We start from the raw sequence: 115343 nt of genomic DNA, 5'->3' as shown, positions 1-115343 counted from the left end.
TCGACCAGAATCAGGTGGGCACCGGTGTTGACCAGGTAGGCGTTGATCGCGGTCAGGACACCTTTCTCGTTGGTGTCGGCGAATTCACCCGCCAAAAGGCCCTGCAGGGCGCTGGGGTCGAGCCCATGCAGAATCTGGGGTCCGATGCGCAAATTTCCGTCATAGAGGGCGGTTACTTCGAAGCTGCCGACCGCCAGGCGGTAGAATCCGGGGCTCTGCGTCTTGACCGGCGGCGGGGCGGCAGCCACGAACACGGCGGCCATTAACACTGGGATGACGGCGCGGCGAAGTACGGCGAACATGGGAACCCTCTTTGACCCGGACCCGGCCAGGATAAAGGCCGGCTTTAGCGGCGCAAGCGGTGCGGGTATTCGCGGCGTTCACGATCAGGGGAGGCAATATGCGCGGCTGTCGCAGGGGCTGAAGGCAGGCTAGGGTTGGGAACCTAGGGTTCAGGGCATGATCATCATCGAGTTCATCATTTTCGTGGTGTCGTCAGGGCTGTTCTGCAGTGAGCGATTCCGCAACCATTTCTGGGCGGTGCTCGTTGCGGGGGCGATCGCTACCGGATCGTCGCTGCTGTTCTTCTACCACATGGGCGCCAAGATGATGGGCAAGGAGCCCACGCCCGCCGTCATCACCAGGATCGTCAAAGTGCCGGTGGTGAAAACGGTGCTGCCCTCGCAATCAGCCTCGGCGCCCAAGGACAAGCCGCACACCTGCGGCGTCGAGTTTTATCCGTCCGAATCCCTCGCCAAGGGCGAAGAAGGCAACACCAAGGTCAGCTTCAAGATTCTCACCGACGGGACCGTCGAGGGGGTGTCGGTGGCCGATACCAGCGGTTCGCAGCGGCTCGACGATGCGGCGGTCGCTTGCGTGAAAACCTGGCATTACCGTCCGGCGATCAAGGACGGCAAACTCGCCGAGGTCAATTCGGGCGCCGTGGTGAAATGGATTCTCCCCACGCCGGCCGAGGTCAAAATGGAAGCCGCCGCCAAGGCCGAGGAAAAGAAGGACGACAAGAAGCCCGAAGACCTGGCCCCTGCCGCGGAGGCCCCGAACGAAGGCCAGAAATCCCACGCCTGGTACGATCCGCGCGGCTGGTTCTCGTCGTCTGCCGAAGCGGAGAAAAAGCAACACGCCGAAGCGGATAAGAAGCTGCAGACCCAAGCCCCGCAGCCCTGACGCGCGCATTCCGCCTATTCCTGGTTTTGCACATTCCCAGCCCGTGCCATAACGGCGGCGGGTTCGAGGTGTCTCCATGAGCGATCACATGCGCGGCAGCCTGTCGGCGGCGCTGACCAATCTGATGCGGCTACTCGCGGTCGATCCGGCCATGGCGGAAACCCAGGCGCGCGAAATCCTCAAGGTCGTTCCCGGCCAGCCCGACACGCTTCTGCTCTATGCCGCCGCCCTCGCCGCCCAAAGCAAGCTCGCGGACGCGCTCGAGCCCCTTAAGCGGCTGGTCGCCGACGAACCGAAGCATCCGGCCGCTTGGCGCGATCTCGGCGATCTTTATACCGCGCTGGGTGACCACGCCGCCGCCGACGATGCCTACATGCATCATGTCGGAGCATCGGTGAGTGACCGCGCCTTGATCGAAGCCGGCGCGGCGCTGTTCGAAAACCGTCTCGCCGACGCCGAACGGATTCTGCGCGCGGTGCTCAAGGATCACCCGACCGACATCGGCGCCGTCCGCATGCTGGCGGAAATCGCGGCAAGGCTCGAACGCTACGAACAGGCGGAGAAGCTGCTTAGGCGGGCGCTCGAACTGGCGCCGAGTTTCGATGCCGCGCGTGCCAATCTGGCGATCGTGCTTCATCGCCAGAACCGGTCGGTGGAGGCGCTGGCCGAACTCGAAACCCTGTTGGCGCGCGATCCGGAAAACCCGTCGCACCGCAATCAATACGCGGCGGTGCTGGCGCGGCTCGGCGAAACCGGCAAGGCGATCGACGTCTATCGCGAACTGCTCGAGGTGGTCGCCGACCAGCCCAAGATCTGGATGAGCTACGGCCACACCCTGAAAACGGCCGGCCGCCGCGCCGAAGCCGAAGACGCCTACCGCCGCAGCCTTCGTTTGCAGCCGACTCTCGGGGAAACATGGTGGAGTCTGGCAAACCTCAAGACCTTCCGGTTCGGCGATGACGACATCGCGGCGATGCAGCGTGCACTGACTCGCGATGGCTTGTCGGACGAGGACCGCCTGCATCTCGACTTCGCGCTCGGCAAGGCGTTCGAGGACCGCAAAGAGTACGAAACGTCATTCGCCCACTACGATGCGGCCAACGCCCGCCGCCGCAAAATGCTGGATTACGATCCGGACAAGACCCACGCGCACAAGGAGCTGTTGAAGTCGACCTTGACGGCGGAGTTCTTCGCATCGCGCGCCGGTCAGGGCTCCGATGCCCCCGACCCGATCTTCATCGTCGGCCTGCCGCGGTCCGGCTCGACCTTGATCGAGCAGATTCTCGCCAGTCACTCCCAGGTCGAAGGCACCATGGAACTGCCGGACATCGCTGGGTTGGTGGGGCGTCTGCGCGACGAGCGGCACGCCGCCTTCTATCCCGATGTGCTCGCCGGCCTGACCCCGGCCGAGTTGAAAGCGCTCGGCGAGGAGTATCTCGAACGCACCCGCGTTCACCGTAAGCTCGGCCGACCGCTGTTCATCGACAAAATGCCGAACAACTTCCTCCATATCGGCTTCATCGCGTTGATCCTGCCCAAGGCGAAGATCATCGACGCGCGGCGTCATCCGATGGCGTGCGGCTTCTCCTGCTTCAAGCAGCACTTCGCCCGCGGCCAGGCTTTCTCCTACAGTCTCACCGACATCGGCCGCTATTACGTCGACTATGTTGACCTGATGGCACATTTCGACTCCGTGCTGGCGGGGCGAATCGTCCGTATGCAGTACGAAGAACTGGTCGGCGATTTCGAAACGAACGTAAGAAACCTCCTCGCCGCCTGCGGCCTACCGTTTGAGGAAGACTGCCTGCGCTATTATCAGAATGACCGTATTGTGCGCACGGCCAGCTCCGAACAGGTCCGCATGCCGATCTTCTCGGACGCCGTCGAACATTGGCGCGCGTACGAAAAGTGGCTCCAGCCGCTGAAAAACGCGCTGCCGTCCTCCCTCTAGACTTCCCTGGCGTCCCGTCTGGCAACTTCGGCCCCGAGTTTGCAAAGGCGTACCAACGGCCGGCCGCAGAGACGCGGGATTCGTCTACCCCGGCGCGCCACAACCAAGGGGGCCTGGTTCATGCATTTCATCCGTAAGCCGCACAATTTGGCTTCAGCCTTGCTGGCGACGACAATGCTCGCCGGAATGCCGGCCATCGCCCAAGAGGTCGCGCAAGCCGGCCTCGAGACGGTGACGGTTAGCGCCCAGAAATTGGGCGAGCAGGATTTGCAGAAAGTGCCGGTCTCCATCGCGGTGCTCGACAATCAGAGACTCGAAGACCTTCATGTCAGCGATTTCCGCGATTTCGTCCGCTTCCTGCCGTCGGTGTCGTTCACCGCGGGCGGCCAGGGTTCGAGCGGCGGTCCGGGCCAGGGCAACATTTCGATGCGCGGCGTCACCAACGGTGCCGACGGCAACCACTCCGGCCCGCTGCCGACTGTCGGTATGTATCTCGATGAAATTCCGATCACCACGATCGGCGGCAATCTCGATGTGCCGACCTACGATCTCGCCCGCGTCGAAGCACTCGCCGGGCCGCAAGGCACGCTGTTCGGCGCTTCGTCGGAGGCCGGCACCATCCGCCTCCTCACCAACCAGCCCGATCCGGCCAAGTTCGCCGCCGGTTACGAGATCGAAGGCAATAAGGTCGATGCCGGCGGCTTCGGTTACGGCTTGCGCGGCTTCGTCAATATTCCCATCGACGAACACATGGCGATCCGCATCGTGGCCTGGGACGAACGCGACGCCGGCTATATCGACAATGTGCGCGCCACTCGCACCTATGCCTCCGCCGGCGTTACGATCGACAACGCGGCCTTGGCCAAGAAGGACTACAACGACACCAGCAAACTCGGCGCGCGCGCCGCGCTCGGCATCGACCTCGACGAAAACTGGACCGTGACCGCGAGCGTTATCGGCCAACTCGAAAAATCGAACGGCATCGGCGGTTTCGATCCCGCGGTCGGCGATCTCAAAGTTCACCACTTCTATCCCGAATTCGCCAAGGATCATTGGTATCAGGCGGCGCTCACCGTCACCGGTAAGATCGGCAATCTCGACCTCACCTACGCCACGGGGTATATGGACCGCCGCGGTGGCGGCGCGTCCGACTACACCGACTATGCCTTCTGGTACGACCAGCTCGGGCTGACCTTCACCGACAACGACGGCAATCTCGTCGACCCGTCGCAGCGAATTCTGTTCAAGGACCAGTTCACCAAATGGTCGAACGAACTGCGTTTGGCCTCGCCGTCGACGGATCGTTTGCGGTTCGTGGTCGGGCTGTTCCACGAATCCCAGACCCACAACATCCTGCAGAACTACGTCATCGACGCGCTCGGCACCGACTTTTCCGTTCCCGGATGGCCGCACACGATCTGGCTGACGGAGCAGCAACGCAAAGACCGCGATCTCGCCGCGTTCACCCAGGTTTCCTACGACATCCTGCCGGACTTGACGCTCACAGCGGGCGTTCGCGTATTCGACGCCACCAACAAGCTGGAAGGCTTTTTCGGCCTGCAGTCCTACTATAATCCAATTCTCTGCCAAGACATGTCGAAGCCCTCACGTTTCGGCGGCCCCTGCACCAATGTGAACAAGCACGTCTACGAATGGGGCGAAACACACAAGTTCAATCTGCAATGGCAGATCGACGATGCCGACATGGTCTACGCCACGTACTCGACCGGCTTCCGCCCCGGCGGCATCAATCGCGTCGCTCAGCTGCCGAACTACAACTCCGACAGTCTCGACAATTTCGAGATCGGCTGGAAGACGAGCTGGTTCAACAACAGCCTGCGCTGGAACGGCGCCGCCTATTGGGAAAACTGGAACAAGTTCCAGTTCGCTTTTTTGGGGCTGAACTCGCTGACCCAGATTGCCAACGCCGGCGCGGCGCGCATCCAGGGCGTCGAGTCCGACGTGACATGGCAGCCGCTCGACGGGCTCACATTGACCGGCTCGGGAGCCTACAATTACGCGCGGCTGACCAAGGTTTATTGCGGCGACCTCGATCCGGTCACCGGCGCGCTCGACACAACGTGCCCGAATGCGACCTACCCTTACCCGCCGGCGGCGCCGAAAGGCTCATTGCTGCCGTCTACCCCGCGCTTCAAGGGCAATCTCACCGGCCGTTACGAATTTGCCGTCTACGACGTCAAGGCGCATCTGCAGGGTTCGCTGGTCTATCAGACCAAGGCCTATCCCGATCTTCGCGTCCAGGCGCCGAGCCCGTGGGACGGCTCTCTCAAACCGATCCGCCAGATGCTCGGACTCATGCCGGCGTTTGCCACCTTCGATCTCACCACCGGCATCGAAAAGGACAACTGGTCGATCGAAGTGGGCGCGCAGAACCTGTTCGACGAGCGCGGCCAGATCTATCGCTACGCCTATTGTACGACGCAGGTTTGCGGCTTCGAGCCCTACATCCTGCCGACCAAGCCGCGATTCTTCTCCGTCACCGTTAGTCAGAAGTTCTAGAATATCTCTCCCGCCAGCGCCCGGAACGCGCCCGATTGGACGTGCCGGGTGATGGCTTCGATATCGGGCGCGAAATAACGGTCGCGTTCGTAGGGCCGCACCAGGGCGCGGATTTCCTGCGCCGCCCGTTCGAGTTTGGAGGAGCTGCGCAGCGGCCGGCGGAAGTCGAGGCCCTGGCAGGCGGCGAGAAGTTCGATCGCCACCACCGACGCCGCGTTCTCCGCCATATCGAGCAGACGGCGCGCGCCGTGCGTTGCCATCGAAACATGGTCTTCCTGATTGGCGCTGGTGGGCACCGTGTCGACCGATGCCGGATGGGAATGCATGCGATTTTCCGCCACCAGCGCGGCCGCCGTCACCTGGGCGATCATGAAGCCGGAATTGAGGCCGGACTCTTTGACCAGAAACGCTGGCAGTCCGCTCATCTTGGGATCGACCAGAATGGCCGTGCGCCGCTCCGAGATATTGCCGATCTCGCACAGGCCGAGCGCGATCTGGTCGGCGGCGAGCGCCACCGGTTCGGCGTGGAAATTGCCGCCCGACACCACCGAGCCGTCATCGAGTACCAGCGGATTGTCGGTAACGCCCGAGGCTTCGATCTGCAGCGTCTTCGCGGCGGCGCGCAGCACGTCGAGCACGGCGCCCATCACCTGCGGCTGACAGCGGAAGGAGTACGGGTCTTGCACCTTGCCGTCATCACCGGGGGCGCGATGCGAATCGCGGATTTCCGAGCCTTGCATCAAGCCCCGCAGCATGGCCGCGACCGCGATCTGCCCCGGCTGGCCGCGCAAGGCATGAATGCGGGCGTCGAACGGCGTGTCGGAACCCTTGAAGGCGTCGGTCGACATCGCCCCGGCGACGATAGCCGCGGTGAAAACCTTCTCGGTCTCGAACAGACCGGCCAATGCAATGGCAGTCGAAACCTGGGTACCGTTGAGAAGTGCGAGACCTTCCTTCGGCCCCAGCGTGATCGGTTGAAGTCCCGCTTTGGCCAACGCTTCGACGGCCGACACCTCTTTGCCGCCGACACGGGCCGAGCCGATGCCGAGCAGAACGCCGGACATATGCGCCAATGGGGCCAGATCGCCCGATGCTCCGACGGAGCCTTTGGACGGGATGCAGGGATAGACCTCTGCTTCGACCAAACGCGCCAGCGCCGCCACGGTCTCGCGCCGCACACCGGAGGCCCCGCGCGACAGCGATGCGATTTTCAAGGTGAGGATCAGCCGCACGATCTCATCGGAAAGCAGCGGGCCGACGCCGCAGGAGTGCGACAGCACCAGATTGCGCTGCAAGGCGACCAGATCGTCGTCGGCAATTTCGGTGTTGGCCAGAAGCCCGAACCCGGTGTTGACGCCATAGACCGTAGCGCCAGACCGGATCACGTCGGCAATGACCTTGGCGCCGCGGTCGATGCGCGCAAACGCATCGAGTGTGAACTCCAGCTTGGGAGGTGACTCATAGATGTCGCGCAAATCGCCAAACGCCAGCGGTTCACCGATTTTCATGAATTCTCTCCAAGGGAAGGGAGGTTGAGATGGGCCGCATGCGCGGCATCGATTGCTGTGTCGTAGCCGGCATCGGCATGGCGCATCACCCCGGTCGCCGGATCGTTCCACAACACCGTTGCGAGTTTCTCGGCCGCTTCGGGCGTGCCGTCGGCGACGATCACAACCCCGGCATGTTGCGAAAAGCCCATGCCGACCCCGCCGCCGTGATGGATCGAGACCCAGCTCGCGCCGGAGGCCGTGTTCAGAAGCGCATTGAGCAGCGGCCAGTCGGATACGGCGTCGGAGCCGTCGCGCATCGCTTCCGTTTCCCGGTTCGGGCTCGCCACCGATCCCGAATCCAGATGATCGCGGCCGATCACGATCGGCGCCTTGAGTTCGCCCTTGGCTACCATGTCGTTGAATTTGAGCCCCGCCCGATGACGTTCGCCCAATCCGAGCCAGCAGATGCGCGCCGGCAAACCCTGGAAGCTGATCCTGGTCTTGGCCATGTCGAGCCAGCGATGCAGATGCGCATTGTCGGGGAACAGTTGCTTCACGGCTTCGTCGGTGCGGAAGATGTCTTCCGGATCGCCCGACAACGCCGCCCAGCGGAACGGACCGATGCCGCGGCAGAACAAGGGACGGATATAAGCCGGCACGAATCCGGGGAAGCCAAATGCGTCGGCGACGCCCTCGTCTTTCGCCACTTGGCGGATGTTATTGCCGTAGTCGAACGTCGGAATGCCTTGCGCGGCAAACGCCAGCATCGCCTCGACATGCTTGGCGATGGATTGGCGCGCCGCGGCAGCGACGGCTTCCGGCTCCTTGGCGCGACGGTCTTCCCATTCGGCCAGCGTCCAGCCTTCCGGCAGATAGCCGTTGGCCGGATCATGCGCGCTGGTCTGGTCGGTCACCGCATCGGGCTTGATGCCGCGGCGGACGAGTTCCGGCAGCACCTCAGCGGCGTTGCCGACAAGGCCGACCGACAAAGGCTCTTTGGCCCACACCGATTTGGCGATCAACCGCAGCGCTTCATCGAGATTATCGGTTGCGACATCGAGATATTTGGTTTCGAGACGCTTCTCAATCCGGCTCCGCTGGCATTCGATCGCCAGCATCGAAGCCCCGGCCATCGTCGCCGCCAAAGGCTGCGCGCCGCCCATGCCGCCAAGCCCGGCAGTGAGAATCCAGCGGCCGGAAAGATCGCCGCCGTAATGGCGCCGGCCCATTTCGGCAAAAGTCTCGTAAGTGCCTTGCACGATGCCCTGGCTGCCGATGTAGATCCACGACCCGGCCGTCATCTGGCCGTACATCATCAGACCTTTCTTATCGAGCTCACGAAAATGCTCCCAAGTCGCCCAATGCGGCACCAGATTGGAATTGGCGATCAAGACACGGGGGCTGCGAGCATGCGTGCGGAACACGCCAACCGGCTTGCCCGATTGCACCAGCAGCGTCTCGTCAGGCTCGAGCGCGCGCAGCGTCTCGACAATGTAATCGAACGCTTGCCAGGAGCGCGCGGCGCGGCCGATGCCGCCATAGACGACCAAATCCTGCGGCCGTTCGGCGACTTCGGGATCGAGATTATTCATCAGCATCCGCAAGGCCGCTTCGGCTTCCCAGGTCTTGCAGGTGCGTTCGCAACCGCGCGGCGCGCGAATGATGCGGGCGTTGGTGGTCATGGCAGGTCTCCGTCCGGCTGGCCGCGGAAAATGCGTCCGATGAGATGTCCGTTTTCCGGCGACAAGGCCGTCGGATCGGGAATGTCCCAAATGGCGAGATCGGCAGATTTTCCGGCCGCCAGACTGCCGGTCTCCGCCGCAAGCCCCAAGGCACGCGCGGCATTGATCGTCATCCCCATAAGCGCTTCTTGCGGCGAAAGACCAAAGACTTCGCAAGCAACCTCTTTGAGTCGCAACGGGGAATGCATCGGCGAGGTGCCGGGGTTGCAGTCGGTCGCGATGGCTATCGGTACATGCGCTCGCCGCAAGGCCTCGATCGGCGGCAGATGGGTATCGCCGAGATGATGATAGGCATAGGGCAGCAACACGGCCACGGTCCCGGCCTCCGCCATCGCGACAACGCCCGCCGCGCTCAGGTGCTCGAGATGGTCGGCCGAGAGTGCGCGATGGCGCGCCGCCAAGGCGCCGCCGCCCATATCCGAACGCTGGTCGGCATGCAGCTTCACTTTGAGGCCGTGCGCCGCGGCCGCCGCAAAAATGCATTCCGTTTCGTCCGGCGTAAATGCAATGGCTTCACAGAAGACATCCACCGCTTCAGCCAGCCGTTCGCGTGCCACGGCAGGAATCATCTCTTCGCAAACCAATCGAACATAGGCATCGCGATTTCCGGCGAATTCCGGCGGCAAGGCATGGGCTCCGAGCAAGGTCCGGCAGACGCGCATCGGCACCACTTTACCCACACGGCCGGCCACGCGCAGCATCTTCAACTCGTTGCCGAGGTCGAGGCCGTAACCCGACTTGATCTCGATGGTGGTGACGCCTTCGCGCGCCATCGCCCGCGCGCGCGCCACAGTCAAATCGGTGAGCGTCTCTGCATTAGCCGCCCGTGTGTCGCGCACCGTCGCCATGATGCCGCCGCCGGACCGGGCGATGTCCTCGTAGCTCATGCCGTCTGCCCGCATGCGGCGCTCGCGGTCCCGGTTACCGGCATAGACAAGATGCGTATGGCAATCGACGAACCCCGGCAGCACCCAGGCCCCGCCCAGCCGGTGTACCGAACGGGCGAGATCACCGGCCGGCAGATCGCAGCGCGGTCCGACATAGGTCAAACGTTCGCCGGCAATGCCGATGGCGGCGTCGTCGATGACGCCGGCCGAATCCATGGTGGCGGTGCGGCAGTCGGTGAGTAAGATGTCCCACATCGCTGGTAATCCCGTCGGAGCCGGCCACGATACAGATTGCACGCCGGGAAACGAGGATAATCTTCCATGCCCGAAAGCCCCGCAACGATGATGGAAATGTCCGAAAACAAACGCTGGCATTCTGTTCGTGACTTGCTGGGCACGAAAGCGGACGCCGCCGTCGCTCTGGTGGGGGCACCGCTGGGGCGCGAATCGATCACCCCCGGCCACTGCGATCTGGCTCCCCAGGTTTTGCGCGAAGCCTTGCGGCGCATGAGCGTCTACGACCTCGAGACCGGAACCGATCTCAAGGACGTCGCGGTGTTCGACACCGGCGACGTCGCCGTGAGCGATCTCAAGCCCGCGGAAGCCTTCGAGCCGATCAAGGCCGCAGTCGCGGCACAAGCCGGGCGCGGATTGACGATTCTGGCGGGCGGCAACAATGCCGTCACCCGGCCGGGCGTTCACGGACTTGATCGGACGCTCGCGCAGGTCGGACTGATGACGCTCGATGCCCATTTCGATCTGCGCGACACGGACGGTGGTCTCAATAATGGCAACCCGATTGCGGCACTGCTGGAAGACGGATTGCCGGGCGACCATATCAGCCAGATCGGGCTCCTGCCCTTCGCCAATACCGCCAAGGCGCACGATAAGGCCAAACGCGCCGGAATTTCCGTCCGCACCGCCGGCGATTGCCGGCGCCAGGGCTTCGTTGCGGTCGTCGCAGCAGAACTCGAGCGACTCGCCGGCTTGTGCGATGCGATCTATGTCGATTTCGATATCGATGTGATCGACCGGGCTCAGATGCCCGCCGCGCCGGGCGCACGTCCGGGCGGCATTGCCGTACACGATTTCTTCGCCGCCGCCCGTCTCATTGCCGCCCATCCGAAAGTCCGCGTCGTCGATCTGGCGGAGTTCGACCCCAGCCTCGATGTCGCCGCCATCGGCGCTCTGACGGCGGCACGCTGGTTTGCCGAACTTCTCGCCGGCTTCTCGGAACGGCAAGTTCCCTGAGCCCCCTCCCGCGGAACGGGAACCGGAGCAGCGCGTTCCTTTCCGGACCTGAACGAGCGGAGAGGATTGCATGCGAGACATGGTGGTGGTCGGAGTCTTGCTGGCGGTATTGGGCCTGGGGACACTGATTTTCGGGCAGATCCGCTATACCGAGACCGAGCCGGTAGTGAAGGCCGGGCCGATCCAGATCGACAAGAAGGAAAGCCATGTCATTTCGCTGCCAACCGTGGGCGGAGTGGTACTCCTGATCGCTGGATTGGGCTTCGTCTTCGTCGGCATGCGCCGGAACTGACCTTCCCGGTTGGCGGCTGAAACAGGCCTCGCAGGCGAGATTCCGCCTGGGGTGGGGCAACATACGTATGCATGCCGGCCTGTTGCGATTGCCGCCGGCAGGCACAGGGCTATCATCCGGGCCGGGAAGAAACGGCTCAGAGAACAGATATGGCCAGCCTCAGCGCGGCGCCGGTTACCAAGAAACCGAGCGTTACCTTTTTTGCCATTTGGAACATGTGTTTCGGATTCCTCGGCCTGCAATTCGGGCTGGGCCTGCAAAACGCGAACGTCAGTCGCATTTTCCAGACTTTGGGCGCCAAGATCGACGACATCCCAATCCTCTGGATCGCCGCGCCTTTGACCGGTTTGTTGGTGCAACCATTGGTCGGCTATCTGTCGGACCGGACGTGGACCCGCCTCGGTCGGCGCAGGCCCTATCTCCTCGTCGGAGCTCTCTTGTCTTCGGCAGCTCTTCTGATCATGCCGATGTCGCCGGCGTTGTGGGTGGCGGCGGTGATGCTTTGGATTCTGGACGCGTCCATCAACACCTCGATGCAGCCGTTCCGCGCCTTTGTCGGCGACCAGCTACCGCTTCGCCAGCGCCCGGCCGGATATGCGATGCAGAGTTTCTTCATCGGCGTCGGAGCGGTGGTGGCAAGCGCGCTGCCATGGCTGTTCGAGCATATCGGCATTTCCAACACGGCACAGGCCGGCATCGTGCCCGATACCGTGCGCTACTCCTTCTTCCTCGGTGCGATCGTCCTGTTCGTGGCCGTGCTTTGGACCGTGATCTCCACCCATGAATACCCTCCCGAGCAGCTCGAAGCCTTTGACGACGCCTCTCCCGAACTTCCCCCAGCCGGAGCTCCCAAGCGCGGCTGGGGCGCTTTCTGGCTCGTCGTCGGTGTCGCCGGATTCGCCGTCATGCATCAATTTGCGGGCGCATTCGAAAAGACCCACGGCTTCCCGCTCGACAAGCAGCTGTATCTGCTTTGGGCCGGTGCGTTCGTGTGGGGCGCGGCGCTTCTGTTGCAACGGCCGGGCGAGCCGAAGGGCCTGTTCGGCACCATCATGCGCAATATCGAGACCATGCCAGACAGCATGCGTAAGTTGGCGCCGGTCCAGTTCTTCTCATGGCTGGCGCTGTTCGCGATGTGGATCTACACTACGGGCGGTGTGACCGAGAGCTTCTTCCACTCGAAGGATGCGACCTCGGCGGCTTACAATGAAGGCGCCAACTGGGTCGGCATTCTGTTTGCGGCCTATAACGGCTTTGCCGCGCTGGCCTCCATCATCGTTCCGTGGATCGCAAGAAAGCTAGGTTTGCGCTGGACGCATCTCATCAATGTCTGGCTCGGCGGCTTCGGTCTCTTGTCTTTCCTCTTCATCCACGATCCCGACTGGCTCATCGCCTCGATGCTGGGCGTCGGCTTCGCGTGGGCCTCGATCCTGTCACTGCCCTACGCCATCGTTTCGGACAGCGTGCCGGCCAAGACGATGGGCGTTTATATGGGGATCTTCAATTTCTTCATCGTCATCCCGCAGCTGGTGGCCGCCAGCGTACTCGGCTTCGTCCTGAAGTTCGCTTTCCACGGCCAGCCGATCTACGCGCTGGCAGTGGGCGGCGTCAGTTTCCTGATCTCGGGATTGCTGGTGCTGCGGCTGCCGAAGGAAAAGAAGGCCTGATTATCGCTTGGCGCCGCAGGAACGCCGTACGATCAACTTGGCGGGGAGAACCAAACTCTCCGCCGGCTCGCCCGATACCAGCTTCAGGAGCGTTTCGACCAGCTTTTCGCCGGCGAGCGAAGTGTCCTGGGCCATGGTGGTGAGCGGCGGGTTGACGAGGCTTGCGGCGGCGATGTCATCGAAACCGGTCAACGACACATCGCGCGGCACGTCGATGCCGGCGTCGCGCAGCCAGTGCAACGCGCCGGCAGCGATGAGATCGCTGGCGGCAACGATACCGTCGAACTGAAAACCGCTGCCGATCAGCCGGGCCGCAGCGGCCATACCCGATTCTTCGGAACTGATGGCATCGATCTGCGGACCGGGCTCGAGCCCCGCCGCGGCCATGGACGACAGGAAGCCACGGTAGCGCTCGGAGAATTCGGGATAATGGTTGGAGGCGTCGCCCAGGAAGGCGATCTGGCGGCGCCCCAAACCGATCAGATGTTCGGTGATTGTCCGTCCGCCTTGGAAATTGTCGCTGCCGATGGAAAGACCAGGCTGTCCGTCTTCCACCGCGCCCCAACGAACAAAGCGCGTGCCCTGCGCCACCAATTGTTCGAGATGCGGCCGGTAATCGACGTAATCGCCATAGCCCAGAAGGATCAACCCGTCGGCCTTGCCGGAATCCTCATAATCTTCGTTCCAATCCTGGGCGAAACGCTGGAACGAGATGAGCAGGTCGAAGCTGCGTTTGGCGCAGGCTCGCGTGATCGACCCCAGCATGGACAGGAAGAAGGGATTGATCTGCGACGGATCGGGACTCGGATCCTCGAAGAACAGGACCGCGATAGTGTTCGAGCGCTGGCGGCGGAGATTGGAGGCGTTCTTGTCGACCTTGTACTTGAGCTCGCGCGCGATCGCCTCGATCTTGCGGCGCGTCTCCTCGTTGACATTGGGATCGCCCCGCAGGGCGCGCGACACCGTCGATTGCGAAACACCGGCGCGATAGGCAATGTCGAACGACGTCGGCCGCTCGTGCGCGCGCAGCTTGTCGTCGCTTCCGCCTTCCATAGGGAGCCCTCCAACCCCAAGTATCGCATATCTATGGGGCAGAGTAGCAATACGCACAATCGCGGGGACGCCACACAACCACACAAAAACTACGGTCAATGACCGCCGAGCAAGAAAATCAGTGATTCGCCCAGCCGTTCCCGCCAGGCATCCTCGTTGTGGTCTGCTCCGGGATAGGTTTTGGAGACATAATCCACGCCAAGCTTCCACCCTTTGCCCACCAACAGCGCATCGATGCGCGCTTGGTAAGGGTCATAGTGGGCGTCCAGACCGATTGTTCCATGGTCGAACCAGAGGCGCCCCGGCTTCAAGTTCTTATCCCGTAGATAGTTCTCATAGGCGGAGAAAAGTTGCTCGGTCGGGGCCGCCGGGCCCGGCGCTGCCATCAGCCAATGCGTCGACAGGCACCCAGCGCCGCCGAAAATCTCGGGATGTTCGGCAAAGGCATAGAGCGAAATCAGGCCGCCCATGCTGGAGCCCATCACGAATGTCGAAGCCCGATCACCCCGCGTCCGGAAACGGGCATCGACGATCGGCTTCAGTTCATTCACCAGGAAGCGAAGATAGGCGTCGGAATAAGGCGGAGCCGTCATCACCTGCCGCTGCACGGCCGGATCGAGGCGGCCGAAGGCGGCTTGCGGGTAATACTGGCGGGCACGTTCGGGGCCTTTGTGATCGATCCCGACGATGATGACGGGAGGAATCTTGCCGGCAGCGATCAGTTCCGCGGCAACGGTGTCTGCACCCCAGACGTGGCGGTTCCAGGAGGTGGCGCGCTCCGCGCCATCGAAGAGATTCTGTCCGTCTTGCATATACAGGACGGGATAGCGTTCGGTCGAAGTCTGATAGCCGGGCGGCAGCCAGACGGTGACCACCATCGGACCGGCGCCCTCAGCCGACATCATCTCGGGCGCCAGCAACGTTCCCGGTGCGGCCTCGGCTGCGGCGATCATCAACAGATAGGCCAGCCAGCGCCACATCGCGGTCAGGCCCGCGCCAAATGGCTCTGCTCGCGGGCCAGTTTGAGCACGGTACCCGGCGCGAGAGTGCAATCCTTGCCCCAAACGGCGATCGTGACCGGCTCGACGCCGCGATAGAGAATCTGAACGCCATCGCGCGTCACCGAGACCTCGACTGGCTGATCCTTCCACAGAAGACGGAAGGCATAGCGTTTCCAACCGGAGGGAATCTGCGGGTTGAGCGTCAGCTTGCCGTCCACAACCCGCTTGCCGCCGAAACCTTCGATGATAGCCAGCCACGAGCCGCCCATCGACGTGATGTGCAACCCTTCATCGACTTCGTGGTTGTAGTCGTCGAGATCCAGTCGCGAGGTCCTGAGGTATAGAGCGTGAGCCTTGTCCATCATGCCGAGTCGAGCGGCGAGCACCGCGTGGATACACGGCGATAGCGACGATTCGTGGACCGTGCGCGCTTCGTAGAAATCGAAATGGCGCTGCAAGGTTTCGCGGTCGTATTGCTCCTCGAACAGGTACATGCCCTGTAGGGTGTCGGCCTGCTTGATGAAGGGGGACCGCAGAATGCGGTCCCAGCTCCAGTGCTGGTTGATCGGCCGCTCCGCGGGATCGATATCCTCTGTGGTAAGCGGTTCCTTGTCGAGATAGCCGTCCTGCTGAAGGAAGATGCGGCGCACGGGATCGTAGGGGAAATACATGCCGGCACTAATGGCCGTCCACAGCGTGGTTTCGCCGGCCCGATCGAGATGCGTTTCCGCAACGATCTCCGCAAGACGTCGCGGCGCGGTCTTTTCGACTATTGCTATGGCTTCGCGCGCATAGTCCAGGCACCAGCACGCGACCTTGTTGGTGTACCAGTTATTGTTGACGTTGTTCTCGTACTCGTTGGGACCGGTGACACCGAGAATGACGTACTTGCCCTTTTCCTGCGAGAACGTGGCGCGCTGGGCCCAGAAACGGGCGATACCGATCAGCACTTTGAGACCGTAATCGGCCAGATAAGCAGTATCGCCGGTGTGACGGACGTAATTGTAAATCGCGAACGCGATGGCGCCGTTGCGGTGGATCTCCTCGAAGGTGATCTCCCACTCGTTATGGCATTCCTCGCCGTTCATGGTGACCATGGGATAGAGCGCAGCACCGTTCCTGAAGCCCAGCTTTTCCGCGTTCTCGATCGCCTTGGCGAGGTGCTTGTAGCGGTAAATGAGAAGGTTCTTCGTCACTCTCGACGGCGCCGTCGAGACGTAGAACGGAATGCAAAACGCCTCGGTGTCCCAATAGGTCGAGCCGCCGTATTTCTCGCCCGTGAAGCCCTTGGGACCGATGTTGAGCCGCTCGTCTTCGCCGGTATAGGTCTGGTTCAGGTGGAATATGTTGAAGCGAATGCCCTGCTGCGCCGCCACGTCGCCTTCGATGACGATGTCGGCATGGCTCCAGATGTCGGCCCACTTGGCAGCATGTTCGGCGAACAACATGTCGAAGCCGACGGTCTCGGCAGACACCGCGACATCGCGTGCCACGCTTTTCAACTTCTCTTTGTCGTGATCTTCGGACGTCACCACGGCAACGTATTTGGTCAGCGTCGCGCTTTCGCCTTCCGCCAGCGAAACCGCATACTTTCCGGCGACATAACCGTCGCCTTCGACGCGATCGTGGTTCGCCGTTGCCGCACCCGCCTCGAACGCGAGCCGCATCGCCAGTCCCACGCGGAAGTCGAGCTTGCGGGTCTGAGCCAGAACAAAGCCCGCGTCAGGCTCGGTTTCGGTATCGAGAATATTCCAGAAATGTTCGTCGTAATTGGAGTCGCGGTTCACGACATTGCCGTCAATGCCGGCGACGAGGGCGAGCGCGACCGGCGAGAGCGCAGTGACGCGATAGCGCACGACCCCGACTTCGGGGCGCGCCATGGAGACGAAACGCTGAGCCTCGACCTTGATCTTTCCTCCGCCGACTTCAGCGACGAAGCTACGGCTGAGGAGCCCATGCTTCATGTCAAGCACGCGGCGGAACTTTTCGACCGGGCCGGTGAAGAGGTCGAGCTCAGCGCCGTTCACCGTCACGTCCACGCCGATCCAGCTCGGCGCATTCAACACCTTGGCGAAGTATTCGGGGTATCCGTTTTTCCACCAGCCGACGCGTGTCTTGTCGGGATAATAGATACCGGCGATGTAGCTGCCCTGCAGCGAAGGGCCCGAGTAGCGCTCCTCAAAGTTGGCGCGCTGTCCCATATGACCGTTGCCGATGGCAAACAGGCTTTCGCTCGCTTCGTGCCGTTCGGGATCGAAGCCTTCCTCGATCACCGACCATTCGTCGCATACCGCTTTGCTCTTCATGGCTTCGCCACCGTGTTTTTGTTCTTTTCGGCCCACACTGCGCGCAATTCCTCCAGCGACAGTTCGCCCAGACCAGGCACCACCAAGTCGGCCTTTTTGAGAACGGCCGGATCGCCGATGCCGATTGCCAGCATGCAGCCTGCATGGGCGGCTTCGATTCCAGCTTCGGCGTCCTCGAATACGGCACAGGACGCAGGCGGAATCCCGAGTTCGCTGGCACAGGTGAGAAAGACTTCCGGATCGGGCTTGGTGTGGGTGACCCTGTTGCCGTCGACCACAACGTCGAAGAGCGACGCGATCTTGAGGAGTTCGACGATCACTGCCGCATTGCGCGAAGCCGTCGCAAGCGCAGTCTTGTATCCGGCACTGCGGCACTCCGTGAGAAAACGTTCGGCGCCGGGCAGGATTTCCGCCGGCGTCATCTTCATCACATAACTGAGATAGACCGCGTTCTTCTTTTCGGCGAGAGCAACCTTCGTCGCCGTATCGAGCCCAAGCCCTCCGACTTCGAGAAGAATTTCCAGCGAACGAGTGCGCGACACGCCCTTCAGGCGCTCATTGTCCTTTTCGGTGAATTCGAATCCCAACTCCCGCGCGATCTGACGCCAGGCGATGAAATGATACTTCGCGGTGTCGACGATGACGCCATCGAGATCGAACAAACAGGCAGACAAACCACTCATGGAGTACCCGAACAAATCACATAGTCGAGGGGTTGCAGCGAGACATGATAACTGCCCGGCGCGCTCGGTGTGGAGGCGCAAATTCCGTGCAAGGGCGCGAACTTCCGTGACTTCGTGTCAACTTCGACCAGAGCCTCTACCGGCTGCACCGAAGTATTATAGGCAATCAGGATTTCCCTGCCCGTCACGGGATCGATGCGCGATATGGCAAACAGCCCCGGTTTCTCGGAATAAGCCCGCACGATTTGTCGACCGTGGCGCAATGCGGGTTGCTCTGCACGCAGACGGGCAAGCTCCCGGACGGAGCGATAGATCGGGTGGTCCATGGTGAAGCTCGACGTCACCGTGGTTCGATTGGTGCCCACCAGAGGTGTTTCGTTGTATTCCTTGACCTTGGACGGAAACATGTCGGCGCGCGCGCTCATGTCGTTGCCGACGCCGGCAAAGCCCTGCTCGTCGCCGTAATAGATAGTGGGAACGCCGCGCATGGTGAACATCATCGCGTGCGCCAGCGTCACGCGTTTCAGGATCTCGTCGTCGCTTGCCTGAGGGAATGCGGTACGCGCAAACCAAGCCACCCGCCCCTGGTCGTGGTTCGAAACGAAGGTAGGATGTGTGAGCGCCGCCGCGGCACCGCCTTCGTAAAGACTGTCATCGGCGAACACACGCGCCAGCAGGTCTGTACCGGCCGAGCCGGCGATCACATGCTTGACGGCCTTGGCAAAGCCGAAATCGAGCACCGACGGGAGCTTATCCTCGCGAGTGTGACGCGCCAGTTCGGCGACATCGGGTTCATCCATGGCGATTTCGCCGAAGATGTGAAAATTGGGGATTCCGTCGGCCTTGGCCCGCTCCTGCATCGCCGGAATGAAGGTCCGCCAGAATTCGGAATTGACGTGCTTTTCCGTATCGATGCGGAATCCGTCGATGCGATACTTGTCGATCCAGGCGGCGAAGATATCGACCATCCCGCGCACGACGCGCGGATTTTCGGTCATCAGATCGTCCAGCCCGGAAAAGTCGCCCATCGTCGAGCTCTCGCCGGAGAACGTCGAATTACCGCGATTGTGGTAATAGATCGGGTCGTTCAGCCAGTCCGGTGTTTTGGCGTGTTCCTCGCCTTTCGGAACATAGGGCGTATAGGCGAAGTTAGGATTCGTCAGACGTGCGAAGTTTGCTTCGGTCTGGACGTCATCGCCGAGAAAGCCGTCATTGATCGGCGCGCCGCGAACACCGCCGGCGCGGCCATAGGGATAATCGGCCCGCGAGCGGTACGGACAGTCGAGCTGACGCGGACATTCCTTGTATTGAATGACATCGGCGGTGTGGTTGAGGACGATGTCCATGTAGAACTTCATGCCGCGCGCGTGGACGGCATCGACCAGCGCCTTGAACTCTTTATCGGTGCCGAAATGCGGATCGACGTGGGTGAAATCCGTAATCCAATAGCCGTGATAACCGGCCGATTCCTGGCCGGAATCGCCCTGCACCGGCTTGTTCTTGAAGACCGGGGCAAGCCACACAGCGGTGGCACCAAGCGATTGGATATAATCCAGGCGCTTCATCACGCCCTTGAAATCGCCGCCGTTATAAAAGCCCTTCGAGGCCGGATCGAAACCGGTCTTGAGGCGATCGCCCTTGAGCCCACCGCGATCGTTCGCGGTGTCGCCGTTCTCGAAACGGTCGGGCAGAAGGAAATAGATGACCTCGTCCGTGGCCGGGCGCGCACGCGTAGCCTCAAGCGCAGGCGGCTCCGCGGCGACGGGGTAGGACAGAGAAGTGACGGTGAGCGCGGCAAACGCCAGCGGCGCGAGGTTCCGCATTTTCATTCTCCCGGCTGCCGCCATGTCTAGATATTCTTGAAAAGAGGCCCTCGCCGGCACTTCCGTCCGGCGAGGGTACGTCGTCACATCGATCAGTTCAGCTTGTAGGTGAGACTGAGCTGATAGGTCGTGCCATAGCGCCACCAGTCAAGAACCTGGCGCGAGTCGTTGACGTCGCTGACAAACTGGTACTGGGTCTGCCGCTCGTTCAACAGATTGTCGGCCTGCAAGTTGATCGACAATCCGTTCATCGCACCTTCTCCAAAGGTGTAGCCGAGTTGTGCACCCAGCCAGCCCTGCTCTTTAAACTCGTTCCGGCGGTAGCTGTTATCGAACTGCTTTATCTCGCTGTAGAACTTCGAGCGATAATTATAGTTCAACCGCGCCGAGAATCCGCTCCGTTCGAAGTACACCGTGGCATTGTAGACGAACTTCGACAAACCCGGCAGCGGCGTCGCCGGACCCGAATTCGAAACGCCCTTAATACTGCTGTCGGTGTAGGACATGTTCGCCGTGGCACCGAACCCTTCGAGCCAGTCGGAGATCATGCCGCCGGAAAGAGCGCCGCTTATCTCCATGCCGGTGATCATACCGCCGCTTCCGTTCCGGTCCTGGGTAACGATACCTTGCCAGAGATGCGGGGTCGGATCGACGACGGTGGTGTCGTAGGCATAACCCGTAAAGTCATATAGCGACTTATCCTGGTAGATGTACGACTCGAGATTTTTGTAGAAGCCGGCCACCGCCATATAGGTATCCCGGCTGAAGTAGTATTCGTAGGAAACGTCCACGGCATCCGCGATCCACGGCTTCAACTTGGGATTTCCCGTCGTGCCGCTCCAGGGCGAGTGCTCCAGGTCGGTCGCGTATCTGTTTGCCGCCGTGTAGGTATAAGAATTGACATAGACCATCTGGTCCATACGGGCCCGCACGAGTTCGCGCGCAGCGCCAAGACGGATCTTGCTACGGTCATTGAGTTCGAAGGCGAGGTTCAAGCTCGGCAGGACCTCGCCATACTCGGTTCCACCAGACTGCGGGATGGAACCGGTGTTGTCGACCCGGTAACCGTTCGACGTCTGATGGGTCATGACGAATTGCAAACCGACATTACCCGTTAACGTATGATCGGCAAGCATCGTGTCGATATCGGCCTTGGCATAGCCGGTATAGACGATTTCGTTCACTTGATACCCCTTGGTGTAGATCCAGGGGCCGGTTTTTTCACTCTGCGTGTAGAAGCCACTATTAAAGAGCGCTTCGGGATTCCAGGCGGCAAAACGAGGTATACCGAAATAGCTGAGCCCGCTGGAAACACCGGTGCGGAATTTGTCCGGAATAGAAGTGGCTGTCTGCACGTAGCCCACACCGCTGCCGCCATGAGCCGCCATGTACGCCGCCACGGCGTTCACGTTGCTGGTCGTCGTAAGATAGTTTTCGTTTGCCCACTTCGTCTTCGAGCGGTTGGTGTAGTAAAGACCGAGCGTGAGATTCTTGAAGAAGCCCGCGCCCAAATCACGCTGCACTTCGCCCTTTAGCGTGAACATGTGATCGTGGACCCAGTCATACTTGAGGTAGCCCTCTTGTCCGATGGGTACGTTGCGGACCGGGCCGCTCCAGGATTGGGGTGATGTCGCCTGCATGTTGGCATAATCGCCGTAGTCCAACGTCGGCGTGACATGCATGACATTGTCGCCGTCGATGGTGAACGACATCGGATCGACAGCTCCTGCACCGGGATAGTAGCCATAGGGCGGGTCTACTGGATGAAGAGGATCACCGTATCCCGCGACGCCCGTGCCGGCATATTCCTCGAGAAAGCGTTCATGGCGCTGCGCGCTGGAGTAACCCGCATCGAGCGTCGCTGTCCACGGACCTTGGTTGTAGGTCGTTTTCCAGCCGATCGCGAACAGATCGTTATTCGTCCGGTCCGCTTCCTCGCGGCCGACCTGCTTCACGCCAGGAGTGAACGTGCCGGAAGTGAGATACCCGTCCGTGACCTTCGCGCCCGCAAGCACATCCTGACCGCCCCAGGCATACAAGGGGGCTTCGACACGGGACAGCTGCCATTTGTCCTTATAGCGCGTAAAGAACAGGTCAAGAGAGCTTTCGAGGTTTTCATTCGGCCTGTACTGAATCGTGGCAATCGCTGCACTGCGCTTCAGGTCGTCGGTTACAGCGCTGAACTTCGCGCCGCCAACAGCGTAAGCGCTGCTCGGAACCACGCCGCCATTGCCCGTGGGGTAGCCCCACGAGCCATATTGATTGTAGGGAACCAGCGAGTCCATCAGCGCCACGCCGACCATCACGCCGAGCTTGCCGCCGGCAAACTGGTCGATGTAGGTGCCGCCGAGACGCCAGCCGTACTTTCCCGTGCCAGGATTCAATTCACCCAGCGAATTGGCCTCTCCGCGCATGTTCACAGAAAGGACCATGCCGTCGTGGTCGAGCGGACGGGTGGTGCGCATGTCGATAGTGCCGGATAGGCCGGCACCGACGAGGTCGGCGGAAGGGGTCTTGTAGATCACCACGCCGCTCATCAATTCGGCAGGGTACTGGTCGAACTGGACGCTGCGGTTGTCATTGGTCGAGACCTGCTCGCGGCCATTGAGAAGGGTCGTCGCAAAGTCCGCCGAAAGACCGCGAATCGCAATATCCTGAGCGCGGCCGTTGAGCCGCTGCGTGGCGATGCCGGGCAGACGCGAAATCGCCTCGCCGATCGACTGATCCGGCAGTTTGCCGATGTCTTCAGCCGACACCGCTTCGACGATCTGTGTCGACTCTTTCTTCAGCGCGATGGTGTTCTCGAGGCTAGCGCGGAAGCCCGTCACGGTGACGACTTCCGTACCGTCCTGCGCGAAGGCCCCACTGGTCGCGAGAACGAGGACGGCCAAACTCGTCGCTGTCGTTCCGAAGCCAGCGCGAATGGCAGCCGAGCGCGAAGTCTTCAATGTCATTGGAACCCTCCCAGTTATCCCCCTCGCAGAATCCGCGGCGGGACTTATTCCGTAACCGGGTCTTCCGGCTACTTGTTTCGGGCAGGAGGATTATCCGGAGTGATCTGGCTCTCAACCGCTTGCATACGTATTCATGGCTTCATTGTGGCATGAATACGAATGCCTGTGGCAGTTCTGCAGAGCCCTCCCGCACAATGGGATCGTCAAAGCGCATGCTGGCGCATCGTGGTTTGTACGTATCCGGACGTTCGCGTTCTTGATGATAACGCAATCATCCGACATTGCGTCGGCCGGCGCACTCTTTGAGGAATCGCCACCGCGTGACCGCGCCATGCGTCCTCGCGTTGTGACTGATTTGCCAAGCCTCCGAGATCCCCCTAGAAACCGGTAGCAATGAGATTTCCGCGACTTGATCCTTTCCTGACCGGTCTGCTCGCCACTGTGGTGTTGGCAAGCGTGCTGCCGTGCCAAGGGCGATTCGCTACGATTATGGCAGGGGTGACCGATGGCGGCATCGCATTGCTATTTTTCCTGCACGGCGCTCGACTGTCGCGAGCGGCAATTCTGAGTGGGATCGGGGCTTGGCGCATCCATCTCCTCGCCTTGGGCACGACCTTCTTGTTCTTCCCCGCGGTTGGCGTGGCCCTCCGAGTAGCCGGCCATGGCTGGCTCAATCCCGTCATTGCCGATGGCCTCTTGTTTCTTTGCCTGTTGCCCTCGACGGTCCAATCCTCAATTGCCTTCACGTCCATCGCGCGCGGCAACGTCCCGGCAGCGGTGTGCAGCGCCTCCGCCTCCAATGTCCTGGGAATTTTCCTGACCCCGGTCGCTGTCGGCGTCCTGCTCTTGCGCGGACCGGCGGGAGGATTTTCACTATCGTCCCTGGGCGCAATCGTGTTGCAGCTTCTTTTGCCGTTTGTCGTCGGACATCTGTCGCGACCACTCACGGCCGCCTTCATTGCGCGCCATAAGGCGGTAATCGGCAAGGTCGACCGCGGAACAATTCTTCTTGTCGTCTATACCGCCTTCAGCGCCGCTGTTATCGAAGGTCTGTGGACGCGTTACAGCATTTCCGATCTCGCACTCACGCTTGTGCTCAACGCAGTGATCCTTGCGGCGGCATTGGCATTCACGACCTTTGCGGCACGCCGGGCGGGACTGTCCACTGCCGATGAAACAGTGGTTGTTTTCTGCGGTTCGAAAAAGAGTCTGGCCTCCGGTGTGCCCATGGCGGGCGTGCTATTCCCACCCGCCTTACTCGGCCCGATGATCCTGCCGCTGATGCTATTTCATCAAATGCAGCTGATGGTTTGCGCCGTACTGGCGCAGCGTTACGCCGCGCAGAGCGGAAAAAACTAGCGCAGATCATCCGGCCGCCGTCCTTCTGACGTCGAGAGTGATGAAAAAGCCGTCCTCTTCGGAGATTTTTGGCGCCAGCGCCAAGGCGGCCAGCTTGCGGAAGTGCAATCGCTTCACTCGCCGCGCCAATCCCTCGAACTCAGGCCCGCTTTCCCGGCGTCCTGCATGGACCAGCAGGCTCTTGGCGACAAAACGCGGTTGGTAGGCTAGATCGGTGATGGCAAAGCCGCAGGCCTCCAAGAGGGGGCGAAGGCCTTTGGTCGTGAAATGAAACCGGTGATGCGGGAAATCGAGCGCGGCCCAGTAAGGTGCGAGCAGAGCCGCATCGCGGGCACCGAAGTTCGGTACGCAGATGGTCAAGACACCGTCGGGCTTCAGCAACGGCCGCAATGCCCGCAAGGTCGCGCGCGGATCATCGAGGTGCTCGAGGACGTTATCCATCGTGATCCAGTCGAACATCGCCTCGGAGAACTGTCCTTCAGGAGACCCGGCCCGGTATACGGCATGACCTTTGGTCCGGCAGGCGTCAATGGCGCCTTGGTCGATTTCGAGGCCGTAGGTGTTCCAACCGAGACTTTTCCAAATATCAAGCGAGGCGCCGGCGCCGCAGCCGACATCGAGGACGACACCGGTACGGCGCGGAGGCAGCATGGTAAGCCAGCGTCGCGCGATCGTGCGGCGGATCGTCAGGGGAATGTAGCTATGAAAGGCCCGCTTCAGGCGCAGACGCGAAGGATCGTAACCTTCCATCGAGTAGGAATAATACGTGTTGGCATATTCCCGTTCCAGCGATCGAATATCGACCGTGTAGCGCGTGCGGGCGATACCGCAGCCGTCACAAACCAGCGCTTCACCCGGAAGCGTGCGCCCATGTTCGTCGTAAAGCGGAAGCCGAACGGCGATGGTCGTACCGCCACATCCGGGGCAAGGATCCATCGTATCTGCCAAATGGCCGGGACTGGACATGGACAAGAAGCCTCGGAGATTTCGGGCGCTCAATATTGGACTTAAGTATCGAAGGGACGATACAGTATCCTTCCACGTCAAGTCAGTTGGAATACCGTCGCAAGGTTTTGCCAGGTTCGATCGCATGGACCGCCTCACACTCCTGTATTTCATTTCCGACGAGTTTCCGACCCATCGCCCGGACGTCACTTGCCTGTTCGGCAAATACCTCGCGCGTGAAGGCATCGGCTCCGATCTCGTCGCCCGAGGGGGCGAAGCAGGCAAGACCTACGACTGGCCTGCGGGGCAGCTTTTCCGGACACCGCGCTCGCCGAGCGGTATCGCGACCCATTTTGCCGCCTTTTGGGCCGACGTGAAGGCGTTGGCGCGATCATGGCGGCGATACGATGCCGTTCTGGTGCGCGATAAGATGTTGTTCGCCCCTCTGGCCCAGATACGGGCACGGCTGGCCGGCAAGCCGTTCTTCGTCTGGATGTCATTTCCTTATGCCGAATGGTCGAACGCCGCGGCCACGGGCCGGCACGGCATCGCCCGCCTCGTTCACGTCCTGCGTGGCCGGTTCGGCGCATGGCTCACCTACCGCCTCGTGCTGCCGCACGCCGACGCGGTTTTCGTTCAGTCCGACAAAATGCTGGAGGATATCGCCGCGCAGGGTGTTCCGAGGGCCGTCATGACCGCGGTGCCGATGTGCGTCGACCCCGAACGCTTCGCCGACCTTTCTAAGGCGACGCCCGGTCAGACGCGCGTTATCGGCTATCTGGGCGTATTCGATCGCATGCGCCAGGTCGAAGTACTGGTTCGGGCCCTCGCCAAACTTCGTTCCGATGGGCGCAATGTCGTTCTGAAGATCGTCGGCGACTCGACCGAAACCGCCGAACGACCGTGGCTACGGGAATTGATCGCAGCCTTGAGACTCGATGGGGCCGTCATCATCACCGGCTGGGTCTCCCCTGAAGCAGCAATCGCGCGGATGGCGGACGTCGAAATTGCCCTTTGCGCCATGCCTAACGACCCGGTTTTCTCGGTCGGTACACCGACCAAGCTGGTCGAATATCTGGCATTGGGAAAAGCGGTCGTGGCCAACACCCAGCCCGACCACGAAGCGGTGCTGAACGAGAGCGGCGCCGGATTATGCGTGCCGCTGACGGTCGAGGGTTATGCCGGAGCGATCGCGCAGTTGCTCGACGATGCAGCCCTGCTCGCATCCATGCGCGCGGCAGGCCGGCGCTATGTCCTCGACCGGCGCAATTACGCCAGTCTGGCGCACGATCTGGCGATCCAGTTAAGACGGCTGTGCGGGAAGACCTAAACCAAGAGCGCCGGCGGGCCGCCAAGCCCCTCCGCATCGACGCGCGCCAAAAGGCTCCCCGGTTCAGGATTGCCGCGGCCGCGAGTCATTTCGTTCCATAGATGGATCGCGCGCGTCTCCGGCCCGACATGCGCGGCGATATTCACTTGCGCTTTTTCCAGCAGGTCGAGACACGACCACGGCACGGGATAGAACACCTCCGGTGGCTGGGCTTGTGCCGCAAGGCCATGCACCTTCAGCAACCTCGCCAGTTCATAGGGACCGGTGATGCCCCATGGTGCCGTCGCAACCCAAGGAACGCCGTACAGCATCGCTTTGATCCGCGTGCGCAGCCACGCACCGGCATTCAGGCTACCCGGTCTCCGGGGTTTGCCTTCAAACAGCGCCAGCAACCCTGCGAGAACCGGGCTTTCGGACGGCAGCATCAGCACTGCTATGTTGATAACCTCGTCGTCTTCGCGACCGAAGATTGTGTCGCTATCGAAATCGATCGGCCGCACGGCGTAGACATCGCAATCCACCCAGAGGCAGCGGTGGCGCGATAGCAACTTGTAACGAAACCAGTCGGCAAAGATCGCAACCTGCCCGTTGCCGGTATGGCGAAAAATCTTATCGGCAGTAAGCACCAGATTTGCGTCGGCGGTTTCGACGCCCGCCGGCACGCCAGCGAGTTCGGCATAGGTATGCAACACCACTTTGTGCCCTAGCCGCGCGAACGATCTGAGACATCCGGCGGCGCGCGCCGGCAAATGCGGACCGATCCACAGAGCATGAATTTCCGGAAGCATGTCAGGCTCCACCACCGGCAAGGCGCCGTATCGTTCCTATCATATGCGCGCGCGCCGCGGCACCGAGTACCAGCCACAGGACACCATAGGCGGCGGCAAGACCACCGATGCCTTCCACCATCAAACGCATCAAAGGCGGCCAAGATGCCACGACAACACCGATGACCAGCGCCACCGCCAGTCCGGCGCCAGCTTCGAGTACCGCGGGTCCGGCAGACAGCACATGCTGGCGCACCGATACCTTAGCCACGCGGGAAACCAAGAAGAACGCCATGGGTGTCACCACTAGCATCCGCGATGCCACGCCAATTGCCGCCCCGGTCAGCCCGAATGCCGCACCAACGGTCGCCCCGACAACCGTAACAATTGCAGCGACGATGTTGAGATGCATGGCGTACTCGGGCTTTCCGGTGGCCAAGACCGTCGGATAGGCGAGACAAACGGCTGTCGTGCAAAGAGGAATAAAACACAAAGCCTGCAAAGGTGCCGCCGCTGCCGCCCACTTGGCACCGAACACCAGCGGGACGATCAGCGGGGCGACAGCAGCAAACACGGCAATCATAGGAGCGAAAAGGCGTGTCGAGCCCTCGTACATTCTGACATAGAAAGCGGAAAGCTCGTCCGAGCTGCGACGGGCCAACTCGGCGAAGTGAGAAATCGAAACCCGGCTGATTACCGCGATGAACAGCTCGATCATCACTTGAAAAATCCGCAGAGCAATCGAATAGAACCCAAGCGCCGAAGTGCCAAGAACGGCACCGACGATCAACGAATCCGCCCGCAAACTAACCGCTTCGAAGATCCAGCTTCCGAACACGGCAAGGGCATAGCGTATTGCCTCCTTGATGCGGCCGAAGGCAAATCCGATTCCCGGTCGCCAGCGTGCCGCCAGAAGAGTGAAGAATAGCGCACCCGCAGTCTCCAACACCTGCTTGATGACGAGACTCCAGATTCCGAGACCCGCGAGCGCACAGCCGATGCCAACCGCACCACCGACCGCGAATACTGCAAAGGAACGATACGCAAGTTGTTTAAAACCAAAACGGCGGCGCAGGATCGCCTCTGGTACCTTGGTCAATGCGCCAAGCGGAATGGCGAGCGTTAGCACCGCATTGATAGTGGCAGCATCAGTACGTCCGATGGCCGCGGGGGCCCACCATAACCCGCTGATTGCAATGGCCAACGCCAGTCCGATCCCAATCAGCCCTTGCAGGGTAAAAATCGTCACCTGCTGCAGACGAGTGGAATCGGCGCAGCGGACCAGCCACTCGCTCAGCGCGCCGTCAGCCGCCACCTGGAAGACGCCGATGATCGCCATCAGAAACGCGAGCGCGCCGATCTGGTCCGGCGCCAACAATCGCGTCAGGATGATGAAGACCGCCAGTGTCGTAAAACGCTCACCCCAGCTCCGGAGTGCCGACCAGCCGATATGGCTGAGCACTGCGCGGCTGGTCAGATGAGTTTGATCGCGCGGTTCCACGGCTATTCGCTCGCTGGCGTGAAGCTGCCGTCACGCCGGGCGGCGGCAACGACGCCGATCAAGGTTGCCAGGATGAGCTGATCGGCGGCGCGGCTCGTCTCATAGTTCTTGTAGAATTGATAGGCGAACAGCACCGCCAACAATGCCGCGACGGTCATCATTCGCCCCTTGGCCTTCTCGTCTTTTGCCCGCCGTCCCAGCCGAATAGCTATCAGCACACCGGACAGGATAATCGCCGAGTGCAACACGAGGCCGGCGATACCGGTCTCCCACAGCAATTGGGAAGCTGTCGTCACACCCACGGCGGCCGGGGCAAAGCGCGCGCCGATAATGCCTGGTGCAGCGGAACTGTCGAGCCGCGTTGCACCAGCGCCATAACCAATGAAGCGGTGTAGAAGATCGGTTTGCCGGTCAATCACCCAGACGGCCAGCGAAGTCACCCGCCCCATATCGCCGGTTTCGGGATTGACCCACGTCCAGTCAAACGTCTCGCCAATGGATTTTTCTTCCAGAGACTGAGGGCCATGCCCAGACCAGTAGAGCTGGTCATAGACGAATACGACCGCACCCATCGCAACAAGCACGAGCGGTACCGCCATCAACGCCTTGCGCGGATTGCGCCACAGCCACCGAGCCTGTTGCACGGCCAGGGCCAGTGGCAGAAGGAAGAGCACGGCCTTCACCTCGCCCGCCAGGAGCATCATGAACGCCAGCCCGATATGCGCAGCCGCCGCCTTTGTCGTCATCCTGCCGGATTGATGAAGTTCGATTGCCGTTAGGATTGCCGTAATGCAAACGAGCATCAACGATGCGTTGCAGAAATTACCGAACGTTCCGACCACCGCATCGGCATCGGGACCGGTGAAATGCTGATGAAGCACAAACGGCGCCTGCGCCGCGGCAAACAGCAAGGCGCCTTTCTCGAGGCGTTCAACGAAGCACTCCGTCATCGGGCGGAACGCCAGAACAACGGCGACCAGCCACATCGGCAAATAGACCTTGAGACCGAGCAGGATTTGCATCGGAGAGGTTGGCGAAGCCAACGTCGTGACGAGCACGAGCGCCTGGAAGATGCCGAGAATTACGAGTGGTACGGTCTGGTTGGGGCGCGCCGTCCGCCCGGCCGGCACATCGGTAACTAGAAAGCGCAAGAAGACGCCAGCGCCCAACGCATAGGACAACCAGTAGAGATAGAGAATGCCGAAATAATAGTGTGCGGTCCCGGCGATCAAAATCGTGACCGTAAACGTAAAATAGAGGAGTTTCTCCTGCGGCACCGCTATCAAGACCACGGCAGCCACGACGGCGGTCACCGCGAGCGTCGTCAAAAGTGCCTCTCCACCCGCCAAGGCAAGGCCAAGCAACGCCAGTGCAGCCACGATTCCGACGAAAGCGAATTTCGCCGTGGAACCATGACCGTTCTGCGCCAAGTCGCTCATCGCGCGCTCAAGCAGGTCTGGAGAACGCCATTGAGAGCCGCAAAATACTCCTCTTTGTTGTACGCTTTGAAATGGTCGAATGCCGACTCGGCCAGATTCCGCCGTTCGGTCGCATCCGCCAACAGGCCGTCGATGCGTGAGGCGAGCGCATCCTTGTCGCCGGGCGGCACTGCGGCACCGGTCACGCCGTCAGTGAGATAGTCGGTCATGCAAGCCGTCGCGCTGATAACGGTCGGTACCATAGCCTCTATGGCATGGCCGAAGCGAATATGACCGGAGCTTTTGCGCTCCTCCCGAAGACACGCCACAAAAACCGCAGCCCGCGCCATCAAGGCATCGTAGTCTTGCCGCTGCAGGTCGGAATGGATTTCCGCACCGACACCTGCGTTGAGCCGCTCGACATAAGAGAAATCCGATCGTGCGCAGACGACCACGAGTTTCCAGCGGCTCCTTTTTGCGGCGGCGAACAATGTCGGCCAGTCGCAGCCGCCCCGCCCGGCGGAGAACACGATCGGCTCGGCCGGATCGCGATACGGCAACGACTCCCGCCTTTCCCAAATCAGTGGAAACCGGACAAAATGGAGCCGGTCGAGAGGCAGGCCGTAACGCTCGGACAACAACCCGCATTCGAACCGCGACATAACTTGAATGCCGAGGACAACCCGGCGAAGGCAGGGGCCTAGAAGCCGGCGCGCAAGCATCTCCGCGATCCGTCCGCGCCGGACCCCGAAATCGATAACCTCGAACAGCACGACATTGCGGCGCCCGAACAACGCCGACAGAACGGTGAAAAGCCGTCCATAAGTGTACCAGTTCGGAATGACGGCATCGTAGCCCCGCGCGAGCACAAGCAGAACCACGGCGCGCATTGGAGGAATGCGGCAGAGCAAGCGCAACACCGGCCTTGTCGCGACGAGATCGTCCAGCATGTCGACTTTGGTCTTCAGCACACAGCCGTACCAGAAGTCGGCGAGAACGGTGCTCATGGTCGCACGCCGTAGGCCGAGAGAAAATCGCCATGGCCCGTCAGGCTGCAGAACGCGCCATAGAGCGGAGCCGCCAGCGTAAACACGCGGTGCGGCAGTGGCCCCTGCCCGTGCCGCGCCCGCACGCGGCTGACCGTGTCTTCGAGCATGATGACGGTGCCGTAGCTCTTGGCAGCGACGTGCACGAAACCCGCCTTCTCCAGCATCAATGTCATGGCGCGCGGGGTGTAGTGAAACAGATGCAGCGGCAACTGCACCAGAAGCGTGTCATCGAAGGCAACCTGCGTGAGCCAGGAGCGGAAGCAAGGCTGCGACAGCGCAATGAATCCGCCGGGCTTCAGCATTAAGCGGCACTTGTTGAGCATCGCCAACGGATCGGTGAGATGTTCGAGGACATGGCTGAGGCGAATGCAATCGAAATACGCCTCCGGATAATCGTTGGCGAGAAATTCGCCGGAACTGAGCGATATTCCGGCTTCTATAAGTCGCGCTGCGTTGTTGGCGTTCTCGGCGATATCGAAACCATGGAGATTGCGCCAGCCGAGACGATGCATGGACATCAGCCACTCGCCATTGCCGTAGCCAAGATCCATAAGAGCTGCCGTCTTGGGCAACTGCAGCGGTACGCCAAGTGTTGCCGGCGTGACCCGGCCTGCGAGAGCCTCGATTCCCGCCGCAACCGCCGCCTTCAGCGCCACGGTGAGCCCCGACTTATTGACTAGCCCCATGCGCCATGAGCCGACGAACCGTTTCGAGGCGGTGATCGCACCTTCCGCCGCACCATCGGTGTAGCTTCCATATTCTGCGGAATAGAAGCTGTGCACGATATCGAGTGAAGGCAACGGATCGACGAACCCGAGCCCGCACGCGGCGCATTGTACCAATGCGTAATCCCAGCTTCCTGCCGAACTGGCATAGTGACAGCCGTCGCGAACGACACGAGACGCCCGCGCCCCGCAGGCTGGACAGATAGGAAGCGTGGTCATCGGGCGCGCTGCACCAGTCTGAACCATGGCGCGCCTTCAGGAACGAACACAATGATTCCCGCCCAGCATACCAGCGCAAGCAGCACCGCCAGCACGTAATTTGACTTGGGGCTGGGAGCAATCGGTATCGGCTTGGCGTGCGGCGGATCGACCAGCGAATAGGCGTAGCGTTGATCCGCAGCGATTTCCATCATCGATTGTTGCTGCTCCGATAGTACGGCAGTGAGCGACGTGCGCTGGTCTGCGGCGTCGATTTTCGGCAGCGCGGCTTCGAGATAGGCGATGCGCGCGGCGACATCGCGACGACGCTCCTCGCGGATCAGATTGTCGGCCTCCTTCAGAATTGCCGCCAGAACGGCCTCGGCTCCCTCCGGGGTTTGACCGGTAATGGAGATGGTCGCGAATTGCGAGGAAAGCGGAGCATCGATGGTGAGTTTGGTCGCCAGATACTTGCTGAGATCGTCGGCATCGGGTGCCGTCTTGACGGGATAGTGCAACAGTTGCTTCAGCGCCTTTTTGGCTTCGAAGACTGGACCGCCGATCTTTCTCCATTCCCGCGCTTCGGGATCCCACCGCTCCCGGAACACCCTCTGCATAACATCGGTATCGCGGGTCAGTCCGACAGCCAGGCGGTTGGACGTCAGGACACTCATGTACTTGTCGTAGGTGGTATCGGCTCCACCGAGCGAACGTTTCAACCCCAGACGAGAAGCCAGGCTGGCGGCCGCGCCGGATGCACCAGACAGATCGGTGGCATCGAGCTTCTGACCCGGCGGGCCGATCACGGCCGTCGCAAGATAAGTGGGCCGGCTGAAGGCCATCATCAGCGTCGCCGCCAACACGAACAGGATGACGAGCACGACAAGAAGGGGCCAGCCATTCCGGGCTTTGGCCAGGACAACCGGCAGAGCCAACCGTTCCTTCAGGAAATTTTCGAGCGACATGGTCAACCAACCTCTTCTCGGGCGGTGATAGCGATAATCCGTTCGGCGAAACTGTCCATGGTAAAACGAGCGGCGTGATCGGCCATAGCGGCCGCGGCGATCCGGCGCCAAGCAGTCGGATCCCTCAGGACGGCGATCGCGGCATCGAGGGCCGTGACATCTTTAGAAATCTCAAGCCCGTTCTCACCCGGAACGAGGTATCCCTCAAGGCATCCAGATGCCGTGGCGATCACCGGCTTGCCGAGCGCCAGCGCCAACTGAAAGACGAGTTGTCCCGAACTGATCGCGGGATCCCGGAAGGCAAACACGACGGCGTGGCACTTGGCGACAAGATCGACATAGTCCCTGCCGTAGGTCGCGGCACGAATGTCGATATTGGGCGCCATCGATGAGGCAACCGTATCGCAAACGACGACAAGACGTTCGTCGGGACGCTGCTCGAAATAGGACACGAGAAAATCGTAATCGCGGTTCTCGCGACCGGCCGCCAGAAAGTAGCCCCGATCTTCCATCTCGATACCGTCGTGCGGAGTTTCCTCCACCAGCACCGTAACGCGGAACTTGTCGGCGACGGCCGGAAAGGTTTCGCGGTACAGCTTCAGTTCGGCTTCGCTATAACACACCACCGTTTTGATTGCGGTGCAGCCCAGGGCATAACTGATTAGGCCTCTGAGCGGCCGTCGACGGCGGCTGCCGGCGGCGATGAACGTCAACACATGCAGATCGGTCCCGACCTTGAGACGGAACAGGCGGATCACAAATCCGAGCACAATGCCGAAATTCTGCTGCCAGCAGTAAACCGCATCGAACCGCGACAGCCGGCTCAGCATGCCGAGCGGAAACAGCGCCATCAGCGGCGTCTGCACACAGTAGCGCCAGAACGCGGTGCGGCGGGCGGGAAACCACATGCCAAAGGCTTCCACCGCGGCTCCACTGGCTCGACCGAGCGCTGCCGTGAGCGGGTTGCCCTCGGGTACAGAGTCGTAAAGGATGGCGATCTGCTTCATGCGAGTAATGCGTCATAAATCGCCGCAATGCGGCTGCGATAGACACTTTCGGAGTGCTCCGCCGCAAAGCGCGCACGACATGTATCCGCCATGCGCTTCAAATCCGCATCCGATGCGTCATGAGCAAGACGTAGGGCTCGTGCGAGATCGGTCACGCTGCCCGATTCAAAGCTCCATCCGGTAACGCCTTCGACCACAAGTTCGGTGATGCCGCCAATACGGGCACCGATCAGCGGACGACCGGCTTCGAACGCCTCAATCGCGGCCAAAGGCCCGTTTTCGTACCACTCCGACGGCAGGATGGCGGCACGAGCGGCTGCGATCCGGCGGGATATTTCCTGGCTATCGCAGGGACCATGAAATGTCACCGGCGCCGCGAGCGAAGCCGCCAACGTCTTCAGTTCGCCGTCGAGCGGACCGTCGCCACAGATTTCTACCGGCACACCGGCCATTGCTGCTGCTCGAACCAGCGTCGCAACGCCTTTCTCCGGCGCAAGGCGCCCGAAGTAGAGCAGGGTCGGTCCAGGCGCCTGTGGCACGGCCGTACGCTGCAGTACGAAATTGGGCACATGCACCAGCTTTTCAGCCGGCCATCCCCATTCGATCAGCTTGTCGCGATAAAACCGGCTTGGTGTCACGACCCGGTCGACAAAGCGGCGATAGAGACCCAACGACTGATGCAGAGCCGATTCCACCGCAATCAGCGTGCTCGCAGCCAATGAATTCTGGTGGCATCGGCGCAAAATGGGATTCCACAGGCGTCCGCCCTTGCAGCGCTCGCAAATGCCGTCGCGATCAAGCATACGGTAATTGGGACAAATCAGCTTCAGATCGTGTGCCGTCAGTACCACCGGAATGCCGCGCGCCTTCAACTCGACCAGAACCGATGGCGACAAATGATGATAGATGTTGTGCACGTGAGCGATATCGACCGGGGCTTTATCCAGCAGACTCCGGAGACGATTGCGAGCACCGCGCGACCACACCACCGATAGCGCCTGACCGATAGTCGGACGTCCATGGCCGAAATCGATGCCATCCGCGAAGAAGCCTGCGTCCGCACAAGGCAGGTTTTCGGGCTGACGCGTGGAAAAAAATCTGGTCTGCCAGCCGGCTCGCGCGAACAGCTCGGCATGCTCAAGGTAGAGCACATCCGCCCCGCCCTTGCGGAAATGAAATTTGTTGATGGAGAGAAGGGTTCTCAAGCCGGCGTGGTCTCAATCGTCGCGCTCGCCGGTGCGCCACGGAACACACGCACATGCGCTGCAACAAGGTTGTTCCAACTGAACCGTCGCTCCACCTCGGACTGCCCCTTGACTGCGAGAGCCTTGAGGTCCGCCGTCTCTCTCACGGCTTCGTCAAGAACCTTCGCGAGATCGTCCGTGTCCGACGCGCGGAAATAGCGAGCGGCTTCCCCCATCGCATATTTGTTTTGAACGATATCGCTGCAGATGATGGGCGCACCGAGATAGGCGGCTTCGAGAATAACGGGGGACAGACCTTCGACATCGGAAGGCTGGATATAGGCGTAGGCATGTTTCATCAACGCGTGGGTACGCGCACCGTAGACATAGCCGGGGAACACAATCCGCTTGTCATTAGCGGCCGCAGCTCGCATCTCTGCTTCGAAGGGCGACGGATTGGGGCTACCGCCAACCAGAACCAGCTTCTTGTCCGTTTTCAGCTTCTGAAATGCGGGAATGAGATATTGCAGGCCCTTGTCGCGAATGAACCGGCCGACGAACAGGAAATATCCGTCCTTTTCGAGTCTGAGCTCGTCGAGGACTGCTTCACCGCTTCTGTCATAGTGAACGTCGGCGCCGAACGGGATGAACGTGTAGTGGCGGCGGAATTTCTTTTCGAAGGCGTCCTGCGCAAAAACATTGTCGAAGATGACACCGGTGTGAACGTGAGCGGTGACAAACTGCGATAGCCATAGATAGAGCTTGGCATACCACGGCCATTTGGCGCGCTCCCAATCGACGCCGTCCTGGCTGAGAAACGTCCGCTTGCCCGCAAGCCGCAGCGGAATAGCGAAAATGGAATTCCCGCCGTTCTGGATATGCACAATGTCGGCACGGTTGTGACGGATGATGTCCCAGGTCGCTCGCGCCGAATGCAAGAGCGTATCGAAACCCTTGCCGCCGACCGTTCGGAATGGAATGACCCTCACGCCGTGAAAATCGTGCGGGACCTCGTCCGCCTGGTCCGGATAGACTCGGCTGTAGGCAACAACGTGATGGCCCGCGGCCGCCAAGCGCGTGAACATTTCGAGAGCGAACTTGTCGGCGCCAGCCGCACCCGCCCGCGGCGGCAGACTGCGAAACCCAAAAGCAGCGATACGCAAAGGAGTGGTCACGGCATCACTTCATGTTGGTGGAAAGCACGGCGAGCGCTGCGGCCGTGGTTGCCAGCTGAGTAAATATCTGTGTCGAATCGATCAGCCACTGCCGGAACGAAACGCCGGAGACATCGCGCGACACCACCACCATCGAACCTGGCGGCAGTTCACCGCGCCCACCGAAGGAGAGCCACGTACTCCCTTCGACCCTAGCTCGCCCATCGGGCAGCACGACGATAACCCGACCTTCATCAGCAAACTGCGTAAAGCCGCCAGCCTGCTCGATGTAGTCGTCGATTGTGAGATTGGGATCCTGCGGGAACGCCCCCGGATTCATCACCTCGCCCATAACCGAGACCGAGGTGGGCTGCTTGGGGATGAAAATCCGGTCACCGGTCTGCAGCACCGGATCGTTCTGTGGGTCGCGAGCGAATTTGTCGGGATCGCCGAGAATCGCGATGCGTCCGAGCGCGGGCTGGTTTTCCACATCCGTCAGCATGTTCTGCAGTGCCACCACAGTTTCGGCCGAAGGTGTCGGCGATCCGGCCGACGACGGCCGCATCAGAAGCGCAAACAGCTGGCTGCGAATGTCGGAAGCGGTCTTTTTGAGTTGCTGGGACTGTTGCTCGGCAACGGATTGGCGCAGGAACACGGTGCCATACGGATAGGCAACTTCGGTGAGCCCTCCGGCCCGCCGCAGCACGGACGACAGCCGCTCGCTGCGGAGAATCGGATATTGGCCCGGCCTGCGCACCTGTCCTTCGATGGTGACCCCGCCGGAGTCACGGTCAGAATAAACGCGCCCGAAATCGATCTGGTCGTAAGGCATCAAGAGGATCGACGCGAGCTTGTCGGGTGTCGCCGGAATGGATCGGCGGTCGGTCCGCGAGATGCCGGTATGGTTGTCGATGATGATCGAGGTCATCTCGAAGCTGGTGAGATCGACGTCATCGGAGAGACCACCAAGAACCTTCAGGGCTTCGGCCAGAGACGTTCCAGGGGCGATCAGATAGGTGCCGGGCTTTTGCAGCGCGCCACCTAAACCGACCGGATAATCGCTAAGCTTGGGCCCAAACAACTCGCGCGTCTTCGCTCCAATTCCGTCCAGCGCGTCGTTGGCAGCCTCGAGTTGTACCTCGGCTTGCGTCTTGGTCTCCGCCGGCTTGGCTTCGTCCGATGCGATAGCATCGAACTCGCCGCCCGCCGCGCCGATTTCCCTGGCACGAGATTCCGAGCGCCGGGACTCCGACGCCCGTGAATTCGAGGAACGCTCGTCCGACGGTGCATTGGCATCCGATGCTCGCGAATCCGATGTGCGGGCGTCCGCAGAGCGCACATCTGTCTTCCGAGGCTCTGACGTACGAGAATTCTGTCCACGGGCTTCGGGCGCGCGAGGATCCGGCGTGCGAGCATCCGCAGGACGCGGAACTTCGCCAAAAATGGTCGTTTTCGCACCCGCTGGTTCCTTGGGCTGCGGCTCGCCGCCATGCAGGACATCCAGCATTGCTTCTCTCGTCAGCACGTAGACGGTGTCTTCTGAGGCCAGTGCCACATCGTCACGGCCCTCCGTCACATGCAACGGAGAGAACGGAACGGCTTCGTGCTGAAGGGTATGCGGATCGATGCGATCAATGAACCCGAACAGCACATACGCTCCGGGCGTCAGCGTCTCGCTCGACGACAGAATGGAATGCAGGGTGCGGTATTTGTCGACGGCAAAATCGCCCGGCGTGCGCACCGCCCCGACCAGCCGTACTCGTCCGGTCGAAACGGCGACCGCAGCCTTGACGATCAGGACTTCCCCATCCCGCACCGATGCGCCCGGCTGCCCGGAGACATCGACGAAACGTGCCTTTCCATCGGGCAGGATGCGCAGAACGGATGCCGTGGTCGAGCCCCGCAGTACATTGCCACTGCCGAGCGCGGTCAGTTCGCGCGCGCTCATCGCCTCGCGCCCGGCGGGAAGTTCGTAAATCGCCGGACGGCGGATGTAGCCCGCCACAGCCACAGTCGCACCGATGGGCGGAACCAGGATGCGGTCCCCGTCTTGGAGGTTCACGAGCGGCGCGCCCGCCTGGCGGGTCAGCACACCGTAGAGGTCCACCGTGATGGTCTTGCCCTGCCGCACCAGCTTGATGGCACGCAAGGAGCCGCTCTTTTTGACGCCGCCCGACAAAAGAACGGCATCGAGCGGATTGGACAGGCCGGTCAGAAGCCGCATGCCGGGATTGGCGACTTCGCCAGCCACCATGACCGTCACTTGGCGCAATTCACTGACGGAAACATAGGTCTGGGTCGAAACATAGGCGCGCTGCACCGCAGAACTCAGATCCTTGCGGAACTGCGCCAGGGTCTTGCCCGCCGCCATCACCGGCCCGGTCTTGGGTAACGCCAGCGAGCCGCCGCGGTCGACCGTCAGGCTGTATTGGCTGTTCTCCTGACCGCGCAGGGTAACGTCGATCTTGTCGCCGGGGCCCAGAACATACTCGTCCTGCACCGCGCCGGTTTGGGGCACGGTAACGGAGGCTCCGACGCCCACTTGGTCGTAACCGAACTGGCGCAAAGCATGGCCGGAGCGCTCCGACAGCACCTTCTCGAGCAGCGAGCGTTCCGTCGTGCCCGCCTTGCGCGCCGGTTCGGCAGGTTCCAGCACCACCGGCCCCTGTGTCTGGGATGCGCCCGGCGTGTTGAAGCCGCGCTTCTTCAATTCCTCACGCTGTTCGGGAGAGGCATTCTTGAGGACTGATTGCACCAGATCAGGTGAGATGTCCTGCGCCACTGCCCCCGATATGACCGCGAACATTGCAAGCGCCGCTGCCGGCAATATCCGCATCAAAGCCTGTCTCATGCCGCCCAATCCCATATTCTCGCGAGTTGCCCCATGCACGCTACCGCCACACGGGTGGAGCCCTCCACCCGTTATGCCTTATCTTCCCGCCAGCAGCTACTCATTCGCCGGCGCCAGCATTGCGGGCCGCGCCTGCGCCAATGCCGCACACCCCTTCAATCGAATAGCGCTCGAACAAGCCCCGCCGCCGCAATGCCTCAACCATTGGCGACCTCAATAAGCCTTGCGCCAGTGGCACACTTCGAAAACGGTCCGCGCCATGATCTCGAAATCCAGCAGCAAGGAGGCGTTCAGGGCATACCAGATATCGAACGAAACGCGCTGTTTCATGTCTTCGACATGCGCGGTCTCGCCGCGAAGACCGTGAATCTGGGCCCACCCGGTAATACCGGGTTTGACCTGCTGGCGTAACTCATAGTTGGCGATCAGCTTGGCATAACGCTCGTCATGGGCAACGGCATGCGGGCGCGGCCCGACGAGACTCATTTCGCCGCGCAGAACGTTGAAGAGCTGCGGCAGTTCGTCGATCGAACTCGCGCGCAGGAAACGGCCGACGCGCGTCACACGGGGATCATCACGCTCGGCCTGCCGGATCTCGGGTCCGTCTTCGAGCACATTCATGGTGCGGAATTTGAAAATGCGGAACGGACGCCCGGATTGGCCCGAGCGCATCTGGCGGAAAAAGATCGGACCGGCGGAATCAAGCTTCAGCGCGATCGCGGCAACGACCATTACCGGCGCCAGCAGCACAAGAGCTATGGCTCCCAACGCCAAATCGACCCCGCGCTTGGCCAGACGCTGGGCATCGCTGAGTGGCGGGCGGCGCAGTTCGAAGGCAACGCGGGTACCGATGACCGATGCGCTACTGCTGGCAAACCCGGCAATCGCCGGATCCGGTACGACATAGCTGCCGACCGGTACCGAAGAAAGATCGCGACAGAGCGCTTCCAGCCGTGGCAACGGCAATCCCGAGGAACAGAGATAAACCGCAGGGTCGTTCGCACTATGGACGACCCGGAAAAGGTCGTTCGCGACCCGCTGGTGCTCCTTCTGCCATTCCGCGTCGGTTACGGCGGCCTTGAACGGAACCATGACAACGCTGCTTCGACCCATGGCGATTTCATAAAGGAAGGCGCGCACGGTGGCGTAGGTCCGGTCACCCACGACAACCAGCGTGCCGTTGGTCGCGCCCATCATTTTGTTGAGACGAGCGATCTGGGACGCCCCCAGCGCCCGCCATAGGCCGAAGGCGATCAGCCCCGGCGCATAGAAGCAAACCAGATAAAGGCGCGACACCTCAGCACTGGCCTTGAGCGCAAACTCGCAGAACAGGAACCCGGCCAGCGCGCAGGTCCAGACTTTGAACGCTTGACGAACACGCGAGGTGCACGTCGTAACGCCGGTCGGGGCCGTGCTCCCTAAAGCGCGTTCAAGCACCAGCGCGACGACAGCAATCACCAGACCGTTCCACAGGTGGGTGACGGCGCCGAACAGCAAATCTCCCTTGGCGGCCGCGAACGGCAATCCCGCCATAAAGCTCCATGCAAGCACAAACAAAATGTCGGAGAACATCTGCAGCGGTGACTGCAAATCGCGCGCGGCGACATAGCTGCGGGACCAAGTGGACCGCTCGCCCGCATCATGCCCCATCTGCTGGTGATGCTTTGAAGCCGGCGATGAGAAGCCGGTGACGGTATATTCGACAGGACTCGCGCCTGCCTCAACGCGTGGTTCCCAGCCCCGCAAAACTTCGGTCACCCCATCTCTCCCCAACCCCGCAGCGCCCGGAGCAAACTTCGGCCCGTGAGGCAATGAGCGAGGGCTCAGAAGCTATACTTGCTCGCAGCGGGGCAGCAATAAATTTGCGACCAGACATGGCCTATGTCGCAGAAAACCGCGGCACTTGTATTACGGATCAATGCGCAAGGAAAACGCTAGATAAACTGTCGCGCAAAGATGCAATTGAGTCGCTAGAAGCGAGCACTCCAACCAGACGAAGGAAAAAAATCTTATTTTTAGGTATTTTTATGGCGCTGCCAAGCCGCGCATCGGTGTGTGGGCTGCCAAAGTGGCTTAGGTATGGACTGATAATTATGCCCGGAGGGCCACCCCTAAAAAGGGGTGGTGGGCGGTATAGGGATCGAACCTATGGCCCCTACCATGTCAAGGTAGTGCTCTCCCGCTGAGCTAACCGCCCGCCAGACGGGGCTGGGTGTATAGCCTCCGCCCGGCGGGAAACGCAAGTCAGCCGGCGTTACGAAGATCGAACTTTACCGCGACATCGACAGCACCCTGGACGGCCACCCCGCCCCGGATCGCGGGCTGGTAGCGCCAATGAGCCATCACCCAGCCCTGAGCTGCCCGGTCCAGGCTCTCGGAACCGCTGGTGCGGACCACCTTGGCATCCAGAACCCGTCCATCCGTTCCGACCAACAGTCGGAGCACCACGGTTCCCTGGTTGCCCAACCGGACATCCAGCGGTGGGTACGGCGGAATGGTGTGGGTGGCGGCCAAGCTGACCGGGCCATGGTCGGCAGGACCGGCCGTTCCACCGGGATGGATATCGGCGAAGATGCCGTTCGGCGCCGTTGTCCGAGGCGGACCATCAATCACCACATCCGGCGGCGGCACCACAATATCCTTCAACCGAACGGTTGGATCGCTCGGCGGCGGATCCGCCGGCTTGATTTTGGTTTTCGGGAAGAAGGTCTCAATCGCCGGCGTGAACGGTTTGACCAAATCCTTGATGTCCAAGCCAACCACGAGAGCCCAGACGAAACCGACCTGCAGCAGGCCGGCCAACAGAAAGCCCGTGGCGCGTTTGGTGAAACGCCCCTGAGCCGTTGCGGCGTGTGTCGTGTGTTGCATGCTTGCCTCCCCCAATCATGAAGAGCCGTGCGGGCTCTCTGATGGTCCCTGCGGGAGTCTCGCAAAAGGCGAGTTTCTCTCGCCGGAACAGGAAAAAGGCTGAGCGTTGTTCGCGGCTCCATTGCGGAGCGATTGCGGCAGGTTCGCGTCAAAGGCGAGCCTTCTTCGCGTTCGACCGGTAATGTAATTTCGCGGGTGTGCTGCTGGCGGGGTTAGGCCGCCATCATACGCTCGACTTCCGCCACGATCTCTCGCAGGTGGAAGGGCTTCGACAGAACCTTGGCTTGCTTGGGCGCATTAGAAGCGGGATGCAGAGCCACCGCGGCGAAGCCGGTGATGAACATGATCTTCATCGCCGCGTCTTTTTCCGCAGCGCGCTTGGCCAACTCGATGCCGTCCATACCGGGCATCACGATGTCGGTCAGCAACAGATCGAAGTCGGCATCTTTCAGCACGGCCCACGCTTCGTGGCCGTCGCCGTAATCGACCACTTCGTGACCGGCGCGCGTCAACGCCAGCGCCAGAAACTTGCGCAAGGATTCGTCGTCTTCGACCAACAGGATGTGCGCCATACGCCGCCTCGCCCGACCAAACTAAAGCTTATAACTGCGAGCCCGTAAATGCCGGTTAACGTCGCGCCGGGCAAGCATTTGTCCTGATAGCACTTAACCGAGACCGGCAGCGCAAGCCTGCGCTTGATTGCCCCACCGGGTTAATGGTCCACTAGGGCGTGAACATGACAACCGACCCGGTCCTTGCCGCGCTGGAAGCCGGCCCTTTCTGCCTCATCCGCCCGGACGAGCAGCGGCTGCCGTTCGTTTTCGCGTCCCCCCATTCCGGCCGGACCTATCCCGAAAGCTTTATCGCAAGAAGTTCCTTGTCCGCTTTGGCGCTGCGCCGATCGGAAGATGCCTATGTCGACGAGTTGTTCGACTGCGTCGCAGGTTTCGGTTGTCCGTTGATCGCGGCCCGGTTTCCGCGCGCCTATGTCGATGCCAACCGCGCCCCCGGCGAACTTGATGCCGATATGTTTGCGGGCCCCCTGTCTCTCCCAATGGAAACTCCGGGACCGCGGGTCCATGCCGGATTGGGCGTAATTCCACGGGTCGTTCGCGACGGCGTCGAAATCTATCGCGCCAGACTTCCCACCGAAGAGGCCGAATGGCGGCTGGAGCGCCTTTACCGGCCCTATCACACAGCGTTGGCTGCACTCGTCGAACAAACCCTCGCCCGCTTCGGCTGTGCCGTCGTGATCGATTGCCATTCGATGCCATCGATGCCGGCGGTACCCGAACTGGTGTTCGGCGATTGCCACGGGACTTCGGCCACCGCGGCTCTGACGCGCCATGTCGAGCGGGCCTTTGCCAGCCAGGGGTTCGCCACCGCGCGCAATGCACCCTACGCAGGCGGCTTCACCACCCACCTCTATGCCCGCCGCGAGACCGGTGTGCATGCGCTGCAGATCGAACTCAACCGCGCGCTCTATCTCGACGAAGAGCAGATCGAAAAGACGGCGAGCTTTGCCGGGATCAAGGGACGGCTCACCGGCGCCCTGCGCCAGGTACTGAACTTCGACATCGCGCAATTGCGTCCGCGCCGCCTGGCGGCGGAATAGCTGGCGATCGCAGTTTTTGCGACGCCTGGCCGGACGACCATCAGCCTGGAAAGAAAAAAGGCCGCTCCCGGAGGAGCGGCCAAGTTCAGGGAGGAAACGCCCAGGAAGGGCCGCGGTAGGAACTACCGCGCTGCAACAATATGCACTTCTGCCTGCCTGTCTGCAAGGGTCTTTTGAGGTCCTGATTGGCGTAACTTCGGATGTTGAACCTATTGTAACGTCACAATGTTTTCACATTTGCCCAACTCTTGTGCAGGGTGCGCCGTACCGTTGTGCACTGCGATATTTGCGAACCGGTATTATACGGACTGGAATCAGGGACCGCTGAGTCACATCACTGTTGTGCATCTGCAAAAAGAACTTCGCGTTCGGGGGGTACGCAAATCGTAGCGAACGACTCGCAAGGAAACGATCCATGGGTGTGCGCGACTGGCATGTACTAGCGTTCCTCCGACTGCCGCAGGCGGGACGTCCCCGAGCCTCCGGCCGGTACTCGGCAGGCCCCATAGGGCGCCGACACCGCACGATCTTTCTCTCCGACGTCCATCTCGGCACCCGCGGCTGCAAAGCGGAGCTCCTGGCCGACTTTCTGGCCGTCAACTCCTGCGACACCCTCTATCTGGTCGGCGACATCATCGACGGCTGGCAGCTCAAGCGCCGCTGGTACTGGACCGCGGACCAGACCCGTGTCGTCCACGAAATCCTCAAAAAAGCCGACACCGGCACCCGCGTGGTCTACATCCCCGGCAACCACGACGAATTCCTCCGGAGCTATGTCGGCCGTACCCTGGCCGGTATCGAGATCAAGGCCGAGGCCATCCACGAGACCGCCGACGGCAAGAAGCTGTGGGTGCTGCACGGCGACGTGTTCGATTCCGTCATTGGCTACGCCAAATGGCTCGCCCATATCGGCGACCGCGCCTACACCCTCGCGCTGGCGTTGAACGACCGGCTGCACGACTTCAGGCGGCGTTCGGGACTGCCGTACTGGTCGCTGTCAGCCCACCTCAAGCGCGTGGTGAAGAACGCTGTCGAATACGTTTCCCGCTACGAAGAAATCGTGGCGCGTGCCGCTGCGGCCAAAGGCGTCGACGGGGTCTGCTGCGGCCATATCCACCATGCCGAAATCCGCAAGATCGGCGCCATTCAGTATCTTAACGACGGAGACTGGGTTGAAAGCTGCACAGCCCTTGTCGAAGATGGGTGCGGACATTTGGAGATTCTGCGCTGGGCAACATCCACGCCTGTGGCTGATCCCACCGCAGCAACCGAAGGTGAAGTTGCGCTTATACCCGCGTAGACGGAGGGAACGGCGGCCGATGCCGGCAGGCATCGGTCAGACCGAGTGGAATGCTGTTGTCCATCCGCCTCTGAAAGTCATGATCGTGACCGATGCCTGGACGCCCCAGGTCAACGGTGTCGTGCGCACGCTTGAAATGCTGGGCCGGGAGCTGACGGCGCTTGGCCACGAGGTGCGCTACGTCACCCCGGAAGGCCGCACCACCGTACCGCTGCCGACCTATTCGGAAATCCGCCTGTCGCTGTTCGCGCAAGGTACGCTGGAAGAGGAAATCCGCGAATTCGCGCCGGATGCGATCCACATCGCCACCGAAGGCACACTCGGCATCGGCGCCCGCAAGACCTGCCTGCAATACGACATTCCGTTCACGACCTCGTTCCATACGCGGTTTCCGGAATACGTCACGGCGCGCTTTCCTTTCATCCGCGAAGAATCGGTCTACCGCTTCCTGCGCTGGTTCCACGGCCCGGCCGTCACCATGATGGTGGCGACCCCTGCGCTGCAGCGCGAGCTCGAGTGCCACGGTTTCAAAAACTTGAAGATCTGGTCGCGCGGCGTCGATACCGACCAGTTCTGCCCGCGGCCGGGGTACCATCTGCCCTATCCGGGACCGGTGTGGCTTTATGTCGGGCGCATCGCCGTCGAGAAGAACATTGAGGCCTTCCTGAAGCTCGATCTGCCCGGAACCAAGGTCCTGATCGGCGACGGTCCGGCACGCGCCTCACTGGCCAAAACCTACCCGGAGGCGAAATTCCTCGGGCCCCGCACGGGCGAGGCGCTGGTGGAGGCCTATGCCGGCAGCGATGTGTTCGTGTTTCCGTCCAAGACGGACACTTTCGGTCTTGTGGTCCTGGAGGCGCTGGCCTGCGGCACGCCGGTCGCAGCGTACCCGGTGCAGGGTCCGACCGACGTGATCGGGGACGCACCGGTCGGCGTTCTGGACGAAGATCTCGCAAAGGCGTGCCGCGAGGCGCTCAAGATCAGCCGCGACGATGCCCGCGCATTTGCCCTTCAGAGGAGCTGGCGGTCCTGCACCGAGCAATTCCTGTCCAACATCGCCATCGATCACGAGCCGTAATCCCACTCTTCCGCGGCGGAAAAATGCGCTAGAACCCTAGCCGGTTGCTTCGGCGCGGTCGTTTCATGCAGTCAGGCAGTATCTACAAGGCCGAGCGCCTTTCGCCGGCCGAAAAGGTTTTTCTCGGGGTCTCGCTCCTGATCTGGACCGTCTACACGGTCTGGTTGGGCAAAGACACGTCGTGGGATTTTCGCAACTACCACTGGTATATTCCCTACCAGCTCCTGAACAATCGCCTCGACGTCGACATCGCCGTGGCGCACCAGGGCAGCTACTACAACCCCCTGTCGGACGTGCCGTTCTATCTGTTGGCGCGCTACACGACGTCGTGGTTCGCCATCGCCGTGCTGGGCCTGATCCAGGCGCTCAACATCGTGCCGATGTACCTGATCGCACGGTCGAGTCTGAAAATCGCCGAACGTGAACTGGCCGCCGCCGCCTTGTCGTTCTTCGGCATGACCGGCGGCATGATGCTGACGCTCTACGGCACCCACTATTACGACAACGCCCTTTCCGTCTTCACGCTGACCGCGCTGGCGATCATCGTCCTCAGGCGGCAGGAGATGGCGGAAGGCCCGCTCCTCGCCGTCGCCAAATGGTGCGGCCTTGCAGGCCTTCTCACCGGGTTTGCCGCTGGCCTCAAATTGCCGATGGCGCCCTATGCGCTGGGCTTTGCCGCGGCGCTGGTGGCCGTCGGCGGCTCGCGCAAGCACCTCATCACGCGTCTCGTGGCGGGCGGCATCGGCGGCATCGCCGGGTTCTTCGCCGGCGCCGGCTACTGGATGCTGAAGATGCAAGAGGTGACCGGCAATCCGCTGTTTCCGTATTTCAACGACTATTTCAAATCGCCGCTGGCGCTGGCCTCGCCGTATCGCGACATGCGCTTCCTGCAGTACGGCTTCTGGAACAACCTGACCTATCCGATCCGCTTCTCGATCGACTACCGCATCGCCGACGACATTCCCTACGGCGATATCCGCATCGGCATCGGCTATGTCGTCGTGATCGTTGCCAGCGCGATCTGGCTCTTCGGCAAGCGCGCGAAAGAGGTGCTGTTCGATACCCAGGCGACTCGCATCCTGTTCGCGTTCGTCGCGGTGACCTACCTCGTCTGGCTGAAACTGTTCGCCATTCATCGCTATATCCTGCAACTCGAAATGCTGGCGCCGCTTCTGATCGCGATGGGCGTCGGACTGTTGCCGCTGGGGCGCAAGGTCAAGCTGGTGGCGATCGGCTGCCTGTTCTTCTTCGCACTCCTTTTCACCCGCACCGAGCACCTCGAAGGCGCGCCTCTCGGCGATCCCTACATCGCGGTCGACCTGCCTGCGATTCCCGATCCGGCCCATACCATGGTGGTGATGACCGGCGACGCCCCGCTCGGGTTTATCGCGCCATCGCTGCCGCCGCAGATACCGGTCCTGCGCATCGACGGCTGGATGATGCAGCCCGAAGACGGGTCTTTCCTGACGCAGGAGATGCGCCGCCGCGTTGCGGCCCACAAAGGCCCCCTCTTCCTGATCGCCGACGCCTATGATATGGGCCGCGCCAGCGCAGCGATCGTCGATTACGGCATGGCGATCGACTGGCAAAAATGCCGTATCTTCACAACAAACCTGACAGGGGCCTATCAATGGTGTCCGCTCTTGCGCCGAAACTGGTGACCCAGCTGGAACCCAGGCTGGCGGTGTTGATCCCCTGCTACAACGAAGCGGCAACTGTCGCTAAGGTAGTGGCCGATTTCCGCGCCGTGCTGCCCGGCGCCGACGTTTACGTCTACGACAACAACTCCAAGGACGAGACCTCCGCCCGCGCCCGCGAGGCCGGTGCCGTGGTTCGCTCCGAACTCCGGCAGGGCAAAGGCAACGTCGTGCGCCGCATGTTCGCGGACATCGAGGCCGACGTGTACATCCTGGTCGACGGCGACGACACGTACGATGCATCGGTCGCACCCGCCTTGATCGCGCAATTGATCGGCGAAGGCCTCGACATCGTGTCGGGCAAGCGCGTGGCGACCGGCGCGGCGGCTTACCGGCGCGGACACGTGCTCGGCAACAAGCTGCTCACCGGCCTTACCAGCCTGATGTTCAAAGTCCGCCTCGGCGACATGCTGACCGGCTACCGCATCATGTCGCGCCGGTTCGTCAAATCCTTCCCCACGGCAACCGAGGGCTTCGGCATCGAAACCGAACTCACCGTGCATGCGGTTCGCATGCTGGTGCCGATGGCGGAAGTCGATACCGTGTACAAGGAGCGGCCCGAGGGCTCGATCTCGAAGCTGTCCACCTATCGCGACGGCTGGCGCATCCTGATGACCATCGCCGGCCTGACCCGCCGCGAGCGGCCGCTGGTGTTCTACGGCCTCATCTTCATCTTCTTCTCACTGTTCACCTTCGCCGTCGGCTTGCCGCTGGTGATCGGGTATTTCGAGACCGGCCTGGTACCGCGCCTGCCGACCGCCGTGCTGGTGGCGTCGACCATGGTGATCGCCTGCCTGTCGCTGGTGGCCGGTCTCATCCTCGACACCGTGACGCGCGGCCGTTGGGAGCAGAAGCGGCTTACCTATCTCGCATTCCCCGGCCCCCACAACCTGCGGCGGCCGTAAGGAAGACCATCTCCCGTGAAAGATCTGTTCGATAAACTCCTCGCCTCCAAACTCGTGCGTTTCGGGGCAGTCGGCGGCGCGGGGATGTTCGTCAACCTCGCCGCGCTCGCGGTCGCGAAGGAAGTGCTCGGCCTGCACGACCTCTTGGCCTGGTTCTTCGGTTTCTTCGTGTCGGTGACCTTCACGTGGTGGGGCAACCGCACCTTCACGTTCCACGAACACAAAAGCAGCGGACACGTCGGCATCCTGGCCGAATGGTTCCGCTTCTTCCTGACCAACAGTTTCGGCGCCGGCGCCAATGTCTCCGTCTACGCCCTCTTGTTGTGGTGGGCACCGTGGCCGCTGGCGCTGCTGCGCGCCGATCTCAGGGCCTATCCGGCGCTCTGCGTCGGCGTTCTGGTCGGTCTGGTCTTCAATTACACCCTGTCGAAAAAGCTGGTGTTCCGGGCCAAGCGCGTCACCCCTCCCGCGCAACCGTAACGGCCTTCACCACGGCGTAAACCTGCTGTCCCGAGGCAAGCTGAAGCCGCGTCGCGGAGGCGCCGGTGATGCGCGAGACGAGCCGCGTGCCGCCGCACCGAAGCTGGACATCGACGTGATCGCCGACCGGCTTGATCGCAGCGATGGAACAAGGAAGCACGTTGTTGGCACTGATGGCGCGCGGCTCTTCCAGCGCCAGCATCAAATCTTCGGCCCTGAGCCGCACCCGCACTTTGGTACCCGCAGGCCGCGCCAGCGAAGGCACCAACAGCACACCGCCGTCGAAGGCGAGTCGCGTCAACCCGTCGGCCTGATGCTCCGCAACAGTGGCGTCGAGGACGGCACCGAGCGGCGGCACGCCCACCGGCGCCTCGACATCGGCGAGCAGATCGAACACCGGTCCTTGCGCCGTCACGCGGCCCTTCTCGATGACAACGATCTCGTCGGCGAGGCGCGCCACCTCATCGACCTGATGGCTGACGTACAGCATCGGCAGATCGGTCTCGCGCGCCAGCCGTTCGAGATAGGGCAGAATCTCGCTCCGGCGGGCCGCGTCGAGCGACGCCAGCGGCTCATCGAGCAGCAGCATTTCGGGCGAGGCCAGCAACGCCCGGCCAAGGGCGACACGGGCTTTCTCACCGCCCGAAAGATCGTGCGGACGGCGCCGCAGCAATCCGCCGAGATCGAGAATGCCGATGACATGCGCGATGCGCGCGGCATCCGCCTTCACCGGCGCCCGGCGCCAGCCGAACAGAAGATTGTCCTCCACCTCCATGTGCGGAAACAGCCGCGCGTCCTGAAAAACCACGGCAAGGCGCCGCGCTTCGGGCGGCACGAAAGTCTTCGGCGTCTCGGTCAAAACACGACCTCCCACAGCGATGCGCCCCTGGCGCGGCCGCATCAGGCCTGCGATAGCGGCGATCACGCGCGACTTGCCGGCGCCGGACGGCCCGAACAGCGCCGTCACCCGCCCTTTGGTGACAAAGGCGAGGTCGAGGACGAAGTCTCCCAAACGATGCTTGAGCGCGACCTCCAGGCTCATCGCCACAACCTCCGGGCCACGAGATTGCCGGCAGTGACGAACACCAGAGCGAGCACGATCGACACGATACAAAGCCGGGCGGCGACCACTTCGCCACCGGGCGCCTGCAAGGCGGCATAGATCGCCAGCGGCAGAGTCTGGGTCTCGCCGGGAATATTCGAAACGAAGGTGATGATGGCGCCGAATTCTCCCAGACTGGCGGCAAAGGCCGTGATCGCACCCGAAACGATACCGGGCAGCGCCAGCGGCAAGGTGATGGTACACAGCCGGTCCCACCAGCCGGCGCCGAGTGTTCTTGCGGCCTCGCCAAGCCCGGCATCGGTGGCTTCGAGCGCCAAACGGATGGCCCGGACCTGCAGAGGGAAGGTGATGAGGGCACTGGCCAACGCCGCCCCCGTCCAGGAGAAAACGAAGCGGATGCCGAACATCTCCCAGAGCCACGCGCCCACCGGTCCCCGGCCGCCGAACACGACCAGCAGCAGATAGCCGACCGCCACCGGCGGCAGGACCAGCGGCAAATGCACCACCGCATCCACCACGCCGGCACCGGGGAAGCGATGGCGGGCGACCAGAAGCGCCATCAGAACCGCGAACGGCAGCGCGGCGGCCACAGCGACCGCCGAAACCTGCAACGACAGGATCAGGGCCGTCGTTTCAGCGGGGGAAAGAAAGCCGGTCATCATGGGGAATTCTATGGTGAAACTGCGGGTCTCGTCATCGCTTCGCGAAAGCTTCGCAACTTCTCGGCTTGACGAGCCCGCTCAGTCTACTACCGTTCCGGGCATGGGGAAGTGGGGGCTATTGGCATTGACCGCGTTCGCGGTCGCCGCCGGGGCGCAAGACGAGCCGGCCGCGGTCGGCACGACGATCACCTTGCCCGATGGCCGCACGGCTACGGTCCAAGCCACGCCCAGTCCGACGCCGGACGCCGTGCCGGCGCGTGAACTGACGCCGGCCGAAATCCTCGCCGCCACATCGAAGAACTATCCATCCGGCACCTACCTCCTCAAATCCGATCGCTGGAGCGAAACCGACGAGCGCGAATACGGCGTCTTCATCGCCGAGCTCGGCGAATCCGGCTGCGCCACCGTCAACAAATGCCTGCACGATCCGCGTAATCCTTTCCGCGGCTCCGACCCGCCGGGTATCGCCTTCGCCGCCGATTGCGCCGACCTGCCGTATTACCTGCGCTTCTACTTCGCCTGGAAACGCGGACTTCCGTTCTCGTTCGCGGCCGAGGTCGCACCGCGCGGGCATACCCGCGACATGCGCTACACCGCGGCCGGCAACCGCGTCGAAGTCCGGCTCAATCCGGCCGGCTACAACGGCTATGCCATTCTCGATGTCCTGCGCGGCGCGATTTCTTCGGCCACCTACCGGATTCATCCCGAACTCGAAACGCCGGAAGAACAGGATTTCTATTCGCCGGTCCTGACGCCGGCGGCAATCCATCCCGGCACGGTGATCTACGATCCCAACGGGCATCTCGCCACGGTTTGGAAAGTCGAACGCAACGGCCGCATCCATTATCTCGACGCCCATCCCGACTACTCGGTGACGCGCGGCTTCTATGACGTCCGCTTCGTACGCTCCTCGCCCGGCATGGGTGCGGGATTCAAGAACTGGCGGCCGCAGAGACTCATCGGCGGAAAACGCCAAGCGGACGGCACCTACACCGGCGGCACCATCACCCTCGCCGCCAACAAGGACATCGCCGATTTCTCGGTCGAGCAGTACTTCGGCAACGGACCGCGTCCGGCCGAGGACCGCGACTGGAAGACCGGCAGCTTCACGCTGGCGAAGGAAACCGTCGACTACTACGACTTCGTGCGCGGCCAGATGGCCGGCGGCACACTGCTGTTCGATCCGGTGCGCGAAATCGGCGATATGGTCGATTCCAACTGCGCCGACCTGCATTACCGCGGCGATGCGGTGGATCTGGCGATCGCCGCGGGCCTACCCAAACGCGCCGAACCCGACCGCCTGCCGCCCAATATCTACGGCACCGAAGGCGACTGGGAGGCCTACTCGACGCCGTCGCGCGACGCCCGGCTGAAGACCGCCTTCAAGGAACTCTACGACAGCACCAAACGCTTTCTGTGGATGAGCAAACGGGGTGACGCCAAGCTCGCCTACAAAGGCAAAAATCTCGCCGGCGACCTGCTGAACGCCTACGACGCGCACGCAGCGCAGTGTCAGATCTCCTACATCCGCTCCAACGGCTCCAAGGTCGCGTTCGGCTACGAGGAGGCGCGCCGCCGCCTGTTCGACATGTCGTTCGATCCCTATCAGTGCCCGGAGCGCCGCTGGGGCGCCAAAGGCGAAGAACTCGCCACCTGCGCCGACGGGAAAAACAAACAGGCGTGGTACGAAGCCGAGAAATACCTGCGCAACCAGATCGATCGCACCTACGAGGCGCGAATGGATTTCGCGCTCGACGAATTGAAGGCTCCCGGACCGGGCAAGGGTGTCGCCGCCCCGCCCGAGACGGACGTCCGCCGTTGGCTGCTGACCCAGCCGGGCGGCCAAGCCGCCATCAAAGCGCGCCAGCCGGGCAAGGAAGCCGACAAGCGCAAACACTGGTGGTGGCCGCTCTAAAAATAGAAAAAGCCGCCCAGGCGGACGGCTCGGCTTACAGTTCATCGGATATAAGAGAAATGGGGAAACTACCCGCACGGTTCAAGGGGAGTTTTCAGGGTGCGACATAGTGAACAAAACGAGTACAATTCAGCGGCTTAGCTCGCAGACAATCGCGAGCGGTTTGCAGTCGCACCTTCTCGCCCAGCAAAAAAAACGAAAACGGCGGACCTTGCGGCCCGCCGTCTTGCGTCAGTTACGTGGAAATCGGCTCAGTGACCGCGGATGTAGAGCGACCACATCTGGGCGATCAGCTTGGCATTGGCCGACTTGGAGCCCTTGATCGCCTTGTCGAGGGTGCTGAGCGCCGCCGGCTTCTGCTTGGCGCCGTAGAGCGCGACCGCGAGGCGGACCTGGGCATTGTCGAGATCTTTGACGCCCTTGCCGATACCGGCCTTGATGGCGTCAGCGGCGTCGGCATAGCGGCCCATGCCGGACAGCTCTTCGCCGACCTTGATCAGGTCGTCGCCGGTCTTCTGCTTCTGAGCGGCGGCCAGCGCCTTGCTGATATTGGCGCTCTCGTCGGCGGCGTTCTTCTTGGCCATGCCGGCCAGACGCTGCGCACGCGCGTCAACCAGGAGCTTCGCCGCGACGCCCTTGTCGACCACGACCGCGGCTTCGTTCTGCACGCGGGCGGCGATCAGCATCTGCGACAGCATGAAGTACTCGTCGGCGCCCGTGAGATTGCCGGTGAGAAGCTTCAAGCGATAGATGTCGAGGGTCTGCGGGTCCGAGAGCTGCTTGGCGTGCTCGGCCTGCTTCAGGAGCTGGCCCCAATTTTCCGGGGTCGGGTTCTGCGACACCAGCTTCAGGGCGAGATCGCGGGCGGCGTTGTCGTCGCCGGCCTTGAAGGCGCACAGCATGCCGCGCTTGACCATTTCCGCACCGGCGCTGGCGTGGTTGTCGGCATAGCGCATGCAGCCGCGATAATCGCCGAGGCCTTCATAGGCCTGCGCGATCACCACCATCGACTGGGCATTGAGCACGCCGCGCTGACGCAGCGCGTCTTCGTCGGCGATCACGTCGCGATACTTGCGGGCATTCCAGTCGGCGTTGAACTTGGCCTGGATGCCAACCGCGGTGTCGGCGCAGGCGGAGCCCTTCGAGGCGGCCGCCACGTATTCCTTCATCTGGTTGGCGGTCTTGTTTTCTTCCGCCGACAGGCCGCCGACGGCTTCGGCCTGCTTCACCTTCGAGCAAGCGGCGGCATAATTGCCGGACTTGGCCAGCGAAAGCGCCTCCTGCAGGGGCTTACCGACCGACGAGCGCATCGCGGCGTCGGCAGGCATGGTGGCAACGACCATGGCGGCCGTTCCGAGCACTAGCGCCGTCGCAACGGCGCGGGTTTTCTTTGTGATCATCTCAGAGACCTCTATCTTCGCCTTAGGTACACAGGCGCCCCCGGGGATCCCCAAGGAGCCCAGTCCGCTCCCTCACTCACTTGCTATTGCATATACTGATCCAGGCCGACAAAGCCAATTTTTTTGACGCCTAAGCGCTGCGCGTCCGCGAGAACTTTCGCCACAGTGTCGTATCTGGCCAGTTTGTTCGGATTAAGGTGGATTTCCGGCTGCGGATCGGCCAACCCCGCGTCATAGAAATACGAATCCAGCGTTCCCCGATCCACCGCCGAGCCGTTCCAAAGGATCGTCCCGTCGAAGTCGATCCCGAGGTTAACAACCACGGGTTTGATCGGACTCTCGTGGCCCGGCCCGGCCGGCATGTCGAGCTTCACCGCATGGGTCTGGATCGGCAGGGTGATAATGAGAAGCGTCAGAAGCACCAGCATGACGTCGATCAGGGGCGTCATGTTGATTTCCATCATCGGATCGCCTTCGGCCTGCTTGGTCGACATTCCCGCCATGGCGCACCACCTTCCTTATGGGGTGACCGGCCTCGGCCTGTAGATCCCCCGATCCCGTCCGGCCCAACCGATCTCAGGCTAGCCTGACGTTCCCTTTGGGCATTTTTATGGTCTGCGCCGGCGCCGCAAAGCGGAACCGGCCGAACCGGTTAAAGCGGAGAGAATTTCCGCACGCGGACGAAGCCCCAAAAACGCCGACGGGCGCGCGAGGTCTCCCCCGCGCGCCCGCTCAGCAAATCCCCTCGGGACTATTGCATGTACTGGTCGAGACCGGTGAAGCCGATCTTCTTGACGCCCAGACGTTGGGCATCTGCCAGCACCTTGGCAACCACGTCGTACTTCGCGAGCTTGTTGGGCTCGAGATGGATTTCCGGCTGGGGATCCTGCGTCGACGCATCGAGGAAGTAACCGTTCAGCGTCGCCCGATCGACCGGCGAACCGTTCCACAAGATCGTCCCGTCGAAGTCGATGGTCAGTTTGACCTTCGGAATATCGATGAGCGGCTTGTTCGCGGAGGGGTTCGGTCGCGGCATGTCCAGCTTCACGGCGTGCGTCTGGATCGGCAGAGTGATGATGAGCAGAGTCAGGAGCACCAGCATGACGTCGATAAGCGGCGTCATGTTGATTTCCATCATCGGATCGCCTTCAGCCTGCTTGGTTGACATTCCGGCCATGGCAATAACTACCTTTTCAGTTCGCTACGCGAGCAATTACTCTTCGTTACGCGGTTCAGTGATGAAGCCGACCTTCGGAACGCCAGCCATCTGGGCGGCCAGAATGGCCCGACCAACGGCTTCAAAACGGACCTGCCTGTCAGCGCGAATGTGGACTTCCGGAAGCGGCGTTCCCGACTTGGCAGCGCGAAGCAGCGCAGCCAGGAAGCGGCCATGGAGTTCCGAGTAGGTCACCGGCACGTTGTTGTAGAACACTTCTTCTTCGGCCGTCACCGCAACCACGATGTTCTCGGGCTTGGTTTCGGTCGCGATGTTACGCGCGTTCGGCAACTGAACCGGCACGACCTTAACAATCACCGGGATGGTCACAAGGAAGATGATGAGCATCACCAGCATGATGTCCACGAGCGGGACGACATTGATGGTGGCGTTCAGATCGTCTTCGTCTACGTGACCGCCGGCACTTTGTACAAAAGCAGCCATATTACTTCTCCGCAAAGGGAGAGGCCGGCCCTGCCGGCCTCTCGCGTTTGCCCAATACTTACTTGCTGCCCTTCGAGATCAGGTAGGTCTGAAGGTCGCCGGCGAAGCCGCGGAACTTCTCGCCGATCACCTTGTTGCGGCGAACGAGGAAGTTATACAGCAACACGGCCGGAACGGCGGCGAACAGGCCGATGGCGGTCATGATCAGAGCTTCACCGACCGGGCCCGCGACCTTGTCGATCGAAGCCTGACCGGCAACGCCGATCGAGATCAGGGCTTGCAGAATGCCCCAAACGGTGCCGAACAGACCGACGAACGGGGCGACCGAACCCACCGAAGCCAGCCAGGTGATGCCACCGGCGAGCTTGGAGTTGGCGTCTTCGAGCTGGCGGGCCAGGCTCATGGCAATCCAGTCGTTCAGGCCGACGAGGGTGGTGCCGCCCTGCGAGGCGCGGACGCCGGCTTCGGCGAGACCGCGGAACACCGAGCTCTTCGGCAGCTTCTCGATGCCTTCGTTCAGGCTGGCCGAGGTCCAGAAGCGACGCTCGACGGACTTGGCCTGACCAAGGATCTTGTTCTGCTCAAAGAACTTCACGAAGAACACGTACCAGGTGCCGACCGACATGATCGCCAGGATCGCGAGGATCGACATCGAGACGGGGTTCTTCTGCTCGATGATGTGCATAAGGCCGTAAGGATTCTTTTTCTCGGCGCCGGCAGCGGCCTTGACGACCTGCTGACCAGGGGCCGGAGCCGCGGCGGTTGCGGCCGGAGCCGAGGGGGCGGTCGCCTGCGCCTGCGCGGGGCCGACGCTGAGACCGGTGAGAAGGACGAAAGCGGCTGCGATCGTCAGTTTCTTCGAGATCATTGCTGTACTACTCCGTAGCTTGTCGAATTTAACGCTTTTGCTTGCCTTGTTGTCTCAGTGCAGAACCCACTTCACTTCCGCTTTCCACGGAACAGCGACGGGGAGGTTGTCCTTGATCGCCGCCTTGTAGCGCCAGCTTGAGGCGCAGTTCACGGCGGCGTTGTCCAGACGCTCAGAACCGCTCGAGTTCACCACGTGCACGTTCTCGACGCGGCCTTCCGGCGTGATGGTGAAACCGATGGTGGTAGTGCCTTGCTCACCCAGGCGCACCGAAATGGCCGGATAGTCCTGCAAACAGATATGCGGCTTGCCGATGGAGGCAGGGGCCGAAATCGGCGGCGGCGTATTCACCTTGGACTGGGTGGTGATGGTGTTGACCGGCGGCGGGGCATCGGTCTGGATGACGATGTCCGGCGGCGGCACGAAGGGCGGCGGCGGCGCTTTCATTTCCGGCGGCGGCGGCGGCGGCTCCTTCTTCTCGATCTTTTCCTTGAGAACGTCGACTTTGATCTCGTCGGGAAGCTTGTCGATCAGCTTCTGTGCAAGACCCGCTGAAAGGGCCCAGCCCGAGATCAGCACGAGCGCGGCTGACGCGATGAGCGCCGGAAGCCGCTCAGGCGACAGCATCGACGGGTTGGCGGTCCTGATGGTGTGTAGTGGCTGTTCCATGGGTGTTTACCGGTACCTTGTAAAGATTCGACCCGGCGCTAACGCGCTAGGCCTCGCTGCTCCAGCAGACCAAGCTCACGCGTCCCCCACCGGGCGCTCACCCCGAGCGCGTCGTCGGTTACGCAATCGTAAACATCGTTCGTCAGCCGGTCCAGGGGGTCCATTGACAAATGCCAGTGTTGCGAAGTTTGGTTAACATTGTCTTGGACTTCCAAGACGTTCCGTGGCGACGCAAGCTCTCATAACAACGGCAGATAAAACGCAAGAGAAAATGTCCAATCTGGGGCAGCCCGCTTGTGGCGGACGGCCGCACAGACGGGCACTTTCTGCTATGCGGCAGGTGAAAAGAGCGTTGCGCCGCCTCGACTTCCGGATGCGATCCTTCGCCCCACCCGCGATTTGTGGTGCAGTGCAATATAGAATTTCTTTGCAGAATGCCTAACCGGCAGTCTGCAATTCCCCCCAAAAACGGAGGCACCGATGCGTTATCTCCATACCATGGTCCGGGTCGCCGATCTCGCTTCGGCGCTCGATTTCTACTGCGCCAAACTCGGCCTCGTCGAAACCCACCGGATGGAGAGTTCGGCCGGGCGCTTCACCCTCGTCTACCTCGCCGCCCCCGGCGACCGGCAGCGCGCGGCGGCGGAAAAGGCCCCGCTCGTTGAGCTTACATACAATTGGGATCCGGAGGTCTACAGCGGCGGACGCAATTTCGGCCACCTCGCCTTCGCGGTCGAAAACATCTACGAAACCTGCGCCAAATTGCAGGCCGCCGGGGTCGTCATCAACCGGCCGCCGCGCGACGGGCGCATGGCGTTCATCCGTTCGCCGGACGGTATCTCGATCGAGCTGCTGCAGGAAGGCGACGCGCTCGCTCCGGCAGAACCGTGGGCCTCGATGGCCAACACGGGCACATGGTGAAGATTGGCCGGCCTGCGATCCGGCCGTGGGGGAAGCATGAATTTCCTGTCTGACAACGCCTATGGCGCCTGGTCCGAAATCATCGCGGCGGTGACAGCCGCCGCCGACGGTCCGGCTCCATCCTATGGCGCCGATGCCTTGACGGCCCAGATCGGGGTCCAGTTCGAGCGCATCTTTTCGCGGCGCATCATGGCGTTCCCGGTGATCAGCGGCACCGCCGCAAACGCGTTGGCACTGGCCACCTTAAGCCCACCACACGGGGCGGTTTTTTGCCACGCCGAAGCGCACATTGCGGTGGACGAATGCGGTGCGCCGGAGTTCTTCAGCCACGGCGCGAAACTCATCGGCATCGAAGGCGAGCACGGCAAACTGACACCCGCTGGGCTTGCGACAGCGCTGTCGCATCACCTCAAAGGCTTCGTCCATCATGCCCAGCCGGCGGTGTTGTCGCTGACGCAATCGACCGAACTCGGCACCGTTTACACGCCCGACGAGATCGCAGCGCTCAGCCGTCTCGCCCACGAACACGGCATGAAGGTTCATATGGACGGCGCACGATTCGCCAACGCCGTTGCCCATCTCGGCGTGTCGCCCGCCGCGGCGACGTGGCAAGCCGGAGTCGACGTCCTCAGTTTCGGCGCCACCAAGAACGGCGCCATGGCGGCGGAGGCGGTCGTGTTCTTCGATCCCGCCGACGCCCGCGATTTCGAATACCGGCGCAAGAAGAGCGGCCATTTGGTCTCCAAGATGCGATTCGTGTCGGCCCAGCTCGACGCCTATCTCACGGACGACCGCTGGCTGGCACGCGCCGCCCACGCCAACCGGCTGGCGACACGCCTTGCCGACGGTCTCAAGGCCGTCGAAGGCGTCGAGATCGCCCACCCGGTCGATGCCAATGCCGTCTTCGTGTGGCTTCCGGACGAGCTCGCAGCCCGTCTCAGGAACGGCGGCGGCGCATTCTACGATTGGGGCCCGCCTGCCGGCGGACGCACCCTGATCCGCCTGGTGACGAGCTTCGCCACGCCGGAAGCGGACGTGGAACGGTTCGTGGCGCTCGCCGGCGGCCGCGCCTAGCAAAAGAAAAGGGCCCGACGGCGGTCTGCCGTCAGGCCCTGATTGCAGTCTTCGCGGCCAGCTAGATCCGACCGAGGATGTGCAGCGTTCCGACCTGCTGGAAGGCGCCGCCCGAACCCTTCACGAGATCGAAGCTGAGGCCCAGCGTCCAGGTGTCGGTGGTGGTGGAGATCGAGCTGCCGAGCACGAAATTGCCCTGGCTCGGATCGGGACCGGTCACCTCGAAGGTGGCGCCCGGAGCCGGAATCGGCGCGGACGTATCCGAATAGGCGAACGACGCCTTCAGCTTCACCGGATCGCTGACAAAGTCGTAGCGATAGCCGGCCCGCACTTCCGGCTGCAGGTAGAGATCCCACACCTTCAGATCGTAGCGGGCATCGAAGCCGAGGAAGGCGCGCAGCGACTTGGCGTAATATTGGCCGACCTTGAGATCGAAGCCGTCGCCGACCGTGGTCGTGGAGGGGTTCTTCTCTGTGTAGCCTTCTTCGCGCAGATACATGCCGTCGAGGTTGAACTGCGGCATGAACGTCGCCGCGCCGTAGGAGAACATCACGCCCGTCGCGATCGAGCCGGAGATCAAGGCACCGGCGTGGGTATTCTCGGCCTGGCGGATGTAATAGGTGGTGGTCGTCGGCATCAGCGCCAAGGTGCGCTTGCCGTCGATGTGGCCGTAGCCGGCATCGAGCTTGGTGTCGAGGAACAGGCCCTTGCCACGCCATGCCGAATACAGGCTCAAGAGATACCATTGCTGGTTCTGATGGGCGTTGCGCGACAGCTCGTTGACGTCGCCGGCATAGAAGGTGAGCGCGCCGCCGTACCAGCCGTATTTCGGGCTGCCGCCGTCGATACCGAGCGACAGGCCGAAGCCGTGGTCCTTGAAGCCCGGATTGGTCTTGAAGCCGGTGTTGACGTCGGTGGCGCCGGTGCCCGGATCCTTGATCATCTGGACGAATTCCTGGCCCCAGATGGTGAAGTCGCCGCTGGTCTTGCCGTACATGCGAAGGGCGCGCTGGCGCGCCGCCACCGGACCGGTCGCCGAGTCGGTGATCGAGATGGCGATGGCGCGGGTACCGCCGGTCACGCCGGGCGCCAAGTCGTTGTAGGCCTTGGCCGCCTCTTTGGCGTTGTGAATGCCGTTGAGGAAGGCCGCGCCGAGTTCGTCGTCGACCGCCAGCGCCAGATTGGCCTGCTGGAACAGGGTGGTGGCACCCTGGTCGCTCGGCAGCGCGACGGCGGCAACGGAATCGGGATTGAGGCCGAGTTCGGTGGTGTTCTTCGCGACCACGTTGATCAGCAGATAATCCTTGGTGCTGTCCGGCTTCGAGAAGTTCGCGCAGCCGCCAGGATTGCCGGTACTGCACATCGTCGCCGTCTTGAGCAGATAGGGGCGGGTCGAGTTGCCGCTGATATCGGTCTTGTTGTTGAAGTTGTCGATGATGCTCTGGCCGATCGACATCTGGCCTTGGGTCGCCGACATCAACACGAACTGATAGGCGCCGTTCTGCGCTTGCTTCGGCAGGAAGCTCGCGTAGGTCACGCCGAGATTGGCACCGTTGACGAAGCTGATCGCATCGGCCTGGATCATGCCCTTGCCGGTGAGCTGGCGATTGACGCCGAGATTGAGCGTGCCGTTCTTCTGGACGTTCACCGTCGACGCCGCCAGGGCCGTATCGGTGTTGAGCAGTGTCAGCGTGCCGTTGGCATCAATGTCGACCTTGACGCCGCTGTTTGGCGCGTTGGTGACCACCTTGCCGTAGAGTGCCGAATTCACGCCGATGTGCAGCTCGTCGACGCTGTTGGCATCGATCGTGTAGCCGTAGGTCACGTTGCCGGTGACCTGCGAACCGTAGTTGCTGGTGCCGACGAGATCCAAAACCTGATTGCTGCCGCCACCGAAGACGATGTCGCCCTTGATGACTGCGGCGCGCGTGTCGGTGGCGTAGTTCTTGATCGTAGTCCCGGTGGGATTGCCATTGATGCGGATCGCGATGGCAATCTGGCTGTTGTTGTCGAGCGCCGTCGGGGTCGACGACGAGGTCGAACTGACATAGCCGGCCGCGGCCGTAATCGTACCGGAGTTGACGATCGAAACGAGCTTTCCGGAATCATCCTCGATCGCGATCGCCGCCAGAGGATCGGTCGCGGTACCGCTGTAATACGGATTTCCCGACGAGTCCTTGGGATTGCCGGTCAAGGCCGCATTGGTGGTCGTCGCCATTGCGGAAATCGTACCGGTATTGATCAGCGAGGGAATTTCGGAATTGGCGCCCGAAATCCAGATGGCGCGGGCCGTACCGCCCCTGGTGCCGGAGACCTGCGCGGAAATCGAGCCGCCGCCCGAGCTCGAGCCCGACACCACCAACGCCGCCCGGTCGCCCGGATCGTTGGTGCCGGCGCCCGGCGCATTCTTCACGGTGTCGTTGACGCCGAACTTGACGTAATCGCCGACCACCAGGCCAAAAGCGTAGGTGTTCGTGCTGGAAGTCGCATCGTTGGACGTCTGGGCCGACGCCTGAATCGATCCGGCGTTGAAGAGGCCGCCGATCAGCACCGTCTGATAACTGGTGGCGCCGGCCAGATAAATGGCCTCGGTCGGCTTGTTGAAGTTGGTGTACTGCGCGCCGATGGTGCCGCGATTATAGAAGCTGAACCCCGGATTGGTGCTGTCGGTGTAGGTGTTTAGCGTAACCGCTGTGGACTGGGTTGACGATCCGACCACGATCGCCGCTCCGGTCCCCTGCATCGAGACCGACGCCGACGTGCTGCCGTTGCCGATCGAGACGCCTTTGCCGATACTGGCCGCGATGACCAGTGCAGGTCCCGCTTCCGCATTGGTCGTCGTGTTGACCTTGGAATAGTAGTTGTAGTTGTTGTTCTCGTTGAGAACCGACGTCACCAGCGAGCCGTCGATGGTCAGCGAACCGGTAATGCCCTGACCCGCGATCGCCATGCCGACGGCACCATGACCGTAGGACGCCATCGAGCCGGTCGACTGGATGATCACGTTGCCTTCGATCTTGCCGTACGACAAAAGGCCATACATGGCGGTGTTGACGCTGTTGTTGGTCGTTTCGGCTGTTGCCGTGACCGCGCCGCCGATGGTGAGATCACCCAGGAGCCTGCCGTACTTCAATGTCGTATCGCCGGACGAGCCGAGCTGAATGGCCGCCGAACTGTCGCCGGTGACGCTCAAGCTCGAGCCGCTGGCGAGCGTGATGGCGCCCGTGAAGGTACAGATCGCCGTGCACGCGTTAGAGGTGGTGTTGGTATCGAGATAGAGGCCGATCTTGCCCTTGCCCGAACCCGAGGCGGAAGTCACCGAATTGGAATCGAGATAGATGCCGGTGACCGACGACGTGCCGCCGCTGCGCGTGATCGACGTGCCGGTAAAGTCGGGATTAGCGCCCATGCCGACGTGAATGGCGATGGCGGCGTCCTTGTCCTTGGCGGAGATGGTGCCCTGGTTCAGGAGCCAGTTGTTGGAGTCGATGGTGATCGCCCCCTGGGTCAACCCCGAGACATTGACCGATCCGCCGCTCTGGATGGTGATGTTGCCGGCTTTCTCGGTGCCCTTGTCGCCCGAGACCAGAAACGCCCCCGTGGTGTAGGGATCCGACTTGGAGTCGGTGATCGTGGTGTCGGCCAACGCCGCACTCGTGAACAGGGCCGCAGCGGCGGTGGACAGCATCAAAATGCGCTTGCTCAAGGGCTTACCTCGCATCCATATGGCTCGTGGACCGGCTTACCGACCCCGGATGTTGTGTCGATCAATCGTCGTAAAGCGTCGTGATTTCCCAGACCTACCCCGGCCTTGCGAAACTTTACATAGTTTTGCACGTCTGACCTAGCGTTGCCCGCCGGCAAACGCAAATTTCTCGTTTTTAATCAGACGTTAGCGACCTTGCCTAAAAATGTCCCCTAAGAGGGTTAACAGGGCCGCCACCGCGCATCACCATGACCGGCAACCGCAAAGCATTTGCCAAGCTGAGCCAGAAGGATGCCACCTTAGCGGCGGCACGCCATGAAACCCTATATTCTGGCCGGATCGGCGGGGCTCGCGCGGTATTTGCCTTCACCGACCTCAGCGGGCTGGACCTCTCCGGACACAACCTCGCCGACGCGGATTTCACCGGGGCCATCCTGGAAGAAACCAACCTCTCGAAGTGCCGTCTGGACTCCGCCAGCTTCTTCGGCGCCGACCTGAAGCGCGCGAATCTGACGCAAGCGAGCCTTCGCCGAGCGGACCTTCGCGGCGTGTCCCTGAAGGGGGCCAACCTGACCGGCGCCGACCTGTTCGAAGCCGACTTGCGCGAGGGCACCATCGCCCAGAAGGACCGCTACGGGAACCTTCGCGTGATGCAGCATGATGTCGGGCCGACCGAGTTGCCGGGTGCCACTCTGCACTCCGCCAATCTGGAGCGCGCCAAGATGAACGGCACCATCGCCGTTCAGGCCGACTTCACCGACGCCATGATGAAGAACTGCCGGCTGATCCGCGCCAATCTGCGCCAGGCCAAGCTCGCCGGCGCCAATCTCGAAAACGCCGACCTGTCGGGCTGCAATCTGGCCGGCGCCAACCTTGCCGGGGCGGTCCTGATCGGCACCAAGCTCGATCTCGCCGTGCTCGACGGCGCCGACCTGTCCAACACCTTGACCACCAAAATGGTGGGGCCGGACCCCGGCAAGATGCCGGTCAATCCCGAGGCGATGCTCGACGCCCACGCCCGCTGGGCCGAATCGAACGGTCGCGAAGGCGAGCCGGCCATTCTCAGCGGCATGGACCTGCGGCGCATTCCCGGCCTCAACACCCGCCAGCTGACGGCTCTGATCGCGCCGGGCGCGGTGCTCTACGGCCTCGACCTCGAAGGCGCCTCGCTGCAGGGCTCGAATCTGTCGGGCGCCGATTTGCGCTGCGTGCGGCTGTGCGGAGCGGATTTGCGCGGCGTGAATCTCACCGGCGCCCAGTTGACCCGCACCGATCTGCGCGATGCGCGGCTGGGCCCCTTGGTCATCGCCGACGACCGGCTGCTGCCATCGCGTCTCGAAAAGGTCGAAGCCCGCTATGCCGATTTCCGCGGTGCGGATCTGCGATCCGTGAACTTCAACGGCGCCGATCTCAGCTACGCCAATCTGCGCGACGCCCATTTCCGCGACAACACGTTCGAAGGCGTGACCATTACCGGCGCCAAGCTGCCCCAGGCGCTGGTCGAAACGCTGATCAAAAATCTCTGAGGTCTACCGCCCAGCCGCCGGAGCCGTTTCGATGCGCGGGGCCGTGCGCTGGCGCACGAACTGGCCGAGCCGCTGCAACGACACCTTGGCCTCGGGCACGGCGGAATGGGCCTGGAAGCAGTGCTGCATGCCGTCATAAATCTCGACGCTGACCGGCACGCCTGCTTCCGCGGCACGATCACCCAACCGGGAGGCATCGTCGCGCAGCATCTCGAGCGAGCCGGCATGGACCATGATCGGCGGGAAATCCTTGAAGTTGGCGAACACCGGCGAGGCATAGGAATCGGCCGGCGGTGCCTTTTTCAGGTAATGGCGGGCGCTGACGAACAACAGTTCCCACGACAGCGCCGTATCCTTGGACGCGTTCTGCAACACGCTCCAACCGGACAGCGTCAGGTCGGCCCAAGGCGACATGGCGAGGCACCCGGCCGGCATCGGCAGTTTGGCGTTGCGGATGGCCAGCATCACCGAGAACGCCAGCCCGCCGCCCGAGCCCGATCCGGCGAGCACGATGGCACTGGCGGGCATGCCGCGGGCGATCAACTGGCGATAGGCGTCGAGCCCGTCGCGCACCGCAGCCGGAAAAGCAAATTCGGGTGCCAGCCGGTATTGCAGCGAAAACGCCGTGGCTTCGGAGGCGTGCGCCAGCTTGGCGATCAGGGCGCGATGGGTTTCGGGCGAACCGGAAATGTAACCGCCGCCGTGAAAATACAGGATCAGGCGCGAGGGCGACGAAGTTTTGGTCCGGACCCACTCGCCTTTTACCGGGCCAAGGCTGACCGGCTCGAACACACCATCGCGCGGAACGGCACCGAACCGCTCCGACAGATACGCGTACTGGCGACGCAGCTCGGCAATGTCGGTCTCGGCCTCAACCGCCCGCGGTTTGGCCATGCGTAGATACCGATCGAAGAAGGAGCTTTGCCAGCTAGGCATGCGCGAATACCCGGAAAACTGCATTCAGGTTTACCTCAACCGCCCAGGCAAAAAAAGAAGAGCCGGGGGAAAACCCCGGCTCTTCGTTAATACAGCGGCGTCCTATTCAACCGGACCGTCGGGAAAGGCGGATCAGGCCGCCTTGCCTTCGATGCTCTTCAGCTCGGGGCCGTTGATGGCGATCCGGCGCGGTTTCTTCTCCTCGGGGATCAGGCGCTCCAGATCGACGTGCAACAGGCCGTTCTCAAGCTTGGCGGCGCGCACTTCGACATGATCGGCAAGCTGGAAGCGGCGCTCGAAGGCGCGTCCGGCGATGCCCTGGTAGAGGTAGGAGCGATTGTCGCCTTCCACCGGCTCTTTCTGGCCGGTGACGGTCAACACGCCCTCCTTGACCTCGATGTTCAGGTCCTTCTCACCGAAGCCGGCGACGGCCAGGGTGATGCGGTAATGGGTGTCGTCAGAGCGCTCGATATTGTACGGGGGGTAGCCGTTCGACTGCTCGGCGTAGCTGTCCATCAGATCGAAAAGACGGTCGAAGCCGACGGTGGAGCGGAACAGCGGGGAAAAATCAAACGTACGCATGGTTCAAACCTCCTAGAAGCGTTCGAGTGTCGGATCCTGCCCACATGGGCCAGGATCACATTCCTTGCGCGGGAGCCTTCCGGCCTCCCGGCAGTCTTTTAGGTGGGTATCCCCTGGCGGCGTTTCAAGGGGTCGGCCAGCCGAACCAATGCCAAATTCCAAGCCCCCACAGAAGCGCCAGCAGGCCGTAACTCAGGTAGTCGATCTGGCGGGGGGAGAGGTCGAGGCCGAGCACGGATTTGATCAACAGCCGCAGCCAGGCGCCCTCCTCGCAATTTCTCGGGTCGCGCCAGCGTCCGGTCCGGATCAGCGACTCTAAGTTATTGATAATGCAAGTGTCTCTGTTTAGCGGCCAATGCAGCGCCATCACCGGCAGGAACACGATATAGAGGCCGACGAAGGGCAACGCCCAGCCGGTCAGGATGTAGGTCAGGATGACGACGTGCAGAACCAGAAACGCCGTGCCGAGTGCGTCGCGTTTGCCAGTGCCAGACATGTTCGGCGCCGCCCTGCCGGAGGTGAAAGCTCACCATGCCCGCAGGGGAAGAATATGACAAATGTAAATTGTTGCCATAAGACGCTCTAACTACTGTAATTCGCTAAACCCAAACGCACGAGGAAGGTCCTCCCCATGCAAGCGCAGATTGACAAGATCATCGAAGAGCTCGGCAAGCGGATCGGCGCCAAATCGGGTCTCGGCGGTACTCTCAAATTCGACTTCGGCGAAGACGGCAGCGTTTTCGTCGACGGCACCGCGGAGCCCAACGCGGTGACCTCGGGCGCCGGCAAATCCGCCGACTGCACCATCACGCTGTCGCTCGCCACCTTCGAAAAACTGGCAAGCCGCCAGATCGATCCGACCATGGCGTTCATGCAGGGCAAGCTCAGGGTGGCCGGCGACATGGGTTTGGCCATGAAGCTCGCGCCCTTGCTGGGCGGCGGCTGACAGGGTTGACGCCTGCGTGCCGGCCGGGTCTGTTCCGGCCGTGCATGAGGGGGTCTCAACGGTGCCATCCTTCGATTTCATTACGGCCGGCGACGGACGGCGCCTGCGGACGTGTGTGGCCGAGCCGGAGAACCCTAGCGGCCGGGTTTGCGTCCTGTTGTCGGGGCAAACCGAATTCATCGAGAAATACGGCGAGGTCATCGGCGAACTGACCGGGCGCGGCTTTACCGTCGCGGCGTTCGATTGGCGCGGTCAGGGCGGCAGCGAACGCGCGCTGGCCGATCCGCTCAAATGCCACGTCGGCGATTTTTCCGAGTTCGACGACGATCTGAACAGCTTCATGGCCGCCGTCGTGGCCAAGCTGTCGCCGTCGCCGCTGGTGCTGGCCCATTCGATGGGAAGCCACCTCGCGCTCAGGGCCTTGCACGATCATCCCGACTGGTTTCGCGCCGCGGTTCTGGTCGCTCCGATGATCGCCGTTTCAACGCGCGGCTATCCCGGCTGGCTGACCCGCATCATCACCGGCCTGCATTCCGGTTTCGGCAAAAGCGGCGAATTCGCCTGGGGCATGGAGCGTCGCGATCCCCACCAGATCACCTTCGAACGGCAGCTCTGCACCTCCGATGCGGCCCGCTTCGAACGGACCCAGGCGATCCTGCGCGCTGAGCCCGATATCCGCCTCGCTGGCCCGACCTGGGGCTGGATCGAGGCGGCCTACCGCTCGATGAATGCCATGGCGCGGCCGGGCTATGCCGAAGCGATCAAGACGCCAACCCTGATCGTCGGCGCCGGCAAAGACCGCATCGTCCTCATCGAAGCGACCCGCCGTTTCGCCGCCCGCCTGCCGCACGGCCGTTACATCGAACTGGCCGAGTCCGAGCACGAAATCCTGATGGAACAGGACGCCATCCGGGACCGGTTCTGGACGGCGTTCGACGCGTTTGTGGCGGACGCAGAAGCTACTTCTTCCGCACGATCTGCGCGTTGATCTCGCGTTCGAGATTTTTGCGCGCACGCGTTTCGAGGGAGCGGAATTCGGGGCTCTGGTAGATGAAAGCGCGGCCGGAGAAGCTGCGCAGCACTTTCAGTCGAAAGGCCTTGTAATCGGCCTCATTGAGATAGGCGTATTCCTGCCGGATTTGTGCCGCCGCTTCGGAATATCGCGGCTCGGGCGCGGCCAGGATGGCGATATCGATGTCCACCATCAGCCGCGCCGCCGGATCGGCAGCAAAGGCCCCAGCCTTGGTGGCGAGAATGGCAGCGTTCACCTTCGCGGCCAGCGGTGTTTTGCCGAGGACCGCAGCCGCCCAGGCGGCGCTCTTCTCTTCGTTGTCGGTGCGCTTGGGATCGTAGATGGCATCGTGGAACCACCAGGCGATCGGCACTTCCGGCGAGACGTAACGAACATTCTTGAGATGTCCGAGACCTTCGGCGATGTGCTGCAGCGTGTGATAGGCGCGGCCGGGTTCGCTATAGCGGGCAGCCAGCGCCTCGAACACGCCGTCCGGCGCCTTCAATCCGGCACCAACGAAAGCGCGCGAAAAACTGTCTTTCAGAAGCAGCGTGTCCATGGCGCATTTCTACGCCAGGGCACGCCGCCAGGCCAGTTCAACGGTTGTCGGGTTGCGCACGCACCGCCAGCCGGCCCTTGCGCGATATGTGATACGGGCCGCCGTTCTTCGACTCGATCAGTCGCTTGGCTTTCAGCTTCTTGAAAATCGCCAGGGTGCAATCGGCGAGGCCGTAGCCGTCGCGGGTGAAACAGGTGATTGCGGCGATGCGCCCTTCATGGTCGCGTTCGTGACGGATGTGCCCGCCTTGAGCCAGTACGTGCAAAGCACGCTGCTCCGGTTTCGAGATGTTCATGGATGTGCAGATGTGTCGGGTAAGCCAATACCCGGCCGTCAAACGCGGTCGCGTTTCGCGAAGACATTTCAGGCCGGTGGACGAGGCCTCGCCGAGAACGGCGAAGCGTCACTGGCCGCGAACAATCTGCAACATAAAACCTCTAGCACCGGACCATCCGGCGGCGGGGAACGTAGTTGCGAAACCGCGCAAGTCAACCGCCGGCGCTATGCGTCAGCACAGATTCTCAGGCGTTGAGGTATTTCAGTGCCTCTGCGTGCACGCGCTTGTCGCCTGCCGCCACCACCCGGCCGCCGTCGGCGCAAGGCCCGCCGGTCCAATCGGTGATCACCCCGCCCGCCCCTTCGACGATCGGGATCAGCGCCTGGATGTCCCATGGCTTCAGTCGCGCCTCGGCCACGAGATCGACGAAGCCCATGGCCAGAAGGCCGTAGGCATAACAATCGCCGCCGAAACGGCTCATCATCGAGGCATCGCAAAGGCGGCGGAACATCTCCTGCTCGGAGGCGTCGAAATAAGCCCACGGGTGGGTCGTCATCAGCACCGCCTCGGCGAGACTCGCGCACGGGCGCACCTTGAGCTTGGTGATGCCATCAGGGCTGTGGAGTTCGGCGCTGTCGCCGGTACCGATGAAACGCTCGTGGATGACCGGCTGGTCGAGCACGCCCAACGTCGGCCGTCCGTTCTCATTGAGAGCGATCAGGGTGCCCCACTGGCTCTGACCGGTGATGAAGGCGCGGGTGCCGTCGACCGGATCGACCACCCATACGCGGCCCGATGAGCCCTGCGTTTCGGGAAATTCCTCGCCCAGAATGCCGTCGTCCGGCCGCTCGGCTTCCAGCACCGCACGGATGGCTTTCTCGCCGCCCTTATCGGCCGCCGTCACCGGATCGAACATCGCGCCGGTCGCAGCCCCTTTGTCGACCACCTCGATACGGCGGCGGAAATAGGGGCGGATCACCGCGCCTGCGTCATCGGCGAGGCGGTGAATGAGGGTTACGTCGTCGAGTGTGGGCATGCGAATCCTCCGACCGCAGGTTACCGCAGCCGGAGGCTATCCGACTACCCCGCGTCCTGTTCGGCCCGCATCTGGCGCTTGCGTTCGTTGGGATCGCGTTCGCGCTTTCTGAGGCGGATCGACTGCGGCGTTACCTCGACCAGCTCGTCGTCCTCGATATAGGCAATCGCCTGTTCGAGGGTCATCGGCACGATCGGGGTGAGGCGCACGGCCTCGTCCTTCGACGTGGTGCGGATGTTGGTGAGCTGCTTGGCCTTCAAGGGGTTGACGATGAGGTCGTTGTCCTTGGCGTGCTGGCCAATGATCATACCCTCGTAAACCTTGGTGCCCGGCACGACGAACAGCTTGCCGCGCTCTTCGAGATACCACAGCGCGTACGGCACCGCTTCGCCCTGGCCGTTGGAGATGAGCACGCCGTTCGTCCGCCCCTGTACCGCGCCCTTGTGGGGTGCGTAGGAATGGAAGATGCGGTTCATCACGCCGGTGCCGCGCGTGTCGGTCAGGAATTCGCCGTGATAGCCGATCAGGCCGCGCGACGGGGCGAGGAACGTCAACCGCGTCTTGCCGGCGCCGGTCGGACGCATGTCGGTCATCTCGCCTTTGCGGTTGGAAATCTTCTCGATGACGATGCCGGTGAAGGGATCGTCGACATCGATGGAGACTTCCTCGATCGGCTCCAGCCGCTCGCCGGTGTCGGGATCGGTCTGATAGAGAACGCGGGGACGGGAAATCGAGAGTTCGAAGCCTTCGCGCCGCATGGTCTCGACCAGAACGCCGAGTTGCAGTTCGCCGCGGCCCGCCACTTCATAAGCACCTTCGCCGGTCTCGCGGATGCGGATGGCGACATTGCCTTCGGCTTCGCGCAGCAGGCGGTCGCGGATGACGCGGCTCTGAACCTTATCGCCTTCGCGACCCGCATAAGGCGAGTCGTTGACCGAGATGGTCATCGCCAGGGTCGGCGGGTCGATCGGGTTGGCGTGGATCGGCGTTTCGACGGTGATATCGCACAGCGTGTCGGCGACCGTGGCGGTCTGCAGACCGGCGATGGCGATGATGTCGCCCGCCTCGGCCCGTTCCACCGGAACGCGTGCCAGACCGCGGAACGCGAGCAGCTTCGTCGCACGGGCCCGTTCAACGACGGAACCGTCACGGCTGAGCGCTTTAATCTGGCGGTTGACCGTGATGGCACCGGTTTCGATGCGTCCCGTCAGCACGCGGCCGAGATACGGGTCGGCCTCCAATGTTGTCACCAGCATGGTGAAGGGGAACTCGTCCCCCGCCTTTTCGATCGGCTTCGGTTTGGGAACATCTGCGACAATTCGGGCAAACAGAGGCGACAAGTCCTTGCGCACATCGTTGTCGAGGTCCGCTACCGCCCAGCCCTGCCGTCCGGACGCATAAAGGACATGGAAATCAAGCTGATAATCGTTCGCCTCAAGCGCGAGGAAGAGATCGAAGATCGATTCCAGCGTTTCCTTGGGCTGCGCGTCCTGCCGGTCGATCTTGTTGATCACGACAATCGGCTTGAGCCCGAGCTTCAAGGCCTTCGACAGCACGAACTTGGTCTGCGGCATGACGGCTTCGGCCGCATCGACCAGCAGCACGACGCCGTCGACCATCGACAGGATGCGCTCCACCTCGCCGCCGAAATCGGCGTGACCGGGGGTGTCGACGATATTGATGCGGGTTTCACCCCACTCCACGCTGGTGCATTTGGCCAGGATAGTGATGCCGCGTTCCCGTTCCAGATCGTTGGAATCGAGCGCGCGCTCTTCCATATGCTGGTTCTCACGAACCGAGCCGGACTGCTTCAGCAACTGGTCGACCAGGGTCGTTTTGCCGTGGTCGACGTGCGCGATGATGGCGATATTTCGGATATTCATGTGGGGCGGCTTATAACCGCGACCCGGCGCTGGGGCAACCATGCTTCGGGATTCCGCCGGTGTCCTAGAGTCCCACGCCAAATCCGGGCGGTAGAGCGCCGTTATCGTCCTTACCGAACCCCTTCTGGTTGCCGCGGCGTGATGGCGAGCCTAGCGCGTCAAATTGGCGGCGCACCAAAACTTGAGCAGCCGGAAACCGGGCCGGCCGTGCTAGGAGTAAGGATAATTTCCGGACCGGATCGCGGCGGCAAACCGCGAAACTTCTTCTTCCCTACGATGCGTGCCGGATTCTGAGCCATGAACATGAGATATCCCAACAGTTTCGAAGGCCTGGCCAGTCAGGTCGAGGGACGGTTCCGCCGGCTCAATCTGCGCAAAACGGGCATCGCAGTCGGGGCGCTCGCCGTCCTCGCCGTGGCTTGGTTCCTGATCGCGGGCACCGGATCGAAGGAAAAAGGGCGCCCGCCGCCAGTGGTCGTGACCCAGCCGGCAACGGTGAAAAACGTTACGGTCGTAGAACACGCGGTCGGAACCGTGGTGGCCAATGCCACGGTTCAAGTCACCGCGCAGGTCACCGGGCAACTGGTCAAAGCCGCCTTCCAGGAAGGCCAGATCGTCAAGAAAGGCGATCTGCTCTTCGTCATCGATCCACGGCCGTTCCAGGCGGCGCTCGATCAGGCCCGCGCCACGCTGGCCAAGGACGAGGCCCAGCGGATCAGCGCGGTCGCCACCCAGAAGCGCTACGAGGCGCTGTTTGCCCAGAACGCGATTTCGTCGCAGCAGCACGACACCGCCATTGCGACCGCCAAATCGGCGAGCGCCACCGTGGATGCCGACAGGGCTCAGGTCGAAACCGCCCGGATCAATCTCGGCTATACCCAGATCCGCGCGCCGGTCGACGGCAAGACCGGTCCGATCCTGATCCAGCCGGGCAATCTCGTCAGCGCCAACGGCAGCAGTCCTTTGGTGGTGCTGACCCAGATCGAACCGGTGAAAGTCTCGTTCGCGCTGCCGCAATCCGATCTGGCCGCGATCCAGGCACGCGACCGCGCCGGCAAACTGCTCGCCCTTCTCGATACCCACGATCCCAAGGCACCGAAGCGCTCGGCCAAGGTCGATTTCGTCTCCAACCAGATCAACAACGCCACCGGCACGATCGAACTCAGGGCCTATTTCGACAACAAGGACCACACCCTGGTTCCGGGTCAGCAGGTCGATGTCGACGTCACGCTGAACGATCTGCCGAAAACGACGGTCGTGCCGCGCGAAGCGATCAACGAAGGCCCCAACGGGCGCTACGTCTTCGTGGTGACGAAGGAACAGACCGCCGAAATGCGGCCGGTCGCGGTGCTTTATGACGAAGGCACCCACTTCATGGCGGTCAAGGGCGTCAAGCCCAAGGAACGCGTCATCACCGAGGGCCAGCTCCGCGTCGTACCCGGTGCCAAAGTTTCGACCGGCAAAGGCCGCGTCAAAAAGCCATGAATATCTCGGAGCCTTTCATCCTCAGGCCGGTGATGACGACGCTGGTGACGGCGGCGATGCTGATTTTCGGCATCTTCGGCTACACCGCTCTGCCGGTCAGCGAGCTTCCCAACGTCGACTATCCGACCATTGTGGTGAGCGCCAGCCTGCCGGGCGCCGATCCGCAGACCATGGCGTCGTCGGTGGCAACCCCGATCGAAAGCCAGCTGTCGCAGATCGCCGGCATCGATTCGATGACCTCGTCGTCCACCCTGGGTTCGACGCAGATCACCATCCAGTTCACGCTCGACCGCAACATCGACGCCGCATCCCAAGACGTGCAGCAGGCGCTGTCGACCGTGATGCGCCGTTTGCCGCGGCAGATGACGACGCCGCCGACCTTGCGCAAGCAGAACCCGGCGGACGCACCGATCCTGCTTCTGGCGATGAGTTCGCCCAGCCTGCCGCTGTCGAAGGTCAACGAGTTTTCCAACCTCCTGTTCCGGCAGCTTTCGGTCATCAACGGCGTCGCCAACGTGAATGTGTTCGGCTCGCAGAAATACGCCGTCCGCATTCAGGCCAATCCCGCCGCCCTGGCGGCGCGCCAGATCGGCATCGACCAGCTCGCCTCGGCCGTCGACAACGCCAATCCGAACCTCGCCACCGGCTCGCTGAACGGCCCCACCCGCGCCCAGGTCATCGACGTCAACGGCCAGCTCAACAATGCCACCGAGTTCTCCCGCCAGGTGATCGCCTACCGCGACGGCGCCCCGGTGCGGCTCGGGGATGTCGCCCAGGTCAAGGACTCGGTCGAGAACATCCGCACCGCCAACTGGTTCAACGGCAAGCGCGCCATCGTGCTGGCGATCTTCCGGCAGCCCGGCGCCAACACCATCCAGGTGGTCAACGACATCAAGAAACTGCTGCCGCAGTTCATGCTGCAACTGCCGGCATCGATGCAGCTCGAGACCGTGTACGACCGCAGCGCCTCGATCCGCGCCTCGGTCGAGGACGTGCAAACGACGCTGATCATCTCCGCCTTGCTGGTGGTGGTGGTGATCTTCCTGTTCCTGCGCACCTTCCGGGCGACGATCATTCCCTCGCTGGCGCTGCCGATCGCCGTGGTCGGCACCTTCGCCGGCATGTCGTTTCTCGGCTTCAGCCTTGACAACCTGTCGCTGATGGCACTGACGCTGTCGGTCGGCTTCGTGGTCGACGACGCCATCGTGATGCTCGAAAACATCGTGCGGCATATCGAGCAGGGCGAGACCGCCTTCGACGCGGCCCTCAAGGGCGCCAAGGAAATCGCCTTCACCATCCTCTCCATGACGGTGTCGCTGGCGGCCGTGTTCATTCCGGTGATGTTCATGGGCGGCATGGTCGGCCGCCTCCTCACCGAATTCGCGGTGACGATCGTGCTCGCCATCTTCATATCGGGCGTGGTCTCGGTGACGCTGACGCCGATGCTGTGCAGCCGGTTCCTCAAGGACCAGCACGGCGAGCAGAACGCCATCCAGCGCTGGAGCGAACGCACCTTCGCCGCCATGCAGCACGCTTATGAAGGATCGCTGCAGTGGGGCCTTCACCACAGCCGCGTGATCTTGATGGTGTTCTTCGGGAGCCTGGCAGCCACGGTGCTACTGTTCCGCTATATGCCGCAGGACTTCATCCCGTCGTCCGACATCGGCATGATCCAGGGCAACACCGAGTCGGCGAACGGCACTGCTTACGAGCAGATGTCGAAATACCAGCAGAAGGTCGCCGCTATCGCCCAGGCCGATCCCAACGTCGAAGCGGTGATGAGCCGCAACGACACCAATACCGGCGGCTTCTTCATCCGCCTCAAGGACCGCAGCGAACGCCCGCTGACGGCCGACCGGGTCATCGACAGCTTGCGCAAGCAGGTCGGCCGCGTTCCCGGCATCAACACGTTCTTCCGCAATCCGCCGAGCATCAATATCGGCGGCGCGCGCACCAACTCGCAATACCAGTACAGCCTGCAGGATATCGATCTCGGCGAATTGCAGGACGCCACCACGCGCCTGACCTCGGCGCTCAAGGACGAGCCGGGCTTTCAGGATGTCGACAACGATTTGCGCCTGACCACCCCGACCGTGTCGGTGGCCATCGACCGCGACCGCGCCGCCTCGCTGGGCGTGACGCCGGAAGCCGTCGAGACCGCACTCGGTACTGCTTTCGGCGGACAGCAGGTTTCGCAGATCTACGGCAGTTCGGACCAATACCAGGTCATCATGGAGCTGGAGCCGCGTTACCAGGCCGATCCTTCGGCCCTGAACCGCCTCTATGTCACCTCGCAGAGCGGCACCCAGGTGCCGCTGTCGGCGGTGACCAGAATCGGCTCCTCCATTACGCCGCAAAGCGTCAACCACTTGGGCCAACTGCCGTCGGCGACGATTTCGTTCAACCTCGGCCAGGGCATGGCCCTCAGTCAGGCGCTGGCCGCCATCGAACGGGCCAAACGCGAGGTAGGCATCCCCGATACGGTGCGTACGTCGGCCCAAGGCACCGCCGCGGCATTCCAAAGCTCGATGAGCAACATCGCCCTGTTGCTGGCGATCGCCATCGTCGTCGTCTACATCGTGCTCGGCATTCTCTATGAGAGCTTCGTCCACCCGCTGACCATCCTGTCGGGACTGCCATCGGCGGCGGTCGGCGCCTTGTTAACGCTGCTCCTGTTCGGCGTACCGCTCAGCATTTACGCCTTCGTCGGCATGATCATGCTGATCGGCATCGTCAAGAAGAACGCGATCATGATGATCGACTTCGCCCTGGGCCGGCAGCGCGGCGAAGGCGTCGATGCCGCCACCGCGATCTACGAGGCGGCCATCGTCCGCTTCCGCCCGATCATGATGACCACCATGGCGGCGCTGATGGGGACCTTGCCGATTGCCATCGGGCTGGGCGCAGGCTCGGAGGCCCGCCGTCCACTCGGCCTCGCGGTGGTGGGCGGCCTGATGCTGTCGCAGCTCTTGACGCTCTACATCACGCCGGTGATCTACGTGTACATGGACAAGCTCGGCACCAAACTGGGCGCCCGCGATCCAGCCGCCCGTCCCTCGCCGGCGGAATGATTAATCGGCCGCGCGCCGCCGGTCGAACAGGCCGATGGTGAGAAGGCCGAACAGATAGCCGCCCATATGCGCCTGCCAGGCGATCTGATCGCCGGAATTGCCGGTACCGAACCCGGTCAGGCCGAAGATCAGGTTGGTGAGCAGCCACAGGCCGGTGAACGTCAGGATCGGACGCGAGAAGATCGGCACTAGACGGACGCCCGTAGGCGCTCCCGGCCAGCGCATCATGCGGAACCCTGCCGCCATCAGGCCCGAAATGCCGCCCGAGGCCCCGATCATCGCTTCGGGCGCCCCCCAGGCTAGCGCCAGCTCCATCAGCGCGCCGGCAGCGCCACACGAGAGGAAAAAGGCAAAGAACCCCAGCCCGCCCAGGCGGCGCGCCACGACCGGCCCGAACGCCAAGAGCCACGCGCAATTAATGATGAGGTGCAGAAAGCTGCCATGCAGGAACATGTGGCTGACCAGCGGCAGCACCAGTTCGAGCGGCGGCGCGCCTTCGCTGTAGCGCGCCGGGATAAAGGCATAAGGCGCCAGTGCGTCGAACGGGATCGGGACGAACGCCACCGCCAGATGAATGGCAATCAGGACCCCGATCAGACCGAGAACGCTTCCGGGGGCATGGAGAAACGGTTCGCGCGGCGGCTGGGACTGAAGAAAGGCCATGGTTCGATCTCGTACGCTGGGGAGTCTCATATAGGGACGGCGTGCCCCTTCGGGAAGGCGGGACAACCGCTGATGGGCGGCAGTCGTCCCATCGGCCGCGCCAACGTACCACTCTGGCACGAATTCGGGGCAGAGGGCACCGAACGGGGTGGCACGCCGGTTGCTCCTAGGGGTTCGTCATCTCTGGACACCCGCTCATGCTGCTCCGTATCGGCTCTTTCGTGTTGGCAACCGCCACCCTCACAGGCGTGGCGCTGGCCGGAAACACCAACAATGCCGCGAGCTACAACGCGGGCTACGGCATGGCCGCGGGCCAGGAAAACCAAACCGCCAATCCCAATCTGCGCGACGCCAACGGCAATCTGACCGTCGTGAACGGCCAGTTCACGTCGTCCAGCTACGGCCAGTCCGGCGTGCAATCGGCCAGCACCCTCAGTTCCTACAATGCGTCGACGACATCGGGTGTCAGCACCTACGGCTCGGCGACGGCCATCGGCAACTCGCTGAACGTCGTCACAGTCGGCAACAACAACACCGTGATCGTCGATTCGACGCAGATCAATAACGGCAATCAAACCGCCACGACCAATACCAATGGGAGCTCGGGCAAATGAATACCCGCGGACGCATGAACCTCTTCCGGACCCTGGCGCTGGCCTCCGCGGCCATCGCGCTGGCGGGCTGCGTCAGTCCGGTCCCGCTGTCGGACGGCACCTACACCTCGCCGATCGGCGGGGCGCCGGTGATCAGCAACGAGACACCCTATTCGGGCGCCCTGCGCTGCCTCAGCCGTTACACGGCGCAGCGTCCCTTGCATATCGCGGTGGGACAGATCGCCGATTACACCGGCAAGGCCGAAGCGGACAATTCGGGCCGCAAGATCACCCAGGGCGCCGCACTGATGGCGATGAGCGCCCTCTCGAAGGCCGGCGTGCCGATGGTCGAACGCTTCGACACGTCGGTTGCCGAAATGGAGCTGAAATACTCGAATAACAAGCTCATCACGGACGACGCCAAGCCGGGCGATTACAGGAAGATCCTCGCCGGCTCGATCCCCGGCTCGAACTACTACCTCGTCGGCGGCATCACCGAACTGAACTTCAACATCCGTTCGGTCGGCGCCAACGGTACCGGCGGCGGCATCGCCTCCAACGCCCTCAAGGGCACCGCGGGCGCCAATATGTATGTGATGAACATCGGCGTCGACCTGCGCCTGGTCGATACCTCGACCCTCGAAGTCGTCGACGTCATCAGCTACCAGAAGCAGATCATCGGCCGCCAGATTTCCGCCGGCGCCTTCGATTTCCTGGGCCAGACGTTCTTCGACGTCAGCCTCGGCGAAAGCGCCCTCGAGCCGATCCAGCTCGCGGTCCGCTCGACCATCGAACGCGCCGTCCTCGAAATGACGAGCCGTCTTTATCACGCGCCGCAATCGGCCTGCGGTGGAGCCCTCAATACCTCCGCCGATCCGCTCTACGACGGCAAATCCATGACCACCGCTTCCAACCAGGAGAAGTACAATGAAAAGTCTCGCCAGGAGCCTTATCGCTGGGTCGGCGCTACTGACAGCGATGCTGAGCCCGGCCTGCGCGGACAGCTCCAGCAATAACGCGGGCAGCCAGATCCTCAACGGTCAGGTGCAGCTCAACAACTCGATCTCGACGATCAATACGGCCATCGACAAGGTCGGCGGCGACGTGGGTGTGCAATCGGTGGCGGCGGGCAACATCGTCGACATCACCACGATGAACGACACCACCGTCGAGTCGAGCCAGTACACCAGCGCCGCCCAGATCACCTCCACCACCAATGCCGCCATCACCAATGTCGGCGGATCGGTCGGCGTCGTGAACCAGGCGGTCTGCAACTCGGCATCGGTCTCCACCGATCCGGCGTTGACCGCGGTGAACAATTACCAGCAGTGCGCCTCGCAGGATCCGACGGCGACCGCGAACGTCACGCTGGCGAACGTGGGCGGCTCGGTCTCGATCGCCAACTCGGCCATCGCCAACAACTTCGAAGCCGATACCAACGCCGGGTCGATGCCGATCAACAACAAGCAGATCAACACGTCGACGACGGTGGCGGCGACGGCGGTCAACATCAACAATGTCGCCGGAACGGCGTCGGTCACGTCGACCGCAGTCGGCAACAACGCCCAGATCATTCACTATTCGACCAATCCGTAAACGTCGCGGCGCCGTCGGGGGCTTCGAGCGCCGTGCGAAAAGAGGGAGGGCCAACCGCCTTCCCTCTTTTTTCGTCTGGAAACGGCGCCACGCACGGAGGTGACGGCCGCTCTGCGGCCAATTATGCTGTCCGTTCGTAAGGACGCGATCATGGCCGACATTCTTCCTACAGCGACACGGCGCACCACGCTCTTCGGCTTGGCGGGCGCGGCGCTGGCGGGGCATGCCGGCGCTGCGGAACCGGCTTCGTTTGCCAAGCTGCCGCGCTGGCGCGGGTTCAACCTGCTGGAAAAGTTCACCCTCGCCGGTGATGCGCCGTATCGCGAGCGCGATTTCGATTTCATTGCCGCCAGCGGGTTCAACTACGTGCGGCTGCCGCTCGATTACCGCATCTGGACGGACGCCAACGGCACCGTTCACGAGACTCCGCTCAAGGATATCGACCTGGCGATTGCGTTCGCGCGCGGGCGCGGCATCCACGTCACGCTATGCCTGCATCGGGCGCCCGGCTATTGCATCAATCCGCCCAAGGAGCCGCTCGATCTGTGGGGTGACGGACCGGACGGCGACAAGGCCCGCATCCTGTTCGCGCGGCAATGGGGAATGTTGGCCGCGCGCTATCGCGGCGTGCCGGCCGCGGCCTTGTCGTTCAATCTCGTCAACGAGCCGCCAGCCGTGACGGAAGAACAATACCTGCGGGTCGCGCGAGTTGCGGTCGATGCGATCCGGGCGGAAGATCCCGACCGGCTCGTCATTGCCGATGGCCGCGGCGGTGGGCGCAACCCGACGCCCGCATTGGCCGCCCTCAAGATTGCCCAAGCCGGCCGCGGCTACGAGCCGTTCCATCTCACCCACTATCGCGCCGGCTGGGTGAGCGGAAGCGATACATGGCCGGTGCCAACGTGGCCGCTTCAAACGGCCGACGGCGTGGTGGATCAGGCCAAGCTGTGGCGCGAGACCGTCGAACCCTGGCAGCAGCTGGAAAAGACGGGCATCGGCGTTTTCATCGGCGAATGGGGCGTCTACAACAAGACGCCGCACGATGTGGCGCTTCGCTGGATGCAGGCCTGCCTCGAGAACTGGAAGAAGGCGGGCTGGGGCTGGTGCCTGTGGAACTTGCGCGGCGATTTCGGTCCGCTCGATTCCAAGCGCAGCGATGTCGCTTACGTCACCAGCGACGGACACGAGATAGACATCGAGATGCTGGAACTGCTTCAGCGCTATTGACGATCGGAGAGGTGATGATGCGCGCACTACTGGGATTGTTGCTGTTTGCCGTGCCGGCCGTTGCCGCGCCGAGCGTGGCACCGCTCGCCAATACCGACAAAACGGTCATCGGGCAGACCATCACGGCGCCGGAACACCCGACGGTGATCAGCACCCTCATTACCTTCCAGCCGGGTGACAAGACGGTGGTGCACAAGCATCCTTGGCCGCATTACGGCTATATGCTGGAAGGCGTCTTGACCGTCACCAATACCGAAACCGGCAAGAGCTTCGAGGTCAAGCCGGGCGAATTCCTGGTCGAGATGCAGAACACCGCCCATTACGGCGAGAACCGCGGCACCGTGCCGGCAAAAATGCTGATCGTCGACACCGTTCCGGCAGGCCTGACGTCGAACTCGGTCCCGGTGCCCTAGAGCACACGATCCAGGAACACCGCCACACCGCGCTCGTACTCGCGCCGCAGGCATTCGCGGAAGCCGCATTTCTCGGCGACGCGGATCGAGGCGCGATTGTCGGCATTGACCGCCGCGATCACGCGAATGGGACCGAGATGCTCGCGCCCCCACGGCAGACACGCCTTCGCCGCCTCGGTGGCGTAGCCTTTGCCTTGCGCCTGGGGCGACAGCACCCAGCCGATTTCGGGCACATCGTTCACCGCCGGATCGTAATCGCGCTTAAGGTCAATGAAGCCGACCTCGCCGATCATCGTGCCGGAGGATTTTTCCTCGACCGCCCAGAAGCCGTAATGCATCAGCGCCCAATGGCCGGGATGCTCGATGAGACGCAGCCATGCCTGGCTGCGCGAAATCGGCTGGCCGCCGCGCGTCCACCGCGCCACCGCCGGGTCGCCCCAATAGGCGGCGACGGCATCGAAATCGTCGACACGGAACGGACGCAGGATGAGGCGGGCGGTTTCAAGGATGGGCTGGGTCATGATCAATAGGATTTCGGCAGATCGAGCACGTTCTCGCCGATGTAGCTGAGGATCAGCTGCTCGGTCACGGGGATGATACGCGGCAGAACCGATTCCCGGAACAGCCGTTCGACTTGGTATTCCTTGGCATATCCCATACCGCCGAGAGTCATCACGGCTTGGAGAGCGGCGTCGTAACCGGCCCGCGCGGCAATCAGCTTGGCGGCGTTGGCTTCGGCGCCGCAAGGCTGGCCCTGATCGTAAAGCCACGCAGCCCGCAGGCACATCCAATAGGCGCTTTCAAGATAGGCCCACTTTTCCGCCAGCGGATGCTGGATGGCCTGGTTCTGGCCGATGGGATGGCCGAACACCACACGCTCTTTGGCATAGGCCGAGGCCCGGCGCAGCGCATCGCGGCCGAGCCCCACCGCTTCCATGCCGAACAGGATACGCTCCGGATTGAGGCTGTCGAACAGATAGCGGAAGCCCTTGCCTTCCTCGCCGATGCGATCTTCGTCGGGGATGAAGAGATCGTCGATGAACAGTGCGTTGGAATCGACGGCGGCACGGCCCATCTTTTCGATGCGGCGGACTTCGATGCGGCTGCGGTCGAGCGGAGTGTAGAACAGCGTCATGCCGTCGGCCTTGCGGGCGCACTCGGTTTTCGGCGTGGTGCGGGCGAGCAGCAGAAGACGGTCGGCCTCCTGCGCGGTGGTGGTCCACATCTTGCGGCCGCGCACGTGATAGCCGCCGGCCGTCTTCTTCGCGAAGGTCTCGATCGAAGTGGTGTCGAGGCCGGCATTGGGCTCGGTCACGCCGAACGCAACTTTCTCGCGGCCGTCGATCAGCGGCTTCAGCCAGCGTTCCTGCTGCTCGCGCGTGCCGTGTACCACGATCGGATGCGGCCCGAACAAATTGACATGCAATGCCGAGGCCGCCGCCATGCCGCCGCCGCCGCGCGCCACCTCATGCATCATGATTGCCGCTTCGGTCACGCCAAGACCGGCACCGCCCAAGCTTTCCGGCATGGTGATGCCGAGCCAGCCGGCCTCGGCCATCGCCTGATGAAATTCGTGCGGGAAACGCGCGTCCGAGTCGCAACGGGTCCAGTACTCGTCGTCGAAGCGGCCGACGATTTTTGCAACGCCGTCTTGAACGGCACGCTGATCTTCGTTCAGGGCGATTTCCATACGTTCACCATGGGATTGATTTTGGTAACTTTCGGTCGTTCCCCAACGCGGGCGCGGAAGCCTCTTGCCCTCCGCATTCCTCCTATGCAGCTCAGAGAAATGGGGCGAAACGCAAAGCGTATCGGACTATAAAGGCGTAGCCGGGGAGACGGAAACAGCACTTCATGCGTTCAGGTGAATCTGACGGACGCGCGCGGATCATGACGCCGACCGATATTGCCAATCCCAATACCTTCCATAAGGTCGTGGACTGCCAGTGGGCCTGCCCGGCCCATACGCCGGTGCCCGAATACATTCGCCTCATCGCGATGGGGCGTTATTCCGATGCCTACATGGTCAACTGGCATTCGAATGTCTTCCCCGGCGTATTGGGACGGACGTGCGATCGCCCGTGCGAACCTGCCTGCCGCAGGGGCCGCGTGGAGGAAGAACCCGTCGCAATCTGCCGCTTGAAGCGCATCGCCGCCGACGCCAAAGACGATATCACAGATCGCCTGCCCAAGCCCGCACCGCAGAAGAACGGCAAACGCGTCGCGCTGATCGGCGCCGGACCGGCGTCCCTTACCGTGGCGCGCGATCTGTTGCCGCTCGGCTATTCCGTGACGATCTTCGAAGCCGACCAGAAACCCGGCGGCATGATGCGCACGCAAATTCCGCGCTTCCGTCTGCCCGAGAGCGTGCTCGACGAGGAATGCGGCTATGTCATCGGCCTCGGTGCCGAGATGCGCTACGGCATCAAGATCGACTCGCTGAAGTCCGTGCTCGATCAGGGCTTCGATGCGGTGTTCGTCGGATGTGGTGCGCCGCGCGGCCGCGATCTCGATATTCCCGGACGGCAGGAAGCGGCCGAACACATTCATATCGGTATCGACTGGCTGGCGTCGGTTTCGTTCGGTCACACCACGGCCATCGGCAAACGCGTGATCGTGCTGGGCGGCGGCAACACCGCGATGGACTGCTGCCGCACGTCGCGGCGCCTCGGTGGCGAAAGCGTGCAGGTGGTGGTGCGCTCCGGCTTCGCCGAGATGAAAGCAAGCCCGTGGGAAAAAGAAGATGCCATGGAAGAAGGCATCCCGATCCACAATTTCCTGGTGCCGCTCGAATTCACCCATGACGGCGGCACGCTCACTGGCGTGACGTTCGAGAAGGTCAAGGCGGAATACGTCGACGGTCGGCGCAAGCTGATCCCCGCGGGCGAACCGCCGGTGCATTTCGAATGCGACGACGTGCTGGTGGCCGTCGGTCAGGAGAATGCGTTCCCCTGGATCGAGCGCGAATTGATCGGGTTCGACGAATGGGACATGCCGGTGCTGGACAAAGCGACGCTGCAGTCGACGCATCCGAAGATTTTCTTCGGCGGCGATGCGGCGTTCGGACCCAAGAACATCATCACCGCGGTGGCGCACGGCCATGACGCGGCGATCTCGATCGATCTCTTATGCCGCGGTCAGGATGTAACGGCGCGACCGCGCCAGCGCACGACGCTCGCCAGCCAGAAGATGGGCATTCACGACTGGTCGTACGACAACGACATCTCGCTCGACCTCAGATACAAAGTTCCGCAAGCGCCCAAGGACGAGACGCTGCGCAATGTGAATATGGAAGTCGAACTCGGCTACACGCGCGAGCTGGCGGCTCTGGAAGCGCAACGCTGTCTCAACTGCGATATCGAGACGGTGTTTGCCGACAGCCTGTGCATCGAGTGCGATGCCTGCGTCGACATCTGTCCGATGGATTGCATTACCTTCACCGCCAATGCACCGGAAGACGAATTGCGCCAGCAGACCAAGGCGCCGGCCGCCAATACCAGCCAAGGCCTTTACGTCTCCGCCGATCTCAAATCCGGCGACATCATGGTCAAGGATGAAGACGTCTGCCTGCATTGCGGGCTGTGCGCCGAACGCTGCCCGACCGGGGCTTGGGACATGAAGAAATTCACGATCGATATCGCCAAGGCTTACACATGCGCGCGATAGCAGGACAGCCGTTGGCCGCCACCAACGATTTCGTCGTCAAGTTCGCCAACATCAACGGCTCGGGCTCGGCGAGCGCCAACGAATTGTTCGCGCGCTCCATCCTGCGCATGGGCGTGCCGGTGGCGTCGCGCAATATCTTTCCGTCCAACATCCAGGGCCTGCCGACCTGGTATGAAGTGCGCGTGTCGGGCGAAGGCTGGCTCGGACGGCGCGGCGGCGTCGATTTCATGGTGGCGCTCAATCCGCAGACCTTCGACAAGGACATGGCGTCGCTCGAGCCGGGCGGATACCTGCTCTACGATTCGACCAAGCCGATCCCGCCGGAGAAATTCCGCCTCGACATCACGGTTCTTCCGATTCCGCTGACCGAAATCTGCAACAAAGCCTATGCCGATCCGCGCCAGCGTCAGTTGTTCAAGAACATCGTCTATGTCGGCGCGTTGACGAGCCTGCTCGGCATGGACCTCGAAGCGGTCAAATGGCTGATCGCCGAACAGTTCGAGACCAAGCAGAAACTGCTGGCGCCCAATATTCAGGCGCTCGGGTTCGGCTACGAATATGCGCGCGACAAGCTGAAGGACCGCTGCAAGCTGAAGGTGAAGCGGCAGGACAAAGTCGGCGAGCGTATTTTCATCCAGGGCAACAATGCGGCGGCGCTCGGCTGCGTCTGGGCGGGCGCAACCGTGTGCGCGTGGTATCCGATCACGCCGTCCACTTCGCTGGCGGAGAATTTCAACCGCCACGCTTCGCGCTTCCGCATCGATCCGGTCAGCAAAAAGAAGAACTTCGCTTTCCTGCAGGCCGAAGACGAGATCGCCGCCATCGGCATGGTGGTCGGCGCAAGCTGGAACGGCGCGCGCGCCTTCACCGCCACCAGCGGCCCCGGCATTTCGCTGATGAGCGAGATTTTCGGCTTTGCCTATTACGCCGAAGTGCCGGCCGTGGTGTTCGACGTGCAGCGCGGCGGCCCTTCGACCGGCATGCCGACGCGCACCCAGCAATCGGACCTGTTACTCGCCGCCTATGCCAGCCACGGCGACACCAAGCATGTCCTGTTGTTTCCCGAGGACCCGCACGAGTGTTTCGATTTTGCAGTCGCAGCGTTCGATCTCGCAGAGCGGCTGCAGACGCCGGTGTTCGTGATGATGGATCTCGACATCGGGATGAACGACTGGCTGGTCGAGCCGCTCGCCTGGGACGACACGCGCCGTTATGACCGCGGCAAGGTCCTCAGCGCCGAAGAGCTGGAAGCAGGCAAGACGTTCGGGCGCTATCTCGATGTCGACGGCGATGCGGTGCCTTATCGCACCATTCCCGGCACGCATCCTTCGCAAGGCGCTTATTTCACTCGCGGCTCGAGCCACGATGCCTATGCGCGCTATTCCGAGGAAGGCGCGACCTACATCGCCGGCATGCAGCGGCTGCTGCGCAAGTTCGAAACGGCGAAGTGCCTGGTACCGAAGCCGGTGGTGCGCGAAGCGGACCAGAAGGCGCGCTTCGGCGTGATCTATTACGGCTCGACCGCGGTCGCCATGAACGAAGCGGTGGCGGTTCTGGAGAAGAAGGGCCTGCCGCTCGATCTGATGCGGGTACGGGCATTCCCGTTCAACGACGAGGTGGAAGCCTTCATCGCGGCCCACGAGCAGGTGTTCGTGATCGAGCAGAACCGCGACGCGCAACTGATGAAACTGATAGTCGGCGAATGCGCCATCGATCCGGCGAAGTTCCTGCCGATCCTGCATTTCGACGGCACGCCGATCACTGCGCGCTTCATCATCAAGGAAATCGCGACCCGCGCCGGACTTGCCGAAGCTGAAGCCCAGGAGGCCGCGCAATGACCTATATCGCCAAGCCGAAGCTGCACCATCCTTCGCTGCAACCGAATGCGCTCGGATTCACGCGGCGCGATTACGAGGGGCGGATCTCGACCTTGTGCGCCGGCTGCGGCCACGATTCGATCAGCGCCGCCATCGTGCAAGCCTGCTACGAACTTTCCATCGAGCCGCATCGCGTCGCCAAGATGTCGGGCATCGGTTGCTCGTCGAAGACGCCGGACTATTTCTTGGGGCAAGCGCACGGGTTCAATTCCGTCCACGGCCGCATGCCGAGCGTCTTGACCGGCGCCGCCATGGCCAATCGCGATCTTCTCTATCTCGGCGTTTCGGGTGACGGCGACAGCGCCTCGATCGGGCTCGGCCAGTTCGCACATGCGCTCCGGCGCGGCGTCAACATGGTCTATATCTGCGAGAACAACGGCGTTTACGGCCTGACCAAAGGACAGTTCTCCGCTACCGCCGATCAGGGCGCCAAATCGAAAAGCGGCGAAGTGCATGTCGACTCGGCCATCGATCTGATCTCGATGGCGCTTTTGTTGGGCGCGAGCTATGTGGCGCGCAGCTTCTCGGGCGACAAGAAGCAGCTCGTGCCGCTGATCAAGGGCGCGATCCGGCACAAGGGCGCGGCGATCCTCGACGTCATCAGCCCGTGCGTGACGTTCAACAACCATCTGGGATCGACCAAGAGCTTCGATTACGTGCGCGAGCACGATGAAGCCGTGAACGCGGTCGATTTCGTGCCGGCGAAGAAGGAAATCACTGCCGATTACGAACCCGGCACGACCGAACTGGTGCGCCAGCACGATGGGTCCTACCTGAAGCTCTCCAAGCTGCGCCCCGATTACGATACGTCCGACCGCATCGCGGCGCTGGCGTACTTGCAGGAACATCAGGCGCAAGGCGAACTCGTCACCGGCCTGATCTATGTCGCGCCGGAAGCGGCCGACCTGCACGACCACCTCGGAACGGCCGATACCCCACTCAACACGCTGACCGAGAAAGAACTATGCCCCGGCGCCAAGGCGCTGGAAGTGGTGAACGGAGAATACCGCTGAGGCTGGCGACACTCTTCGCGCTTGGACTGGCGTTCGGGGCCGCGGCCGCAAGTCCTGAGGCATCGGTGCAAGGCCACGTCGTGACGTCACCGGCGGTGACGATCACACTGCCCGGTTCGGCGCGATATCTCGGCACCGACACGTTTACATTGACGGACCCGAAGCTAGGCCCGTTCGACGACTGCAAACTCTTTGTCTTCGTCGAAGCGAACGGGAAAGAGATCCAAAAGCTCTATTGGGTGCAGTTCGAGGAATACAAGCCCAGCCATCCCGAACTGCACCACGCCTACAATTCGCCGCGCCACGTTGAAATCGGCGGACTCGATTTTTATGTCGATACCTGGACCTCGACCGGCAAAGATGCGGCGGAGCGCGGCTCCGATACCGAGCACTTCAATGCGCTGCTGACGGCGAACCGATACATGCGCGTGCCAATGACGGTCGTGCGTCTGGTTCATCTTTTCGACAAAGCCAAACGCAAGGAATTGATGATCATCTACGGCGAAGCCGAAACCAGCGATACCGAGACGGTGCTCCAGCACGCCATCGCCCGCGTGCGGATCGGTCAGGGGGCCGGCGGATAGTCGTGCCAGCGGCCTTCGTGGTCGCGGATGCGCCAGCCGGTTTCGGTCTTTTCGACATCGCGGGATTCAAGCGGCACTTTGGCGAAGCCGCCGGGGATGTCGAGCACGTAGGTCGGAATGGCAAGGCCAGAGAGGCGCGCGCGAAGGGCCCGCATCAGAGTCAGACCTTCGTCAATGGTGACGCGGAAATGCGACGTGCCGGGCGCCAGATCGGGATGATGCAGGTAATACGGCTTGATGTGGCATTCGAGGAAGGCTCGCATCAACGCTTCCAGGGTCGAAATCTCGTCGTTGATGCCGCGCAGCAGCACGGTCTGGCTGACCAGAGGAATGCCGGCATCGACCAAGCGGGCGATGGCGCGGCGCGCATCGGGGCCAAGTTCGCGCGGATGATTGGCGTGGATCGCAATCACAGTGGAGGCGCCGGGCACCAAGAGGGCGGCGATCATCTCGTCGGTGATGCGGGCCGGATCGACCACCGGCACGCGGCTATGCCAGCGCAGCAACTTCACATGCGGGATGGAGGCGAAGCGGGCGGAGACCTCGGCGATGCGCCGGGGCGAGAGAACGAACGGATCGCCGCCGGTGAAAATCATCTCCCAGATTTCGGGATGCGCGGCGACGTAATCGACAGCCTGCGTGAAGGTTTCCGGCAGAAGCGCGTTCTCGCCTGCCTGGCCTACGCTCTCGCGGCGGAAACAGAAACGGCAATAGACCGGGCAGGACTGCACGATCTTGAACAGCGCACGGTCGCGGTGGCGATGCACGATGCCGGGCACCGGCGAATGGGCATCGTCGCCGATCGGATCGAGAAGCTCGTCCGGCTTGACGGTCAACTCGCGCACGCTGGGAACGAACTGGCGCGCGATGGGATCGAACGGATCGCTGCGGTCGATCAAGTTCACCACGGTATCGGTCAGAGCGACGGCATATTTCTCGGTCACCGGTTCCAGCGACGGCAATTGCTCGCGCGCGACAAGACCGGAATCGGCAAGGGTATAAATGGACTTCAAGGCAGTCATGGTGCCGGGGTCCATAGCACGTCTTGGACCGAACGGGAGCCCGTTGCGAGCATAACGAGACGATCGAACCCAAGGGCAACGCCCGATGCTTCGGGCATGATCGCCAGCGCATCGAGAAAATCCTCATCAAGCGGATAGCGCTCGCCGTAAACACGCTCCTTTTCCGCCATTTCCGCTTCGAAGCGGGCGCGCTGTTCCACCGGATCGGTCAGTTCACCGAACCCGTTGGCGAGTTCCACGCCGCACACGTAAAGCTCGAACCGTTCCGAGACTCGCGGATCGTGCGCCGCCGCTCGCGCCAGCGCGGCCTCGCAACGCGGATATTCGCACAGCACGGTAGGGCGGCCTTTGCCCAATTTGCCTTCGATGGTGACGATGATCTTCGAAAAAATGTCGGCCCAGGTATCGTTGGCGGCAACATCGTGCCCGGCGTTGCGCGCCGCCTCGGCCAAAGCGTCGCGGAGGCCCTGCCCCGCCGCGTCGAGCGTGGCGAGAAGATCGACGCCGGCGTAGCGCTGGAATGCTTCGCCCACGGTCAGGCATTCCGGCTCGGCCAGAGCATCGCAGGTGCGGCCGCGAAACGAGAAGGTGGCGAGGCCCGTAATCTTTGCCGCAATCCGGACAAGATCGACCGTGTCGGCGATCACCGCCGCGTAAGGTTCCCGCGCGCGATACCACTCCAGCATGGTGAATTCCGGCACATGCAGCGGCGAACCGGCCTCGCGATTGCGGAACACGCGGGCGAAATCGAAAATCCGCGTCTCGCCGGCGGCCAGCAGCTTTTTGGCGGCAAATTCCGGCGAGGTGTGCAGGTAAAGGGTGCGACGGGAGCCATCGGCTCCGACGATCTCGGTGGCAAACCCGGCCAAGTGCGCCTCATTGCCGGGCGAGACGGCCAAAGCGCCGCATTCGACCTCGGTAAAGCCCTCAGCCTCGAAATGGGCCCGAAAAGCCTTTTTTATCTGCCCCCGCGACGTTAACGCCGGCCGCCGGTCGGCGTGGCGGTGGGGGGCCCACCAGGATGATCCCGTCTTGGCCAAAGCCTGCCGCTCCTGTATACGCCCCGCCTAAAGCGGCTCCGGGCCGCTCCGATGCGGCAAGTCCGCCCGACTAGACGAGGTATCACTGTGGTTTCGGTTATCGCCAGCTCCGTACGCAAAGGCAATGTCATCGAAAAGGACGGCAGGCTCTATGTGGTCCTCAAGGCCGAGAGCTTCTTCCCCGGCAAGGGCACGCCTACCACCTCCATCGATATGCGCCGCATCGGCGACGGCGTGAAAGTGGTCGACCGCTACAAGACCACCGACAGCGTCGAACGCGCCTTCGTCGAGGAGAAGACCTACCAGTACCTGTACCAGGACGGCGAACATTATATCTGCATGGATCCCGAGACCTACGACCAGTTGCCGGTCGATTCCTCGGTGGTCGGCGACCGCGCCCCGTTCCTGCAGGAGAACATGGAAGTCACCCTGTCGCTGTTCAACGGCCAGGCGGTGGCGATCGAATTGCCCCAGCGCATGACGCTGGAAGTGGTCGAGACCGAACCGGTGGTAAAAGGCCAGACGGCGTCGGGCTCGTTCAAGCCGGCGGTGCTGTCGAACGGCGTGCGCACCATGGTGCCGACCCACATCGTGCCCGGCACCAAGATCGTGGTGATGACCGAGGACGGCGCCTATATCGAACGCTCCAAGGAATAGATTTCCGGCATTCCGGAATGCAAAAAGGCCCGCGGGATCCCGCGGGCCTTTCGCGTTTATGAGCCGTGCGGCAGATCAGTCGGGGAAAACCGCGACGATCTTCTCGAAGATTTCCGACCAGTGCGCGTCGATGAAGGCGCCGAACCTGGCGTAGGTTTCCTTCAGATAGGCGCGGATTTCCGCTTCCATCGCCCGCACCTCGGCCTTGGAAGGCGCATGTTCGGAAATCTTCTTGGCGACGTACGCGCAGGCTGCATTGACCACGCGGCGCAGGATTTCCTCGCTCGCCAATTTCGATAGGCCGCCGGAAAACGGCTCGAAACCGCCGAATTCCTTTTCGCCAGCGTTGACGGGACGGACATCGCGGCCCAGCGCCCGTGACGATGCGGCCGGCGGCTGAACGTTTCCCAGCATGGTGGCGCGCACTTGATAATCAGGCCCGAAGCCATCGGAGCTGTCGAACGGCTGATAGAGGCGCAGACGCTGCTCGACCATGTCGTAGACCTGGGCCGGGCAATCGCCGCCGACGATGTTGATCCCGATTGCGAGGGCGTGCTCGCGGCTGATCTGCTCGCTGTGGGGCATGTCACCTTTGACCAGGAAATCGGTAATCCGGCACGCATCGTCCTTGCCGAAATGCGCCTTGTTGAGCAGCTCGCACGCGCGTGCCCGCGCCGTCTTCATCTCCTTCTCGGCGAGATAGCCGAGGAGCACGATCTCGTCGTCGATGCTCGCGAGCGGCTTTTCCTTCAAGAGGCGGATATAGCTCTCGATCGGGAAGCCGTAGAACTGGGTGTCGATCGGACCGAGGCAGGCATACTTGCCCATCACGATCTTCTCGCAAGCGAGCGCCACGATGGTACCCGCGCTCATGGCGCAATAGGGCACATAGGCCGTGGTATTCGGCCGATCCTTGATGGCACTGGCGATCAGTTCGCAGGCGAACGCCTCGCCGCCGGGCGTATGCAGGACGAAATCGATCGGACGGTCGGCCGGAACGGCCCTGATTTCGGCGAGAATCTCGAACGCCTCGCGCGTCGTCAGATACCGGCGCTGGTCCGAGGGATAGTCCCGCGGATGACCGAAATCGTGGATGATCGAGATCACTTTGCGCCCCCCAGGGTCCGCGGCGGGCGCCGGCGGGAAGGCGGGTTTGGGGACGCCAATGGTCGCAGTCGTGCGATTTGTCGCAATCGTCCCGGTAAGCGCTTCGGCAGCGACCGGCGTGGCCACAAGCGACTCGCCCAGCGTGGCCGCAGCAGGCGTTAACGGAAGCATAACGGACTGAGGCGCGGTCACCGCCGGTTCCTCGGCAAAGCTGCGCCGTTGGACGGCGACGGCGGCGCGCGCCCGGCTGCGACGGATCTGGCTGACGATCAGCGCCAGCAGCAGCGATATGGCCGCAAGGCAGACGACGGCGATCAATACTTTCGGATCGGTACTCACGGTGCCCCCACCCCTGTGTGTTCTATGGCGACATCATATCGGCGAGAGGAGGCAGCGAAAAGCCGAAGCGCGAATCACTTTGCCCCTGCCGTTGCGGCCAGCAGTGCCGGCTCACGAATCATTTCCAAAAACACACACAGAAAAGACCGTGCGGCATGTCGCCACACTGCATGTTTAGAGGTTGGCTAGAGGCTTCGGACAAAACTTGCCGCGACTCGCCAACACCTCGCAAATGGCTGATTTGCATCACTGTTGCGGTTTGCACTCAGGTTGGCAGCGGCACCGAACTAGGCTAAAGGGGAAATATGAAACGACTTGACTGTGCCGGACCCGCACCAGCCATTTCCCTTTTCGCAGCGCTCGCGATCTTCGTGTGCGCCGCGGCGGCTGACGCGAAGACTCTCTCGCACCGCCATCACGCGGTTTCTCCCACCCACAGCCGTCATGCTGTCGTGCCCATGCCGTCGGCCAGGCCGACGTCCGTTGCGGCAGTCAGCACGCCGACGCTGAAGGACAGCGGCGTCCAGCTGTCCGACCCGACCCTCTCGATTGTTGCCGAGGACAAGTCGGCGACGATGGAGACGCCGAGCATCATCCGCCCCGCCCGGCACGTCTATTGTGTCGAGTTCGCCCGATTGGCCTCCGGGATTGCCCTGTTCGGCGATGCCAAGACTTGGTGGGGCCAGGCTCGCGCGCAATATGCCCAGCTCACCAATCCCGCGCCGGGCGCGGTGATGGTGTTTGCCAGCCGCCGCAACATGCGCGCCGGCCACGTCGCCGTGGTCAAGAAGGTCATCACCTCCCGCGAGGTTCTGGTCGACCACGCCAACTGGGGCCGCGACGGCCGCATTTATCTCAATGCGCCGGTTGTCGACGTCAGTCCCAACAACGACTGGTCGATGGTCAAGGTGTGGAACACCAAGAGCAACGTGATGGGCACCACGGCCTACGCCATCAAGGGCTTCATCGCCCAGCGCTTCGCCGCGAACTGAACTTCCCGAACGGAACCAAGAAAACCCCTCGTCTCACGGCGAGGGGTTTTTGTTTGGGTCAAATCTTGCGGCTGTCGTAGGCCCAGTGCAGCAGCGCCTGACGCTGGCGCGGGCGGCAGAAGATGTCGCCGGGCTCGCAATTCTTCTTCACCTGGGCGACATGGCGGGCGATCTGTTTCCAGCGCGTGATCTGGCGCGCATCGTCTTCCATGCGCCGTCCCACGAAGTAGCGGCAATACCACTGGAACCAGCCGCGGGGATCATCGGGATGGATCCAGCCCTTGCGGCGCCATTCCGACAGCGGCTGGGAGGCGTCGACGCCGAAATAGTTGAGCTTGGGATTGCGGCCCTCCGGCGACAGCTTGGCGCGGACGAACCAGTCGGCGGGAAACTCGTCACGGCAATCGGTCATGTACTTGCCGCCGAAGACACCGAGTTCCAGCATTTCCTTCGGCGTCAGCTGCGGCAGGAAATCGGCGGCGAAGCCGCGCCCCATCGGCGCCACGCATTCGTAGCGGTAGTTCTTCTGCATCTTGTCGTTCACGACAACGAGGCGCGCAGGCATGGCGGCATCCGGCTCCAAACCACCCCGATATTAGCCGATCCTGACGCGATTTTCAGGCGGCCCGATACTGGAGAAGATCGGTAAACCGCGAGCCGGGCTCGATTTCCGAAGCGTCCGCGCGGGTCAGGAGCGCCGTAATCCGCCGGATACGCTCGAAGGCGGCGCCCGACGAGATTTCGATCCCCTGATCGCGATAGGCTTTGCGAACGTAATCGCGAACGTCGCGCACGCAGGTAAGCGTTTCCTCCGCATCCTCCGGCAGGTCGAGTTCGAATTCGATCTCGAAACGAGAAAAAAGCTCCCGCAATTCCATCGTCGCACCCATTCTAGCGCACCGGTCTTCACGCGCCGGGCTGCACGCTCGAGGTCTACGCGCGCCGAGTAAACAGCCCGTATGCAAGACGCGACAAATGTGTGAATTTGCACCGGCGCTGCAATGCGAGCGCACGGATGCGGGGCGTAAAATGATCAACAAATTTGTTGCAGGGTTGATGACGGCGACTCTTATCGCGGGCGCCGCGCATGCCGATGCCGTTCATTGCGGCAAGTTGCTGGATGTCCGGGCAGGAAAAATCCTGAGCGATCAAGTTGTGGTGTTCGATGCCCATGGCGTGATCACGGCAGTGGGCCCCGCCGCAACCGTTGTGCTGCCCCAAGGAACAAAGGTCACCAACCTTCCCGCGCTGACCTGCCTGCCCGGTTTGATCGATGCCCACACCCATCTCACCGGCAATGCTACCGATCATGGTTATCAGGCGCTCGGCATTTCGGTGCCGCGCGCGGCGACCATCGGCGTCAAGAATGCACGCATTACCCTGATGGCGGGATTCACCACCGTGCGCGATGTCGGCGCCGACGGCTATGCCGACGTTGCCGTGCGCGATGCGGTCGATGCCGGTGATGTGCCGGGCCCGCGCATGCTGGTGGCGGGACCGATGATCTCGATCACCGGCGGCCATGGCGACGACAATCTCTTGCCGTTCGAATTCCACCACAGTGCGGACGGCGTTGCCGACGGGCCGTGGGCGCTGCGTGCCAAAGTACGCCAGAACGTCAAATACGGCGTGGATTTGATAAAAATCGCGGCCTCCGGCGGCGTGCTGTCGAAGGGCGATGCGGCGGGCGGCGAACAACTGACGCTCGAAGAGATGCAAGCTATCGTCGCCGAAGCCCACAAGCTCGGGCGCAAGGTCGCCGCCCATGCCCATGGCACGGGCGCGATCAAGGACGCGATCCTGGCAGGTGTCGATTCGGTCGAGCATTCGAGCCTGATCGATGCCGAAGGCATCAAACTCGCCAAGGCGCACGGCACCTTCCTGGTATTCGACATCTACAATGACGACTTCATCCTGTCGGAAGGCCTGAAAAACGGCATGCTGCCGGAATCGATCGAAAAGGAAAAAGCCATCGGCCGGCTGCAGCGGGAGAATTTCAAGAAGGCCTTCCTCGGAGGCGCCCGCATGGCCTTCGGCACCGACGCCGCGGTTTATCCTCACGGCGACAACGCCAAGCAGTTCGCCAAAATGGTCGAGTGGGGCATGAAGCCGATCGATGCGCTGCGGGCCGCGACCCTCAATGCGGCAGAGCTCCAGGGCTGGAAAGACAAAGTCGGCGAGCTTGCGCTCGGCCATTACGCCGATTTGATCGCGGTCGCGGGCGATCCGCTGGCCGACGTCACGGTGCTGCAGCATGTGGCGTTCGTGATGAAGGGCGGCGTAGTCGCGAAGATCGAGTAGTTTTCTTTTCCCGGTTGTAGAGCGGCAGTATAGTCCCATGACTGATTTGGGGGATCATCATGGGCCACGCTCTTCCATACGTTCTCGCCGCGTTGTGCATCCTGGCGATTTCCTATCGTACCTACGGCGTCTTCTTCGTCCGCAAGATCCTCAAGGCGGACGACAGCATGCCGACACCGTCCCATCAGTTCACGGACGGCAAGAACTACGTGCCGACGCGCAAATGGGCGACTGCGGGCCAACATTTTGCGGCGATCGCGGCGGCGGGCCCCTTGGTGGGACCGGTGTTGGCCTCGCAGTTCGGCTTCTATCCCGGCTTCATCTGGCTGCTCGCGGGCGCGGTAATCGGCGGAGCGGTGCACGACACCGTCGTGCTCTATGCCTCGATGCGGATGAAAGGCTTGTCGCTGTCGGAAGTGGCGCGGGCCGAACTCGGGCCGGTGGCGGGATGGTGCACGGGGCTGGCGATGCTGTTCATCATCACGGTGACCATGGCGGGCCTTTCCATGGTCGTGGTCAATGCGCTCGAACATAATCCCTGGGGCACGTTTGCGGTGTTCGCGATCGTGCCGATCGCCATCGCGCTGGGCCTTTCCGAGCATTATTTCGGTGTCTCGCGCCTCGCCACCCTGATCGCGGTTATCGCTGTGATCGCGGGCGTACTGGCCGGGCCGTATGTGAACCATAGCGTGCTCGGACAATGGCTGATGCTGAACAAGCAGACGCTGAGCTTTATCCTGCCGGCCTATGCGTTCCTGATGAGTACGCTGCCGGTATGGATGCTGCTGACGCCGATTGGCTATCTCTCGAGCTTCATCAAGGTCGGTGTCTTCGTTGCCCTGGTCGTGGGCGTGATTTTCGTCAATCCGGCGATCCATTTTCCGGGCGTGATGACCGGCTTTCTGGCCGGCGGACCGGTGGTGGCGGGCCCGGTATGGCCGTTCGTCTCCATCACCATCGCCTGCGGCGCGATTTCCGGCTTCCATGCCTTTGTCGGCTCCGGCGTGACGCCCAAGATCATCGACAAATGGAGCGACATCCTGCCGGTGGCTTTCGGCTCGATGCTGGTCGAGTGCCTGGTCGGCATCATGGCCTTGGTGGCGGCCTGTTCGCTTCATCCCGAAGACTGGTTCGCCATCAATGCCGCCCCCGCCGCATTCGCCAAGCTCGGCATGCATCCGGTCGAACTGCCGCGATTCGTCCAGGAGATCGGCATCGACTTGGCAGGACGCACCGGTGGAGCGGTGACGCTGGCGGTCGGCATGACCAACATCTTCACGTCGCTGCCGTGGTTCCGGACGCTGGCATCCTACTTCTTCCAGTTCGTGGTGATGTTCGAAGCGGTGTTCATCCTCACCGCCGTCGATTCCGGCACCCGTATCGCCCGTTACTTGCTGCAGGACCTGTCCGGCGCCTTCTATGCCCCGCTGAAGCGCGTGGATTGGACCCCTGGCATGCTGGCGACGAGTTTCGTGGCGTGCCTGCTATGGGGCTACCTGTTGGCCTCGGGCGACATCTCTTCGATCTGGGCGCTGTTCGGCGTGTCCAACCAGTTGATGGCCTCGGTCGGGCTGATCATCGGTGCCACGGTGATTTTGAAACTGTCGCGGCGCTTCAGCTACATGCTCACGTGCCTGATCCCGCTCGCCTACCTGTTTGTCACGGTCTACACCGCCGGCATCTGGATGGTGCGCCACGTCTATCTCAATCCGGCCGCCAAGGGTTACAACGTCTTCAACGGCAGCATCACCATCATCGAACTGGTGCTGGGCGCGGTGATCCTGATCGCGGCCCTCGGGCGATGGATCAAGATGCCCACCGGCGGGGAGCCGGCGACGGCATGAAGGACATCGAAATTCGCGCGGCCGCCCCGGACGATGCCGAACAGCTGGCGGCGCTGATCGCCGCCGCGTTTGAGGATGTTGCAGACCGGTTCGGCCTGACCCGCGAGAATTGCCCCGGCCATACCTCGTTCATCACGGCCGACGAGGTGCGGCGCGGCATGGGGTTCGGCAACCGTTATTTCATGGGGTTTTCCGGCGATGCGATGTGCGGCGCCATCGCGTTTCGCTTACCCAAGAACGGCAACTCCATGATCGAGAAGGTTGCGGTGCTGCCGTCCTTCCGCCATCGCGGCATCGGTTGGCGGCTGGTGGAGCATGCGCTTGCGGAAGCGCGGCAGTGCGGCGCCGATCTCGCCGAGATCGGCATCATCGCGGACCATACGGAATTGCGCGCGTGGTACGAGCGGATCGGGTTCCGTGTCACGCGGCAGGCCCATTACGAGCAACTGCCGTTCGAGGTGCTGCACCTTCAGAAGGCGCTCTAGCCTTCGTCCTTCTTGGCCCAGCGCAGCGACATGCAGGACAGACCGGCGTCGAGTTTGGCGACATCGCTGACCGGCAGAAGCTTCACCTCGAGACCTTCCTTGGCGACGATTTCCGCCATCCGCGGATAGGACTTACCGACCAGAACCCGTTTGTTGACCCGCACCAGATTGGCGGCGCCCTCTTCGCCCGGCGGCGTCTCAAGCACGCGATAGCCGGCAAACAGTCCGGACGCGGCCAGCGCCGGCGCGGCGACGATGGTGTCTTCGGACAGCAGGGCACAGGCGGATTTGAAGTGCAGCACCGTCGCCGGCGTTTGCACCACCCGCGCGGAACGGCCGAGCGCAGCCAGATGCTTTACCAGTGCTTCGGCACCGAGGCGGTTGGTGCGCGCGGACAGGCCGATGAACACGGTTTCGGGCGTCACCAGCACGTCGCCGCCATCGGCGTATTCGCCGACGCCGAGTTCGGTCACGGCAGCAAAATGGCGGGCAAGCGCGCCGCGCACCTCTTCGCGCTCGGCCAGCCGCGACGGCGCGCCGGGGCGCAGCAGAATGGCCCCGTCGCGAAAGACAAGCGCCGTGTCTTCGACGAACACCGAGTCGGGGAAGTCTTCGAGCGGCTTCAGGATGTCCACCGACAGCCCCGCTTCCGCCAGCGCATCGACATAGGCCCGGTGCTCGGCAAGCACGCCGTCATAGGTCGGAACCGCTGTGGGATCGGATTTCAACCCATTGACGACACTCTTGCCCGGCTCGCGGACGATGGCGGTGGTGAATTCGAAGACGCGCATGGGAGGCATCCTTGCTGTCGGTGCGAATTGTGCCCGCCCCCGCGGCAAAATTACAGCCCGTTGTTGTCCGCCGCCGTTTTGCGGCTGCGCTATGGTCGCCGCTCTTGGGGAAAGGACATTGGTGTCGTGCGTCACGTCGGTTGTATCGGGCTCATGGTTTTTGCCGGTTTTTTGACCACAGCAGAGGCCGGCCCCCGCATCCTTTTCGTCGGCAACAGTTTCACGTTCGGAGCAAACTCCGCGGTCCGCCATTATCGTGCCGATACCGTGCACGATCTCAACGGCGGCGATATCGGCGGCGTGCCGGCCTTGTTCCGCCGGATGTGCGAAGAGGCCGGGCTCGATTACGACGTCAGCCTGGAGACGCTGGCCGGCGCCGACCTCGCCCGCCATTGGAACGAGAGGCGATCGGTCATCGACAAGCCTTGGGACGTCGTGGTGCTGCAATCCCATTCGGTGCTCGACCCCAAAGCGCCCGGCAATCCGACGCGGCTGGTCGATTCGGCCCAGACGATCGGCTCGGCCCTGACGGCACGTAATCCTGGTGTTGCGCTGTACCTGACTGCCACCTGGGCGCGCGCCGATCTCGTCTACGACAAGCCGAGCCCCTGGCACGGCGAACCGCTCGACCGCATGACGACCGACATCCGCAGCGGCTACGACGCAGCGCGGGCGGCGATGGCGCGGGCGACGGTCTTGCCGGTCGGCGACGCCTGGCAACTGGCGATGACGGAAGAGGTCGCCGACGCCAATCCCTACGACGGCACTGAGTTCAACAAGGTCGATCTGTGGGGCTGGGACCACTACCACGCATCGACCTATGGCTATTACCTGGAAGCGCTGGTGACGTTCGGCGCCATCACCGGCAAGGATCCGCGCCAGCTCGGCGCCCAGGAAAAATGCGCCGACGATCTCGGCATCTCGCCCGATCAGGCCGCGGCATTGCAGCGGGTCGCCGCCGATGCCCTGTCGGCCGAAGCGGTCACCGCGAAAGTCGCGACCGCCGGAGGCGAGGCCATACCGCTGCGGTAAGATCCGAGACATTAATCTGTATACAGATTAAATCGGCCGGACAAACAAAAACCCCGCCGGATTGCTCCGACGGGGTTCTGTAATTGACTGTGACAGCGAGGTTCTGTCCTTGGCAGGACTGGCGACGACCGACTCTCCCGCGGCTTGTGCCGCAGTACCATAGGCGCTGGAGGCTTTAACGGCCGAGTTCGGAATGGGATCGGGTGGAATTCCTCCGCTAGTATCACCAGTCCGGCTAAGGACAGAACTTCATACGACACTCAAGATTGTTCGTTGTCTGGACTTCTTTCCAGACATGGAACGAGGTGCTGGCGTTCAAGCCAATCGAGCGATTAGGACCAGTAAGCTCAGTACATTGCTGCACTTACACACCTGGCCTATCAACGTGGTGGTCTTCCACGGCTCTCAAGGGAAACCTGGTTTTGAGATGAGTTTCCCGCTTAGATGCTTTCAGCGGTTATCTCGTCCGCACTTAGCTACCCGGCAATGCAGCTGGCGCCACAACCGGTCCACCAGAGGTGCGTTCGTTCCGGTCCTCTCGTACTAGGAACAAGTTCTCTCAAGTTTCCAACACCCACGGCAGATAGGGACCGAACTGTCTCACGACGTTCTAAACCCAGCTCACGTACCACTTTAAATGGCGAACAGCCATACCCTTGGGACCGGCTACAGCCCCAGGATGTGATGAGCCGACATCGAGGTGCCAAACCGCACCGTCGCTATGGACGCTTGGGTGCGATCAGCCTGTTATCCCCGGCGTACCTTTTATCCGTTGAGCGATGACCCTTCCACTCGGGATCACCGGATCACTATGACCGTCTTTCGACTCTGCTTGGTCCGTCGACCTTGCAGTCAGGCAGGCTTGTGCCATTGCACTCAACAGCCGATTTCCGACCGGCTTGAGCCTACCATCGCGCGCCTCCGTTACTCTTTGGGAGGCGACCGCCCCAGTCAAACTGCCCACCATGCATGGTCCACAACCTCGTTTCGAGGCCGGTGTTAGACATCAGGATCACAAAGGGTGGTATTTCAAGGACGGCTCCACCTAAGCCAGAGCCCAGGTTTCAAAGCCTACCACCTATCCTACGCATCACAATCCTAATGCCAGTGCAAAGTTGCAGTAAAGGTGCACGGGGTCTTTCCGTCTGACCGCGGGAACCCCGCATCTTCACGGGGAGTTCAATTTCGCTGAGGAGATGTCGGAGACAGTGGGGAAGTCGTTACGCCTTTCGTGCAGGTCGGAACTTACCCGACAAGGAATTTCGCTACCTTAGGACCGTTATAGTTACGGCCGCCGTTTACCGGGGCTTCGATTCGACGCTTTCACATCTCCTCTTAACCTTCCGGCACCGGGCAGGCGTCAGACGCTATACGTCATCTTTGGATTTCGCAGCGCCCTGTGTTTTTAGTAAACAGTCGCCACCCCCTGCTATGTGCCCCCGGCCAAGACTTGCGTCGAGACCGGGCCCTCTTCTTCCGAAGTTACGAGGGCAATTTGCCTAGTTCCTTCGACATCCTTCTCTCAAGCGCCTTAGCATACTCTGCCAGTCCACCTGTGTCGGTTTAGGGTACGGACTACGCTGGAGCTATTTCCTGGGACCTCTTCGCGGCACAGCCAATCCAATAAGGCTGTACAACTTACAAGATCCGTCACTTCCAGCTGGCCCAGGAATGTTCACCTGGTTCCCATCGACTACGCCTTTCGGCCTGGTCTTAGGGGCCGGCTAACCCTGCGCAGATTAACTTGACGCAGGAACCCTTGGACTTCCGGCGAGAGGGTCTCTCACCCTCTTAGTCGCTACTCATGTCAGCATTCTTACTTCTGATACCTCCAAGGTCGGTCACCCTTCCTCTTCGCAGGCATACAGAACACTCTGCTACCATTCCATCTTGCGATGAAATCCTAAGCTTCGGCTCGTGGCTTGAGCCCCGTTACATCTTCGGCGCAAAGTTCCTTAATTAGACCAGTGAGCTGTTACGCTTTCTTTAAATGATGGCTGCTTCTAAGCCAACATCCTGGTTGTTTTGGGAACCTCACATCCTTTCACACTTAGCCACGAATTAGGGGCCTTAGCTGTAGGTCAGGGTTTTTTCCCTCTTCACGACGGACGTTAGCACCCGCCGTGTGTCTCCCGTGCTCAGCACTCATTGGTATTCGGAGTTTGGTTAGGTTTGGTAAGCGGTGAAGCCCCCTAGCCCATCCAGTGCTCTACCCCCAATGGTGATACACGAGGCGCTACCTAAATAGCTTTCGCAGAGAACCAGCTATCTGCAAGTTTGATTGGCCTTTCACCCCTAGCCACAACTCATCCCCGACTTTTTCAACAGGCGTGAGTTCGGTCCTCCAGTGCGTGTTACCGCACCTTCAACCTGGTCATGGCTAGATCACTTGCTTTCGGGTCTAATCCGTCTAACTCAGTCGCCCTATTCAGACTCGCTTTCGCTACGCCTCCACCTGTCGGCTTAGGCTTGCTAGACAAACTAACTCGCTGACCCATTATACAAAAGGTACGAGGTCACCCCGAAGGGCTCCCTCTGTTTGTAGGCGTTCGGTTTCAGGTCTCTTTCACTCCCCTCGCCGGGGTGCTTTTCACCTTTCCCTCACGGTACTAGTTCGCTATCGGTCACACACGAGTACTTAGGCTTGGAACGTGGTCGTCCCATCTTCAGGCAGGATTTCACGTGTCCCGCCCTACTCAAGGAGCTTCGTTCTTTCTACCCGTACGGGGCTATCACCCGCTATGGCCGTTCTTTCCAGAACGTTCCGGTTCTTAAACGAAGCCCACTGGCCTGATCCGCTTTCGCTCGCCACTACTAACGGAGTCTCTTTTGATGTCCTTTCCTACGGGTACTGAGATGTTTCAGTTCCCCGCGTTCGCCTCTTTCACCTATGTATTCAGTGAAAGATAATCCTTGCGGATTCGGTTTCCCGATTCGGAGATCTGCGGGTCAAAGAGTGCTCGCCTCTCGCCGCAGCTTATCGCAACGTGCTACGTCCTTCATCGCCTGTGTGTGCCAAGGCATCCCCCAAACGCCCTTGCTTTAACGCTTGATCGCTCAGCATTCATTCCATGTCCAGAAAGAAAGCCAGACTTCGCATCTCACCGGGGGGCGAGGATGCGAAGAAACATCCCTTGGCGCAGAACGCCAAGCGACGAGCCTCTTCCTGATCATGATTTCTTACGATCAGTTTTTGGTGTCGTATGGATCAACCGGATGTGCAGCCGGCTGACCTCGCTTTCACAATGTCAATTGGTTTTCCCGATGCGCCCTGAGGCGCGATCGAAACTGTTGTACCTATTTCCGTTGAATTCGTTCTGCTGCAACCAGCTTTGGTGGAGCCGATCGGGATCGAACCGACGACCTCATGCTTGCAAAGCACGCGCTCTCCCAACTGAGCTACGGCCCCTTGGGTAAGTCTACTAAGCTCGGATCAAGTGGTGGGCCCGGGACGAGTTGAACGTCCGACCTCACGCTTATCAGGCGTGCGCTCTAACCACCTGAGCTACGAGCCCATAGAGGTGTCTTTCGACTTCGATGTCTCAATCACGCAGCATCCCACGCAGATCGGCTGCGCGGGGTTCAACGGAAGGAAGGGAAACGAAGGGGGCGGCAAACTTGCCGATTGTCTAGTGAGTTTCGAGAAACCCCATGAGTGGGATTGATCTGGAAACATCCTTAGAAAGGAGGTGATCCAGCCGCAGGTTCCCCTACGGCTACCTTGTTACGACTTCGGCCCAGTCGCTGATCCTACCGTGGCCGGCTGCCTCCTTGCGGTTAGCGCACCGTCTTCGGGTAAAACCAACTCCCATGCCGTGACGGGCGGTGTGTACAAGGCCCGGGAACGTATTCACCGCAGCCTGCTGTTCTGCGATTACTAGCGATTCCACCTTCATGTACCCGAGTTGCAGAGTACAATCTGAACTGGGACGGTTTTTTGGGATTAGCATCTTCTCGCGAAGTAGCTGCCCATTGTCACCGCCATTGTAGCACGTGTGTAGCCCAGGGTGTAAGGGCCATGAGGACTTGACGTCATCCCCACCTTCCTCCGGCTTGCCGCCGGCGGTCCCTCTAGAGTGCCCAACTTAATGATGGCAACTAAAGGCGAGGGTTGCGCTCGTTGCGGGACTTAACCCAACATCTCACGACACGAGCTGACGACAGCCATGCAGCACCTGTCTCTGCGTCCCTTGCGGGAAAACTGGCTTTCACCAGCGAGCACAGGATGTCAAACCCTGGTAAGGTTCTGCGCGTTGCGTCGAATTAAACCACATGCTCCACCGCTTGTGCGGGCCCCCGTCAATTCCTTTGAGTTTCAACCTTGCGGCCGTACTCCCCAGGCGGGACGCTTAATGCGTTAGCTGCGCCACTGAATAGCAAGCTACCCAACGGCTAGCGTCCATAGTTTACAGCGTGGACTACCAGGGTATCTAATCCTGTTTGATCCCCACGCTATCGTGCATGAGCGTCAGAAACGGGCCAGTGAGCCGCCTTCGCCACCGGTGTTCTTCCCAATATCTACGAATTTCACCTCTACACTGGGAATTCCACTCACCTCTCCCGCACTCAAGCCAAACAGTTTCAAAGGCAATTCCAGAGTTGAGCTCTGGGCTTTCACCCCTGACTTGAAAGGCCGCCTGCGCACGCTTTACGCCCAGTAATTCCGAACAACGCTAGCCCCCTTCGTATTACCGCGGCTGCTGGCACGAAGTTAGCCGGAGCTTATTCTCCCGGTACCGTCATTATCTTCCCGGGTAAAAGAGCTTTACAACCCTAAGGCCTTCATCACTCACGCGGCATGGCTGGATCAGGCTTTCGCCCATTGTCCAAGATTCCCAACTGCTGCCTCCCGTAGGAGTCTGGGCCGTGTCTCAGTCCCAGTGTGGCTGATCTTCCTCTCAGAACAGCTAAGGATCGGAGCCTTGGTAGGCCATTACCCTACCAACTAGCTAATCCTGCGCGGGCTGATCTAGTGGCGATAAATCTTTCCCCTTTCGGGCACATCCGGTATTAGCACTCGTTTCCAAGCGTTGTTCCGAACCACTAGGTACATTCCCACGTGTTACGCACCCGTCCGCCGGTGACGTATTGCTACGCCCCCTCGACTTGCATGTTTGAGGCCTGCCGCCAGCGTTCGTTCTGAGCCAGGATCAAACTCTCAAGTTATGATCCTAAGCAAACGAAGCTGATCGCTCTCGTTCACGTGTTCGCATTACACATTTTGACGAGGTTTGACTGAATGCTGTCCCGTCACAGGCCAACATCCAATCGAACATCTTACGTGTATTGCAAAAAGGAACGTTAGCTTCAGTCTCGATGCTTGATTTAGTCGCCCAGACTTTCGTCCGAGCTGGCAAGCGAGCCGCCGCCCACGTTCCCCTTCCTTCTATCACAATGTCAAACAGCCGAACCGATCAAAAAAACTGTTTTCTTTCAACCGGTTCTCGTCGGCGGCGGCGTCAGCAGCGCGTCGGCGAGGGGGCGGTTTATAGGGGGGGCTCCCTCGGCTGTCAAACGCTAAAACGACGGAAATCTCGTTTTTTTTGGCTGGGCCTGTGGATAGAGGCAGGCTGCCGCACACGCCGCACGTAGGATTCCAATCTGTAGGTCGAACAGCGCTAGATGTTGCGTTAATCGGCCGACTACCGGAATGAATCCATCACCGCAAAGAAAGTGTCGGGCGCGTCTGTCGCAGGCGTCGCACCGCAAATCGCGGATTTTTCCGCTTTTCCGTCGTCCGGTTCGGGATCGCGACGCCAATATCGGCGTCTTTTCCGCTTGCACTTGCCGCCAGTTCGCAAAAGCCGGAGGCTGCGAGCGTCGTTTGTAGCGCTTTACCGAAGGAATTCCGTGTTGAACCGTCGTGAACTTCTGGCTTCCGCCGCCGCCGTCGCCGTTCTGCCTGCCGCCCATGCGGCCACTCCCGCCGAACAGGCCAACAGCCTTTACGCCACCGTCGTCGACGAAATGATGGAACAGTATCCCGAGTTCGCCACCAGCCTGGGCTTGGATAGCGGCGCCAAGGCGTATCTGCGCAGCCGCTTCAGCGACCGCTCGCTGGAAGGCCGTAAGCGCCGCAAAGAATTCAACGCCGGGTTTCTGACGCGCCTCGAGAAGATCGACCGCAAAGCGCTCGCCGGGCTCGATGCCACCAACTATGACGCGATCGCCTACGGCGTCCGGCAGGACGTCGCCATCGATCAGCGGTTCCGCTACGGCGACTCCACCAATCCCTATACCGTGTACCAGCTCGGCGGCGCCTATCAGCAAGGACCGGATTTCCTCGACAGCCAGCACCCGGTGGAAAGCAAGGACGACGCCGACGCCTATCTCGCGCGTCTCGACGGCTTCGCCCGCATTCTCGATCAGGAAAGCGACGTGGTGCGCCACGATGCCGGCCTCGGCGTCATCCCGCCCGACTTCGCCATCGCCAGTGCGCTGAAGCAGATGAAAGCGCTGCGCGCCTATGCGCCCGACAAATCGGTGCTGGCCCATTCGCTGGTGCGCCGCACCGGCGAGAAGCACATCGAGGGCGATTGGGGCGCCAAGGCCACCGCGATCGTCGGCGGCAAAGTCTATCCCGCGCTCGACCGCCAGATCGCGCTGATGGAAGACCTCGCCAAGAAGAGCACCCACGACGCCGGCGTCTGGAAGCTTCCCGACGGCGACGCCTTCTACGCCATGGCACTGGAAAACCAGACCACCACCAAGATGAGTCCCGCCGAGGTGCATAAGATCGGCCTCGAGATCGTGGCGGAATGCACGGCGGCGAGCGATGCGATCATGAAGGCCGGCGGGCTCACCAAAGGCAGCGTCGGCGAGCGGCTGCGCGCGATGTTCCTCGATCCCAAGTTCCGTTATGCCAATACCGACGAGGCCAAGGAAAAGCTGATCGCCGACTTGAACCTCAAGCTCGCAGAAGTGACGAAGCTGCTGCCGCAGTACTTCCGCACGCTTCCCAAGGCCGGCGTCCAGATCAAGCGGGTGCCGAAATACATCGAAAGCGGCGCGCCCGGCGGCTATTACCAGAACGCCACGCTCGACGGGAAACGTCCGGGTACGTACTACATCAACCTGCGCGATACGGCCGAAGTGCCGAGCTGGACGCTGCCCACCCTCACCTTCCACGAAGCCATTCCCGGCCATCATTTCCAGATCTCGATCGCCCAGGAAACGAATCTGCCGCTGCTGCGGCGCATCGGCGGCTACAACGCCTATGTCGAAGGCTGGGCGCTTTATGCCGAACAGCTGGCGGTCGAGATGGGGCTTTATCAGAACGATCCGTGGGGCCATGTCGGCCAGTTGCACGATGCCATGCTGCGCGGCGTGCGCCTGGTTGTCGATTCCGGCCTGCACGCGATGAAATGGACCCGCGAACAGGCGATCAAATACTACGCCGACACGCTCGGCGATCCGGAATCGGGCGCGGTATCGGAAGTCGAACGCTATTGCGTCTGGCCGGGCCAGGCGTGCGGCTACATGGTGGGCAAGCGCTTCATCCTCGCCGAACGCGACCGCGCAAGAAATGCGCTGGGACAGCGCTTCGATCTCAAGACCTTCCACGACGCCGTGCTGAAATCCGGCGCCCTGCCGCTCGACGAACTGAAGCGCGTCATCGATGGGATGATCGCGGGATAGTCTTCAAGACAAGCGTATTTAGCGGGCGGCGACGATGAACTCGCGCAGGTTCGAGGCCTCGCGCGTCGTCTCCTCGATGTGCGCCTTGACGACGTCGCCGATCGAGACGAGGCCGACGAGTTCGCCGCCACTGTCCAGTACCGGGACGTGGCGGAAGCGGCCTTCGGTCATCATCGCCATCAAGGCTTCGACGCTGTCCGTCTCGCTGCAGGTCGCGACCGCATGGGTCATGAACGCCGACACCGGACGGGCCAATGCCCGGACGCTTTCGGTCGCGACCGCCTTGACGACATCGCGCTCCGACAGAATTCCGGCGACGTGGCCGTGCTCGTCCTTGATGACCACAGCGCCGATGCGCTTGGCGGCAAGCAGTACGGTGGCGTCCGAAACGTTGGCGTCGGCGGGAAGGAAGACCACATCCCGGCCTTTGTGGCGAAGAATGTCGATGACCTGCATTGGCTCTTCTCCATGGGGGGCGCCCAGGCCTCCCTGCGACAATCAGGCTGCCCAAACTGCAGCCATCTGGCAAGAGTTAGGCGCATTCTAATATTAAGGGGCTGAATTTCTTGCCTTTCTCCGTCACGCGCACTGAGAGAATGGCCGTGCCGTTAAGGCTTCTCCATCGCGTGAAGAGCGGGCCGCGGCTTGTGGCAACCGAGTTTCTGGAAGTCCACCTCTTTGCGCCTGGGGTCCAGGTACAGAGACATGCCCGACGCCGCGCCGGCATAATCGCGGATGAAGGATCCCACAAAAGCCGAATCCAGGTAACGCGCAGCGGCAGGATCGCGCCCGGCGATCGCACGCAGCATGCGGGCATATACGACGTCACCGCCGTGGAAGCCGTCGACGAACTCGCAATCGGAGGCACCATCGATTGTCTGCGGACTGGTGAAATCAAACAGCGGAGTATCGGGACTGCAGCGGCGCAATTCCGCCGCCCCCTTCTCCATGTATTCGTAACCGCCCTTCTTCATTTGGTTCCAGACCGCGCCCGCAAACGGCGGCATCACCAAGACCACATGCCCTGCCGACCGCTTGAAAACGCCGATCGTCCTGCACATGCGTCCGACCAGCACCGGATCGGGCTCGGATGCCTTTTGCATCCGGTCGCGATCCCCGGCGATGCGAGCGAAGGTGTCGGAAAACCGCGCGTCCTGAAAAGCGTGCATGCCCGTCGTCGTGCCAAGATAGTAGAAACTGCCGTCGCTGGAGAAGCCTTCATTGCTCACCAGCGCGTAAATGCCGAGATTGGGTGAGCGGAACGACTGCGCGATCCAATTGCCGCGGAGGAGGGCGTGAGCGGCTTGGGTCAGCAGATCGGCCGACACGATCCTGGGAAATGGTGGCGTTTGCGCCGGGGCCGACGCTTCGGGGTAGCGCCGGTTGAGCCACCATTGATCGACGAACAGGACGACCAGACCGGGACGATGGCCGGCGGCGATATGATGGGCGACTTTCTCGAGTTCGGCGACGTTGTTGGAAGCTCCTCCGACATTCACAAAACGACCCTTGAAGAACTGCGACCGCACCTGCATCGCCCGGCTCGAACCGACGGCGACGACATCCGGCGCGATGCGGTCGTAGAGTTTTGTCTTGTAAGCGAAGGCCTGCTGATTGACGGCGCTGGAAAACAAGACGCTGCCCGGCGGCGCCGCACGCTGACGATCGATCACGCTGTCGAGATCAAGTTCGCCCACTTTGGCGAGTAGCAACTGCGCCGCCAGAGCGAGCAGACCCAATGCCAGCACCGCGCCCCAAAAACCTTGAAAAAATCGCTTCTCGACCATTGGTTCAAAACTGGAAGTAGATGAAGGTTGTGATCCGGTTGAAGTTCAAGACGACGTAGACGAACAACGCGCCTGCGGCAAAACCCAGCGCCCGGCCGCGATACCGCCAGTTCTCGAGCGCCGCCGCAATCTCAAGGCTGTTCGGCAGCATTTTGCTGACCGCAATTCCGCCGGCCAGCCAAGCCATGACCACGGCACCCGACGCGGCCACATGCGGCGCCAGACCGGCCGGCGAGCGAAAGCCGTTCCATCCCGCCATACCCTGGATCAGCGACCATGCCGAGGATATGTCGTTGGCACGGAACACCACCCAAGCGACCACGACCGCCACGAAGGTGATGGCGCCGGCGATGAACCCGCTGCCGCGTATCTTGGGAAGGGCAAGGGCTTCACGCAGCGCCTGCCACGCGTGGTTTACGACCAGATAGAGCCCGTGCAGCGTGCCCCACAGGACGAACGTCCAGTTGGCGCCGTGCCACAGTCCGCCGAGCACCATAGTGAGCATCAGGTTCACGTAACGCCGCGTCCGACCCCGCCGGTTGCCGCCGAGCGAAATGTAGAGATAGTCGCGCAGGAACTTCGACAGCGTCATGTGCCAACGCCGCCAGAAGTCGATGATGTTGAGCGCCTTATAAGGCGAATTGAAATTGACCGGCAGTTCCACGTTGAACAGCCGGGACAAGCCGATGGCCATGTCGGAGTAGGCCGAAAAATCGAAATAGAGCTGGAAGGTGTAAGCCAAGGCGCCGATCCACGCTTCGGCAAAAGGCAAATGGGCACCCGCCTGCGCCGCTGTGAACACCGGATTGGCATAAAGCGCAAACTGATCGGCCACGATCACCTTCTTGAAAAGACCGATGGCAAAGATCGTCATCCCCGAATTGATGTTGGCGATATCGATCCGGTAGGTCTCGGGCTTGTCGAACTGCGGCATCATCTGCTTGTGATGCAGCACCGGGCCGGCGATCAGATGGGGAAAATAGCTCGCGAAGAGTGTGTAGTGGATCGGGTTGTACTCGCGCGCAATGCCGCGATAGACGTCAACCAGAAAGGCGATCTGCGTGAAGGTGAAGAACGAAATTCCTAGCGGCAGAACGATATGGGTCAGCGACCATTCGAGCCCGGTCGCCGCATTCACCGATGAAATGAAGAAGTCGGTGTATTTGTAGTACCCCAACAGCGCGAGATCGCCGACGAGTGCCGCGATCAACAGCAGCCTGGCGCGCGGCGTCGCTCCATCCGGCGAACGCGCGTGCGCGATGGCCAGCCCCATCACATAGTTGAAGGCAATCGAAGCGAGCAGCAGCAGCACGTAGCGCGGCGCCCACCAGCCGTAGAAGAAGAATGAGGCCGCGGCCAGCCAGAACGCCGCCAGCCGGTGGCGAAAGCGGGCCAGCACGAAAAACACCGCAAAGGTGACCGGCAGGAAGAAAAAGACGAATTCATAGGAGTTGAAAAGCATCGCCACCCCGGCTTTCCGGCGACCGATCGCCTGCCGCACGGCACGCTGGCAAGCCTCGCGTATTCCACTCCACCCGCCCCGAACCGAGTGGGTGTATGCCACAATACCGCAGCCTTACCAAAGTGCCCTGCCCGGCCACGCCTCTGATTACACACCCGAATTTCGCAAGAACGGGAAGACCGCAAACCAGTGTCACGAGTGGAAGGTGATTCCGCCTCCAAACCCGGAAAACAGATGAGTTCCCGCAATAGTAGAATTTCTCCGTGCAAAGGGAGCTTGCCTTCTCCCCGGCCCAAGGATCGAGGATGTGGACATATTGCCTTTTTTCGGTCTGCCCCATGCGGACCGGCGGCCACGACCTTGACGCTCCCGCCCGCCTGAACGAAAAGAAGCCGTCGCGGTGCCGGCGACGCTCCCTTAACTCAAAGGGGCGTACAGGTTTTTGCGACACCACCCGACGCCCGGTCCGGGAAACGTCAGGGATGGCAAGACCAATGCGGAGCTGTGGCCGAGAGGCTGAAGGCGGCGGTTTGCTAAACCGTTGTAGGGTTGTAAAGCCCTACCGAGGGTTCGAATCCCTCCGGCTCCGCCAAAATTCCTTCTCGGGGTGTCTCAGCACATCCCGCAGAACCTTCAAAAACCCAATAAAATCAGGCATAATCTGCACCGTGCCGTCTCAAGTTGTTTCCCCGCATCCCAAGCCGCTGGGGGTACATTTGGGGGTACATTTCGGAAATCGAGGTGCGGAGATACCCCCACATGCCTCTGACGGATGCCGCCTGCAAAGGCGCCCGCCCCCAGGCCAAGGCTTATAAGAAGGCCGATGGCCAGGGCCTGTACCTGCATGTCTTGCCGAGCGGCGGACGGTATTGGCGGCTGAAATACCGATTCCTTGGCAAAGAGAAGGTCCTCGCCCTGGGTGTCTACCCAGAGGTTTCCCTGGCCGAAGCCCGAGAAAAGAAGATGGTCGCTCGCAAACTGCTGGCGGACGGGATGGACCCTTCGTCTGCCAAACAGGATCGGCGCCAGCTTGCGGAAATTAACGCCACCAACACTTTCGAGGCCGTGGCCCGCGAATGGCACGAACGGAACTGGGAGAAGTGGACCCCGGCTTATGCCGTAGAAATTCTGCACCGGCTGGAAATGGACATATTCCCTGTCATCGGGCAGCGGCCGGTTGGCGATATCTCGCCGCTCGTGGTCCTGAACACTCTCAAGAAGATCGAAAAACGGGGGGCGGGCGAAATGGCCCGCCGGGCGGGACAGTATTGCGGGCAAATCTTTCGCTACGCCGTGGTGACGGGTCGGGCCGAACGTAATCCGACCACCGACCTGAAAGGCGCGCTCAAGCCAGTCCGGCATAGCCACTTCTCATCAATTGAACCGGAAGAGCTGCCGGAGTTCCTCGGCGCTCTCGGACGGAACGATGCACGACTCTATCCCCTCACCCGGCTGGCGATCCGGTTGATGCTCCTCACCTTCGTGCGAACTGGGGAGCTCATCAAAGCCACCTGGGACGAAATCAATTTCGAAGAAGCACGGTGGTCCATCCCTGCGGAGCGCATGAAGATGCGCAAACCCCATATCGTTCCCTTATCGCGGCAGTCACTCGCAATCCTTCGCGAACTGCACGCCATGAACGGGAAGTATCAATGGGTGTTCGCCAGCCCGACCAAACCGCTCCGGCATATGAGCAACAACACCATCCTGAAGGCGCTGGAACGGCTCGGCTACAAAGGCCGCATGACCGGCCACGGTTTTCGTTCGCTGGCGATGACGACGATCAAGGAGAAACTGAAATACCCCCACGAGGTCGTCGACCGCCAACTCGCCCATGCGCCGCGCAACAAGGTCGATGCGGCCTATGACCGAACCAAATACCTCGATGATCGCCGCAAGATGATGCAAGCCTGGGCGAATTACCTCGACGACGTGGGCAACCGGGGCAAGGTGATCGTCGGGAATTTTAAAAAACCCGAATAATCTCAAACCGCCACGAAACTTACCCCAAACATTGGCATCACTCCGAACAGAGCGACAACCGCACTTGTAGGAACCGCGAAGTTATGGCTTCTGATTCAGTCACCGGACCTGGACGAAGATAAACGCGCGGGGATGATCGGCGGTACCGTTCAGCCGAGCTATCCAAGCTGACACACAAAACCCATCTAGGATCGTCCGGAACTGTCGCGCCTGCAGCTTATTCACATACCCGAGCTTTCTCGTTCCCTTCACGATCTTGATCGCACCAGGATCGTAGACATTCGTAGGCTCCAGCTGAAATGAGACTTTGGCCCCCACATCGGCATTAGTCAGATCTGGGTCGCAATGCCGATACCCCGCAATTTCAAAAACCACCTCAGTCGGGGCGAGAAAATTGTCCAAGGGATCAACAAGCGAGAAGCCGTCACTGGGCAACCGAGCTTCAGATGCACCCAAAAGGGCGAAATCTGAGAATGGCGAGGTTGGGCAAAAACGTAGTTTCTCAAGATAAATGAAAAAGTCTGGGCGACCGCGAGGCGGAAGACGGCGCATGAACGCGGCCATAACACTTTGGGTGTGCTCGGATTGGGAATACCGAAACGCGGGATATCCGCTGTAACCGAGGGATTCAGCCATCGAAACGTCTTCGGTCGCCCGGAAATAACGGAAAACAGCGTCCGTTCGCGTGCGTAAAACCTCACCCACCGCGAAGCGCCTTCGGTTATGCTTTTCGTCGGCCGCCTGCCAAGCAAGTAGCAGGCGTTCCGGTTCCCGTGGACATTGAATCCAGTCACCCATGTCACACACCGAGAGCTTTTGCGATGGCATGGCGGCGCGCTCGAATCAGGTCTTCCACGTATTTTGCACGTTCGACGCTAAATGGCACAGAGATATCGAACTGTGTTAGAGGGCTAAGCATCTCCCCGATTGGAGCATCATTTGTTGGAAGAAGTCTACCTATGGTGCGTTCGGCTGCAGGGATGGCTGTGCATAAGCGCTGACAAAGGTAGTCAAAGCCATCCCCATGACCAGTCGCCGTTGGGTTCCAAGTGACGTGATGGGTCCCGCGAGCGATATGGTGAGCGAGCTTCTCCGGAGTAATCGGAAGCTTCGCATCAGGCGTCATGTATCCGAGGCTGGTTCCGTTATCGTAAGCGGGCGCCATTTCCCACCGATTGTCCGCCCCTCTCAGGACCGCCCAGTTTTCTGCATGTCGATCGGTGTTTCCGATCAGAGCGTCAAAGGCGATTGTCGACGCCCACCAGGTAGTTGCATGGGCAACATGGAGTGCGCGACAAAGTACGATATTCCTCATGAGAGTGTGAGGGCGCCCGGTGACGGAGTTGTACTCATTCGGGAACACTTGCTGCAGTAAATCTACCCCGTGGATCATCCGCTTCTTGATACCTTCCTCGGGATAGCCGTAACAAAACTCCATCAACACCCCTGGCGCACGGTCGACACCGTCAACGGCTACAAAGCACGGAGGAACCGCAACTCCGCAAAGCTTCGAAAGGCGGTATGCGATTACCTCCGACCAAAGTTGGTATTTCCGCCAGTCTACTGCGCTCTTGAATAAGTACGTATGCCCAGGAATCAGAAACGGCAAATTCGTGTCATCAGGACAAATTACCGATCGCTTAGGCTTCGAACCAATCGGGAAGGCACCAAAATCGTCGGCTGTCTCCCAACTAGAGATATCGACGATCTGATGCGGTTGTTGTTCAACAGATTCGGCCATTTCACGATTGTATTTGAAAGTGATAGCCCTGTCTCCGCCTTCGGCGGATCAATCGCAGGCATCCCGCCACCTGTCTCTACGCAGCTTTCAGGCATGCGTCTCTTGCTTAATCCGTTCTGAAGCGCCGCTAAACGCTTGCGGCCACTCTTCCTTTTCAAGAAGTTTTTATGCCTTCGGAACGTGGCGCCGCATTATGCGAGGCCGTTTCCTTCTCCATAGCATTCCACTTCCGTCCAGCATCCCGGTACTGCATCGGATCGGCCATCCAGCGGCTGATCTCCGACTCGCGCCAACCGGAGCAATGCTCACTAATCCTAACTTGGCTCGGAAACATCCCATCCTTCATCTTGCGATAGATGGTCGACCGGCTAAGACCGGTGCGTGTCAGCACCGTTCGTATCCGCAAAATCCTTTCGGGCTCCGGCATGAAGCATCCTCGATAGCGTGAGGATGATGTTCGTATGTGTGCCATCGAAGTCAATGCGAGCTCTGATGGCCCATTGTTGTTCTTTGCGTATCGCTGAGCATTAGGGAATACGACAGCGCACGCGAGCGTGCCGTTGGCATGGTTTGGAACCGACAAAAATATTTGCGCCGGATGTGATTGCGGGGGACACCCCAACTAAAGAACACTTCTCCTGAAGCCATAGTTGGCCGTCGATCCGATCCCAAGCCCCTGTCCGCTTCCTGCGCCCTGTCAAGGCCGCGAGCCGCTCCGCGGTGGCGCAACGCGCCAGCCTTGACAGGGAGCGAGAAACGGAACTTCTGCCAGGATCGGATCGACGGTGGTATTTGGACCGACTACGGTTTCGTCGCCGGGATTGTGTGATCGCCTGTGTGTGCTCTCGAAATCAGCTTCCCTGAGAGCTGGACCATTTGCCGGCGCCCTTGGTCCCCGTTTCCATTATGGCGCGTTCCTCTCCATAGGTTGCGCAATTGCTGTCGCTGCCGGAAGGAACCTGATGGATGGCATCGTCGTCATTGGAGCCTCTCAAGGCGGTGTGCAGGCTCTCAGGCAACTTGTGGCAAAGCTGCCGG

General features: G+C 61.7%; 95 protein-coding genes, 4 tRNA genes and 3 rRNA genes (1 of these 102 running past the window's edge). 40 read left to right on the top strand and 62 right to left on the bottom strand.

Translation table 11 applies throughout. From position 1 onward, the window contains the following. Positions 1 to 302, bottom strand: partial view of an MBL fold metallo-hydrolase gene (locus FHS84_RS16145; RefSeq protein WP_166936212.1) — the start only. Its footprint begins 640 nt before the window's first position; 302 of the gene's 942 nt are visible here — the first part of the coding sequence; it begins with the start codon at positions 300 to 302; its stop codon lies off the left edge, out of view. A gap of 157 nt (positions 303 to 459) precedes the next feature. On the opposite strand from FHS84_RS16145, the gene FHS84_RS16140 reads away from it, so the two are divergent. The 3 genes from FHS84_RS16140 to FHS84_RS16130 all read left to right on the top strand — a co-directional run bounded on the left by FHS84_RS16140 (position 460) and on the right by FHS84_RS16130 (position 5656). Further along, on the top strand, positions 460 to 1185 hold the full coding sequence (locus FHS84_RS16140) for an energy transducer TonB (protein WP_166936210.1): 726 nt from the start codon (positions 460 to 462) through the stop codon (positions 1183 to 1185). A 76-nt stretch (positions 1186 to 1261) separates the two neighbouring features. Then, positions 1262 to 3136, top strand: coding sequence for a tetratricopeptide repeat-containing sulfotransferase family protein (locus tag FHS84_RS16135; RefSeq protein ID WP_166936208.1), 1875 nt, complete (start codon positions 1262 to 1264; stop codon positions 3134 to 3136). 120 nt (positions 3137 to 3256) lie between these two features. Beyond that, positions 3257 to 5656, top strand: coding sequence for a TonB-dependent receptor (locus FHS84_RS16130; protein WP_166936205.1), 2400 nt, complete (start codon positions 3257 to 3259; stop codon positions 5654 to 5656). On the opposite strand, the gene hutH is transcribed toward FHS84_RS16130, so the two are convergent. Genes hutH through hutI form a run of 3 tightly spaced genes read right to left on the bottom strand, consistent with a single transcriptional unit; the run spans position 5653 to position 10030 of the window. Continuing rightward, positions 5653 to 7164 (bottom strand): histidine ammonia-lyase, encoded by a 1512-nt coding sequence (hutH, locus tag FHS84_RS16125; protein WP_166936203.1) that lies wholly within the window; start codon positions 7162 to 7164, stop codon positions 5653 to 5655. The two genes, FHS84_RS16130 and hutH, sit on opposite strands and share 4 nt — an antisense overlap. Beyond that, positions 7161 to 8828: a urocanate hydratase gene (gene hutU, locus FHS84_RS16120; protein ID WP_166936201.1), complete on the bottom strand. Its 1668-nt coding sequence runs from the start codon at positions 8826 to 8828 to the stop codon at positions 7161 to 7163. Before hutU ends, hutH begins: the two co-directional genes overlap by 4 nt. Then, positions 8825 to 10030, bottom strand: a complete 1206-nt coding sequence (gene hutI, locus FHS84_RS16115) for an imidazolonepropionase (protein WP_166936199.1) — start codon at positions 10028 to 10030, stop codon at positions 8825 to 8827. Before hutI ends, hutU begins: the two co-directional genes overlap by 4 nt. Before the next feature lie 66 nt (positions 10031 to 10096). Between hutI and FHS84_RS16110 the strand changes: the two genes are divergently transcribed. From FHS84_RS16110 to FHS84_RS16100, 3 genes are all read left to right on the top strand, one after another. Further along, positions 10097 to 11026 (top strand): arginase family protein, encoded by a 930-nt coding sequence (locus FHS84_RS16110; RefSeq protein ID WP_208393916.1) that lies wholly within the window; start codon positions 10097 to 10099, stop codon positions 11024 to 11026. A 70-nt stretch (positions 11027 to 11096) separates the two neighbouring features. Continuing rightward, entirely contained in the window at positions 11097 to 11318 is a 222-nt protein-coding gene (locus FHS84_RS16105; RefSeq protein ID WP_166936197.1) for a DUF3185 domain-containing protein, read from the top strand. A 149-nt stretch (positions 11319 to 11467) separates the two neighbouring features. Then, positions 11468 to 12985 carry an MFS transporter gene (locus tag FHS84_RS16100; RefSeq protein ID WP_166936195.1) on the top strand — a complete coding sequence of 506 codons (1518 nt, stop codon included), beginning with the start codon at positions 11468 to 11470 and terminating at the stop codon, positions 12983 to 12985. Here FHS84_RS16100 and FHS84_RS16095 read toward each other — a convergent pair whose 3' ends face one another. The 6 genes from FHS84_RS16095 to FHS84_RS16070 form a co-directional block, all read right to left on the bottom strand. After that, complete coding sequence (locus FHS84_RS16095) at positions 12986 to 14038, bottom strand: LacI family DNA-binding transcriptional regulator (protein WP_166936193.1); 1053 nt, start codon at positions 14036 to 14038, stop codon at positions 12986 to 12988. A 95-nt stretch (positions 14039 to 14133) separates the two neighbouring features. Further along, positions 14134 to 14991, bottom strand: coding sequence for an alpha/beta hydrolase (locus tag FHS84_RS16090; protein WP_166936191.1), 858 nt, complete (start codon positions 14989 to 14991; stop codon positions 14134 to 14136). A 32-nt stretch (positions 14992 to 15023) separates the two neighbouring features. After that, entirely contained in the window at positions 15024 to 17345 is a 2322-nt protein-coding gene (locus tag FHS84_RS16085; RefSeq protein WP_166936189.1) for a family 65 glycosyl hydrolase domain-containing protein, read from the bottom strand. Beyond that, positions 17342 to 18028, bottom strand: a complete 687-nt coding sequence (gene pgmB / locus FHS84_RS16080; RefSeq protein ID WP_166936188.1) for a beta-phosphoglucomutase — start codon at positions 18026 to 18028, stop codon at positions 17342 to 17344. The genes FHS84_RS16085 and pgmB overlap by 4 nt, the downstream gene beginning before the upstream one ends. Beyond that, positions 18025 to 19851, bottom strand: coding sequence for an alpha-amylase family glycosyl hydrolase (locus FHS84_RS16075; protein ID WP_208393915.1), 1827 nt, complete (start codon positions 19849 to 19851; stop codon positions 18025 to 18027). The genes pgmB and FHS84_RS16075 overlap by 4 nt, the downstream gene beginning before the upstream one ends. Positions 19852 to 19943: 92 nt before the next feature. Beyond that, entirely contained in the window at positions 19944 to 22805 is a 2862-nt protein-coding gene (locus FHS84_RS16070; protein ID WP_166936184.1) for a TonB-dependent receptor, read from the bottom strand. A gap of 393 nt (positions 22806 to 23198) precedes the next feature. Between FHS84_RS16070 and FHS84_RS16065 the strand changes: the two genes are divergently transcribed. Further along, a complete protein-coding gene (locus tag FHS84_RS16065) occupies positions 23199 to 24164 on the top strand; it encodes a bile acid:sodium symporter family protein (RefSeq protein ID WP_166936182.1) in 966 nt (321 codons plus the stop codon). A 6-nt stretch (positions 24165 to 24170) separates the two neighbouring features. On the opposite strand, the gene FHS84_RS16060 is transcribed toward FHS84_RS16065, so the two are convergent. Further along, a complete protein-coding gene (locus FHS84_RS16060; RefSeq protein ID WP_166936180.1) occupies positions 24171 to 25100 on the bottom strand; it encodes a class I SAM-dependent methyltransferase in 930 nt (309 codons plus the stop codon). A 154-nt stretch (positions 25101 to 25254) separates the two neighbouring features. Between FHS84_RS16060 and FHS84_RS16055 the strand changes: the two genes are divergently transcribed. Beyond that, on the top strand, positions 25255 to 26439 hold the full coding sequence (locus FHS84_RS16055; protein WP_166936178.1) for a glycosyltransferase: 1185 nt from the start codon (positions 25255 to 25257) through the stop codon (positions 26437 to 26439). On the opposite strand, the gene FHS84_RS16050 is transcribed toward FHS84_RS16055, so the two are convergent. The 14 genes from FHS84_RS16050 to cpdR form a co-directional block, all read right to left on the bottom strand. Then, positions 26436 to 27248 (bottom strand): galactosyltransferase Lgt5, encoded by an 813-nt coding sequence (locus FHS84_RS16050; RefSeq protein ID WP_166936176.1) that lies wholly within the window; start codon positions 27246 to 27248, stop codon positions 26436 to 26438. The genes FHS84_RS16055 and FHS84_RS16050 overlap by 4 nt on opposite strands. Further along, on the bottom strand, positions 27229 to 28707 hold the full coding sequence (locus FHS84_RS16045) for an oligosaccharide flippase family protein (RefSeq protein ID WP_166936174.1): 1479 nt from the start codon (positions 28705 to 28707) through the stop codon (positions 27229 to 27231). Before FHS84_RS16045 ends, FHS84_RS16050 begins: the two co-directional genes overlap by 20 nt. 2 nt (positions 28708 to 28709) lie before the next feature. Beyond that, positions 28710 to 30146: a hypothetical protein gene (locus FHS84_RS16040; RefSeq protein ID WP_166936172.1), complete on the bottom strand. Its 1437-nt coding sequence runs from the start codon at positions 30144 to 30146 to the stop codon at positions 28710 to 28712. Then, positions 30143 to 31132, bottom strand: coding sequence for a glycosyltransferase (locus FHS84_RS16035; protein WP_166936170.1), 990 nt, complete (start codon positions 31130 to 31132; stop codon positions 30143 to 30145). Before FHS84_RS16035 ends, FHS84_RS16040 begins: the two co-directional genes overlap by 4 nt. After that, positions 31129 to 32118, bottom strand: coding sequence for a class I SAM-dependent methyltransferase (locus tag FHS84_RS16030; protein WP_166936168.1), 990 nt, complete (start codon positions 32116 to 32118; stop codon positions 31129 to 31131). Before FHS84_RS16030 ends, FHS84_RS16035 begins: the two co-directional genes overlap by 4 nt. Next, on the bottom strand, positions 32115 to 33173 hold the full coding sequence (locus tag FHS84_RS16025; RefSeq protein ID WP_166936166.1) for a hypothetical protein: 1059 nt from the start codon (positions 33171 to 33173) through the stop codon (positions 32115 to 32117). The genes FHS84_RS16030 and FHS84_RS16025 overlap by 4 nt, the downstream gene beginning before the upstream one ends. Next, positions 33065 to 34069, bottom strand: a complete 1005-nt coding sequence (locus FHS84_RS16020) for a glycosyltransferase family protein (protein WP_166936164.1) — start codon at positions 34067 to 34069, stop codon at positions 33065 to 33067. Before FHS84_RS16020 ends, FHS84_RS16025 begins: the two co-directional genes overlap by 109 nt. Next, positions 34066 to 35274 (bottom strand): glycosyltransferase, encoded by a 1209-nt coding sequence (locus FHS84_RS16015; RefSeq protein ID WP_166936162.1) that lies wholly within the window; start codon positions 35272 to 35274, stop codon positions 34066 to 34068. Before FHS84_RS16015 ends, FHS84_RS16020 begins: the two co-directional genes overlap by 4 nt. After that, positions 35271 to 36428 carry a glycosyltransferase family 4 protein gene (locus tag FHS84_RS16010; RefSeq protein ID WP_341801839.1) on the bottom strand — a complete coding sequence of 386 codons (1158 nt, stop codon included), beginning with the start codon at positions 36426 to 36428 and terminating at the stop codon, positions 35271 to 35273. The genes FHS84_RS16015 and FHS84_RS16010 overlap by 4 nt, the downstream gene beginning before the upstream one ends. 4 nt (positions 36429 to 36432) lie before the next feature. Then, positions 36433 to 39258 (bottom strand): SLBB domain-containing protein, encoded by a 2826-nt coding sequence (locus FHS84_RS16005; protein ID WP_166936158.1) that lies wholly within the window; start codon positions 39256 to 39258, stop codon positions 36433 to 36435. A gap of 213 nt (positions 39259 to 39471) precedes the next feature. After that, complete coding sequence (locus tag FHS84_RS16000; protein WP_166936156.1) at positions 39472 to 41016, bottom strand: exopolysaccharide biosynthesis polyprenyl glycosylphosphotransferase; 1545 nt, start codon at positions 41014 to 41016, stop codon at positions 39472 to 39474. 364 nt (positions 41017 to 41380) lie between these two features. Then, positions 41381 to 41455: transfer RNA gene (locus tag FHS84_RS15995), tRNA-Val, on the bottom strand. 47 nt (positions 41456 to 41502) lie between these two features. Then, positions 41503 to 42126: an energy transducer TonB gene (locus FHS84_RS15990; RefSeq protein ID WP_166936154.1), complete on the bottom strand. Its 624-nt coding sequence runs from the start codon at positions 42124 to 42126 to the stop codon at positions 41503 to 41505. Positions 42127 to 42338: 212 nt separating this feature from the next. After that, positions 42339 to 42698: a cell cycle two-component system response regulator CpdR gene (gene cpdR, locus FHS84_RS15985; protein WP_166936152.1), complete on the bottom strand. Its 360-nt coding sequence runs from the start codon at positions 42696 to 42698 to the stop codon at positions 42339 to 42341. 164 nt (positions 42699 to 42862) lie between these two features. Here cpdR and FHS84_RS15980 point away from each other — a divergent pair, with 164 nt between their 5' ends. The 6 genes from FHS84_RS15980 to FHS84_RS15955 all read left to right on the top strand — a co-directional run bounded on the left by FHS84_RS15980 (position 42863) and on the right by FHS84_RS15955 (position 49201). Then, positions 42863 to 43741 (top strand): N-formylglutamate amidohydrolase, encoded by an 879-nt coding sequence (locus tag FHS84_RS15980; RefSeq protein ID WP_166936150.1) that lies wholly within the window; start codon positions 42863 to 42865, stop codon positions 43739 to 43741. Positions 43742 to 44156: 415 nt separating this feature from the next. Beyond that, complete coding sequence (locus FHS84_RS15975) at positions 44157 to 45041, top strand: UDP-2,3-diacylglucosamine diphosphatase (RefSeq protein WP_166936147.1); 885 nt, start codon at positions 44157 to 44159, stop codon at positions 45039 to 45041. Between the two features lie 70 nt (positions 45042 to 45111). Then, positions 45112 to 46119 carry a glycosyltransferase gene (locus FHS84_RS15970; RefSeq protein WP_166936652.1) on the top strand — a complete coding sequence of 336 codons (1008 nt, stop codon included), beginning with the start codon at positions 45112 to 45114 and terminating at the stop codon, positions 46117 to 46119. A 65-nt stretch (positions 46120 to 46184) separates the two neighbouring features. Then, on the top strand, positions 46185 to 47780 hold the full coding sequence (locus FHS84_RS15965; RefSeq protein WP_166936145.1) for a hypothetical protein: 1596 nt from the start codon (positions 46185 to 46187) through the stop codon (positions 47778 to 47780). Next, positions 47750 to 48721 (top strand): glycosyltransferase family 2 protein, encoded by a 972-nt coding sequence (locus FHS84_RS15960; RefSeq protein WP_166936142.1) that lies wholly within the window; start codon positions 47750 to 47752, stop codon positions 48719 to 48721. Before FHS84_RS15965 ends, FHS84_RS15960 begins: the two co-directional genes overlap by 31 nt. Positions 48722 to 48736: 15 nt before the next feature. Next, positions 48737 to 49201, top strand: coding sequence for a GtrA family protein (locus FHS84_RS15955; RefSeq protein WP_166936140.1), 465 nt, complete (start codon positions 48737 to 48739; stop codon positions 49199 to 49201). Here FHS84_RS15955 and modC read toward each other — a convergent pair. Continuing rightward, positions 49179 to 50243: a molybdenum ABC transporter ATP-binding protein gene (gene modC, locus FHS84_RS15950; protein ID WP_166936138.1), complete on the bottom strand. Its 1065-nt coding sequence runs from the start codon at positions 50241 to 50243 to the stop codon at positions 49179 to 49181. The two genes, FHS84_RS15955 and modC, sit on opposite strands and share 23 nt — an antisense overlap. Then, positions 50240 to 50926, bottom strand: coding sequence for a molybdate ABC transporter permease subunit (gene modB / locus FHS84_RS15945; RefSeq protein WP_166936136.1), 687 nt, complete (start codon positions 50924 to 50926; stop codon positions 50240 to 50242). Before modB ends, modC begins: the two co-directional genes overlap by 4 nt. 124 nt (positions 50927 to 51050) lie before the next feature. On the opposite strand from modB, the gene FHS84_RS15940 reads away from it, so the two are divergent. Next, on the top strand, positions 51051 to 52841 hold the full coding sequence (locus FHS84_RS15940) for a hypothetical protein (protein WP_166936134.1): 1791 nt from the start codon (positions 51051 to 51053) through the stop codon (positions 52839 to 52841). Between the two features lie 251 nt (positions 52842 to 53092). Here the strand turns inward: FHS84_RS15940 and FHS84_RS15935 are convergent, their stop codons facing one another. The 6 genes from FHS84_RS15935 to FHS84_RS15910 form a co-directional block, all read right to left on the bottom strand. Next, positions 53093 to 54241, bottom strand: a complete 1149-nt coding sequence (locus FHS84_RS15935; RefSeq protein WP_166936132.1) for a hypothetical protein — start codon at positions 54239 to 54241, stop codon at positions 53093 to 53095. An 83-nt stretch (positions 54242 to 54324) separates the two neighbouring features. Further along, positions 54325 to 54744 (bottom strand): ExbD/TolR family protein, encoded by a 420-nt coding sequence (locus FHS84_RS15930; protein ID WP_166936130.1) that lies wholly within the window; start codon positions 54742 to 54744, stop codon positions 54325 to 54327. Between the two features lie 248 nt (positions 54745 to 54992). After that, positions 54993 to 55418 (bottom strand): ExbD/TolR family protein, encoded by a 426-nt coding sequence (locus tag FHS84_RS15925; RefSeq protein WP_208393914.1) that lies wholly within the window; start codon positions 55416 to 55418, stop codon positions 54993 to 54995. A gap of 36 nt (positions 55419 to 55454) precedes the next feature. Further along, positions 55455 to 55901: an ExbD/TolR family protein gene (locus FHS84_RS15920; protein ID WP_166936128.1), complete on the bottom strand. Its 447-nt coding sequence runs from the start codon at positions 55899 to 55901 to the stop codon at positions 55455 to 55457. Positions 55902 to 55959: 58 nt separating this feature from the next. Then, positions 55960 to 56769 carry a MotA/TolQ/ExbB proton channel family protein gene (locus tag FHS84_RS22095; protein WP_166936126.1) on the bottom strand — a complete coding sequence of 270 codons (810 nt, stop codon included), beginning with the start codon at positions 56767 to 56769 and terminating at the stop codon, positions 55960 to 55962. 54 nt (positions 56770 to 56823) lie between these two features. Next, the gene (locus FHS84_RS15910; RefSeq protein ID WP_166936124.1) at positions 56824 to 57438 is read right to left on the bottom strand and encodes an energy transducer TonB; all 615 of its coding nucleotides are present in this window, start codon (positions 57436 to 57438) and stop codon (positions 56824 to 56826) included. Between the two features lie 480 nt (positions 57439 to 57918). On the opposite strand from FHS84_RS15910, the gene FHS84_RS15905 reads away from it, so the two are divergent. Continuing rightward, on the top strand, positions 57919 to 58359 hold the full coding sequence (locus FHS84_RS15905) for a VOC family protein (RefSeq protein WP_166936122.1): 441 nt from the start codon (positions 57919 to 57921) through the stop codon (positions 58357 to 58359). 36 nt (positions 58360 to 58395) lie between these two features. Further along, a complete protein-coding gene (locus FHS84_RS15900; protein WP_166936120.1) occupies positions 58396 to 59433 on the top strand; it encodes a threonine aldolase family protein in 1038 nt (345 codons plus the stop codon). A 61-nt stretch (positions 59434 to 59494) separates the two neighbouring features. On the opposite strand, the gene FHS84_RS15895 is transcribed toward FHS84_RS15900, so the two are convergent. Further along, positions 59495 to 63139: an autotransporter outer membrane beta-barrel domain-containing protein gene (locus FHS84_RS15895; protein ID WP_166936118.1), complete on the bottom strand. Its 3645-nt coding sequence runs from the start codon at positions 63137 to 63139 to the stop codon at positions 59495 to 59497. Between the two features lie 248 nt (positions 63140 to 63387). On the opposite strand from FHS84_RS15895, the gene FHS84_RS15890 reads away from it, so the two are divergent. After that, positions 63388 to 64665, top strand: coding sequence for a pentapeptide repeat-containing protein (locus tag FHS84_RS15890; protein ID WP_166936116.1), 1278 nt, complete (start codon positions 63388 to 63390; stop codon positions 64663 to 64665). 3 nt (positions 64666 to 64668) lie between these two features. On the opposite strand, the gene FHS84_RS15885 is transcribed toward FHS84_RS15890, so the two are convergent. From FHS84_RS15885 to FHS84_RS15875, 3 genes are all read right to left on the bottom strand, one after another. Continuing rightward, positions 64669 to 65559, bottom strand: coding sequence for an alpha/beta hydrolase (locus FHS84_RS15885; RefSeq protein ID WP_166936114.1), 891 nt, complete (start codon positions 65557 to 65559; stop codon positions 64669 to 64671). 174 nt (positions 65560 to 65733) lie between these two features. Next, on the bottom strand, positions 65734 to 66183 hold the full coding sequence (locus FHS84_RS15880) for an Hsp20 family protein (RefSeq protein WP_166936112.1): 450 nt from the start codon (positions 66181 to 66183) through the stop codon (positions 65734 to 65736). A 124-nt stretch (positions 66184 to 66307) separates the two neighbouring features. Then, complete coding sequence (locus FHS84_RS15875; protein WP_166936110.1) at positions 66308 to 66679, bottom strand: hypothetical protein; 372 nt, start codon at positions 66677 to 66679, stop codon at positions 66308 to 66310. Between the two features lie 135 nt (positions 66680 to 66814). On the opposite strand from FHS84_RS15875, the gene FHS84_RS15870 reads away from it, so the two are divergent. Both FHS84_RS15870 and FHS84_RS15865 read left to right on the top strand, forming a co-directional pair. Next, positions 66815 to 67129 (top strand): SCP2 sterol-binding domain-containing protein, encoded by a 315-nt coding sequence (locus FHS84_RS15870; RefSeq protein WP_166936108.1) that lies wholly within the window; start codon positions 66815 to 66817, stop codon positions 67127 to 67129. A gap of 61 nt (positions 67130 to 67190) precedes the next feature. Continuing rightward, positions 67191 to 68117, top strand: coding sequence for an alpha/beta fold hydrolase (locus FHS84_RS15865; protein WP_166936106.1), 927 nt, complete (start codon positions 67191 to 67193; stop codon positions 68115 to 68117). Here FHS84_RS15865 and FHS84_RS15860 read toward each other — a convergent pair. The 4 genes from FHS84_RS15860 to typA form a co-directional block, all read right to left on the bottom strand. Then, positions 68089 to 68700: an HD domain-containing protein gene (locus FHS84_RS15860; protein ID WP_166936104.1), complete on the bottom strand. Its 612-nt coding sequence runs from the start codon at positions 68698 to 68700 to the stop codon at positions 68089 to 68091. The two genes, FHS84_RS15865 and FHS84_RS15860, sit on opposite strands and share 29 nt — an antisense overlap. 37 nt (positions 68701 to 68737) lie before the next feature. Continuing rightward, positions 68738 to 68995 (bottom strand): YjhX family toxin, encoded by a 258-nt coding sequence (locus tag FHS84_RS15855; RefSeq protein WP_166936102.1) that lies wholly within the window; start codon positions 68993 to 68995, stop codon positions 68738 to 68740. Positions 68996 to 69221: 226 nt separating this feature from the next. Next, positions 69222 to 70013 carry a histidinol-phosphatase gene (gene hisN, locus FHS84_RS15850; protein ID WP_166936100.1) on the bottom strand — a complete coding sequence of 264 codons (792 nt, stop codon included), beginning with the start codon at positions 70011 to 70013 and terminating at the stop codon, positions 69222 to 69224. A 44-nt stretch (positions 70014 to 70057) separates the two neighbouring features. Continuing rightward, entirely contained in the window at positions 70058 to 71896 is a 1839-nt protein-coding gene (typA, locus tag FHS84_RS15845) for a translational GTPase TypA (RefSeq protein WP_166936098.1), read from the bottom strand. A gap of 297 nt (positions 71897 to 72193) precedes the next feature. On the opposite strand from typA, the gene FHS84_RS15840 reads away from it, so the two are divergent. After that, positions 72194 to 73381 (top strand): efflux RND transporter periplasmic adaptor subunit, encoded by a 1188-nt coding sequence (locus FHS84_RS15840; protein ID WP_166936096.1) that lies wholly within the window; start codon positions 72194 to 72196, stop codon positions 73379 to 73381. Beyond that, on the top strand, positions 73378 to 76452 hold the full coding sequence (locus tag FHS84_RS15835) for an efflux RND transporter permease subunit (RefSeq protein ID WP_166936094.1): 3075 nt from the start codon (positions 73378 to 73380) through the stop codon (positions 76450 to 76452). The genes FHS84_RS15840 and FHS84_RS15835 overlap by 4 nt, the downstream gene beginning before the upstream one ends. Here the strand turns inward: FHS84_RS15835 and FHS84_RS15830 are convergent, their stop codons facing one another. Continuing rightward, positions 76453 to 77115, bottom strand: coding sequence for a rhomboid family intramembrane serine protease (locus tag FHS84_RS15830; protein ID WP_166936092.1), 663 nt, complete (start codon positions 77113 to 77115; stop codon positions 76453 to 76455). 197 nt (positions 77116 to 77312) lie between these two features. Between FHS84_RS15830 and hfaA the strand changes: the two genes are divergently transcribed. The 5 genes from hfaA to FHS84_RS15805 all read left to right on the top strand — a co-directional run bounded on the left by hfaA (position 77313) and on the right by FHS84_RS15805 (position 80944). Continuing rightward, entirely contained in the window at positions 77313 to 77729 is a 417-nt protein-coding gene (gene hfaA, locus FHS84_RS15825; protein ID WP_166936090.1) for a holdfast anchoring protein HfaA, read from the top strand. Further along, the gene (gene hfaB, locus FHS84_RS15820) at positions 77726 to 78724 is read left to right on the top strand and encodes a holdfast anchoring protein HfaB (protein ID WP_208393913.1); all 999 of its coding nucleotides are present in this window, start codon (positions 77726 to 77728) and stop codon (positions 78722 to 78724) included. The genes hfaA and hfaB overlap by 4 nt, the downstream gene beginning before the upstream one ends. Further along, positions 78687 to 79304, top strand: coding sequence for a hypothetical protein (locus FHS84_RS15815; RefSeq protein ID WP_166936088.1), 618 nt, complete (start codon positions 78687 to 78689; stop codon positions 79302 to 79304). The genes hfaB and FHS84_RS15815 overlap by 38 nt, the downstream gene beginning before the upstream one ends. 150 nt (positions 79305 to 79454) lie before the next feature. Next, positions 79455 to 80531 carry a glycoside hydrolase family 5 protein gene (locus FHS84_RS15810; RefSeq protein WP_166936086.1) on the top strand — a complete coding sequence of 359 codons (1077 nt, stop codon included), beginning with the start codon at positions 79455 to 79457 and terminating at the stop codon, positions 80529 to 80531. A 17-nt stretch (positions 80532 to 80548) separates the two neighbouring features. After that, entirely contained in the window at positions 80549 to 80944 is a 396-nt protein-coding gene (locus tag FHS84_RS15805) for a cupin domain-containing protein (protein ID WP_166936084.1), read from the top strand. Here FHS84_RS15805 and FHS84_RS15800 read toward each other — a convergent pair. Both FHS84_RS15800 and FHS84_RS15795 read right to left on the bottom strand, forming a co-directional pair. Continuing rightward, a complete protein-coding gene (locus FHS84_RS15800) occupies positions 80941 to 81465 on the bottom strand; it encodes a GNAT family N-acetyltransferase (RefSeq protein ID WP_208393912.1) in 525 nt (174 codons plus the stop codon). The genes FHS84_RS15805 and FHS84_RS15800 overlap by 4 nt on opposite strands. Before the next feature lie 2 nt (positions 81466 to 81467). After that, entirely contained in the window at positions 81468 to 82634 is a 1167-nt protein-coding gene (locus FHS84_RS15795; RefSeq protein WP_166936082.1) for an acyl-CoA dehydrogenase family protein, read from the bottom strand. Between the two features lie 200 nt (positions 82635 to 82834). Here FHS84_RS15795 and FHS84_RS15790 point away from each other — a divergent pair, with 200 nt between their 5' ends. From FHS84_RS15790 to FHS84_RS15775, 4 genes are all read left to right on the top strand, one after another. Further along, positions 82835 to 84610, top strand: a complete 1776-nt coding sequence (locus FHS84_RS15790) for an FAD-dependent oxidoreductase (protein ID WP_166936080.1) — start codon at positions 82835 to 82837, stop codon at positions 84608 to 84610. Beyond that, positions 84598 to 86448, top strand: coding sequence for a 2-oxoacid:acceptor oxidoreductase subunit alpha (locus FHS84_RS15785; protein WP_166936078.1), 1851 nt, complete (start codon positions 84598 to 84600; stop codon positions 86446 to 86448). The genes FHS84_RS15790 and FHS84_RS15785 overlap by 13 nt, the downstream gene beginning before the upstream one ends. After that, the gene (locus tag FHS84_RS15780) at positions 86445 to 87500 is read left to right on the top strand and encodes a 2-oxoacid:ferredoxin oxidoreductase subunit beta (protein ID WP_166936076.1); all 1056 of its coding nucleotides are present in this window, start codon (positions 86445 to 86447) and stop codon (positions 87498 to 87500) included. The genes FHS84_RS15785 and FHS84_RS15780 overlap by 4 nt, the downstream gene beginning before the upstream one ends. Before the next feature lie 65 nt (positions 87501 to 87565). Next, positions 87566 to 88084, top strand: coding sequence for a hypothetical protein (locus FHS84_RS15775; protein ID WP_166936074.1), 519 nt, complete (start codon positions 87566 to 87568; stop codon positions 88082 to 88084). Here FHS84_RS15775 and FHS84_RS15770 read toward each other — a convergent pair. Continuing rightward, a complete protein-coding gene (locus tag FHS84_RS15770) occupies positions 88066 to 89106 on the bottom strand; it encodes a lysine-2,3-aminomutase-like protein (RefSeq protein WP_166936072.1) in 1041 nt (346 codons plus the stop codon). The two genes, FHS84_RS15775 and FHS84_RS15770, sit on opposite strands and share 19 nt — an antisense overlap. Continuing rightward, entirely contained in the window at positions 89103 to 90146 is a 1044-nt protein-coding gene (epmA, locus tag FHS84_RS15765) for an EF-P lysine aminoacylase EpmA (RefSeq protein ID WP_166936070.1), read from the bottom strand. Before epmA ends, FHS84_RS15770 begins: the two co-directional genes overlap by 4 nt. A gap of 51 nt (positions 90147 to 90197) precedes the next feature. On the opposite strand from epmA, the gene efp reads away from it, so the two are divergent. Then, positions 90198 to 90803: an elongation factor P gene (efp, locus tag FHS84_RS15760; RefSeq protein WP_166936068.1), complete on the top strand. Its 606-nt coding sequence runs from the start codon at positions 90198 to 90200 to the stop codon at positions 90801 to 90803. A gap of 75 nt (positions 90804 to 90878) precedes the next feature. On the opposite strand, the gene FHS84_RS15755 is transcribed toward efp, so the two are convergent. Next, a complete protein-coding gene (locus tag FHS84_RS15755; protein WP_166936066.1) occupies positions 90879 to 92249 on the bottom strand; it encodes an SDH family Clp fold serine proteinase in 1371 nt (456 codons plus the stop codon). A 305-nt stretch (positions 92250 to 92554) separates the two neighbouring features. On the opposite strand from FHS84_RS15755, the gene FHS84_RS15750 reads away from it, so the two are divergent. Beyond that, positions 92555 to 93241, top strand: a complete 687-nt coding sequence (locus FHS84_RS15750) for a CHAP domain-containing protein (RefSeq protein WP_166936064.1) — start codon at positions 92555 to 92557, stop codon at positions 93239 to 93241. Positions 93242 to 93299: 58 nt separating this feature from the next. Here FHS84_RS15750 and FHS84_RS15745 read toward each other — a convergent pair whose 3' ends face one another. Further along, positions 93300 to 93806, bottom strand: coding sequence for a hypothetical protein (locus FHS84_RS15745; RefSeq protein WP_166936062.1), 507 nt, complete (start codon positions 93804 to 93806; stop codon positions 93300 to 93302). A 52-nt stretch (positions 93807 to 93858) separates the two neighbouring features. Then, positions 93859 to 94119: a hypothetical protein gene (locus FHS84_RS15740; RefSeq protein WP_166936060.1), complete on the bottom strand. Its 261-nt coding sequence runs from the start codon at positions 94117 to 94119 to the stop codon at positions 93859 to 93861. Between the two features lie 151 nt (positions 94120 to 94270). On the opposite strand from FHS84_RS15740, the gene FHS84_RS15735 reads away from it, so the two are divergent. The 3 genes from FHS84_RS15735 to FHS84_RS15725 are packed head-to-tail and all read left to right on the top strand — an operon-like array spanning position 94271 to position 97871. Further along, positions 94271 to 95542 (top strand): Xaa-Pro dipeptidase, encoded by a 1272-nt coding sequence (locus tag FHS84_RS15735; protein ID WP_166936058.1) that lies wholly within the window; start codon positions 94271 to 94273, stop codon positions 95540 to 95542. A gap of 59 nt (positions 95543 to 95601) precedes the next feature. Beyond that, positions 95602 to 97386: a carbon starvation CstA family protein gene (locus tag FHS84_RS15730; protein ID WP_166936056.1), complete on the top strand. Its 1785-nt coding sequence runs from the start codon at positions 95602 to 95604 to the stop codon at positions 97384 to 97386. Beyond that, positions 97383 to 97871, top strand: a complete 489-nt coding sequence (locus tag FHS84_RS15725; RefSeq protein WP_166936054.1) for a GNAT family N-acetyltransferase — start codon at positions 97383 to 97385, stop codon at positions 97869 to 97871. The genes FHS84_RS15730 and FHS84_RS15725 overlap by 4 nt, the downstream gene beginning before the upstream one ends. Here FHS84_RS15725 and FHS84_RS15720 read toward each other — a convergent pair. Continuing rightward, entirely contained in the window at positions 97868 to 98662 is a 795-nt protein-coding gene (locus FHS84_RS15720; RefSeq protein ID WP_208393911.1) for an arginine deiminase family protein, read from the bottom strand. The two genes, FHS84_RS15725 and FHS84_RS15720, sit on opposite strands and share 4 nt — an antisense overlap. A 126-nt stretch (positions 98663 to 98788) precedes the next feature. Here FHS84_RS15720 and FHS84_RS15715 point away from each other — a divergent pair, with 126 nt between their 5' ends. Continuing rightward, the gene (locus FHS84_RS15715; RefSeq protein ID WP_166936050.1) at positions 98789 to 99694 is read left to right on the top strand and encodes a DUF4886 domain-containing protein; all 906 of its coding nucleotides are present in this window, start codon (positions 98789 to 98791) and stop codon (positions 99692 to 99694) included. A gap of 116 nt (positions 99695 to 99810) precedes the next feature. Here FHS84_RS15715 and rrf read toward each other — a convergent pair. From rrf to FHS84_RS15690, 5 genes are all read right to left on the bottom strand, one after another. Further along, positions 99811 to 99925 (bottom strand): 5S ribosomal RNA (gene rrf / locus FHS84_RS15710). Between the two features lie 80 nt (positions 99926 to 100005). Next, positions 100006 to 102741, bottom strand: a 23S ribosomal RNA gene (locus FHS84_RS15705). Between the two features lie 286 nt (positions 102742 to 103027). Next, a tRNA-Ala gene (locus FHS84_RS15700) sits at positions 103028 to 103103 on the bottom strand. 29 nt (positions 103104 to 103132) lie between these two features. Then, positions 103133 to 103209: transfer RNA gene (locus tag FHS84_RS15695), tRNA-Ile, on the bottom strand. 167 nt (positions 103210 to 103376) lie between these two features. Continuing rightward, positions 103377 to 104860, bottom strand: a 16S ribosomal RNA gene (locus FHS84_RS15690). The 16S, 23S and 5S rRNA genes sit together here with 2 tRNA genes alongside, the layout of an rRNA operon. Positions 104861 to 105544: 684 nt before the next feature. Here FHS84_RS15690 and FHS84_RS15685 point away from each other — a divergent pair. Next, positions 105545 to 107332: a DUF885 family protein gene (locus FHS84_RS15685; protein ID WP_166936048.1), complete on the top strand. Its 1788-nt coding sequence runs from the start codon at positions 105545 to 105547 to the stop codon at positions 107330 to 107332. A gap of 18 nt (positions 107333 to 107350) precedes the next feature. Here the strand turns inward: FHS84_RS15685 and FHS84_RS15680 are convergent, their stop codons facing one another. From FHS84_RS15680 to FHS84_RS15670, 3 genes are all read right to left on the bottom strand, one after another. Further along, positions 107351 to 107788, bottom strand: coding sequence for a CBS domain-containing protein (locus FHS84_RS15680; protein ID WP_166936046.1), 438 nt, complete (start codon positions 107786 to 107788; stop codon positions 107351 to 107353). 152 nt (positions 107789 to 107940) lie between these two features. Then, positions 107941 to 109080: a hypothetical protein gene (locus FHS84_RS15675; RefSeq protein WP_166936044.1), complete on the bottom strand. Its 1140-nt coding sequence runs from the start codon at positions 109078 to 109080 to the stop codon at positions 107941 to 107943. Between the two features lie 43 nt (positions 109081 to 109123). Next, the gene (locus FHS84_RS15670) at positions 109124 to 110581 is read right to left on the bottom strand and encodes an MBOAT family O-acyltransferase (protein WP_166936648.1); all 1458 of its coding nucleotides are present in this window, start codon (positions 110579 to 110581) and stop codon (positions 109124 to 109126) included. 498 nt (positions 110582 to 111079) lie between these two features. Between FHS84_RS15670 and FHS84_RS15665 the strand changes: the two genes are divergently transcribed. Next, positions 111080 to 111173, top strand: a tRNA-Ser gene (locus FHS84_RS15665). A gap of 167 nt (positions 111174 to 111340) precedes the next feature. Then, positions 111341 to 112564, top strand: coding sequence for a tyrosine-type recombinase/integrase (locus tag FHS84_RS15660; RefSeq protein ID WP_166936042.1), 1224 nt, complete (start codon positions 111341 to 111343; stop codon positions 112562 to 112564). A gap of 99 nt (positions 112565 to 112663) precedes the next feature. On the opposite strand, the gene FHS84_RS15655 is transcribed toward FHS84_RS15660, so the two are convergent. The 4 genes from FHS84_RS15655 to FHS84_RS21580 form a co-directional block, all read right to left on the bottom strand. Further along, entirely contained in the window at positions 112664 to 113362 is a 699-nt protein-coding gene (locus FHS84_RS15655; RefSeq protein ID WP_166936040.1) for an HIRAN domain-containing protein, read from the bottom strand. A 1-nt stretch (position 113363) separates the two neighbouring features. Further along, positions 113364 to 114305: a HipA domain-containing protein gene (locus tag FHS84_RS15650; protein ID WP_166936038.1), complete on the bottom strand. Its 942-nt coding sequence runs from the start codon at positions 114303 to 114305 to the stop codon at positions 113364 to 113366. 154 nt (positions 114306 to 114459) lie between these two features. Next, complete coding sequence (locus tag FHS84_RS15645; RefSeq protein WP_166936036.1) at positions 114460 to 114732, bottom strand: helix-turn-helix transcriptional regulator; 273 nt, start codon at positions 114730 to 114732, stop codon at positions 114460 to 114462. A 424-nt stretch (positions 114733 to 115156) separates the two neighbouring features. Next, on the bottom strand, positions 115157 to 115343 hold a 187-nt coding region (locus FHS84_RS21580), incomplete at its 5' end, for a hypothetical protein (protein ID WP_208393909.1).

The organism is Rhizomicrobium electricum, from assembly GCF_011762045.1.
Lineage (GTDB): Bacteria > Pseudomonadota > Alphaproteobacteria > Micropepsales > Micropepsaceae > Rhizomicrobium > Rhizomicrobium electricum.
This window is presented reverse-complemented; position numbering and strand designations above follow the sequence as displayed.

Excerpts from the sequence above, each read along its gene's own strand:
- FHS84_RS16140 (WP_166936210.1), top strand. The coding sequence starts at position 460 with ATGATCATCATCGAGTTCATCATTTTCGTGGTGTCGTCAGGGCTGTTC.
- FHS84_RS16135 (WP_166936208.1), top strand. The coding sequence starts at position 1,262 with ATGAGCGATCACATGCGCGGCAGCCTGTCGGCGGCGCTGACCAATCTG.
- FHS84_RS16130 (WP_166936205.1), top strand. The coding sequence starts at position 3,257 with ATGCATTTCATCCGTAAGCCGCACAATTTGGCTTCAGCCTTGCTGGCG.
- hutH (WP_166936203.1), bottom strand. The coding sequence starts at position 7,164 with ATGAAAATCGGTGAACCGCTGGCGTTTGGCGATTTGCGCGACATCTAT.
- hutU (WP_166936201.1), bottom strand. The coding sequence starts at position 8,828 with ATGACCACCAACGCCCGCATCATTCGCGCGCCGCGCGGTTGCGAACGC.
- hutI (WP_166936199.1), bottom strand. The coding sequence starts at position 10,030 with ATGTGGGACATCTTACTCACCGACTGCCGCACCGCCACCATGGATTCG.
- FHS84_RS16110 (WP_208393916.1), top strand. The coding sequence starts at position 10,097 with ATGCCCGAAAGCCCCGCAACGATGATGGAAATGTCCGAAAACAAACGC.
- FHS84_RS16105 (WP_166936197.1), top strand. The coding sequence starts at position 11,097 with ATGCGAGACATGGTGGTGGTCGGAGTCTTGCTGGCGGTATTGGGCCTG.
- FHS84_RS16100 (WP_166936195.1), top strand. The coding sequence starts at position 11,468 with ATGGCCAGCCTCAGCGCGGCGCCGGTTACCAAGAAACCGAGCGTTACC.
- FHS84_RS16095 (WP_166936193.1), bottom strand. The coding sequence starts at position 14,038 with ATGGAAGGCGGAAGCGACGACAAGCTGCGCGCGCACGAGCGGCCGACG.
- FHS84_RS16090 (WP_166936191.1), bottom strand. The coding sequence starts at position 14,991 with ATGATCGCCGCAGCCGAGGCCGCACCGGGAACGTTGCTGGCGCCCGAG.
- FHS84_RS16085 (WP_166936189.1), bottom strand. The coding sequence starts at position 17,345 with ATGAAGAGCAAAGCGGTATGCGACGAATGGTCGGTGATCGAGGAAGGC.
- pgmB (WP_166936188.1), bottom strand. The coding sequence starts at position 18,028 with ATGAGTGGTTTGTCTGCCTGTTTGTTCGATCTCGATGGCGTCATCGTC.
- FHS84_RS16075 (WP_208393915.1), bottom strand. The coding sequence starts at position 19,851 with ATGCGGAACCTCGCGCCGCTGGCGTTTGCCGCGCTCACCGTCACTTCT.
- FHS84_RS16070 (WP_166936184.1), bottom strand. The coding sequence starts at position 22,805 with ATGACATTGAAGACTTCGCGCTCGGCTGCCATTCGCGCTGGCTTCGGA.
- FHS84_RS16065 (WP_166936182.1), top strand. The coding sequence starts at position 23,199 with ATGAGATTTCCGCGACTTGATCCTTTCCTGACCGGTCTGCTCGCCACT.
- FHS84_RS16060 (WP_166936180.1), bottom strand. The coding sequence starts at position 25,100 with ATGGATCCTTGCCCCGGATGTGGCGGTACGACCATCGCCGTTCGGCTT.
- FHS84_RS16055 (WP_166936178.1), top strand. The coding sequence starts at position 25,255 with ATGGACCGCCTCACACTCCTGTATTTCATTTCCGACGAGTTTCCGACC.
- FHS84_RS16040 (WP_166936172.1), bottom strand. The coding sequence starts at position 30,146 with ATGAGCGACTTGGCGCAGAACGGTCATGGTTCCACGGCGAAATTCGCT.
- FHS84_RS16035 (WP_166936170.1), bottom strand. The coding sequence starts at position 31,132 with ATGAGCACCGTTCTCGCCGACTTCTGGTACGGCTGTGTGCTGAAGACC.
- FHS84_RS16030 (WP_166936168.1), bottom strand. The coding sequence starts at position 32,118 with ATGACCACGCTTCCTATCTGTCCAGCCTGCGGGGCGCGGGCGTCTCGT.
- FHS84_RS16020 (WP_166936164.1), bottom strand. The coding sequence starts at position 34,069 with ATGAAGCAGATCGCCATCCTTTACGACTCTGTACCCGAGGGCAACCCG.
- FHS84_RS16005 (WP_166936158.1), bottom strand. The coding sequence starts at position 39,258 with ATGAGACAGGCTTTGATGCGGATATTGCCGGCAGCGGCGCTTGCAATG.
- FHS84_RS15990 (WP_166936154.1), bottom strand. The coding sequence starts at position 42,126 with ATGCAACACACGACACACGCCGCAACGGCTCAGGGGCGTTTCACCAAA.
- cpdR (WP_166936152.1), bottom strand. The coding sequence starts at position 42,698 with ATGGCGCACATCCTGTTGGTCGAAGACGACGAATCCTTGCGCAAGTTT.
- FHS84_RS15980 (WP_166936150.1), top strand. The coding sequence starts at position 42,863 with ATGACAACCGACCCGGTCCTTGCCGCGCTGGAAGCCGGCCCTTTCTGC.
- FHS84_RS15975 (WP_166936147.1), top strand. The coding sequence starts at position 44,157 with ATGGGTGTGCGCGACTGGCATGTACTAGCGTTCCTCCGACTGCCGCAG.
- FHS84_RS15965 (WP_166936145.1), top strand. The coding sequence starts at position 46,185 with ATGCAGTCAGGCAGTATCTACAAGGCCGAGCGCCTTTCGCCGGCCGAA.
- FHS84_RS15960 (WP_166936142.1), top strand. The coding sequence starts at position 47,750 with ATGGTGTCCGCTCTTGCGCCGAAACTGGTGACCCAGCTGGAACCCAGG.
- modC (WP_166936138.1), bottom strand. The coding sequence starts at position 50,243 with ATGAGCCTGGAGGTCGCGCTCAAGCATCGTTTGGGAGACTTCGTCCTC.
- modB (WP_166936136.1), bottom strand. The coding sequence starts at position 50,926 with ATGATGACCGGCTTTCTTTCCCCCGCTGAAACGACGGCCCTGATCCTG.
- FHS84_RS15935 (WP_166936132.1), bottom strand. The coding sequence starts at position 54,241 with ATGATCACAAAGAAAACCCGCGCCGTTGCGACGGCGCTAGTGCTCGGA.
- FHS84_RS15930 (WP_166936130.1), bottom strand. The coding sequence starts at position 54,744 with ATGGCGGGAATGTCGACCAAGCAGGCCGAAGGCGATCCGATGATGGAA.
- FHS84_RS15925 (WP_208393914.1), bottom strand. The coding sequence starts at position 55,418 with ATGGCCGGAATGTCAACCAAGCAGGCTGAAGGCGATCCGATGATGGAA.
- FHS84_RS15920 (WP_166936128.1), bottom strand. The coding sequence starts at position 55,901 with ATGGCTGCTTTTGTACAAAGTGCCGGCGGTCACGTAGACGAAGACGAT.
- FHS84_RS22095 (WP_166936126.1), bottom strand. The coding sequence starts at position 56,769 with ATGATCTCGAAGAAACTGACGATCGCAGCCGCTTTCGTCCTTCTCACC.
- FHS84_RS15910 (WP_166936124.1), bottom strand. The coding sequence starts at position 57,438 with ATGGAACAGCCACTACACACCATCAGGACCGCCAACCCGTCGATGCTG.
- FHS84_RS15905 (WP_166936122.1), top strand. The coding sequence starts at position 57,919 with ATGCGTTATCTCCATACCATGGTCCGGGTCGCCGATCTCGCTTCGGCG.
- FHS84_RS15900 (WP_166936120.1), top strand. The coding sequence starts at position 58,396 with ATGAATTTCCTGTCTGACAACGCCTATGGCGCCTGGTCCGAAATCATC.
- FHS84_RS15890 (WP_166936116.1), top strand. The coding sequence starts at position 63,388 with ATGACCGGCAACCGCAAAGCATTTGCCAAGCTGAGCCAGAAGGATGCC.
- FHS84_RS15885 (WP_166936114.1), bottom strand. The coding sequence starts at position 65,559 with ATGGCCAAACCGCGGGCGGTTGAGGCCGAGACCGACATTGCCGAGCTG.
- FHS84_RS15880 (WP_166936112.1), bottom strand. The coding sequence starts at position 66,183 with ATGCGTACGTTTGATTTTTCCCCGCTGTTCCGCTCCACCGTCGGCTTC.
- FHS84_RS15875 (WP_166936110.1), bottom strand. The coding sequence starts at position 66,679 with ATGTCTGGCACTGGCAAACGCGACGCACTCGGCACGGCGTTTCTGGTT.
- FHS84_RS15870 (WP_166936108.1), top strand. The coding sequence starts at position 66,815 with ATGCAAGCGCAGATTGACAAGATCATCGAAGAGCTCGGCAAGCGGATC.
- FHS84_RS15860 (WP_166936104.1), bottom strand. The coding sequence starts at position 68,700 with ATGGACACGCTGCTTCTGAAAGACAGTTTTTCGCGCGCTTTCGTTGGT.
- FHS84_RS15855 (WP_166936102.1), bottom strand. The coding sequence starts at position 68,995 with ATGAACATCTCGAAACCGGAGCAGCGTGCTTTGCACGTACTGGCTCAA.
- hisN (WP_166936100.1), bottom strand. The coding sequence starts at position 70,013 with ATGCCCACACTCGACGACGTAACCCTCATTCACCGCCTCGCCGATGAC.
- typA (WP_166936098.1), bottom strand. The coding sequence starts at position 71,896 with ATGAATATCCGAAATATCGCCATCATCGCGCACGTCGACCACGGCAAA.
- FHS84_RS15840 (WP_166936096.1), top strand. The coding sequence starts at position 72,194 with ATGAACATGAGATATCCCAACAGTTTCGAAGGCCTGGCCAGTCAGGTC.
- FHS84_RS15835 (WP_166936094.1), top strand. The coding sequence starts at position 73,378 with ATGAATATCTCGGAGCCTTTCATCCTCAGGCCGGTGATGACGACGCTG.
- FHS84_RS15830 (WP_166936092.1), bottom strand. The coding sequence starts at position 77,115 with ATGGCCTTTCTTCAGTCCCAGCCGCCGCGCGAACCGTTTCTCCATGCC.
- hfaA (WP_166936090.1), top strand. The coding sequence starts at position 77,313 with ATGCTGCTCCGTATCGGCTCTTTCGTGTTGGCAACCGCCACCCTCACA.
- hfaB (WP_208393913.1), top strand. The coding sequence starts at position 77,726 with ATGAATACCCGCGGACGCATGAACCTCTTCCGGACCCTGGCGCTGGCC.
- FHS84_RS15815 (WP_166936088.1), top strand. The coding sequence starts at position 78,687 with ATGCTGAGCCCGGCCTGCGCGGACAGCTCCAGCAATAACGCGGGCAGC.
- FHS84_RS15810 (WP_166936086.1), top strand. The coding sequence starts at position 79,455 with ATGGCCGACATTCTTCCTACAGCGACACGGCGCACCACGCTCTTCGGC.
- FHS84_RS15805 (WP_166936084.1), top strand. The coding sequence starts at position 80,549 with ATGCGCGCACTACTGGGATTGTTGCTGTTTGCCGTGCCGGCCGTTGCC.
- FHS84_RS15800 (WP_208393912.1), bottom strand. The coding sequence starts at position 81,465 with ATGACCCAGCCCATCCTTGAAACCGCCCGCCTCATCCTGCGTCCGTTC.
- FHS84_RS15795 (WP_166936082.1), bottom strand. The coding sequence starts at position 82,634 with ATGGAAATCGCCCTGAACGAAGATCAGCGTGCCGTTCAAGACGGCGTT.
- FHS84_RS15790 (WP_166936080.1), top strand. The coding sequence starts at position 82,835 with ATGACGCCGACCGATATTGCCAATCCCAATACCTTCCATAAGGTCGTG.
- FHS84_RS15785 (WP_166936078.1), top strand. The coding sequence starts at position 84,598 with ATGCGCGCGATAGCAGGACAGCCGTTGGCCGCCACCAACGATTTCGTC.
- FHS84_RS15780 (WP_166936076.1), top strand. The coding sequence starts at position 86,445 with ATGACCTATATCGCCAAGCCGAAGCTGCACCATCCTTCGCTGCAACCG.
- FHS84_RS15770 (WP_166936072.1), bottom strand. The coding sequence starts at position 89,106 with ATGACTGCCTTGAAGTCCATTTATACCCTTGCCGATTCCGGTCTTGTC.
- efp (WP_166936068.1), top strand. The coding sequence starts at position 90,198 with ATGCGGCAAGTCCGCCCGACTAGACGAGGTATCACTGTGGTTTCGGTT.
- FHS84_RS15750 (WP_166936064.1), top strand. The coding sequence starts at position 92,555 with ATGAAACGACTTGACTGTGCCGGACCCGCACCAGCCATTTCCCTTTTC.
- FHS84_RS15745 (WP_166936062.1), bottom strand. The coding sequence starts at position 93,806 with ATGCCTGCGCGCCTCGTTGTCGTGAACGACAAGATGCAGAAGAACTAC.
- FHS84_RS15740 (WP_166936060.1), bottom strand. The coding sequence starts at position 94,119 with ATGGAATTGCGGGAGCTTTTTTCTCGTTTCGAGATCGAATTCGAACTC.
- FHS84_RS15735 (WP_166936058.1), top strand. The coding sequence starts at position 94,271 with ATGATCAACAAATTTGTTGCAGGGTTGATGACGGCGACTCTTATCGCG.
- FHS84_RS15730 (WP_166936056.1), top strand. The coding sequence starts at position 95,602 with ATGGGCCACGCTCTTCCATACGTTCTCGCCGCGTTGTGCATCCTGGCG.
- FHS84_RS15725 (WP_166936054.1), top strand. The coding sequence starts at position 97,383 with ATGAAGGACATCGAAATTCGCGCGGCCGCCCCGGACGATGCCGAACAG.
- FHS84_RS15720 (WP_208393911.1), bottom strand. The coding sequence starts at position 98,662 with ATGCGCGTCTTCGAATTCACCACCGCCATCGTCCGCGAGCCGGGCAAG.
- FHS84_RS15680 (WP_166936046.1), bottom strand. The coding sequence starts at position 107,788 with ATGCAGGTCATCGACATTCTTCGCCACAAAGGCCGGGATGTGGTCTTC.
- FHS84_RS15670 (WP_166936648.1), bottom strand. The coding sequence starts at position 110,581 with ATGCTTTTCAACTCCTATGAATTCGTCTTTTTCTTCCTGCCGGTCACC.
- FHS84_RS15660 (WP_166936042.1), top strand. The coding sequence starts at position 111,341 with ATGCCTCTGACGGATGCCGCCTGCAAAGGCGCCCGCCCCCAGGCCAAG.
- FHS84_RS15655 (WP_166936040.1), bottom strand. The coding sequence starts at position 113,362 with ATGGGTGACTGGATTCAATGTCCACGGGAACCGGAACGCCTGCTACTT.
- FHS84_RS15650 (WP_166936038.1), bottom strand. The coding sequence starts at position 114,305 with ATGGCCGAATCTGTTGAACAACAACCGCATCAGATCGTCGATATCTCT.
- FHS84_RS15645 (WP_166936036.1), bottom strand. The coding sequence starts at position 114,732 with ATGCCGGAGCCCGAAAGGATTTTGCGGATACGAACGGTGCTGACACGC.